Origin of the sequence: Nocardia donostiensis (assembly GCF_002081715.1) — a bacterium.
Lineage (GTDB): Bacteria > Actinomycetota > Actinomycetes > Mycobacteriales > Mycobacteriaceae > Nocardia > Nocardia donostiensis.
Map to the genome: position 1 here is coordinate 1 of NZ_MUKP01000019.1, position 100,842 is coordinate 100,842.

The window sequence follows — 100,842 nt, forward strand, 5'->3', positions numbered from 1 at the left end:
ACAGCTGGGTCGGCTTCGGTGTCTTCACCGTGGCGATGGTCGTGGTCGTGATCGGCTGGGTGGCTGCCACCCCGTTCACGTTCCGTCATCCGCGCGTGGTGCAGCGCGTCGGGTACGCGTTGATCGGGCCGGTGCAGCGCCTGTTCGAGTACGCGGACGCGAAGCCCGGCGCGTATACGGACTCGGACATCTCCCCGTACCTGTGGCACAACGGGACCTACCCCGACAACGACGAGTACCAGCAGATGTTCGAAAACGGGTTCAAAGATTACCGATTGCGCATTTTCGGGCAGGTGCGCAATCCCGTCGAGCTCTCCCTCGAACAGTTACGTGCGCTGCCCTACCACGAGCAAACCACCCAGCACTTCTGTATCCAGGGCTGGTCGGGCGTGGCCAAATGGGGTGGCGTCTCGATGCAAACCATACTCGACCTCGTCGAACCACTTCCGGAGGCCGAGTGGGTGGTCTTCTACTCCCTCGCCGAGGGTTCCGACGGAGGAACCTACTACGACGCACACGCGATCGAACAGATGAGCCACCATCTGACGATGCTCGCCTACGACATGAACGACGCACCGCTGACCTACGGCCACGGCGCGCCGCTGCGCCTGCGCAACGAATTGCAACACGGTTTCAAACACGTCAAATGGATCGCGGCGATCGAATTCGTCAACCATTTCTCGGAAGTCGGCGGCGGGCACGGCGGCTACAACGAGGACCACGAGTACTACGGGTACCGGCAGTCGCTCTGAAGGCGGAGGGGCGGGCAGATCACCTCGCTGTCCGGTCCTCGGTCTCCCCGGGCTGCGGGAGTGATTGCCGGATCGCCTCGGTCAGCGCCTGCTCGGCGTGGTTGGGGGCGCTGTGGCGGTGGATCAGCACGAATTCCACCGTCCCCGGATCGGGAAGACCGAGTTGGTCGCCGATCGGGACGAGCCCGTCGGGCAGGAGGGAACGCGGGTGCACGATGTAGCCGAGTCCTGCCAGTACCGCTGCGCGTAACCCGGCGCGGGAGTTGGCTGTGCATGCGGGGCGGAGGGTTATTCCCGCCTCGTGTAATGCGGTGTACGCGCAGGACCGGGTGATGCTCGGCGGTGGGTAGGCGACCAGCGGCACCGGCTCGGTGGCGTCGCGTTCGCTCACATCGGCAGGCCCCGCCCACACCAATTGATCGCGGTGGATGGGTTGCCCATGGGTCTCTCCTGGCCGGCGCATGACGAAGGCGAGGTCGACCTCACCTGCACGGAGCCGGTCGTGAATGGTGCGGCTCAGCCCGACGGTCAGCTGGAGGTCGACCCGCGGATGCCGGGCGCGGAATTCCCGCAGGATGCGCGGCAGGCCCCGGGCTACCAGGTCCTCGGCGGCACCGAACCGTAGCGGGCCCGACAGCACCGACTCGGCGAAGTAGCGGTGGGCCCGCTCGTGGGCCTCGAGGATCGCCTGCCCGAATCCCACCATCGCGGTGCCGTCAGGGGTCAATTCCATGCGGTGGGTATCGCGCAGCAACAGGACCGCACCGGCCTGCCGTTCCAGCCGGGCGATATGACCGCTGATGGTCGACTGGCGCACGCCGAGTTGCGTAGCGGCGGCGGAGAAGCTGCCGGACCGGACCACCGTCAAGAAGCTGCGCACCAGATTCGGTTCGAACACCCCGGCTGTATATCACAAATCGCGATCACACTTATCGGTGCCATCGTGTTTTCAGATAACATACGGGTGGCTACGGTGGGCCGCGTGAAGTTTGCGCAGGCGTTCGACGGTTTCGTGATGGCGATATTCGGGATGGTCGCGGTCGCGGTGGTCCTGCCCGCCCAGGGCGTGTTCATGGACGCCGCGCAGTGGCTGGTGAAACTGGCGATCGCGGTGTTGTTCCTGCTGTACGGTATGCGCCTGGCGCCGGCCGAAGCGCTCGCGGGTCTGCGGCAGTGGCGCTTGCACGGGACCATCCTGACCCTCACCTACGTGCTGTTCCCGCTGATCGGCCTGGCGGCGTGGGCACTGACCTCCGGGGTGATCGCTGATGATCTGCGGATCGGGCTGCTGTTTCTGAGCCTGGTGCCTTCCACGGTGCAATCGTCGATCGCCTTCACCTCGATCGCGGGGGGAAACCTCCCGGGCGCCATCGTCAGCGCCTCCTTTTCCAACCTCCTCGGAGTGTTCGTCACGCCGCTGCTCGTGGTCATGTTGATCGACACCGCGGAATCGGCGCGCATCGATCCGTCCTCAGCTCTGTACATCGTCGTGCAACTGCTGGTTCCGTTCCTGATCGGGCAGGCACTGCGGCCGAAGCTCGGCCCGTGGTTGCAGCGGCGGCGCCGCGCGGCAACGCTGGTCGATCGCGGATCGATCCTGCTCGTGGTCTATACCGCGTTCAGCGAGGGGATGAACGAACGCATCTGGAGCAAGACCTCGCCGGGTCAGATCCTCATCGTGAGCGCTATCTGCTGCGCCATCCTCGCCACCGTCCTGGTCACCTGCACACTGGTGGCCCGCTGGCTCCGTTTCGCATGGGCCGACCGGGTCGTGATCATCTTCTGCGGGTCCAAGAAGAGCCTGGCGACCGGCCTGCCGATGGCGACGGTCCTGTTCACCGGACAGCCGGTCGGACTGCTCGTCTTGCCGCTGATGATCTTCCACCAGATCCAGTTGATCGTCTGCGCCTGGCTCGCATCCTCGTTCGCTGCGAAGCGTCCCACCACGACCGACCGCCAGGGCATACCTCAGGAAGCACCTTCCGCCTGACCGGTGGCAGGCGCTGTTGGTGGCGCCTGTCCCTGCGACCGTGCTGTCCGCGTCCCGCAGGTCAGGTCACGATACGCAGCGGATGTTCCAGCAATTGCTGCAGCTGCTGCAGGAAACGCGCGGCCACCGCACCGTCGAGCGCCCGATGATCCGCGGACAGGGTGACACGCAGGATCTTCCGGCACACCACCCCGTCGCCGTCCGGCCGCAGCTCGTCGCGGACAGCACCCACGGCGAGGATCGCCGATTCGGGTGGGTTGATCACCGCGGTGAACTGCTCGATGCCGAACATCCCCAGGTTGGAGATCGTGAATGTGGCGCCGGTCATCTCGTCGGCGCGCAGCTTACGTTCCCGGGCGCGGTCGGCCTTGTCCCTGGTCTCGGCGGCGATCTCGGAAACACTTTTGCGGTCGGCGTCGCGGATCACCGGGACCAGCAGGCCGGCCGGTGTGGCGACGGCGACGCCCAGATGAACGCCCCGATGCCGGTGCAGTGTGTTCCCGGCGAAGGAGACATTCACGGCCGGTTCGAGGCGCAATGCCACCGCGACCGCCTTGATCAGCAGATCGTTGACGCTGGCCTTGCCCTTGTCGGCCGCTGCCAGCGTGGTGTTGACCTCCGCGCGGAAAGCCATGAGGTCGGTGACATCTATCGCGCTGGTCAGGTAGATGTGGGGCGCCTGCTGCATGCTTTCGCTCAGACGCTGGGCCGACACCTGCTGGATCGTGGTCAGCGGGACTTCGTCGTAATCGCCGGACGTGGTAACCGGTCCGGCAGACTTGGATTCCACCACCGCGTCGGAGCCGGGTGCGGACCCGCCAGTGCTGGACGGGCGGGCGGCGGCGCGGTGCGCGTCCTCGACGTCTCGCCGGGTGATACGCCCGCCGGGGCCGCTGCCGGTGACCCCGGCCAGATCGACACCCAGCTCCTGAGCGATCTTGCGCGCCAGCGGCGAGGACTTCTTGCGCACTGCGCCGTCTCCCGTCCGTCCAGCCGCAGGAGCACCGGCCACCGCGCTGTCCGCGTTCGGTGCGGGAGCACCGGGAGCGACAGTGGGCTGCGCGGCGACCGGTGGCACGGCAGGTTCGGGCGCCGCCGCAGCTCCTGGTTGCGTCCCTGCGGCGGTACGGGCCGGGGTTGCTGTCCCGTCGCCGAGGATGGCGATCGGCTCGCCGATCGGCACGCGCGCGCCCGCCTCGACGAGGATCTGTTCGAGCACCCCGTCCTCGTAGGCTTCCAGCTCCATGAGGGCCTTGTCGGTCTCGATCTCGGCGAGCACTTCGCCGCTGGTGACCTGGTCACCCTCCTGTTTGAGCCAGGCCGAGACGACCCCGTCCTCCATGGTGTCGGAGAGTCGAGGCATGGTGATTTCGGGCACGGTCGTTGTCCTTCGGGTTCCGTTTCAGCGCCGACGGCCCACGGCCGCCAGGGTTTCCACCGCAGCGGTGTAGAGGGAGTCGGCCGATGGCAGCGCAATGCGTTCGAGCGGTTTGGCATACGGCAGCGGCACCTCGGCCATCGCCACCCGGCGTACCGGCGCATCCAGATAGTCGAAGGCTCCGTCGGAGATCGACGCGGCCACTTCCGCGCCGATGCCGTAGGTGAGCCAGTCGTCCTCGCCGATGACGGCACAGCCGGTTTTGCGCACCGACGCGACGAGGGTCTCGCGATCGAGTGGGCGGAGGCTGCGCAGGTCGATGACCTCCACCGAGATGCCCTCCGCGGCGAGCCGGTCGGCGACCTGGCCGGCCACCACGGCCATCCGTGAGTAGCCGATGAGCGTGATGTCGGTGCCTTCGCGAGTCACTGCCGCCTTGCCGATACGGGCGGGCGGAAGGTTCTCGGGGACTTCACCTTTGGTGTTGTAGAGCGCAAGGTTCTCCAGGAACAACACCGGGTCTTCGTCCTCGATCGCGGCCTTCAGCAGGGCGCGGGCGTCCGCCGGGGTGCTCGGCGCCACCACCTTCAGGCCGGGGACGAATGCGTAGTAAAGCTCGATGTTCTGTGAATGGGTGGCGCCGAGTTGCTGGCCGCCGCCACCCGGGGTGCGGATCACGATCGGCACGCTGGTCTGCCCACCGAACATGCCGTAGATCTTGGCGGCGTGGTTGACGATCTGATCCAGCGCCAGCAGCGAGAAGTTGATCGTCATGATTTCCACGACGGGGCGCAGTCCGAGCATCGCGGCCCCGATGGCCGCGCCGACGAAACCCTCCTCGGCAATGGGGGTGTCGCGCACCCGCTTTTCGCCGAATTCGGCCAGCAGTCCGGCGGTGATCTTGTAGGAGCCTTCGAAAACGCCGATCTCTTCCCCGATCAGGAAAACATCGTCGTCGCGCCGCATTTCGTCGCGAAGGGTTTCGCGCAGCGCTTCCCGGTAAGTCATGACAGGCACGGTGGGAGTCCTCAGACGGTGAAGAGTGGGTCGGCGGGCAGGCGGCGGGAGTCACCCTCGACCGGGGTGGCATAGGTGTAGTCGAACAGGCTCGACGGTTCCGGGTGCGGGCTGGCGTCGGCGAACTCAACTGCCGCGGCGACTTCCGCGCGCACCCCCTCCTCGATCTCGGTCACGTCCTGCTCGGTCAGCACCTCGGCTGTGCGCAAGGCCGCCTGGAATCGCACGATCGGGTCGTGGTCGCGGGCTGCCGCGATATCGTCGGCGCTGCGATATTTCGCTGGATCGACCACCGAATGCCCCTTGAGCCGGTGACTTACCGCCTCGAGCAGGGCGGGCTTCCCTTCGTTGCGCGCACCTTCCAACAGATCGCAGGCGATATCACGGACGGCGAGTACGTCGGTACCGTCGACCCGTTCGCCACGCATCCGATAGGCAGCGGCCCGCTTGTACAGATCCGGTTCGGACGAGGATTGCTCGACCGTGGTGCCCATCCCGGTCTGGTTGTTGATAACCAGGAACACCACCGGGAGCCGCCACAGCGCCGCAATGTTCAACGCTTCGTGGAACGCGCCGATATTGGTGGTGCCGTCACCCATCTGGCACACCACCACGTCGTCATCGCCTCGATAGTCGACCGCCAGTGCCGCGCCGACCGCCAGCGGAAGCTGGCCGCCCACGATGCCGTAACCACCCAGTAACCGGGTGGCGGTGTCGTACATGTGCATCGAGCCACCCCAGCCCTTCGAGGTGCCGGTGGTGCGCCCGTACAGTTCAGCCATCACCCGGCCGGGTTCGATGCCCTTGGCGAGGGCGTAACCGTGCTCGCGGTAGTTGGTGAACAGGTAGTCGGTGGGCCGCATCGCGGCGGCCAAACCGACCACGGTCGCCTCCTCACCGAGGTTGAGGTGGCAGTAGCCGCCGATCTTGGCCTGCTGGTAGCTCTGCGCGGTGCGTTCCTCGAAACGCCGCACGAACAGCATGTCGCGGTACAGAGTGCGCAGGAATTGCGGGTCCTCGTCGGCGAGGCGGGTGTCGCCCGGTGTTTTCGCCGCTGGGCGCGGCTTGCTCGGCGAGGTCTTCCCGGAGGTCTTGCGCGATGCCGTGGTCGTGGTCACGGTGAGTCTCCTCAGCGCTGATGCGGCGCGATGTGTACGGGCAGGCCGAGCCCGGTCAGGGCGGCCTCCATACCTATCTCGCCGAAGGTCGGGTGGGCATGGATGGTGTCGGCGAGTTCGTCGAGAGTCGCCTCTAGCGTGATCGCCAGGGCTCCTTCGGCGATCAGGTCGCTGGCCGACGGGCCGATGATGTGCACGCCGAGCACTTCGCGATGCCGGCGTCCGGCGATGATCTTCACGAATCCCTCGGTGTCGCCGAAGGTCCTCGACCGGCCAAGGGCCGCGAAGGGGAACTTCGCGCTGATCACCTCGAGCCCCTCGGCGCGAGCCATGTCCTCGGTCCGGCCGACGCTCGCGATCTCAGGATGGGTGAAAGTCGCTGCGGGGATCACCGTGTAATCGATATGGGCCTGATGTCCGGCGATCACGTCGGCGGCGGTGAGGCCTTGATGCGAGGCGACGTGTGCGAGCAACGCCCGCCCCGTGACGTCGCCGATGGCATAGACGTGCTCGACGCCGGTGCGCAGCTGATCGTCTACCGGGATGAATCCCCGTTCGTCGGTGGCGACTCCGGCCGCATCCAGCCCGAGTTCGGCGGTGTTCGGCCGCCGCCCCACGCCCATGAGCACCACATCGGCGTCCAGTTCCCTGGCTCGGGGCCCGCCGACGGTCACCCGGAGCGCGTCCTGCCCGGTGATCGACTCGACCGTCGACCCGGTCAGCACGGTGATACCCCGCTTGGCGAACGACCGGCCAAGTGCCGCGCCGATCTCCTTGTCCTCCAACGGAACCAGGCGGTCCTGCAACTCGACGATCGTCACCTCGCTACCGAAGGTGGCGAACAGGCTGGCCCACTCCGCGCCGACGGCGCTGCCGCCGATCACGACCAGCCGCCGCGGCACCTCGGTCAACCCGAATGCTCCGTCGGAGGTGATCACACCGGGCAGATCCGCGCCTGGAATCGGCAGCCGTGCGGGCACCGAACCGGTCGCGATGATCACATCTTTGGCGTCGACCCGCCTGATCGGCTCGGTGGGGGCGGCGGCATAGCGCGGGCCACCCGAATAGATCGGCGACGATCCCACCGAGTGCACCTGGACCTCGGTGGCGCCGACGAATCGGGCGTGTCCCTCGATGAGAGTCACCCCGTTTGCCCGCAGCAGTCCCGCGACGCCGTCGGTGAGTCCCTTGACGATGCCGTCCTTGCGTTGGCACACAGTAGCGAAGTCCAAGCGGACATCGTCGGCGTGAATGCCGAACTCCGCTGCGGCACTCACCATCTGGAAGACCTCGGCCGAGCGCAACATGGCCTTGGTCGGGATACAACCCCAATTCAGGCAGACGCCGCCTGGGCGCTCCTTCTCCACCACGCCGACGGACAGACCACGTTGGGCTGCGCGAATAGCAGCCACATAACCACCCGGTCCGCCGCCGACTATCAGAAGATCGAATTCCGGCACTCGTGGTGCTCCTCGTCTCGAATCAGCACGATCCCGCCCGGATGCGGCGGGAATCACGAAACGAGTCTGGTCGCTACGGACTGCACAAACAATGACGCCGAAGCCCAGGAATTACACCGAAGAATTGGGCGCACAGCACAGTCAAGATGAGGCAGCCTCGAGTTTCACCGACGCCAACGCCAATGAAAGCTCCAGGTAGCAGCGCTGTCCTTCCAACGGCCGGCCCAGTAGTCCGGCGATGCGCTGCAACCGATTGATCACGGTGTTGCGGTGACAATGCAGCCGGGTCGCCGCATGGGCCGCCGAGCGGTTCTCCCCCAGCCAGACGGTCAACGTATCGAGCAGAACCGCACGCTCCTTGTCCGGCAGGGCGAGGACCGGGCCGAGGGCGTGCTGCCGCAGCAGCGCAGCGAGATCGGGCGACCGGACCAACAGAGCCTCGGGGTACCGCTCGTCCAGCGACACCAAGCCCGTCGCGTCATCGGGCAATGTTTGCAACGCGACAAGTGCAAGCGCATGCGCCACCGCGACCTGCGCCAGCCCCGGTACAGCGGGAGAGACACCGGCCCGGCCACGGATCTGCGGTCGCAGCCGTTGCAGCACGGTGTCGCTCGATCGCTGCTCCACCGACACCAGCCCGACCATGGTCTCGACTCGGTCGTGCCACACCGAGCGGATGCCCGACGCCGCCAAGACCGTTTCGATACCTGTGCGCAGAGGCCGGGCGTCACCGTGCGCGGCCACCACCAGGTAGTCGCCCTGGGCGGGCAGGTTCAGTTCACGCGCGGCGCGCGAGGCGAAGGTGGCATCGTGGGCGCGGCCTGCCAGCAGATCCTCGATCAGCGCGTGCCGCCTGCGCTCGTCGCGACGCACCTGCTCGAGCTCGGTGTTGCGGTAGGAGGTGACCAGCGCCGAGGACAAACCGTCGACCACCGTCCACATGGCGGTGCCTGCCTCCCGCAGCTCCTGCGGGTCCGCGCACTCGGCTCGATCGAGCAGCGCGGTCCAGATGATCCCACCGCCGAGCCGGAACGTCCGCAGCATTGTTTCCAGCGGCACCCCCTGCTCGGCACGGTGCCTGCCGATGGTCGCCGCCACTTCGTCGCCCTCGGGATCGCCGGTCTTCCCGACGAGCAGATCCAGGATGCGGCTGAGGTAACGGCGGCATCCGTCGACCAGATCTGCGCGGGGTACCGAGGTGTAGTCGGTCCATTCGGGGTTGTCGGTGAAGATCGCCGACATCAGGCGCTCGGTCAGCACCGGGACATCGGCACGGCACGCTTCGGCGAGCCTGCGCGTCCCGGAAGTCGACAGCGTCGGCGTACCTCCGCCTTCGCTTCGGCCATGCGCTCCCTGCGTCGTGCCCATGCCGGACACGGTACTGGCTGCCAGACCGCCGATGAGCCGGCGCTCAGCAGGTAGCCAGAGCGCCGCGCACCATCTCCAGGTGGTGTTCGATGGTCGGTGCGGCGGACTCTGCGAGCATGGTGACCTGCTCGGAGTTCCCGTTCTGCACCTGCTGGGCACCGGCCTGCAGGGACTGGATATGGAAGCGTTCCTGCATGCGCAGCCAGGCCAGGTCGAAGTCGCGCCCCCTCTGCATTGCGGTGTCCAACAGCTGCTGGGACTGCTCGGGGTTCGGAGTCAAGGGGAGCATCACCGCGTTGGGTAACGCGACTGCGGCCCCCATCGCATCCAGGCGCGTGTGATCGACGACCAGCATCGGGCCCAGCTGACGCACCTGCGGGCACGTGCCCATCACCGCAGCCTGCGCACCGGAGATCATCTCCGACATATGCGCCTGGTGGGATACCACCAGATAAGTGCTGTCCTGCCCGGACAGCGCGACCGGCTGGACCGGGCCGGGGGGTTGCGCGGCACCGGTACCCGTAGCGGCGAAGGTGAAGGCACCGGTCAGCACCGCGGCCAGTAGTAAACGGCGTAATGCTCGCATTGCTTCTCCCTCTGATCGGAACAGGCCGGAATATGCGATGCCTGGGTGTCCGTTCCTGCCCGATCTACACCACCTCGCGAGATTTGCCTCGCATTTCAGCTCTTCGACTACCCCGATGTTTGGGAACATCGACGGGGGTGCGCAGGCGAGCCGAGTGTGCGGGCAGTACTTGCGCATGAGGCCGTGACCCACCGAAAGGAAAAGACGTTGCCCGACTACGAGCATCATTCCGGTACGCGTCCCGCCGCTTGGTACGAGGGGTTGACAGAGGGTCCCGAATCGCTGTTCGCGGGACGGGAAGAAGCTGAAAAATCTTCCGAACCCGGCGGGTACCGGACATTGACCTATGAGGTCACCGGTCGCGTGGCTCGCATTACTTTCAACCGTCCGGAACGGGGAAATGCGATTACCGCCGACACCCCGGTCGAGTTGGCCGCGGCAGTGGAGCGAGCCGATCTGGACCCGAACGTTCACGTGATCCTGGTATCGGGGCGCGGTAAAGGATTTTGCGGCGGCTACGATCTATCGATTTTCGCCGAGAACCCGGCAGCAGCCGGCGGCGAGGCGAGCGAGATGCGCGGCACGGTGCTCGACCCGATGGTTCAGATGCGTAACCACAACCCGTTCGGTACCTGGGATCCGATGATCGATTACCAGATGATGAGCCGGTTCAACCGGGGTTTCTCCAGCCTGCTGTATGCGAACAAACCGACGGTGGCCAAGCTGCACGGCTTCGCGGTGGCCGGCGGTACCGATATAGCGTTGTACGCGGACCAGATCATTTGCGCGGCCGACACCAAGATCGGGTATCCACCCGCCCGGGTATGGGGTATCCCCGCCGCAGGCATGTGGGCGCACCGATTGGGCGACCAACGCGCCAAACGACTATTGCTGACCGGGGACTGCCTCACCGGCACGCAGGCGCAGGAGTGGGGCCTTGCCGTCGAGGCGCCACCTGCCGACCAGCTCGACGAGCGCACCGAAGCCCTGGTCGAGCGGATCGCGAGAGTGCCCGTCAATCAGCTCATCATGGCCAAACTCGCGCTCAACAGTGCTCTGCTGGCCCAAGGCGTTGCGAATTCCGGCATGATCAGCACCGTCTTCGACGGCATCTCCCGGCATACCCCAGAGGGTTATTCCTTTCAGCTCCGGTCGGCCACAGTTGGTTTCCGTGAAGCCGTCCGGGAACGTGACGAGCCGTTCGGCGACTGGAAACGGACCCGAACCGACGGCACTGCCGCGCCCGTTCCGGAGGACCCGCAGGGCTCTTGATGTCGACACGCGCAACGAAACGCGTCGCCACCCGTAAGCGATTTATTATTGCCGCTGCGGGTCACCATGACGGCAGGCTCCAACAAGTCGGTGTAGACCCTTCAGGCGAAACCGGGCGAGACGCATCTACGGTGCGTCGCGAGAGAAGGAGCACCACCGTGTCGAGTTTGGCTCCGTTCTACGAAAATGTTCAGTCGCACTACGATCTTTCCGACGATTTCTTCGCATTGTTCCTCGATCCCAGTCGCACCTACAGTTGCGCCTACTTCGAGCGCGATTCCCTGACCCTCGAGCAGGCACAGCAGGCCAAAATAGACCTCGCGTTGGGCAAGTGCGAACTACGACCGGAGATGACCCTGCTCGACGTGGGCTGTGGTTGGGGTTCGACCATGGTGCGCGCGCTTCAGCGATACGACGTGAATGTGATCGGGTTGACGTTGAGCCGCAACCAATACGAATACGTCGCCAGGTTGCTCGATAAGAGCTGCCCGCCAGAGCGTGAGGCGCAGGTTCTGCTCCACGGCTGGGAAGAATTCGATCAACCGGTGGATCGGATCGTGAGCATCGGGGCGTTCGAGCATTTTCGGCGGGAACGCTACCCCGCGTTCTTCGACAAGTGCCATACCGTCCTGCCAGCCGACGGCAGGATGCTGCTGCACACCATCGTCCGATACAACCGTCACGACCTCCGGGCCAAGGGCTTGCCGATCAATCGCGAGGTGCTGGCGTTCTCGAGGTTCATCCAGTACGAGATCTTCCCCGGCGGCCAACTGCCCGAACGGCAGGATGTCATCACCGGCGCCGAAACCGCAGGTTTCACCGTCGAACGTGTCCAGTCACTGCAACAGCATTACGCGCGCACGCTGGACTGCTGGTCGCAGGCGCTGCGGGAGCAGCGAGCCGAAGCAGTCGCCCTCACCTCCACGCAGACCTATGACACCTATATGAAGTATCTGACCGGATGCGCCGATTTCTTCCGCAACGGCTATGTCGACGTCATGCAGTTCACCCTCGCCAAACAACCCTGGCCCGCCTGAACCTGCCACCGGATAGCACAGGTCACGCGCCGCCGGGCGGATATCACGCCCTGCACTCCGTTGGCGTGCAGGGCGTCGATCTCCGAATGCCACCGCACCGAGGACCGGTAGCATCTTCTCTGGTCAACGCTGTGTACCGCGGTGGGAGATCGCGTCGCGCATCCGGTCGAACAGGCCGACAGCGGGTCCGAGCAGTTTGTCGCCGGGTGGTTCGTCGGGGGCGCCGGGGTGCGGGCGAGTCGGCGCGATCTTCTTCGTCGTCTCCACCTTCCGGCCCAGGTCGACAAGTTCCTCCTCGGTGAAAATGCTGCGCATATGGGGGAACATTTCTTGTTCCTCTTCGACAACATGGGTGCGGATCTCGCGCATCAGCGTCATCAGCTCGGCGTCGAACTTCGGGTCTCCCGGCCGTAGGCTTTCCAGCCGTTTCATCGTCTCTTCTGCTTCTGCGTGCTCGTGTTTGGCGCGCTCGGCCTCGGTATCGCTGACTTTCTTCTTCACCTCCGGATACACATCGGCCTCCTCGGCGACCGTATGGCGCACCAATTCGATGGTGACTTGCTCGGTCAGGTCCTTCGACCGCGACCGGGCCTCGTCGCTGTCCACCCCGATGAGGGTCTCCAGCTCGGTAAACATCCGTTCCACTTCGCGGTGATCGTGGGTCAGAATGTCGATCACATTGCGCTGCTCGACAGCCATATCAGCTCCTCGCGATGCTCGTTATCGGATTCCTGACCGGCACGTACCCGCTTTCGTCCACGCCACGCAGACCAGCCGGACTTCCTGCGGTGCCCCTGTTTGGCCCGGGCCGGAGCGGCAATGCGGTGAAGACGTTGCCCGACGGATGCGCTGGACATTGCGACTCGCTCCGGACGGGCACCTGGAACCGCTACCGCATGGGAGAAAATCATGCCGAAACCAGGCAGCCACCACTACGACGTGCGCCGAACCCGCCTACGTGCGGAATACGATGACCGCGGCGTACCGGACCAGCACGCCGACCGCGCGGCGAACGCGGAACTACAGCAGGAAAACCCGCCGGTCGCCATGGGCGACCCGGACCGAGCCGCCGGCCCACGCGGCACCCGGGGCACCAGCCGCGGCGACCCGGATATCGACGAATCACCGGCTGCGACGTCCGGAAGCCCGATCGAGCTGCGCAGCGCGGCGTTCCACGAACACACCCTGATCCCGGAACGCTATGCATACGACGGCGAGAACATCTCTCCACCGCTGGAATGGGGCGGAATCCCGGACGGTACCCGGGAGATCGCCCTGCTCTGCGAGGACCCGGACGCACCGACCGGGACGTTCACCCACTGGGCGGTCACCGGGATCGCGCCGGACGCCACCGGCGTGGATACCGGTGCGCTACCGGCAGGGTCGGTCGTGGGCCGCAATGATTTCGGCGAGCTCGGCTGGAGCGGACCACGCCCGCCGGTGGGCGACGAGGCGCACCGGTACTTCTTCCGGCTCTACGCTGTCGACCGCCCGCTCGGGATGCCGGAAGGATCCGAGCCGGGCGAGGTACGCGCAGCGTTGACCGGCCACATCACCGCGACCGGCACGCTCGTCGGCTTGTTCGGCCGCTGACCTGTCCGCCACGGCTCGGGGCAGGCGAACTCAGGCGACCCGATAGTCGCCTTCGGCGATCTGCTGAGCGGTGGCGTAGGCCAGATGGAGGAAATCGGCGCCGGCCAAGGCTGCCGCGGCCTCCGTCACCGTGCGGGTCGCGCGGGGAGCGAAGACGCGCCCGATGGTCACGCCGGTAACGAGCCACACATCGAAGCAGAACGGGCAACTGAGCAGTTCGCCGATACTGTGCTGGACATCGTTGCCTGTTTTCGGCTTCTCCATCACCTCGCCCGGGCCACCGGCACCGGACGGACGCGCGAACGGTGCCCGTACCGGTGCGGTGACGGTGCCTTTGGTCGCCAGCCGGGAGAGTTTGTGCGCTGCCAGCGCGGTGACCACCAGCTCACGAACGCTCATGCCGGGCGGGGGGCGCCGCCCGGTCACGCTGCCCAGCAGCGCGGCTGCGGCCACGACCACTCCATAGACGAGGACCGTCACCGTATAGCCGCCCAGCGGGCGGGGGTCGTCGCTCATGGCCGGAACACCGCCCGGATGCACCCTTCTTTCTTGTTCTTGAACAGGTCGTAGCCGCGTACGGCGTCCTCGAGCGGCATATCGTGCGTGATCAGATAGGAGGGATCGAGGTCGCCCTGCTGGATGTAGTCGAACATGCGCGGCATATACCGCTGGCCGTGTTGCTGAGCGCTGCGAATGGTCAGGCTCTTGTTGGTGACGATGCCCATGGGGAACTTGTCGGTGAGGCCGTAGATGCCGAGAACCGAAACCACGCCCCCTTTCCGGCAGGCGAGGATCGCCTCGCGTAACGCGGTGGCGCGGTCGGTTTCCAGCCGTAACAGCTGTTTGGCGCGATCGTAGAGTTGCTGCAGCCCGGTGCCGTGCCCTTCCATTCCGACCGCGTCGATACAGGCGTCCGGGCCACGCCCGCCGGTCATCTCACGTAGCGCTTCCTGAACGCTGTCCACGTCGGTGTAGTCGATTGTCACCGCGTCGAACCGGCTGCGCGCCAGCGCGAGCCGTTCGGGAAACCGATCGATGACGATGACTTGCTCGGCATCGAGCAGCCGGGCGCTGTGCGCGGCCATCAGGCCCACCCCGCCGCTCCCCCACACCGCTATCGTGTCGCCGGGCGAGACATCGCAGAACTCGGCTCCCATGAGGCCGGTCGGTACGGCATCGGAGCAGAACAGCGCCTGCTCGTCGGTGACACCGTCGGGCACGGTGAAGCAGTTGACGTCACCGAACGGGACCCGGATGTAGTTCGCATGGGAGCCCTGATAGCCGCCGAAGGGATGGGTGTAGCCATAGATGCCGCCGGTCGGGTAACCGAAGACCGGTTGCTGCATTGCAGCGTTGGGGTTGGTGGTGTCACACACCGAGTACAGGTCATGATCGCAGTACCAGCACGATACGCATCCGATGAACGAGGGAACAACGACCCGGTCGCCGAGCTTCGTCGCGGTGACATCCGGCCCGACTTCGACGACCTCACCCATGAATTCGTGCCCGAATACGTCACCTTCGCGCATCCCTGGCAGATATCCGTCGATGAAATGCAGGTCCGAGCCGCAGGTAGTAGTCAATCGCACCTGCACGATCACATCGTGCGGGTTGACCAGTACCGGGTCGGGGACGGTTTCGACCGCGAGCTCATCGACACCGTTCCAGCAGAGTGCACGCATCACGCCTCCTCGGTGGCCGGGCGCTTGCGCGCGCTCGGGTTGCTCTCCAAAGTGGGGATCTCCCCGGTCTGCATCAGCGCTCGCGCACGGTAGAGAACCGCGAACATGCCCGCGCCGGCGAGCAGGTCCGGAATCGGCGTCTTCGCCCGGATCGTCACCTCGGTGCCCTGTTCCCGAGGAGCGTCGGCGAAATTCAGCTGCACCTGCACAGCATCGGCCTCGGTTGCGTCGACGAACCGCAGGCTGTTCTCCTCCGCAACGACTGCGCTCTCCCAGATAATGGTGTCGTCGCTTCCCGGAGCGAGGGCCCATTCGAAACGATCCGGCGCGACGGCACGGATATCGGCGATTCCGTCGAGCACCGCAGACAGGTTTTCCGGTTCGCGCCAGAAGCGTTCCACTTCGGGCCGGGGAAGCCCGATGGTCATTGTCTGGCTGTTCGCGCCGCTGCTTGCGGAGCCGACAACAGAGCCGACGACAGAGCCGGCAACTTTGCCGATCAGTGCGGCCATCTGCCCTACGGTCTTATCGATGTAATGCACTCGGATCCCCTTCGCGTGGTCGGTCCACTGTGCTGGAGGCAGCGGGCGGCGATCAGGAGCGAGGGCCGTCGCTCCCGCGCCCGACACCGAGCCGAACTTCTCGACCGTCTACCCCCTCATCAGCCGGCGAAACCGGGGACTGTCCGCAGGTTCCCGTGACCGCCGCGTAGCCGGCTTCGTCGAAGCCGGCTACGCGACTGTCCGGGCTCGACGAGTGATCAGATCCCGACGAGTTCGCGTTCGGTGGCTTCGGTCTTGCCGGACTCGTCCGGGGCACTGGACCGATTCGGCAGCAGCACCGCCATCACGATCACGATCAGCGCCAGCGCGGCGGAGACGGCGAACGCCAGCCGCATGCCATCGAGTTGCGCGGTGATCGGATCGGCGCCGTCGGCTATCCGCGCGGTGCTGAGGGTGGACATCACCGTGATCACCAGGGCGGTGCCAAGGGCCGCGGCGACCTGTTGCAGCGTCCCCAGCATGGAGCTGCCGTGGGAGTACAGGTGTTGCGGGAGCGCGCCCAATCCGAGGGTGAACACCGGAGTGAAGGCCGCCGCCAGCGACACCATCAGCAGGATGTGCAGGGCGAGCAATTGCCAGTAGGGCATGGTCGTCGAGATCTGGGTGAATCCGAGCAGCGCGGCCGTGATACCGATCGAACCCGGAATCACCAGTACTCGCCCACCGAGCCGGTCGAACAGGCGGCCGATGGCCGGGCCGAGCAGACCCATGGCCAGTCCGCCGGGCATGACCAGCAGACCCGTCTGGAGCGGGGTCATCTCGCGCAGGTTCTGCAGATACAGCGGCAGCAGGATCATCGATCCGAGCATCGCCAGGAACGCGATCGCCATGAGGACCAGCGCCTTGGTGTATGTGCCGGACAGCAGGATGCGCAGATCCAGCAGCGGCGTGCCGGTACGCTGCAGCCGCAGCTGACGGGCCGCGAACGCGCCGATGAGGATCAGCCCGGCGACAACGATCAGCGCGGGAACGGTGATGTTGCCTGGCTCGAACAGGCTGAGCCCGTAGACCAGGCTGCCGAATCCGAATGCGGCGAGGACGACGCTGAGCCAGTCGATCGCACCCGTCTGCGGTTCGCCGATGTTCTCCAGCCGCTGCAGGCCGAACCAGGTGACCGTTCCGGCGATCGGAAGCATCAACACGAACAGCCAACGCCACGATCCGACCTGCAGCACCAGACCGGAGATAACCGGCCCCATGGCGGGAGCCACCGAGATGGCCAGGGTGACATTGCCCATCACCCGGCCGCGGTCGCGCTCGGGTACCACCGTCATCAGAGTGGTCATCAGCAGCGGCATCATCACGGCAGTGCCGCCCGCCTGGACGATCCGCCCGATCAGCAGCACCGCGAACGAAGGAGCGACAGCCGACAGCGCGGTGCCCGCGAGGAAGACGCCCATCGCGATCGTGTAGGCCTGGCGTGTGGTGACCCTGTGCAGGAACCATCCGGTGACCGGAATGACGGCCGCCATGGTGAGCATGAACGCAGTGGACACCCACTGCGCCGACCGTTCGGTGACATCGAGATCGGTCATCAGCCGCGGGATCGCGTTGATCATGATGGTTTCGTTCAGGATCACCACGAAGGTCGCGAACACCAGCAACCGGATCACGGTCGGGGTCCGCCCTCCCGTCGAACGATCGGGTAACGCGCTGGACATCGGGTACCTCCGCAATGCTCGGGAACGGATCGACATATGGGGCTGATGGTGGGTCGCCGATGACCGCACCCGGGCGCCACACAAGATCAGACGGGAATGCTTCGCTCAACTCATTGGCCGCACGGAAGTATTTCTGCTTGTCCCGCGCCACTGCATCCGTTTTTCGCGCTCCCCAGCAACGGCCTCGGCTCGATCTCCTGGTCAGATGACCTTTTCGACTACCAGAAACGGCGAATAGTGAGGCTGATCACTTCACTCTTCGGGCGCCCCCGCTCGTCCGCTGCACAATGATCATCACCCTGTATCCCGGCCCCTCGGCAACGCGACGCAGGGCAACGAGAACAAGACGAAAGCGGCGCAATGACTTCGATTTACCGGAGCGCGGAGGGACAACGCGTGATCCGTGCATGGTGTGAGCGACGGCTGGACGAATGGGACGTCCGGCATCGGCGGTGGAATATCTCGACGGCGGCCGGACCCACCAGCGTTGTCGCCGTAGGCACCGAGACGCCCGGACCGAGGCCGCCTGTCGTCGTGGTCCCGGGCACGAATATGAACACCGCTGTCTGTCTGGACTTCCTCGCGGCTCTGGCGGCTCGGTGGCCGGTCATCGCGCTGGATGTGCCCGGCCAACCGGGACTGAGCGCAGAGCAGCGTCCCCGCAAGGACCGGATGGACTGGTATGGGCGCTGGCTGAGCGAAGTAGTGGAACATGTGTCCCCCGGCCGGGTCGTTGTGGCCGGGCACTCACTCGGCGGCGCGATCGCCCTCGCGTGTCCGTCGGACCGCATAGCTGCCCGGGTACTGGTCGCCCCCGCTGGTCTGATGCGCTTGTCCGTTCCCCCGAAGCTACTGGCGGCGACAGGCCCCTGGCTGGTCACGCCAGGTCCCGTACCCACAAGGCGTCTACTGGAGCAGATGACGGCGCCGGGCGGCCACATCCCCGAGCATCTGTGCGACTGGATGACCCTGGTGGCCCGGCACTGCCGAACCAGCCTCGCTCCAGCACCGCTCGACTCCGCGACTCTCGCCGACCAGCGCACCGCACCGTGCGTGGTCGCAACCGGCGCACACGACGTATTTCTCCCACCGCGCCGGCTCGGGCCCGCGGTCCGCCGCCGCCTCGGAGCGGACCTGCACACTCTGGAGGGTTGTGGACACTTGGCGCTGGATGAGGACCCGGAGCGGATCGTCGACCTCGTCTCCGGCGTCACCATGTGATGGCGCCGCGGCGGCGGCGACGCCGCACCCCGTGTCGGCGAGCCCTCGGCGCCGCGGAAAAATTCCAGTGAACATCATTTACTAAAACCTGTTCACAAATGAGGTCCGCGTGGTTTACTCGAGTAGAACGTGTTCTACAAGGAGGTAGCGTGTCTTCGCCCACGATCTCGCACGACTTCGACTTCACCGATCCCGACCTGCTCGCCACTCGGCTGCCCATCGAGGAATGGGCGCAGCTGCGCCGGTCCGCCCCGGTGTGGTGGGTCGACCAACCCAACGGTGTGAGCGGGTTCGACGACGGTGGTTACTGGGTGGTCAGCAAGCTCGACCACATCAAGGAGATCTCCAAGAACTCCGAGGTCTTCTCCACCAATGCCAATACCGCGGTGATCCGCTTCAACAGCGAGATCACGCGCGACGAGATCGAGATCCAGCGCGCCATGCTGGTCAACACCGACCCGCCGGAACACGACAAACTGCGTCGCATCATCGCCCGCGGTTTCACCCCGCGCGCCGTGCAGAGCCTGCGCGACGCCCTGCACGAGCGCGCCGAGCGGATCGTGCACGAAGCCAAGAAAACCGGCGGCGGCGATTTCGTCGAGCAGGTGGCGTGCGAACTGCCGCTGCAGGCCATCGCCGAACTGCTCGGTGTGCCGCAGGACGACCGCGGCAAGCTCTTCGAGTGGTCGAACCAGATGATGGGCTACGACGACCCCCAGTACGCCGACAGCTACAAGATGGCCAACGCGCAGGTCATGGGTTACGCATGGAACCTCGCCGAAGAACGCCGCGGCTGCCCGGCCGACGACATCATCACCCAGCTGCTCAGTGCCGATATCGACGGCGAGGCACTGAGTTCGGAGGAGTTCGCCTGGTTCGTCATCCTGCTGGCCGTGGCCGGTAACGAGACCACCCGCAATGCCACCACCCACGGCATGAAGGCCTTCGTCGACAATCCGGAACAGTGGGAGCTGTACCGGGCCGAGCGCCCGCGCACCGCCCCCGACGAAATCGTCCGCTGGGCCACCCCCGTCATCGCCTTCCAGCGGACCGCCCTGCAAGACACCGAAATCGGCGGACAGGCCATCACCAAGGGCCAGCGCGTCGGCCTGTTCTACGCCTCCGCCAACTTCGATGAGGACCACTTCGAGAAGCCGTTCGAGTTCGACGTCACCCGCAACCCGAACCCGCATGTCGGCTTCGGCGGTACCGGCACCCACTACTGTGTGGGCGCGAACCTCGCGCGACTGCAACTCGATCTGATCTTCAATGCCATCGCGGATGTGATGCCGAACCTGCGCCAGGTCTCCGAACCGGTCCGCCTGCGCTCCGGCTGGTTGAACGGCATCAAGAGCTGGCAGGTCACATACGAATGACACCACCCGCCCGACGGGGCCGGATGCCCGCGGTGAGCGACGCGGACATCCGGCAAGCGACCAGGACACTGCTGGTCGAACACGGCCCGGAGGCGGTGACATTACGGGCCATCGCCCGTGATCTGGGTGTCACCGCCCCGGCGCTGTACCGGTATTACGCCTCCCGTGAGGAGCTGTTCGCCGCACTGCGCAGCGATATCTGCGCAGATCTGGCCGAAGAGCTCGCCGGTCAGCGCAACGAGCTGCCCGATGACGGTGTGGTGCAGCTGTTCGGTATCTGCAAAGGTTTTCGTCGCTGGGCACTGGCGCACCCCCACGAGTTCACCCTGGTGTTCGCCTCGCCCTCCGGCGAAAGCCACACCGAGATCCACCGGTTCGACGAGCCGTTCGGGCAAGTCTTCCTGGAAACAGCAGGGCGCCTGCTCGCCAACTACGATCTGGTGACCCCACCGACGGATCTGATCCCCGACGCGCTGCGCGAGGATCTGACGCGTTTTCAGACCGAACTGCTTGCGCTGCTCGCCGAATCGGGGCAGAAGTTCCCGGTCGAGAAACTCGACCTCGGGGTGACGTATCTGATGATGACCCTCTGGGCTCGACTCTACGGGCACGTCACCCTCGAGGTGTTCGGCAACTACCCGATGCCGGTCAGCGATCCCGACGCACTGTTCGATGCGACCCTCGGCGACCTTGCTCGCAGCATAGGGCTGGTCGGCCCCTGAACCCGCTCGCACCGGCCCGGTCCGAACGCCGGGAAAGGCACCGGCAACTCGTGGCCGCGTGCATTTCACCGACCTCCTGCTGGCCCGGAACCGAGTCGCGCGGCGCACTGTATGAGGATCTCCGCCGCACCGGACGGTGGAGTTCCGTGCCGCCAAATGGCACGAAAACGCCTGGTCAGAACCAGGGACTCGGCCAGAGGCACGCGCACGAGACCGCCCACGGCGAGCTCGGGACCCGCGATCAGGGCACTCAATACGGCCGGAGCCATACCACTGCGGGCGGCGGCGACGATCGCGACCGTGGAGCCGAGTTCGGCAGCAGGCTGCGCGGGCGGGCCGTGCGCGCCGAGGGTTTCCCACACGGTATCGCGGGTGCCCGACCCCGGTTCGCGCCACAGGAGCGGGGTGGTGGCGAGTTCCTGCAGGGTCACGGGGGTGGTGCGTTTCGCCCAGGGGTGCGTTGTGCCGACCACCACCAAGAGCTCATCTGCGCCGAGGACGCGGCCGCCGAGATCGGAAGGCGGGTGCGGGCCTTCCACGAACCCGATATCAGCGTCACCCGCGCGCACCATCACCTCCACCTGACGGGTGTTGTCGACCTGCAACGCCACAGTGACTTCGGGACGGACCTTGCGCAGAGCTGCAAGCCACTGCGGGATCCGATGATCGGCGATTGTTTTCGACGCAGCCACGGTCAATCGGGGTGTCCGGTCGGCGTGCAGTACCGCGACGGCGTCGTTGAAGGAACGGGCGGCGTCGAGCACCGTACGCGCATGGATGACAACCGTGCGGCCCGCATCGGTGAGTGACGAACCGGTCGGGCCACGGTCCAGAAGCCGCAACCGAAGCCGGCGTTCGAGGGCGCTGATCCGCATACTCGCCGCAGGCTGGCTGATGCTGTGGCGGCGGGCGGCTGCGCCGAGGCTGCCCGTTTCCGCTACGGAAACCAAGAGGTCGAGCACAGCCAGATCGGGGGTTCCCGGGGAAAGGGCCATAAGTTTTCTTTATCAGGTCGTCCGATTTTGCCCGCTACCGGCAGGGGCGCGCGATGACCATGGTCATAGGCATGACCCAGCTGTACCGCATATTTCCCGGTCTCGCGCTCGCGGCCGGGCTCGCCACCATGGCAACTCTGCTCGCTACCGTCCTGCCGATCGCAGGTGCTCCGGTGCTCGCGCTGTTCGGCGGCGCGGTGGCCGGTGTACTGGCGCGGCGATCCGTCGCCGAGGAGGGGCGTTTCGGTCCCGGTCTCACGGTGGCCCGGGAGCGGCTGCTCGGCGCGGCCATCGTATTGCTCGGGCTCGGGCTGCCGGTGGGAGCGGTGCTCGAGGTCGGACGGCAGACCATTGTGGTGCTGGTAGGGACACTGGCCGCCGGGGCGGTAGCCGCGGTACTGGTCGGCCGGATGCTCGCGCTGCACCGGGAATCGAACATTCTGATCGCGGCGGGCACCACGATCTGCGGGGCTTCCGCGATCGCCGCGACGACCGCGGTGCTCAAACCGGACCGGGGGCGGGTGGCGTATGCGCTGGGCACCATCTTCGTCTTCAATATCGCGGCCGTACTCGTGTATCCGCCGCTGGGCCGGCTGCTCGGTTTGTCGCAGGAGGCGTTCGGGCTGTGGGCGGGGACGGCGATCAACGACACCTCCTCGGTGCTGGCGGCCGGGGTGGCGTTCGGCCCGGTCGCGGCGAATTTCGCGATCATCGTCAAACTTGTGCGCAGCCTGATGATCGTCCCGCTGTGTGTCGGGCTGCATCTGACCGGACGGGGTAGCACCGGAGCGGCCGGGTCGCTGTGGCGCAGTATCCCGCTCTTCGTGGTGCTGTTCGCCGGGGCATCGGTGGTCGCCGCGCTCGGCGTCCTGCCGACAGCGCTGACCGCTCCCCTCGACGGTCTGAGCGCCTGGCTCATCTCGGCAGCACTCGCCGCGATCGGCGCCTCGCTCTCGCTGCGGCAGCTGCGGGAGACAGGACCGCGGCCGCTGCTGTTCGGCGGGATACTCGCCGTGGTCCTGGCAGTCTCCGGTCTTGCCCTGCAAACCGCCACCGGATGGCGGTGATCATGGTGCCGCCCAGGGCCGCGGTACATCCCCACCGTCTTGTCTCGCTCCGGATATCCGTATGTATATTTAGCACCAGCAACTAGTTGCCAGTGTTAACTAATTCCGATCGGTGAGAAGGTGTGCTTCATGTCCGCTGCCGCGACTGATCGACGCGTGACATCCCGCAGGCCCGCGGCCGCCGAGACAGAGGACCGCGCATGACCGGGTTGACCGCCCGCATTCGCACCACCGAAGGGTGGCCGGTGCCGAACGCGGTGCTGACCGTGACAGACTCCAGCGGGCGCCAGATCGCCCGTGCCGTCGCCGACGAGACCGGCGCGGTGGCCACCGAACCGCTGCCCCCTGGCGTCCACACAGCGGTACTCACCGCCGCCGGATTCCAGCCGGTGGCACGAACAGCCCAGATCTCCTCGGCCGGTACCGGTTTGCTCGGTGATATCACGCTGGTGGCCGCGGAGAGCGCCGTCGAACTGCCCCCGCGCGGCCCCTGGACGATCGACCCGGCGCACTCGACGGTGATCGCCACCGCACGCCACCTCGGCATCGCGAGCATCAAAGCTCGATTCGCCGAGGTCAGTGGGCGGATCGATATCACTCAGCCGTTCGAGCGGTCCACGGGATACGCCGAGATCAAAGCCGCCAGCATCGACACCGGTATCCTCATGCGCGACAATCATTTGCGCTCCCACGATTTCCTGGATGTCGAACACTATCCGTTGATCTCTTTCACCAGCAGCCGATTCCGCCGTACCGGCAGCGACACCTGGGTGATGTCGGGCGAGCTTTCCCTGCACGGACAATCCCGCTCGGTCGATCTCGAGGTGACCTACGGCGGGTTCGGAGCCGACCCGTGGGGTGGTGTGCGCGCCGCGTTCCACGCCGAAACCCTTCTGCACCGCCATGATTTCGCAATCGACTACAACGCGATGGTGCGCGCGGGCGTTGCGGCCGTCGGCACCACGGTCAAGCTCGACCTCGATATCGAAGTGGTGCAGGGCGAACAACTTCCGGAAATGTAGCTGAATATGAGTCACGCGTTCTATCTGCCCGACCCTGCCGACCCACGACGGTTCGACTCGACCGAACTCACCCGCGGCCCATGGTCGCCGGACGCCCAACATGCGGGCCCGCCGTCCGCGCTACTCGGGCACGTGATCGAGCGGTGCGAGCCGCGCCCGGATTTCCAAGTCGGCCGCGTCGCCGTCGAAATCCTCGGCCCGGTGCCCCTGGCTCCGCTCACGGCAGAAGCTCGCGTCGTACGACCCGGCCGGAGTGTGGAATTGCTCGAGGCCACCTTGTCGACCGATCGTGGTCCTGTGATGCGGGCGAATGCCTGGCGGTTCCGGCTGGCCGACCCGGAATTGAACATCGCCGACCAGCACCTCCCTACCGGTTCCCGTCCTGGCCCCGAGCAGACTCCCGCCCCCGAGCAGTTCCCGGCCGCCCAACCGGTCGGCTTCCACACCAGCATCGAATACCGTTTCGCCAGCGGCACCTTCGCCGAACCAGGCCCGGCGATATGCTGGATCCGTCTCAAATATCCGATCGTGGCCGGGACCACCCCGAGCCCGCTGGAGCGCGTTCTCGCCGCCGCCGACTCCGGCAACGGCGTCAGCGCCGTTCTGGATTGGACGCGTTACCTGTTCATCAACACCGACCTGACCGTCACCCTGCACCGCCAGCCCACCGGGGAATGGGTCTGCCTCGACGCCGTCACCTACCCGCAACCACACGGGATCGGCCTGGCCGAATCCCAGCTGTTCGACGAGCACGGACCCCTCGGGCGCAGTACGCAAACCCTTTTCCTCGGGGCTCGCTGACCGGGCTGTTGAGTCGATAGGGTCGGACTCGGTGGCAAACCGCCCGATTCGAGAAGGGCAAGCCGGTACGGTCTTCACCACATCGGTTCGCCCACTACAACATCGGGAGCCACCGTGTACCACGCCCCCAGATTCGCAACCGCAGCTGTGGCAGTGTTCGCCGCACTTGTCGTCTCGGCCGCGTCGATCACCAGCGCCGCGCCCGCGAACGCCCAACCCTCCCCGCCGTCGTCCACCACAATGACCTGCGGCAGCGCCAATCCCCTCCTATGGGCCCCGCCGTTCACCTGGAATATCAGGGCCAGCTCCGGCGCGAGCCGCCCGCCGGGTGGGGTGCTCGAGCCGGCGATCCTGCTCGGTGGCGGCACCGAGCTGCCCGGCCTGCCCGCCAGCCTTTTCCCGATATTCGGTATCAACTGGTACGGCACGCGCGTCCTTGTCGACTGGCACAACCAAACCACGGGCACAACCGGTCACAGCGTCAGCGACGAGGCGGTGCTCCGACCGAGTCCGGACATACCGATCAACAGGACCTGGACCGGAGTCGGGACCGTATCGTTCACGGTGACCGTGCAGACCGGCGCAGGCTGGTGGTTCATCAACACCCAGACCGCCGTATGCCGTGGCACGATCTCAGTCCACCCTGTCTGACTCCCGTAACGATCCGTAGCCGCGGTGCGGGCGACGACCGAGGTGCTCCGTCCCCCGGCACTGAGCCGGTCACCGGTCGGCTGGTGTTTCCTCACCGCCGTCGAGCGAGGCGATGAGCTGTTCCAGCTCAGTGCGCCCATCGGGGTTCTGCGAGAAGCCGACCATCAGACGCAGCGGGAAAGAGGCGACCATCCGGGCCATATCGATACCCAAAGCCGCGCCGCCGCTGTCCGGGCTCAACCCGGGAGGCGCGTTGCGGGCGAGGAATTCCAGCAGCGGACCCGCGTCGGGGTTGTTCATCACCTCGCCGAGGGTGGAGTCGAGGGTGATCGGTAAGCGCAGCGGATCTCCCGCGACCGTGAGCTGGGTCGTCAAACGGATATCCCGGCTGGAGGCGCCGACGCAGACCTGGTAATCGCCATCTTCGACGATCCATCGGTCGACGCGGGTTTCCCAGTAGGCGAGGTCGTCGCGGCGCAGCATGATCGACACCCGTTCGCTCATTCCGGGCTCCAGGTCGGTCACGGCGAAACCTTTGAGTTCGCGAGGTGGGCGGGTGACGGACGAATCCGGCTTGGCGGTGTAGCACTGCACCACTTCCCGCCCGGCCCGTGACCCGGTATTGGTCACGGTGACCTGCACGGTGATCATGTCATCGGCGCTGGTGACGGTGAGATCGGAGTAGGCGAACGTCGTGTAGGACAGCCCGTGGCCGAACGGGTAGGTGACCTCGAGCTCCCTCGCGTCGTACCACCGGTAACCGACGTACAGACCCTCGCCGTAGCGGACATGCGAGTTCTCGCCGGGGAAGGCGACGTAGGCGGGGGTGTCCTGGATTCGCACCGGAACCGTTTCGGTCAGCCTGCCCGACGGTGTGACCTTGCCGAAAAGAATATCGGCGATCGCGCCGCCACCGGCTTGGCCGAGGAGCGCCGCGTCCAGGATGGCGGGGGCGAGGCCGGCGACCGGAGCCAGCCGCAGCACACCGCCGTGTACGAGCACCACAACGGTGGCGGGCTGGACTCGAACGACTTCGGTGAGCAGTTCCAGCTGGCCGGCGGGCAACTCGATATCGTCGCGGTCGAAGCCCTCCGATTCCTGTCGTGCCGCCAGGCCCAGGAACACAACGGCAGTATCGGCGGCCGCGGCGATCTCGACAGCTTCCGCGCGCAACGTCTCATCGGTGGTGTCGTCGGTGGTGAACCCCCGCGCGAAGCGCACCGCGCCCTGTCCGGCGAGGGCGCGGATTTCCGCCAGCGGGATATCCACCTGTGTCGCGTTCACCCGCGAGCTACCGCCGCCCTGATAGCGAGGGTTCTCGGCGAACTCCCCGATCACGGCGATGGATTGTCCCGCCGACAGAGGCAGGATCGCGTTGTCGTTCTGCAACAGCACCACGCACCGAGCCGCCACTTCACGAGCAAGCGCATGATGCGCCGCCGGGTCGTGGCCGACCGGATGGCGGCGCGCCGCCTCGGCCTTCTTCGCCAATGCTGCGACACGCTCGGCGGCCCGGTCGACGACGGCCGGATCGAGATCTCCCGCACGCACCGCCGCGACGACCGCGGCGTCCGACGCACCGCCGCTACCGGGCATCTCCAGGTCGAGGCCCGCGGCCACCGCGGCGACCCGGTCGGTTACCGCACCCCAATCGCTGACCACCACACCGTCGAAGCCCCATTCATCCCGCAGCACGGCCGTGAGCAGCCAGTGGTTCTCGGCGGCATGCACCCCGTTGATGCGGTTGTAGGAGCACATCACGGTCCACGGCGCCGCGGTGCGGACAATATGTGCGAAGGCACGCAGATAGATTTCCCGCAGCGGACGCGGGTCCACATCAGAACTGGACCGCATCCGATCGTGTTCGGCGTTGTTGGCAGCGAAATGTTTCAGTGATGCGCCGACTCCCGTGCTCTGCAGCCCCGCCACCCATGCCGTCCCGAGCGCACCGGTGAGTATCGGGTCCTCGGAGTAGTACTCGAAGTTACGGCCGCACCGCGGGTCCCGCTTGATGTTGATACCCGGCCCCAGCAGCACATCCACGCCCAGTGTCCGGCTCTCCTGCCCGAGCGCTACGCCGACTCGCCGCACCAGCTCGACATCCCACGACTGGCCGAGCCCCACCGCAGGCGGGAAACAGGTCGCGGGCAGGCTCACCGCCAGACCGAGCGGATCGGAGGCCTCGGCCTGTTTGCGCACGCCGTGCGGGCCGTCGGTCAGCACCATCGGAGCGACCGGCCCTGCGGCTTTGGTCGTCCAGAAGTCGGCCCCGCTGCCGAGTGCGGCTTTCTGCTCCAGGCTGAGCCCGGTGAGGTCGGGTGTTGGCTCCATGCCCCGATCCTCTCGCGGAAGCAGGTGCTCGGCCAGTTGCCGCGCCCCGCTCCCCGAAGGACGAACAGATGGCCGATGGAGGCAGCAATTCTTCAGTAAACTCTTCGGTAGAGGCTTCCCGACAGAAGGCGGGGTGAGCGATGGAATGGTTGCTGGTCATCATTGTGGTCGCGATCGTGGCCTACTTCCTGGTGATACGTTCACGGGAAGGTAAACAGCACACCGCGGACGACTTCGCGGACGCGATAGCCGGGGCGCGGCAGGTGAACGAGCGACTGGCCGGGCAGATCTATCATCTCAGCGGTAGCAACGACGCGGCGAAACAGGCACTCGCGGACGCCGCGGAGCGGCATCAGGCGGCCGGTTCGCAGATCGGCCAGGCGCGGACTCCTGTGCAGGCACGGTTGGCCAAACAAACAGCCCTGGAGGGGCTCTATTACATTCGAGCCGCCCGGACCGCGATGAACATGGACCCCGGACCGCCGATTCCCGAACTCGAAGGGCAGGCCGAAGCCGGCCGGGTCAGCGAACAGCGGGAGGTCGATTTCGAGGGTCGTCAGGTTGCGGCATCGCCGCGGCCGTCGTCGCAGACACCGAACTACTTCCCGGGCGGCCGCGTGGCCGGGCGTCCGGTACCCGCGGGCTGGTATTCAGAACCCTGGTGGAAACCCGCTCTGATCGGCGGCGCATGGGGTATCGGGTCGGCACTGCTGTTCAGCAGCCTGTTCACCGGAATGTCCGGGGTCGGATACGACGCACACGCCTTCGAAAGCGGTTATGGGGAGGGTTATCAGGACGCTGCGGGCGGTATCGAGTACGACCAGGGCGGCGACACCGGAACCGACTGGGGCGGCGGCGACTGGGGCGGCGGTTTCGAGGGAGGCTTCTGATCTGTTCCGGCGCCTTCAGCCTGCCCTCGGTGATGTGCGCCTGCCCGGTCCGCGGGGCAGCGCACCGTTGCGCCGCCCCGGTCGGCTACCGGTTGAGTCGGTGGGAGGTCACGGATGTGGCTCGGGCAGTGCGCCGTTGGGGTTCAACGGAGCTGTGGGTGGGAAGGTGACCGGCAGCGCTGTCAGTGCCCGATGGAACGGACCCGGCCGCCAGGTCGGGGTGCCGTCCGGTAGCGCCGCCTGCATTTCCGGGAGGGCGTCGAGCAGCTGATCGATGGCGTCCTGGGCCACCAGATAGGCCAGGGATTGAGCGGGACAGGCGTGCTGGCCGATACCCCACGCCAGGTGTGAACGGTTGCCTGCCATATCGCCGCTTCGGGCGGCGGGATCGTTGTTGCAGGCGGCCATGCTGATAACGACCGGCTGGTGCGCGGGCAGCCAGACGCGGTCGACGAGGATGGGCTGGCGCGGATAGGTGATGAGGAGGTTCGCCAGCGGCGGGTCGTTGAACAGGACCTCGTCCAGGGCATCACGGGAAGACAGGTTCCCACCCAGCACACTGCTGCCGAAACGACGGTCGGTGAGGATCAGCAACAGGGTGTTGACGATCAGGTTCAGCTGGAATTCGATACCTGTGCCGTAGACCTGCGACACATGGTGGGACACCTCCACGTCGTCGAGTTCTGCGGGATGCTGGATCAGCATCGAGGTGATGTCGCGCTGGGGTTCGGTTCGTTTGAGCATCACGAGTTTCATCAGCGCTTCCCCGAGCATCTGATTGCCTTTTTCGGCGTCGACGCCTTCGAGCAGGGCGGCCGTGCCTGCGGCGACCTGCTGGCCGATCTCCGGCGTGCAACCGAGCAGCGAATTGACGACCTCGAATACCAGCGGGAACACATACTGGTGAATCAGATCGGCACTGCCGTCCTGGCAGAAGGAGTTGATCAACGGGACGGCGATGCCCTCCACGATCTCGTGCAACGCGTACAGATCAACGGCATCGATGCTCGCGGTGATGGCCTTGCGGTAGCGCACGAATTCCGCGCCTGCGCACCGGCTGGCCATGGGCCGCCACTCGAGCAGGGGAAGGATGGGGCAATCGGCGGGGATATCTTTCTGCCAGGTCCGCGGGTCGGCAGGGAAATGCTCGGGGTCGTTGAGTATCCGCAGGGCCGTGCTGTATCCGATGACCAGGGTGGCCGGTACGCCGGGCGCCAGCTCGACCGGGGCCAACGGCCCGTACTGTCTTCGCATTTCCTGGTAGAAGCGGTGTGGGTCGGCGGCGAACTCCGGCGCATACAGCGGCACTCGTGGTCCGTCGGAATCGATCGGTGAACCGTGCGGGACCGGGCACGACCGGGCCTGCGCGGGGGGTTGCGGCGTACTCAAAGGGAGACTCCAAACTCTTCGCGTAGTAATGGCTGTTCGTGGGTAACGCATGTACCGAGGGGAATACTGAGCAGCGCCCGTGCCGAGTCGCTCGGGCGGCCTGGAGCAGGCCCCGGCCGGAACTGGTCGATGGTACAGCGGCCGATCGCCGCGGTGGCGTCAAGACGAAAACCGACTGCGCGGAATACTTTTCGTGCTCCAGCCCGTGCGACACAGCTGGGCGAGAGCGGGGGGCTAATCGAGCCGTCCCCGAATGACGGGCTTGCTCGAAAAGAGGCGCCCCGAACGGCATGGTTCACGTGGGACGCCTCTCCCTATCTCAGACGCCGAGCGCGTCCAGTGACTCGTTGTCATCGATGGCGGTGGTGATCCGCCGCAGCAAGGTCAGGCAGGTTTCCTCCGTCTGCATCTTGGGTTGATATGCCGCCCGCCCGATGGTGAACGCCCATGCTGCGTAGGCGAACATGGACTGCTGCCGATACAGCAGCCACGCCTCGTCGAACGACGGCGCCCCGCCGCCGACGCTGCCGAGCTCGTCCAAATAGGCCGCCAGCAACTCCTGGGCCCACGCGCGCCGATCGTCGGGTTCACAGCCGGAGTTGACGGTGTAGGCGAAATCGTGTGCCCAGCCGCCGCGCATCACCACCTGCCAGTCGACATATCCCATCGCGCCTGTGTTGGTCACGTAGGTTTGGCCGATATGCGGGTCACCGTGCAGCAAGGTCGGGGGGATGTCATGGGTCGCGATGTCGATCGCGCGCTCCACACCGGCCCACAACCGATCGCTCTGGCCGTGCAGCGCCTCGGGAACAACCTCCTGCGCCCGGCGCAGGCCGATCTCGCAGCGCTTCTTCATATCGATCGCGGCCAGATAGGCCTCGAGCATATAGGCCGGAGGGTTGAGCGCAGAGATCGACGGATGCTCCCAGAACGTGCCGTGCAACCGCGCGAGATTACGCACGAGGTCTTCGATCTGGTCGCGGCCGATGGGGTCGGTCGGCTCGCTGAACACCGCACCACGAGTCGCGGCGATATCTTCCATCAGCGCGATCGAGCGCCACGAGGACGGGTCGGACGCCCCCCAGTACCCGAGCGGAGCCTCCATCTGAACCTGAGGCCGGAAATCTCTGAAGAAGCGGGTTTCCCCGTCGATCATCTTCCCGCCGCCGAGCAGGATCCGCTGGCTGAAGTCCGTGGTGGTCTTCGCGAACAGCTCGGTCGGCAGGCCCGCCCTGATGCCCGCATCGTTGTATTCCACCTGGATCGCGACCCGGGTGGAGGTGCCGCGGCTGCCGTTCGTGGTGTCGAACGAGGTCACTTCGGCGTCCGGTACCTCGCGGCACAGTACGGCCGTCAGCCACTCGGGGGTGACCGTCTCGCCGGACACCGGGACATCATCGATGGTCCGTGCCTTCGGCCGGGTGATCGCCTCGCCCAGCTTATAGGCGCCGACGGTAGCGGACCGCTTGAGCAGCCAGAGCTTGTGGTTCATTCGCTTGCCTCGATTCCGGAGTACGAAAACACTGCCCCGCGCAACCGATCCGTCAGGTTCCCCGGGCGCGCGCAGGACAGTACCTCATGTTCCTGTAAAACATTGCAAGACAGTGTTTTTGTGCTGCCCTCACGGTTGCTCCACTCCTGTTCGGGGCTGGTCTCCCACCGAACACGCACTGTGGGCGACCGGCACGCTCGGTCAGCGGGGCGAGCTACGTGTCCCGGACCAGCCGGCTCGGGCAGCGCATCGCCCAGCAGCCGAGCCATAACGTGCCGGAGGTCGACGGCCGTGACGCCCAGCAGGGACTCGCTCATCGCGTGCGGAAGGCATGCAGCACCCGCTATCAGGATCGCGTCGACGCTTACCCGAGCCGGTGCTCTTCGATCGAGGTGCTCGAGGTGGTCCCGTTGAGTTCCAGGTACAGCAGGCGTTCGGTGACGGAAAGAGTGACTGTGTTGCGGCGTTCGATCGCTGCGGCCGCTGTGTCGATGAATACGCGATCGAAGCTGTAGAGGGGGATCGCTTCAGCGCGATGGATTCGCTTACCAGTGAGCTGCGCGAGCACCTTGGCAGGATCACGATGGGTATAGACGGCGACGCGTTCGGCCATTTTGCTGCCTCGGTGCACCCGCTCCGCGTCGGGCGCGCCGATCTCGATCCACGCGGTGATCCGCCCGGTGAGATCGCGGACCAGCACCGCGGGCTCATCGGTGGAGGACACTCCGCCATCACTGAACGCGATCCCGTCCTCGTGCTCGAGGCAGTAGGCCAGCAGGCGGGTCATCATGAACTCGGCTGTCTCGGACGGATGCCGCGCCACCCGCAGCTCCAGCTGCTCATAAACACCGCGATCGACGTCGGCCAGTTGGACGGCGAAGGTGTGCAGTGTCGCGTTCACAGCCATAAGAGCGGGAGCTTAACGAACGAGCGCAGCACCGGACGCCCGCCCCCCACTAGATATCCGGGTCGTGGCTCACCACCTGCCTTACCTCACCTGAGCCAGTGCCATATCGCGAGCGTGGGATGGGTGACCCGCCACAGCTAGTTCACGACGGCGAAAGCGAAACCGTCCCACCCTTTCGCACCGACGGTCTGCAGCACGGTTGCATCCAATCGGGGCTCATCGGCGAGCAGTTGAATCAGGTCACGACTCGCTTGTACGGACGGGTCCTGCGACGTGGCGTCGGCCAGGGCGCCGTTACGTACCACGTTGTCGACGACGATCACCGAGCCGGACCGGGTCAGCCGCAGCGCCCAACGCACATAGTTCGAGTTGTTGACCTTGTCGGCATCGATGAACACCAGATCGAACGGCTCGGCACCCTCCAACTCCGGCAGGCTGTCCAGCGCCGCGCCGATACGGATATCGACCCGTGCCCCGACACCTGCCCGGTCCAGATTCTCCCTGGCCACCCGCGCATGCCGCGGATCGTATTCGAGCGTGACGACCCGCCCCTGCTCCCCGACCGCACGCGCAAGCCACAGGGTGCTGAAACCGCCCAGGGTCCCGATCTCGAGGACATTGCGCGCGCCAGAGGACCGGGCGAGCAGGTGGAGGAACTTGCCTTGGGCGACCGACACGTCGATCGGTGGCAAATCCGCGGCGGCGTTGGCGCCGAGGGTCGCCGCGGACGCCGCGTCGCGCACAAGATGATCCACCAGGTAACGATCCACATCGGCCCAGTCAGGTGTCGTCATGCCCTGCAGTCTGCCACCACGAATACGGGAAAATGCGCTGTCGACTGGACGGCCCGGAGTTCGCGTCGTGCCGCCGGCGCGCTGCCGCCGCTGTAGCGCGCCTGTGAAAGTCTTTTCCGGCTAGGCTTTTCCGGTGTTCTTCGGTAGGTCGATCGGGGGTGTCGGATGGATTCTTCGGCGATCGCGGCCGCTGCCGGGGTAGCGACCGCGTTGATCGCGCTGGTCGCCGCGTCGCTGGTGGTGTGGCAGGTGATCGAGATGCGGAAGGCCACGTATGCGACGGCGTTCAAATCGGTGTACGACATGCTGCAAAACGAGAAGCTGCGCCAGGACAGACGTTTCGTCATGCGGGAGCTGAAGGGCCGGGACTTCGACGCCTGGACCGAAAGCGAGATCCTTCGCGCCGAGCGAGTGTGCCACAGCTACGACTGCGTGGGCATCATGTGCCGCAACGGGTTCATACCGACGGAAGTGGTGGCCGATTCCTGGGGTGATTCGCTCCGGACGTCCTGGGATGTCTTACAGCCGCTGATCGAACGCTACCGCGCGGAGCGGGGCGCGCCGGAATTGTGGGACGACTATCAATGGCTGGCGGCCAGGGCCGCGATATTGCGTGCGCGAAGGCACAGCGGACACATTCGGTAACGTTCTCCTTCCCGTCCACGACGTCTGTGGTGGCACATGGCCCGTCGGGGGGCCTGTCCGTCCACTTGTCACCGAATGGAATGGGAACAGGACATGGCTCTTCGCGAGTTATTGACCCGGCATCGTATCGGACCGGCCGTCGCCGCGCCGGTAGTGCTGGGGCTGGCCGCCGCGGTCGCGGCCACGTGGGCGCTCACCTCACCGCCGCAGACAGCGGAGACGCAGCTCAAGGCTTCGGTCACCGAATGCCACGATATGGTGACCATTTCGGTGGCCGGCCGCAACGACACCCCTGTCGAGGGCACCACCAAGATGCTGGTCGACGCCAATGGCAATCCGCTGCCCGCGGCGTTGTCCGGTGACCACCGCAGCCATTGGGTCGACCCGGTTGTCAACGCGCCCGCCGACGATGTCGAGCCCGGTTCGTACGCCGCGGTCTACATCGCGTACCCGGCGAACATGGCCACCTATGAGGACGCCGTCAACAGCGGTGTCGCCAATACCGAGCAGGTGATGCGGGAGATCGCGCAGGCCTGCCCCGATACCAAATTCTCCATCGTCGGTTACAGCGAGGGCGCCGATGTGGTCCGCCGAGTTGCGATGAAGATCGGGCATCAGGAGCCCGGCCAGGACGGCGCATACGGGATCGTCGACCCCGACGATGTGGTCGGTGTCGTGATCCTCGCCGACGCAGGCCGTTCGGCGGGTGACGGGCCGTTCCCCGGCGCGGAGGACCCGTTCCGCAATCCCGACGGCTTCGACCAGGAGTATCAGAACGGCAAGACACCGGTGCCCGGCCAGGGCGCACTGCCCGGGACCAGCGGTGATTTCGGTGCACTGAACGGCAAGATCGCGTCGTTCTGCTCGGACGGTGACCTCACCTGCGCTGCCCCGGAGAACATTTCACTGCTGCAACTGGTGGTCAATGTGGGTAGGCAGTTGAACGTCGACGCTCTCGAACGAGAAGGCCTCACCCCGGCGACCGGGCAGGATGTCGCGGTCGTCCTCAGCCGCATCGCCCTCGCCGCGTTCGCCGATATCCAGTCCCAGCCGAACTGGATGCAGAGCGACGAAACCTTCCTCGAGGTGCTGCTGCGGGTGTCGGACCCCGCCTACAAGCCGGGCGAAACCCCCGCCGAGCCCACGGAGCCGGGCGAGGCGGATGCGATCTCGACCGACGAGATGGCCCCGCTGGCCTACCTGCCGCAGAAGGTGCTGAACGAGATCATCGGACTCATCCTGACCAACCAGAACACCATCCCGGTGATCATGAGCGACCCGTACAATCTCACGCTCGGACCGAACGGAACCGGCCATCACTTCGATTACTGGCGTGACGCCGACGCCGGTAACGGAAAGCCGCTGACCTCCGCCGAGTACGCGGCGGCCTGGCTCACCCACCTGGCGAAGCAGGCACAGGCAGGCAAACAGGTCGATACGGCCGCGAAGCCGGAACCCGCGGATCTCGCCGCCGCCTACGAGGCAGCCACCACCTCGGCGACGCCGACGAGCGAACCTGTCGCGGAGCCGACCTCGTCGCCGACGACCACCAGCAGCGAGCCGAACACCCCGGAACAGACAACCTCGCCGACCGTGGCGGCCACACCGAAAACCACCACTCCACCGGCTCCGACGACCACCGAGACCCCCTCTCGGACCACACAGCCGGCTCCGACGACCACCGAGACCCTCTCCCGGACCACACAGCCGGCTCCGACGACCACCGAGTCGACGACAACGGGAACTTCTTCCGAAACAACGATTCCCACGCCTGCTCCCACCAGCGGTGTGAGCGTGGCAGCGCCGAATTGACCGGTCCGTCGACTCGTCGGCCCGTCGGCTGCATTCAGCCGACGGGCCAGCAGAGTTCTCGCCGGTGCGATTATCCGCCGACCATGGGGTCCGGGACCTTCTCGGCCCGGGCAGTTGCGATCAACAGAAAACCGGCAGGCGGCCTCATTACGTCGGCCACTTCGTCGGCCGCGTCTTTCGGCCCGAGTGGCTATTCGCGAGCAACGATCGAGCCGACACGACTCGGGTCACCGCCGGATGAATACCGCTTGTCAGGAAGTGGTAAGGGCAGTGAGATCATCGAGCAGGATCATGACTTCACCTTCGCGCTTGCAGACCTCGGTGAGCCGCACCGTGAGGGCGAGGAGAGCGACGTCGTTCACCGGCTCGGACAGCCGGCATTCGAGCTGTTTCCATTCACTGTGGGCGGAAATGCTCCCCAGTGTCAGCTCGCGCTCGCCCCCAACGGTCTCGCGGACATGGGCCGACACCCGGATCGAGGCGTGCGGCGAGCGCACCCACAACCGCACCGCCGCCACACGACCGGAGATGGCGAACGTATTCCCCGCCTTCGCCACCAGTTCGATTTCCAGTTCGTCAGCCGCCGACCGGATCAGTAAGACCAGAGCCCGGTAGTCGGCTCCCGCAACACCGTCGGCATACACTCCAGGGCGTTTACTCGGCGCCCCCTCGGCGAACGTGGTCAGATGCGTACGACCCGCGCCGTTTCCGGCGACCTCCCACCTGTCCTTGTTCTCGAAATCGTCCAGGAGCACCTCGACCGATGCGTTGGCCATCCCCGCCGTCCCTTTCCTCCGCGCATCCGCCGGACATATTCCGACCTGTCGAGAACCCTACAAGCCGGTGGACACTGGCGTCGCTCCGGAACAGCGGCCCGATAACCACCGGGACAACGAAACCCTCGGCCTGGGACCACTTTCCAGGAACTGACGTGGGTACGCGTCACCCCGTGCGACACGCTCGATGCCGAACCCACTGCACCTCCGACACCGACTCGAGCTTCCGTCCGTACGCGCACCGCGCCGATGTTCAGGCGCTGGTCCGATAGCGGCGAAGCGACTCGACGCCGGGCGGAGCATGAGTAGGATCACCGAAAGGCCGTTGGCACCAATACAACTCATCGAGGAGTGCAATATGTCTGCTACCACGTCGGTTCGTTCCCTGGTGGAGAAGTACTACGGGCTGATCGACTCAGGGCGGCTGCACGAGTCATGCGAACTGATGACCGAGGACGTGAAGTTCACGTTCGCGAATGCGGAGCCGGTGTTCGGGCGCGACACCGCCGAGACGGCGATCCAGATGGTGCTCGACCGCTGCACCGCGGTTCGGCACAACGTCGTCACGGCGTTCGAAGCGGAAACCGACGGCACCGCCACCGGTCTGTTCGAGCTCCGTATCCGGTTCGATCTGAAGAACGGCAAGGTGATCGAACTTCCCGGATGTATCTTCGTAGCGGTCGACAGCGATGGACGGTTCGCCGAGCAGCGGCTGTACGCGGATATGAACCCGGTCTTCGCCGAGTGAGCCACACCCGGGCCCGGACACCGTTCTGCGCGGTCCGGGGTCACGGGTAGAACTCGCGCCGCGCCCGCTCGACCATCGCATCGATCCGGGCGTGGTGCGCTCCCTTCCAATACACCTGTCCGCAGTTGCTGCATTCGGCGAAAGTGTCGAAACTTTCCGCCGTGCCGGCAGGCAGCCGTTCCCGCACCTCGTCCCCGGCGACCGTGACCAGCAGCCCATTGCAGGCGGTGCAGCGCGTCCACGGCGCCAGTGGCGGGGCGAAACGGGACAGCACGTCGTCGAGTTGCTCACTGGGGCGATGACTGTAGACATAGGCGCCCGCGAAGATCTCGCGGCGGCGCAGCAGCCCCCGATCACGGGACAATACGATGCGCTGTTCAGCCGCCGAACGGGCCGCCAGCGCGGCATCGCCGATATCGGGTTTTTCGTAGGCGGCGTCGACCCCGAGCAGCCGCAGCCGCCGGGCCAGGGTCCCGAGGTGGATATCGAGCAGGAACCGGATCGGGCCCGGCACCCGCTGGGGGCGCGGTTTCGGCCCCACCGCGATCGTTTCCCCACCGCGCGGCAGGTACCCCGGCGGCACCTGCGCCGCATCGACTACCAGGGAGCCCACCTCGGTGAGCGGGACCCCCAACGATTCGACCAGATGCCCCAGTGTCGACACCCCATCGATCCTCGCCGCCGCCGGACCATGCCGTCGCCTCGCCGCGACAAAGGTATGGAGTTCGGGCGCTATCTCGATCGACACCTCACCGTTCACCGGGCCAGCATGCCCGTATCGGCGGAATAACGCCACGCACGCCCATCCGAGGAGGCGCGGAATCGAGATCGACGCCACCGATGCCATCACCGTGAGCCGGGCGCCCGATACCTGACGAATCCTGATTCGACACCGATCGCTGTTCTGCTCGGCCGTTCCGGTTCGGTGCAGTCGATCGAATCCGACACCGAGGGCGGATTCGACCGCTGCTCGCCGAGCGTCACTTCGCCGCGCCGACGGCGGCAGTCACCTCATGGATCGACTCGCGCAGTAGAGCGCAGTAATCGTCGAAGTCGGCGACGATATCGGGATCGCACGCCGCGGAGACGGTGAAGCTGTCCCCCGCGCCGACGAAGGAATGGGCCAGACCGATATCCGGATACACCGGCGGCAGCATGCCCGCGAAGCGGAACCGCCTGCCCAGCAACGACCATTCGGCGGTCGGCTCGCATTTGATGCTGGTCAGGATCGTGTGCGCGACCGCGGGCGCGGCAGGGTCGTCCGGCCACAGGGTGCCGAATCTGGCCCGGTACACCCGGCTGGGCAGCCGGTCCACCAATTCCAGACGGTTGAGTTCGCGGCGGCTGGACGCCGAGCGGCGGCGGACCCGCAGGGTGGCGTCCACCGCCTCGGCGCGCCCGGCCAGGTCCGGCAGCGCCGGGGACAGGTCGACCACGTCGGCGCCGACACGGTTGACGCCCATCACCGTCGCCTCGGGTACGGCGATGGTCACATACGCTGCCAGATCGTCCGGGCAGGTTTCGCCGCGTTCGTCCAGATACCGCTGCATAGCGCGCGATATCGCGGTGAGACCGACGGCCGTCACGGTGACGCCCGGTATCCGGACGTCCTGCAACCGGAGAGGAAACGTCCGCATGGCGCGCTCCGGTCCGACCCGCCGGTTGAACACGGTCCGGCTGCGCGGCGGTGTGCTGGGCCCGCCGTCGTCTCCGTCGCGGTCGATCCGCCGGTTCTCGGCCCGGACTGCGGCGTTGAACTGCAGCACCTGCCACGGCCAGCGCAGCGCTCCGGCAATGGCGGCGCGGGTGAGCGGTGGGCGTTTCGCTGCGGGGCCGAGCCCGTCGATCCGCACGGGCTCGGGTGTTGCCGCGAACAACGCTTCCGACAGCGAGGTCATGGCCGGTCCCGCCATGAGCGCGTGGCTGATGTGCATCATGACGACCGTTCCCGCGCCGGTCAGCGTGGGCACCCCCGACACCTCGGGGAACACGTGCAACTGCCAGGCACTGATTCGGGCGTCCAGTGGCTGCGACAGGACCGCGCCCATCCTGTCAAGGCAGCCGGGCCAGTCCAGCTCCCCGGGATGGGTGACGATATGGCTGTCGATCGGAGAGTCGTCGACACCCCAGAACGGGTGTGCGAATCCGCCGGGCACGTCGTGCACGCGTCTGCGCAACGGTTCCAGGACCTCGGCCCGTGCACTGAAGTGGCGGACGATCTCGTCGGCGGACGGTGCGCCGGTCTCGCTCTCGAACACCCACCACATCGGCCAGTCGGTGACCCGGCCCGAGTAGCGGAAGTAGTAGTAGGCGGCGTCGTTGGCCGCCAGCTGTGATTCGCGCATCCCGCTCTGCTTTCTCAGGTCCCGCCGCGCTCAGCCGCGAGACAGTTTCGGCAACCGGAACCGCTTACCGCGCGCCGGTGCGGGGGTGCTCACCTGGGACAGGGCCGCGAATTCCTCGTCGCTGAGAGTGATGGTCGCGGCGGCAGTGTTCTCCTCCAGATGCGCGACCTTGGAGGTGCCGGGGATGGGCAGTAGGACCGGGGAGCGGCGCAGCAGCCAGGCCAGCGCCAGCTGCGACGGCGTAGCGTCGTCACGGGCGAAGTCGTGCAGTGGCCCGCCGGGGCGGGCGAGATCGCCTGTGGCCATGGGGAACCACGGGATGAAGGCGATGTTGTTGGCTTCGGCGTAGTCGAGCAGATTCTCGGCATCGCGGTTGGCGAGGTTGTACAGGTTCTGCACCGAGACGATCTTCGCGATCTTACGGGCCTGCTCGACCTGGGCGACGGTCACCTCGGACAGGCCGATATGCCGAATCTTGCCCTCTTTCTGCAGCTCCACCAGTGCGCCGAGCTGGTCGGCGAGCGGCACCTTCGGGTCGATGCGGTGCAGCTGGTACAGGTCGATGCGTTCGACACCCAGATGCCGCAGGCTCAGTTCCAGCTGCTGGCGCAGATATTCGGGGCGAGCCAACGGCAGCCATTCGCCAGGGCCCGGCCGGGCGAGTCCGGCTTTGGTCGCGATCACCAGATCGTCAGGGTACGGGTGCAGCGCCTGATGAATCAGGCGTTCGGTGACGAACGGACCGTAGGAGTCGGCGGTATCGATGAAGGTGACACCGAGGTCGACCGCTCGGCGCAGCACCCGGATGGCCTCGTCCGGGTCCTTCGGCTCACCCCACACCCCCTCGCCGGTGAGCTGCATCGAGCCGAAACCGAGGCGGTGGACCGGCAGGTCGCCGCCGAGGGCGAAAGTGCCCGACGCGGCGGCGGGTGAGGTGGTTTGTTCGGTCATGTCGTCCTTCCAGAGTGGATGAGCGGGTCGTCCGGCTCGTTCTTACTTGCTTACTCGACGTCGCTCTCCGGCGCACGATCTCCGCTGGGGGCGGGGAAGAAACCAGTATCGATGAACGACCTGACGTAGGCGTCGAGCGCGGCGGTATCGATCGGCGGGCAATGGATACCGCCGCCGTGCCCGGCCAGCTCCGCGCGAGTGCGGGTGTCGTCGACCCTCGCCGCGACCCCGCCATAGTTACCGCTGACCAGGGCGGCACGTACCAGCGAGTCGTCGCCCGCGGCATCGCGCGCCGCGGCTTCCTCGGCCAGCCTGGTCGCGATCTCCTCCACCGATCCGGTCTCGACCGCAATCCCGTGCTTCGCCAGTGAGCGGAAGATATTGCGGATCGGCACCGGCCGCGTGTTCACCAGGTGGTAGGCCCTGCCCACCGCGGGCCGGGCGGCCAGGGATACGATCGCCGAAGCCACGTAGTTCACCGGCACCAGCGGCATCGCGGCATCGCCGATATCGGGGGCGAGCCCCAGGATGGCGGCGGCACGGATCATATTCCAGAACGAGTCGTCGGCGCTGTTCACGCCGGTGCGCGGATCACCGCAGACAATGCCCGGCCGGTAGATGCTCACCGGGACCCCGCGCTCCCCTGCTTGCCGCACCAGTTGCTCGGCCACCCATTTACTGGTGACGTACCCGTTCCCGGACACTTCATCGATGCGCAGTTCGCCGTCCTCGCGGCCGAGGAAATCCGGTGCGGGCACACCCGGGATCACGGTGTTGACGGTGGAGACGAAATGCACGGGTTTGATCCGCTGCGTGGTCGCCAGCCGCAGCACTTCGCGGGTGCCTTCCACGTTGGCGGCGCGCAGCCGTGCATAGGGTTCGATGTGGTTGACCCGGGCACCGTTGTGGTAGATCACCTCGATGCGCTCGGCGAGCCGATCATAGGCGGGCTGGTCCAGCCCCAACCGCGGCGCGGCCAGATCACTGGCGACGGCGACGATGCGACCGTTGTAGGACTCGTCCCAGATCTGGTACTTCTCCAGCGCATTGCGGATCCGCTTGTGTGCGTGATCGTCGTCGTCGCCGCGCACCAGGCACCACACACGCGCGGAGGTGGCGTGCAGCAGTTCCTGCAGCAGATGCGCGCCGACGAATCCTGTCGCGCCGGTGAGCAGCACCTCCTCCGGCTCCCCCTGGGCCGCTGCGGCGATTCCCGTTGCGTCGATCTCGGGTTCCAGAACGGCATCGGTAGCGACAGTCGCCGAATCGTCGGCCGGGGTCACAGCGGCGGCGCTGTCCGGATCATCGATGCGGGCGGCGAGTCCGCGCACCGTCGGCGTAGTGAACAGGGCAGCCATCGGCACATCGACGCCGAGCCGGGCCGTCAGCGCGCGCTGCAGCGTGAACGCAACCAGCGAGGTGCCGCCGAGTTCGAAGAAATCGTCCTCGGCACCGACCCTGGCGACGGTCAGGACGTCGGCGAACACTTCGGCCACTGCCTGTTCGGTCGCGGTGGCGGGCGCAACGAAATCCCTGGTCCGGAACTCCGGCCGCGGCAGTTCGGCGCGGTTGAGCTTTCCGCTGTCGTTCGTCGGGAAGCTGTCGAGCACCATGATCGCCGAGGGCACCATATACGACGGCAACGTCTGCGCCAGCGATTCGCGTAATACCTCGGCCGCCGTATCGCCGGGTGCGACCACATAGGCGACCAGCTGGTCACCGATCTCCGAGGGCGTCACCATGGCCACGGCCTGTGTCACGGACGACTCGCCCAGCAGCGCGGCCTCGATCTCCCCCAGCTCGATCCGGTGACCGCGGATCTTGGTCTGGAAGTCGATACGTCCCAGGTATTCCAGCACACCGTCGTCGTTGCGGCGCACCAGATCTCCGGTCCGGTACATGCGAGCGCCCGCGGGACCATACGGGTCGGCGACGAACCGGTCCGAGGTCAGATCGGGGCGGCGCAGGTAGCCACGCGCCAGTTGGTCTCCGGCCAGATACAGTTCGCCGACGACGCCGGGCGGGGTCAGATGCAGCCGGGTGTCCAGGACGTAGGTGCGGGTGTTCCACTGCGACGAACCGATCGGCACGGTCGTCCGGTCGCGCGTCGTCGCAGGCCAGTACGTCACCGATACCGCGGCTTCCGTCGGGCCGTACAGGTTGTGCAGTCCGGCGTTCGACAACGCCGCGAAATCGGCGACGGCGCTGGGCGGCAATGCTTCTCCGATGACGAACACGTCACGCAAAGTGGTCAGCTGCTCCGCCCGGGCGGCGGTCAGGAACACCTGCAGCACAGAGGGGACGAAATCGGTGAGTGTCACCCGGTGCGCGGCGATCAGCCCGGCGATATAGTCCGGATCGCGTTGCCCGCCGGGCGCGGCGAGCACCAACTGTCCACCGGTCCACAGGGGAACGAAGAAACCCCACAGTGACACATCGAACGTTGTCGCCGTCTTCTGCAGGTATACATCGGCGGGCCCGAACGCATACTGCGCCGCCATCCATTCCACCTGGTTGACGATCGCGCCGTGCGACACCATCACGCCCTTGGGCCTGCCGGTCGATCCGGAGGTGAACAGCACGTACGCCGGGTTGTCCGGGCGCACCGGAGCGCGCAACTCGCCCACGCCCACCGGAGCTCCGGAATATCCGGACAGATCCTCCGCGGCGAAGTCGATCACCCGAACCCCGGATACCGCCGAGGTGTCGCCGCCTGCGGTCAGCACACAAACAGGCTCGGCTGTCTCCAGCACGTAGGCGATACGCCCGGCCGGATGTTCGAGGTCGAGCGGCAGATACGCCGCGCCCGCGGTCAGCACCGCGTACATGGCGATCACCAATTCGGGCGAGCGTGGGATAGCCAGCGCCACCACGGATTCCGGGCCGACACCTTGCCCGATCAGATACCGGGCGAGCCGGTTGACCCGGTCGTCGAACTCGCGATAGGTCCAGGTGCTGTCCTCGGACACGAGGGCGACCGCGTCCGGGGTGGCGGCGACGCAGCGCCGGTAGCCCGACAGCAGGTGTTCACCCGGAACCGGGTGCGCTGTTTCCACGACATCCGACAGCAGGCTCGACCGCTCGGCCGCATCGACCAGATCGATATCGCCGAGCACCGCGCCCGGCTCGGCGGCGATCCCGCCGAGCAGCCGCACGAACCGGTCGACGAAACCCTGCACGGTGTCGTGGTCGAACATATCGGTGGCGTAGCTGACCACGCCGCCGATTCCGGCGGGTGCACCCGTCTCGTCATAGGTGTCGCCGATCATCCAGTGCAGGTCGAACTGCGAAACCTGCCCGTCGATATCGAGGCCCGCGACGGCCAGCTCCGGCAGCTCCAACGCGACCGGCTCCAGATTCTGGAACGACAGCGCGATCTGATACAGCGGATGCCGGGCCGTCGAACGCACCGGGTTCAGCGCATCGACGAGCCGCTCGAACGGCACGTCCGCGTGCGCGAACGCCTGGATATCGGTGTCCCGCTGGCGGGCGAGCAGCTGGGTGAACGACGCACTCGCGTCATAGCGGGTACGGAACACCAGCGTATTGATGAACATGCCGATCAGATCGTCGAGTTCGGCTTCGCCGCGTCCGGCGACCGGGGAGCCGATGGCGATATCGTCGGTACCCGACAGCCGCGCGAGCAGCACGGCCAGCGCGGTGTGCACGGCCATGAACAGGGTCGCGCCTTCGGCCCGCGCCGCTTCCGCCAGCCTGCGGTGGGTTTCGGCGTCGATCCGCACCGCGACCTGCCCGCCTGCGAAGGACCGGGCCGCCGGACGCGGCCGGTCCGACGGCAGATCGAGCTGATCCGGCAGTCCTGCCAACGCCTGCTTCCAGTAGGCGATCTGCTGCGCCACCAGCGACTCCGGGTCGTTCTCCGAGCCGAGCCGCTCACGCTGCCAGATGCTGTAGTCGGCGTACTGCACCGGCAGCGGCGCCCAGTCCGGGGCCGACCCGCCGCGCCGCGCCGCGTACGCCGTCATCAGGTCGCGGGCCAACGGGCCGATCGAGGAACCGTCGGCGGCGATATGGTGCACCACCATCGCCAGCACGTACTCGCGCCCGGATCGGCCGGTCGCGGGGCCGAGGTCGAACAGCGCGATACGGATCGGCACCTCGGTGGTCAGATCGAAGACCGTCATCGCCAAGGCGACGACGTCCCCGGCCACCTCGGCGGGGTCGACGGACCGGACCGGCATCGCCGGGATCGACTGCGCCGCAGGAAGGATCACCTGCATCGGCGCCGCCTCCGCGACGGCAGGCCCCGCATCCGCGTACGGGTACACCGTGCGCAGGATCTCGTGGCGCTCCACCAGATCCGTGACGGCCGCGCGCAGCGCCTCGGTGTCGAGGTCTCCGGTCAATCGCACCGCCATCGGCACGTTGTAGGCAACGGACGCGGGGTCGAAACGGTTGAGGAACCACACACCCTGCTGGGCCAGGGACAGCGGGATACGTTCGGGGCGAGGACCTGCGACCAGCGCGGGGCGGGCACCGTCGGGTGCGTACTCGTCCAGCCGGGCCGCGAGCTCGGCGACCGTGGTGGCCTCGAACAGCAGCCGCACCGGGATCCTGGTGTTGCGTGCCGCGCCCAGTCGCGCCATGAGCCGGGTGGCGATGAGCGAGTTACCGCCGAGAGCGAAGAAGTCGTCGTCGGCGCCGACCGGGGTCGACGGCTGCAGCAGGTCGGTGAACACGCCCGCCACCAGCTCTTCCTGCTCACCGGACGGCGCTCGGTATGCCCGGGTGTGCAGAACCGGCGCAGGTAATGCGGCGCGATCGAGTTTGCCGACCGGGGTCAGCGGAATCTCGTCGAGCACGATCACGGTGGACGGGACCATATGCGCGGGCAGTACGCGGGCGGCCGATGCGAGGAGCGCCGCGGGGTCGGCGGCCGCACCCGGGGCCGCATGCACATAGGACACGAGGACGGTCGCCCCGGTGGGCAGTTCGTGCCCGACAGTGACAGCGAAATCGACTGTTTCGTGCGCGGCCAGGACCGCGTCGATCTCGCCGAGCTCGATCCGGAAACCACGGATTTTGACCTGGAAGTCGTTGCGGCCCAGGTACTCCAGGTCGCCGTCGGTGGTTCGCCGCACCAGATCACCGGTCCGGTACAGGCGCGCGCCACTGGGGTCGAACGGGTTCGCGACGAACCGGGCTGCCGTCAGTGCGGGCCGCTCGTGATAGCCCCGCGCCACCTGCGCACCGGCGATATACAGTTCGCCGACCGCGCGGTCCGGGACCGGTGTCAGCCGCTCGTCCAGCACGTACTCGGTGATGTTGCGGATCGGCCCGCCGATGGTGACGACCTGCCCCGGCGTCAGCGGTGCGCTGATATTGGTCATGATCGTGGTTTCGGTGGGGCCGTAACCGTTGTAGAACTCGCGGGTCCGGCGGCCTGCAATCGGAATCGACCAGCGTTGCACGAGTTCCGGGGGGCAGGCTTCGCCACCGGCGACCACGACACGCAGTTTGTCCAGACCTGCCGGGTCGAGCGAGGCCAGCGCGGCCGGGGTGATGAACGCATGCGTCACCCGTTCACGGCGCAGCAGCGCGGCCAGCTCCTCGCCGCCGTAGACGGTGGGCGCGGCCACGACCATGGTCGCGGCGCCGCCGACGGCGAGCAGCAGTTCCAGCACCGACGCGTCGAACGACGGCGACGCGAAATGCAGGGTCCGGGAACTGCTGGTCACCCGGTAACGCTCGCGCTGCTCAGCGCAGAAGCTCGCCAGCCCGGCCTGGGTGACGACCACACCCTTGGGTGTTCCGGTCGACCCGGACGTGTAGATGACGTAGGCGGGGTGCTCGGCCCGCAACGGCCGCCTGCGATCGGCGTCGGACACCGGTTCGGTCGAGTAGTCGTCGAGGCGCCGGTCGATCTCGTCGGAGTCGACAGCAACCCAGTCCACCCCGTCGGGCAGGTCTGCCCGCACCGCTGTCACGGTGAGACCGAGCACAGCGCGGGAATCGGTCACCATATGCCGGACGCGATCGACAGGATAGTTGGGGTCGACGGGTACGAACCCGGCGCCGGTTTTCGCGACCGCCCAGACCGCGAGCACCGATTCCAGTGAACGCGGGATACCGACGGCGACCAGGTCCTCGGGGCCGATACCACGTGCAATCAACAGCCTGGCCAGCTGTGTGGAGCGGTCGTCGAGCTCCACGTACTCGATATCGGCCAGTTGTTCTGCGGCGTCGGCGTAGACGACAGCGATACCGTCCGGGTTGTTGTCTACAGCGTCGGCCAATAGTTGCGGCAGCACAGTGATCTCCTTCGGCGCCGGCTCCGGCTCGGCGGACGGAATGGGGGCGAGTAGCGCGTGCTCGCGCTCGCCCGTATCGAGGATGTCGATAGCACCGACGGGGGTGTGTGGGTCGGCGACGACAGCAGCGAGGATCCGTTCGAACCTCCGGCCGAGGCCCTCGATGGTCGTTTCCTCGAAAAGCTCTGTTTTGTAGATGAAAGCAACCGCGAGTTCGCCGTGCGTTCCGTCGTCGCGATACCGCGGCTCGACGGTCACCTGCAGATCGAATTTCGCCACCACATCGCCGGTGTCCAGCGCCGCGACCGTCAGACCTGGCAACTCCAGCGAGGGCTGCTCGGTGTTCTGGAACGACAGCATCACCTGGAACAGCGGATCACCCGAGCCCGTCGCCGCAGGCAGTACCACCTCGACGACCCGCTCGAACGGGATATCGGCATTGGCGAAAGCGGACAGATCGGTGTCGCGGGCCTGTTCGACCAGATCGGTGAAGGTGGCGTCGCCTGCGACGGCGAGGCGCAAGGTCAGCGTGTTGACGAACATGCCGACCAGATCATCGAGAGCGGCGGCGCCGCGACCGGCGATCGGGGTACCGACCGTGATATCCGAGCCGCCGGACAGCCGCGACAGCAGGACCGCCACAGCAGCGTGCACGACCATGAACAGCGACGCGTTGTGTTCGTGGGCGATACCGGCCAGCCCGGCATGCACCTGCGCGGGCACCACGAGACCGAGATGGGCGCCGCGCGTCGATGGCGTGGCCGGGCGCGGCCGGTCCAGCGGCAGCCGCGGCACCTCGGACACGCCGGCCAGCTGCTCCCGCCAGTACGCCAGCTGCTGGGCGGCGACGGACTGCTCATCGCCGTCGTCGCCGATGACCTGGCGCTGCCAGATCGCGTAATCGGCGTACTGCACAGGCAGCGGCGCCCAGCCGGGCGCGATGCCCGCGGTGCGCGCCAGGTAGGCGGTGGCCAGGTCCCGCGCCAGCGGCGCGAGCGAAACACCGTCCGCGGCGATATGGTGCACCACGACGACCAGCAGGTGCTCGTTCGTGCCGGGATCGGTGAACAGCCGGGCGCGCACGGGCGGCTGTTCGGTGACGTCGAACCCGGCGGACAGCAACTCGGCGACGCGGTCGGCGCTTGCGGCGGTCGCTGTGTCGACGGGCAGCCCTTCGGCCAAGGTTTCGGCCACGGACAGGATCTGCTGGTGCGGTTCGCCGTCGGGGCCGTAACCAGGGAACCGGGTGCGCAGCGCCTCGTGCCGTTCGACAACGTCCGCGACGGCCTGCCGCAGCGCGGGCACGTCCAGCTCACCGGTGAGCCGGAGGACGAAGGGCAGGTTGTAGGCCGGGGATTCGGTGTCGACCTGATTGAGCACCCACATACGCTGTTGGGCCAGCGACAGCGGTATCCGTTCCTGGCGTTCGGCCCGGGTCAGCGGGGGCCGGTCGGCCGCGGAGTCGCAGCCGGGAACCACGGCGGTCGCCAATTTCGCCACCACCGGCGCGTCGAACAGGGTGCGCACCGACACCCGTGTATCCAGCGCCGCACTCAAGCGGGCGGTGACCTGAGCGGCGACCAGCGAGTTGCCGCCCAGGGCGAAGAAGTCGTCGTCGACGCCGACCCGGTCGACGCCGAGGACCTCGGCGAACACTCCGGCCACGATCTCCTCGATCGGCGTGGACGGCGCCCGGAAAGCTCGGCCGCGCAACGCAGGCCGCGGCAACGCCTGGCGATCGAGTTTGCCGCTGGTGTTGAGCGGCAAAGCAGGCAGCTCCGTCACGGTGGCCGGCACCATATACGCGGGCAGCGTTGCGCCCAGCTCGGACAGCAGCGCCGTCGCATCGATCGCGGCGCCCGGCGCAGGCACCGCGTACGCCACCAGCTGGTCCCCCAGCTCCGAGGCCACCACCTGGACAACGGCCTGACTCACCGACGGCTGCGCCAGCAACGCCGATTCGATATCACCGAGTTCGATGCGCTGACCACGGAACTTCACCTGGAAGTCGCTGCGGCCCAAATAGTCCAGCACGCCGTGTTCCCGCGGCCGCCACTGCACCAGATCGCCGGTGCGGTACATCCGCTCGCCTGCCTCGAACGGGTTGGCGACGAACCGTTCTGCGGTCAGGTCGGCCCGCGCCACATAACCGCGCGCCAGCTGATCCCCGGCCAGATACAGTTCGCCGGTGACCCCGGCAGGAACCGGCCGCAACCGGGAATCCAGGACATAGACCCGGCTGTTGCCCTCCGGCGTTCCGATGGGCACGCTGTGTTCGGCGCCGGTCACCGGCCAGTGCGTCACCGACACCGCGGCCTCGGTCGGGCCGTACAGGTTGTGCACGGCCGCATCGGAGATCGCGTGCAGCGCGGCGACGGTTTCGGGGGGCAGCGCCTCGCCGGCCACGAAAACTTGCCGCAGGGTGGTGACTGCGTCCGGTGTGGTGTGGGCCGCGAACACGGCGAGCATCGACGGGACGAAGTCGGTGACCGTCACCCGTTGGGCGGCGATGGTTTCGGCGAGATACGCCGGGTCGCGGTGACCGTCGTGGGTGCCGATAACCAGTGTCGCGCCGGCACGCAACGTCATGAAGTAACCCCACAGCGACACGTCGAAGACGGTCGGGGTTTTCTGGAAGTACACGTCGTCCGCGCCCATCGGATACGTGTCGAGCATCCAGGAGATCTGGTTGTGGATCGCCGCATGCGATACCGCGACCCCTTTCGGTCGCCCGGTCGAACCCGAGGTGAACAGCACATAGGCAGGGTTGTCCGGATGCAGCGGGCGCAGCAGTTCCTGCGCGCGCACCGGGTCGCCGTCGAGGCCGTGCAGATCTTCGGAGTCGAGGTGCAGCACCACGGTTCCGTCCGGCACCGGCACCGCGTCGGTGTCTGTGGTGGTGAGCACGCACACCGGTTGCGCGGTGCGCAGCACGTGGCCGATGCGTTCCGCCGGATGATCCGGGTCCAGCGGCACATACGCCCCGCCAGCGGTGACGATCGCGTACATGCCGACGACCAGGTCGAGCGAACGCCGGACCGCCAGCCCGACCAGTGTTTCCGCACCGACTCCGTGCGCGATCAGCAGCCGGGCGAGCCGGTTGACGCGCTCGTCGAACTCCCGGTACGTCAGCTCGGCGCCCTCATAGACCACGGCGATACGGTCCGGGTGCTCACGGACCGCGCGGCGGTAGCCGTCCAGCAGCAGGCCGGGTTCGGTCGAGTAGCGGGTGTCGTTCCACTCCAGCAGAATCCGGTCCCGTTCGGTGGCCGACAGCATGATGTCGATATCGCCGACGCGGGTGTCGTGCGCGTCGAGCAGCGCGTCCAGCACGCGGAACATCCGCGCCGCGAACGATTCCACGTCCTCGGCGGTGAACCGGCTGCGCAGATATTTCCAGGTCAGTTCGATCGTCGATTGCGCTGTCACCAGCAATGTCAGCGGGTAATGCGTATCGTCGCGCAGACCGACACCGGTCACCGACACACCGTCGACGGAGCTCACCGCGGCGATGGCGTCCCGGTCGATCGGGTAGGACTCGAAGACCAGCAGCGTGTCGAACAGCGCCCCGGGCCCGGCGACGCGTTCGATATCGGTGAGGCCGAGGTAGTGGTGATCCAGCAGGTCGGCCTGTTCACGCTGCAGGGTGCGCAGGAAATCGTCGACTGTGGCGTGTTCGTCGACTCGCACCCGCACCGGCAGCGTGTTGATGAACAGGCCGACCATCGATTCCACACCGGTCAGCTGCGCCGGACGACCGGACACCGTCGCGCCGAATACTACGTCGTCGCGGCCGGTGAGCCTGCCGAGCAGAATGCCCCATGCCGCCTGGATCAGCGTGTTCACGGTGATCCCGAGTTCGGCGGCGCGTGCGGTGATCCGGCGCGTCCGGTCGGCGTCGACGCTGGTCACGTGTGCGCCGATAGCGTAGTTTTCGGCGGTTCGCGGCTGCCGCGCGAGCAGGGTCGGCTCGTCCGCGCCGGCCAGGGCCTGCGCCCACACCCGCAGCGATTCCTCGCGGTCGCGGCCGGCCAACCAGCTCAGGAAGTTGCGGTAGGAGGCGACCCGCGGCAGTGCGGACTGATCGCCGCGTGTCGCGTACAGCACGAGGACGTCACGCAGCAGCAGCGGCATCGACCAGCCGTCGAGCAGGATGTGATGGGTGGTGATCACCAGATGCCACTGTGGTCCGTCCGGGCCGTTCCCACTGCGGTACAGGGTGAATCGCATCAGCGGCGCCGTCGACGTCTCGATCTGCGTGCGGCGTTCGGCCGCGGCCAGCCGATGCAGTTCAGCATTCCGCTGGAGCTCGGGCAGCTGCGTCAGATCCACTTCTCGCCAGGGCGCCTCGACGCGGTCCATGATCAGTTGCGCGGGACGGCCTTCGGTGTCGGTGACGAACGCGGTCCGCAGGTTCGGGTACCGGTCGAGCACCGCCTGCGCGGCGGCCCGCAGCCGCTCGATATCCAGCTCTCCGCTCAGATCCACTTGCGCCTGAGTGGTGTACACGTCGACGCTCGACTGGGCCATCAGCGCATGGAACAGCAGCCCGGCCTGCAACGGCGACAGCGGCCACACATCCTGCAGCGCCGGATACTCCCGTTCCCAGCGTTCGATCTGTGCTTGGCCGACTGTCACCAACGGCAGATCCGATGGCGTGCGACCACCGGAGTCGGGGTGGTGAGCGTGCTGTGCCAGCGCATGCAGGGCAGCCACCCACAGGTCGGCGAATTCCTGCACGCGTTCCCGGGTCAACAAGCCGGTCGGGAAGGCGAACGACGCACCGAGCTGCGGGCCGTCGGGACCGTCGGTGACGATCGCGTTGATATCGAGGACACCGCCGGCGGGCATATCCGCATCCATCACGGCATCCAGCTGTCCCAGGTCCGCGACCGGCGCCCAACCGAACTCCGCGAGCTGCCCGGCGGCTTCCCCGGTCGAGACACGACCCAGATAGTTGAAGCTGATCTGTCCGGCATCGCCCAGCGCTGCGGCGGTTTCCGGGTTCGACCAACGCAGCAGCCCATAGCCCAGCCCCTTGCCGGGCACCGCGCGCAGCTGCTCCTTCACGGATTTGACGATGTCGCCAAGGGCTTTTCCGCCCGCGAACGCTTCGTCGAGGTCAGCGCCGTGCAGATCCAGCCGGACGGGGTGGACGCTGGTGAACCAGCCGACCGTCCGCGACAGGTCCGCGCCCGCGACGGCGTCTTCTTCCCGGCCGTGTCCTTCCAGCCGGATCAGCGTTGCACCCCCGGCGGTTTCACCGCGCCACCTGCTCACCGTCACAGCGAGCGCCGACAGCAAGCCGTCGGCGACGCCACCGTGGTACCGGCCCGGCAGTACGGTCAGCAGCGCCTCGGTGATATCGGCGGGCACGGTGGCTTCGACGCGGTCGACGGTGGCGAAAGTGTCCACAGCAGGGTCGAATGCCCGCGCACCCAGCGGTGGGTCGTCGGTTGCCGTCACCTGTTGCCAGAACGGCATTTCCGCCACGATATGCGGCTGTTGCGCGGCGGCGGTGAGGGCGTGCGCCCAGCTGCGCATCGACGTCCCGTTCTCCGGCAACGCCACCGGCCGACCGGCCGCCAGTTGCGACCAGGCAACGGCCAGATCCGGGATCAGGATCCGCCAGGCAACGCCGTCGATCACGAAATGGTGGGCGACGACCAGCAACACATCGCGGCGCCGTCCGGTTGCGGTGCCGGCGGCTTCAGCTGTGCCGGACGCCGCCGAGGATGAGCCGGTGAACGAGAACCAGACGAACTGCAGCATCACCGCATTCGCCGGGTCGAGGCGGCCGAGGGCGGCATCGTATTCGACGCCGGCCCGCCGGGACAATTCCGTGTCGTCGATATCGCCGGGCAGCTCCACCCGGTGCACCAGCGTGTCGGCCTGCACGGCGCCACGTTCCAGTGTCGTGAAGTTCCACGCCGCGTCTGTCCCGTCGCTGCGCCGCAGCCGGGCGCGCAGTACGTCGTGATGGTCGAGCACCGCGCCGAGGGTCGCGACGAGCGTGGTGTGGTCGATGCCCTCGGGTAGCCGCAGCGCCATCGACTGCGAGAACCGCTGATAGGACGAGCCTGCGGCCAGCGTCGCGGCCATGATCGGTGTCAGCGGGATCTCGCCTACGCCGCTGCCCGGCAGTTCGGCGAGCCGCTGCCGTGGTGCGCCGTCTGCCGTGGCGACCTCGGCCAGGGCGGCGACGGTGCGGTGATCGAATACGTCGCGCGGGGTGAACAGCACACCGCGCATCTTGGCGCGCGCTACCAGCTGGATCGACAGGATCGAGTCACCGCCCAACGCGAAGAACGAATCGTCCAGGCCGACCTCGTCCACTCCGAGCACGGCGGCGAACACCTCCGCGATCACGGTCTCGGCGTGAGTGACCGGCGCACGGAACTCGCGCGTCGCGAAAACCGGTGTGGGCAGCGCGGTACGGTCCAATTTCCCGGCCGGGGTGAGCGGGATCCGGTCGAGCACGGTGATCGCGGCGGGCACCATATGTTCCGGCAGCCGCTTCCCGGCGAAATCGGCGACATCACCGATGTCCAGCTCGGTCTGCGGGCGCGGCAGCACGTACGAGACCAGGCCCGTCGCTCCGGACGGGAGGGTCCGGTCGAGGGTTACGGCGAAGTCCACAGCGGGGTGCTCGGTCAGCGTCGTGTCGATCTCGCCCAGCTCGATGCGGTAGCCGCGGATCTTCACCTGGTAGTCGGTGCGGCCGAGGAATTCGAACGAGCCGTCATCGGTACGGCGCACCAGATCGCCGGTCCGGTACATCCGTCCGCCCGGGGCGCCGCCATCGGCGCCGAACGGATTGGCGACGAACCGTGCGGCTGTCAGTGCAGGCCGGTCGGAATAACCTTGCGCCAGCGCCGGTCCGGCCAGGTACAGTTCGCCGCCGACACCTGCTGGTACCGGTCGCAGGCCTGCATCCAGCACGAATGCGCCGACTCCCGCAATCGGCGTGCCGATGGTCACCGCAGCGTCCGGAGCCAGCTCGGTGCTGGTGACCACAATGGTTGCCTCGGTGGGGCCGTAGGAGTTGAACAAGGTCCGGTTCGGTCCCGCCCAGCGCCGCACCAGCTCGGGTCCGAGCCGGTCCGCGCCGAATACCACGACCCGCAGATCGTCGAGCCCGGACGGATCCACGGTTTCCAGTGCACTGGGCGTGATGAGCAGATGTGTGATCCGCTCCCGCAGCAGCATTTCCTTCAACTCCGCACCCGCGTACACGGTCGGCGGTGCCACCACGAGAGTCGCGCCCGCGGCGAACGTGAAAAGAAATTCCTCTAGCGAGAAATCGAAACTCGGGGAGATGACGTGCAGGACACGGGAATCGGCGGTTACCGAATACTGCTGCCCCAGCGCGGTGACGGCCGCGAGTCCCTGATGGGTGACCACCACGCCTTTCGGTTTGCCGGTCGATCCGGAGGTGTAGATCAGGTAGGCGGGGTGCCGGTGGTCGACCGGCCGCACCCGATCGGCGTAGGAGATCGGGTGCGCCGGATACTCGGCAACGCGCGCCACCTGCGCGGGATCGTCGAGCGTCAGCCATTCGACACCGCCGTCGAGCACGGCCCGATATGCGGCGGTGGTCAACCCAAGCCTCGCCTGCGAATCGGCGAGCAGATGCGCGACCCGTTCGGGCGGGTAGCTGGGATCCACCGGCATGTACGCCGCACCCGTTTTCGCGACAGCCCATACAGCGAGTACGGATTCGATGCTGCGCGCGATACCGACCGCCACGATATCGCCTGCACCGACCCCGCGGGTGATGAGCTCACGCGCCCAGCGCGAGGAGGTTTCGTCGAGTTCCCGATAGGTCAACTGTCGCTGATCGGACGGATCACCTGTCGGATTGAAGCGGACGGCAACCGCGCCGTCCGCGGATTCCACGGCGGCGGTCAGCAAATTACCGAAGAGTAGGCCAGCTCGACGACGACTACCTCGCGAGGAACGACGTTCCCTACTCATTCTTCTGTTGCACCCTCTCGCCTGTATGCCGACTCGCTCGCGTAAGTAGCACTTTCTGGCAGAAGCGCGGTGTCGAGCGAGCAATCATATTGCCGTGAGCCAAACGTCCTGAGTACGAGCGAAAACCCGCACCTGTCCCCCGTGACGAAAATACGAACGCCCGGCGCGCCGAGGGCGGGCCCGAGAACTTTCCCTCCCCCGAGTCGCTGGCCAAGAGCATAGTGTGGCGCAGCGCCGACTCGCACATCACGCAGGTGGGGACCCTTCGAACCGGGCAACGCACCGACGGCGAACCATACGACCGGATCGTAGCCGGTCACCTGACCACGACGCGGGACCTGCGCGCGGAGGAGCCGCCGTTCATCGCACGCTGCGCGTACTGCACCTCCGGCCCGAAGGCAGGTATAGACGTCGACTCGTGTCTGACCTCACCACACCTCCTGTTCGCGCTGTCTGTGCCGGTCGCCGACCATATCATCCGGGTGCGACGGTCCTGATGCGCTGCATCGGCTCCGGCCTTTGGTTACGGTCGGCCACTGTGAGCATCGTCGCCATATGCCGCGCCGCCGGGCGAGGCGGGCATCGCCGTACCCCTGGCCGGTCCTGCCGCAACACGGGGGGTCGATGATGTCGCAGCGTGAACTCGTCGTGCTCGGCACCGCCAGCCAAGTGCCGACCAAACATCGCAACCACAACGGTTACCTGCTGCGCTGGGGGCGGGAAGGCGTGCTGTTCGATCCTGGGGAAGGCACTCAGCGGCAGATGACGTTCGCGGGCGTGTCGGCCAGCGATATCACCCGGATCGCGCTCACCCATTTCCACGGCGATCATTGCCTCGGCCTGCCGGGCATCGTGCAACGCATCAACCTGGACCAGGTCGCCCACCCGGTGGAGGTGTATTACCCGGCTTCGGGGCAGATGTATTTCGACCGGTTGTGCGCAGCAACCCCGTTTCGCCAGACGGTGGAGCTGCACCCGCATCCGGTGACCGGTCCAGGGCCCCTGGCGGCGCCCGACGCGCCTTTCGTCATCGAAACCGCGCCGCTGTCGCATTCTGTCGATGCCATCGGCTACCGGCTGACCGAACCCGACACCCGGCGTATGCTGCCGGACCGCCTCGCCGCGCTCGGCGTGCACGGCCCCCTGATCGGGCAGCTACAACGTGACGGATCGATCCGGCACAACGGCCGCACCATCACCCTCGCCGAGGTCAGCGAGCACCGCGCCGGTCAGAGCTTCGCTTTCGTCATGGACACCCGGATGTGCCCCGGTGTGCTGCACCTGGCCACCGGCGTCGACATGCTGGTCATCGAGGCAACCTTCCTCGACGAGGACGCTCACCTCGCGGACGAATACGGCCACCTCACCGCGGGCGGAGCCGCCCGCGCCGCCGCGGAAGCCGGCGCACACACCCTCGTGTTGACCCACTTCTCCCAGCGCTACCGGACCCTCGACGCGCACCGCACCGAAGCCGCCCGGTATTTCCCCGGCCCCATCGTCGGCGCCGAAGACCTGAACCGCATACCGCTCCCACCACGTCGGTGACCCCGGCGCCGTTCGCACCACAGCGGTCGTCAACGCCATGGCGCCCGGCGACACCACCCCGGATCATGCGTTCTACGGGATGTGGTCACGCCGTAGGATCCTGACAGCGAGGCCGGCCTGGCGGACGAAGTAGTCTCCCGCCCCTGAACGTGGTCGTAGCCGCTGAGACACCGACCGGAACTGCTCGCGCCGGAACCTACGGTGCGGGCAGTTCTCGGGGGTTCCGATCACCGCTGCGGTTTCTCCGGGCCTTCCTTCCCGTTCCTCGCTCCCACCTCAGCGAACGCGGTCGCATAGCGGGTGCCGACGACGAGGAGCAGAATGCCGACGGCCAGGAACGCCGCGACGCGGATCAGGCCGTCGAGGGTGGCCAGATCGAACAGGAACAGTTTCGCCAGCGCAGCGGCCGTGACCAGCAGCCCGGAGCCGAGCGCGACCTTGGCAACGGCGGCTTCCGCGGCAAGGTTGCGCAGACCATGCAGCAGGGCTCCGGTCGCCCCGGCCATCCACATGATCGTGGCGATACTGTGGCCGATGACGAAACCGTTGTCGGCGCCGCTCGTCGTGCCGATCGCCACAGTGGCGGCGGTCACAAGGTAGAGCATCACCGCGCTGGCCGCGACCCACAGCAGCGATTCCCCGGTGACACCCGCGGACCAGGCGGGAATTCTGGGCAGCGCCCACCAGCCGACCGCGACCACGGCCAGCCCTGTTACGGCCGCGATCGCTGTCGTCGTCCCGAGTTCCTGCTCGGCGAGGCGTTGCAGCGCCAGCGTTTCCGGGCTCGCCGTGGCGAGGAACGCGAGACCGCCGAGGGTCGTGAACGCCGCACCGAGCGCGGCCCCGACCGTGGACCGCAGCTGACCTGCGGCGCCCAGGAAGCCGAGCGCGACCAGGAACAGGGCGATCGGCAAGGTTGCACCGTCGGTGACGGCCACGCAAGCCTCCAGTAGCGCGAACGCCCCTGTCACTGCCGCCGCAGTAGCCGTATGCCCGGGGATCCGCACTTTGTTACGGACTCCCGGCAGCGCCGCGCTCACCGCGACAGCCAGCAGCACCACCGCGTATACGGCCGCGATGAGCACAGCTGTGCGCCGTTCGAACAGCGCGACCACGGTGAGCAGTGGCGCTGCGGCGGCCGCGAAGGTCAGCGTGGCCATGATGTCCGTGGGGCGGTGGCGCACCACGACCACGGTGCCAACCACCCCGACCACCGCCACCGCGGCCGCCGCGGCAAGCAACAGGTAGAGCTGGTCCCGCGCCGGAGTAGCGACAGCCGCGGCAGCGATGCTCGACAAGGTGGCCAGCACCGCGGGCAGCGTGCGGGCAATATGCAGCAATGGCCAGTCGCGGCCGGTCTGCACCGGAACACACGCCAGTTGCAGCACGATCAGGAAAGCCAGCAGTACCAGATCGGTCGTGATGAACGCCGAGAACACTCCCGCTCCCGCCACCACCAGCACCGCGAACGGCTGAGACCGCCACTGCACCGCGAGCCCGACCCCGACCGCAGCCACCGCCGCGGCCGCGGCGAGCCCCGGCACCGGATGCAGCCAGTGATAGATCGAGGTCACGGCGACCACATCCAGGTACGCGCCCGCTACACCGGTAGCGGCCAAAGCGATACCGCCCACCCGTCCCCCTGGCCGCTTGTACACCCGGAACCCCGCTGCGACCAGCCCCGCCGAGAACACCGCCCCCGCGGCAACCCTGGGTACCGGCCCGAACAGTCCCGCCTGCGCCGCCAGCACGAGCAGCATCACCACCCCGATCAAAGTGACCGCGACACCGGCGACAGCCAGTACCCAGCTGATCACACCGTCACGCTGCCACCATGGAGTACGGGCCGGCGCCTGCTGACGGCTACCGGGCGGCGGGACCGTGCCGGGCCGGGCAGCATGGCCTCCCGCGGCACCCGTCGGGACTGGATGAGGCGGGAGATAGGGAGGCTGATATCGCGACCTCCAGGCAGGGGAGGCAGGCGGCGCGGAATACGGGCGCGACGGCCATGTCGGCATCGGCCCCCAGGGCGGCACCGCTGCGGGACCGCTACCGGCCGTGCCGGCCGGAGGGATGCTGGGTGCCCCGGGAACCGCGCTCGCATCTCTCGGTTCAGTGCCTCCTGTCGGAGGCCACGACGATGTTCTGCCTGGGAACCGTTCGGCGGAGCCCGTCGCATCACCGCATTCGGCAGAGCCCGTCGACCCGCTGACACCTGCGGCGCTGTCCTGGTTCGACGGCGTCGGCGCGGCCATTTCCGGGGCAGCAGGAGTGCACGGAGGGGCCGCCGCGTCTTCCGTCACCGCAGATGAGGCGGACCGGTCGCCGCGCGCGTCTCTCGCGATCCCGGACTGCTCGTCGGCTGCCGGGCACGCAGGGTCCGCGCCGAGGTTCGAATCCAGAGCTTCACCGGCTCCTGACACCGCGCCCGTCGGCACACCCGCATCGTCCCGGGCAGCAGGTTCGGTCGTGGTGGTCGGCGGGAAAGCCAGACGACGGCCGCTCGACGCCAGCACCTGCGTGTGCAGCAATTCCAGGTCGCGTCCGAGCACACCCATCTGTGTTCCCAGCTCGCTGAACTCGCCGGACAGGCGAGCGACCAGGGCCGGATCGATCGAGGTTGTCATGCTTTTCATGCTCGGCCGCACAGCGGCGTCCGGCATGAGTAGAAACACTCGGTGCTGATGCGAGAACTACGCGATTTCTGCCGGAACACGTGCAGCAGAGCCCTATTCGAGCCCCTGCTCGATGGCGTACCTGGTGAGCTCGACACGATTGGCCAACTGGAGTTTACGCAGGGTGGCCTGCACATGGTTTTCGACCGTGCGATGACTCACCCCGAGCCGTACCCCGATCTGCTTGGCGGACAGCCCCTTGGCGACCATCCGCAGTACCTCGGTTTCGCGTTCGGTCAGCGCGGGCCGCTGCGGTTCCCCCGGCTCGGCGGCGGCGGTGGCCATCCTGCGGTATTCGCCGAGCACCAGACCGGCCAAACCCGGAGTGAACACCGGTTGCCCGGCGGCCGTCGCGCGCACCGCGTCGATCAGTTCCGCCGCGGACGCACTCTTCACCAGGTAACCGGAGGCGCCCGCCTTGATCGCCTCGAGCACGTCGTCGCGTTCGGCCGAAGCCGACAGCACCAGCACCCGACTGTCCGGCGACACTCGCAGCACGTCGGCGGTGGCCTGCGCGCCGCCACCATCGGGCAGCGACATATCCATCAGCACTACCGTCGGCCGCACCGCGGCGGCCCGCCGGATCGCCGACCCGACACCGTCGGCGGTCGCGGAAATATCGAATCCTGCCTCGGCGAGGTCACGGGACACTCCGTCACGCCACATCGGGTGGTCGTCGACCACCATCACCGAAATCCGCTCGGCTGCGGCAGCATCGGTCGCCATGGCTGCTCCTCCCGCAGTCGACGCACCGGATCAGGCCACCCTCATCGTGCCAGATTCGCAGCGGGTGCGTCTTCAGGTACGCGGCACCCGGAATTCCCACTCGGTACCCTCGCCCGTGATCCCCTCGGTCAGCAGTTCGGCGGTTCCGCCCAGTGCGGCGATACGGCCGGTGATGGAGCGCGCCACACCCATCCTGCCTTCCGCTTCCGCCTCGGCCAGCCTGCCCGGCGGGATACCGGTGCCGTCGTCGCGCACGCTGACGATCAGCTCCGTACCGGTGTCTTCCAGCAGCACATACGCGGTGGCGTCCGGCCCGGCATGTACCTCGACGTTGGTGAGTGCAGCCGCCACCGCCGCGGCGATCTCGTTCGCCGTCCAGCGTCCCGCGCGCACCGGCTCGCCCGGTGTCGAAACGACCACTGTCGGGGTGGCGTGTGCGGTCAACAGCGGACGCAGATCTACCTCCCGGCCTCCCGCGTCGCCGCGCCCGCCTTGTTCGGAGAGCAATACCCGCAACGCCACCTCCTGCTCCCCCGCCCGCTGCGCCAATTCCATGGCAGGCCCGCCGATCGCGCTACCGCGACGTGTGATGTAGCTGAGGACCTGGAGTACGCCGTCGTGCACCTCACGCGCCAGCCGTTCCCGTTCTTCGGCGGCCGCGGTCATCCGCACGGCCCGCTGTAACTGCGTCTGCGCCCGGCGCGCGGTATCGGCGGCGAGCCCCAACGCCAACCCCACCGACACCAGCACCGGGGCCGTCGCATCACTCCACACGTCCTCGCCCCACTGTTCCCGCACGGTGATGATCACCGCCGTGATCAGCAGGCCGGAAGCAACCCCCAGCACCGGGCCGCGCAGGATCGCTGCGGAGATCACCGCGTTCGCCGCCCACATGGTGGTCGGCAGGGTCTGGTGTCCGTGATACCAGTCGTAGTCGGCGACCAGCCTGGTCGCGGCGATCAACCCGATCACCACCAGATGATCGCCGACCACCACCCACCTGCGTATTCGCGTGGCATCCTGGCCCTCCCACCGCGACAGCAGCAGCGCCGACACCCCCGACCAGATCACCATGAACGCGATGAAAACCCAGCTCAGCTGCTGGTTCTGGTAGTGCGGCACCGAGGCGATCTGCTGGCCGACCGCATACAGCAGCGTGACCAACCGGAACGCCTGCACCGCCCGCCACAGCGGGGCGACGGCCGCATCGGCCGGGTTGAGCTCGTTCGGCGGGCTCATAGGTTCTCTCCTATTTCACCGTGCCGGGAGCCCGTGCTCGCGGCCCACGGACCCGATACTCGTCGAGTATGCGGCCTCCCACCAGCCGTACGGTCGTACTTGGCCCTGCTCCCCTGGCCTCGGAATGCGGCTGAGCAGCGCGTCGCTGAGTGCGTGGTACACCGGAGCAGTGAAGCTGCTCATCATCTCCGACACCCACGTGCCGAATCGGGCGCGGGATCTGCCGGAGCGGCTCTGGCGTGAGGTCGACGCGGCCGATGTGGTCGTGCACGCCGGTGACTGGGTGGAGGTGGGGTTGCTGGATCGGCTCGAGGAACGCAGTGCGCGTCTGATCGGCGTGTACGGCAACAACGACGGACCGCTGCTGCGGGCCCGGCTTCCCGAGATCGCCAGGGCCGAACTCGACGGGCTGCGGCTGGCGGTGGTGCACGAGACCGGAGCCGCGAAGGACAGGGAGCAGCGGTGTGCGCGCGCCTTCCCCGATACCGATGTGCTGGTGTTCGGCCACAGCCATATTCCGTGGGACAGCGTCACCGATACCGGGCTCCGGCTGCTCAATCCGGGATCGCCCACCGATCGGCGAAGACAGCCGGAACACACCTACCTGACAGCGGAGATCGACGCGGGGCGGCTGAGCCGAGTCGAGTTGCACACGCTGAGGCAGAGCTGACCGTTTCCCGCGGTACCGCGGCTCACTTTGCTGCTCTACCGCAGGTCAACGACATCATCCTTGCCAGTATGTGAATCCGGTGCTATATCAGATCTATGTCAGGTAATGAAGATTATCTGGCCATTCATGCGAAGAAGCGGAGCTGAAAGCGACTGCTGCCCAGCAGCTTGTCGTCGATCTCGCGCTGCCTCTTCCCGTCCCCCCGTCCGGGCAACCGGATCGGGCCACTGCAACGACTTGCCCCGGAGGTCCTTTCGTCATGACATACCCCGCTGAGACCAATCATGTCGTCGACGCCACTTTCCCGGGCAATCCCGGCCCGTACCCTCAGAGCAATCCGCGCCCGTATACTCCGGCCCGGCCGACACCGAACCTGCCTGCCGTACCGCAGCGTCCGAGCGAATGGCATCCCGGGATGCTGTGGTGGGATGCGCGCACCGTGCTGGTGACCCGCCGGATCGCACCCGGCCAGTGGGCCACGGTCCCGCGCCTGGTGGTCCCGATCGACCACGGCAGGCTCGCGTTCCGGGTGTCGTCCCACTCGGACGAAGCGCAGCAGTTGGCGCAGGACAGGCGAATCATCGTGCAGGCCGGCGACTGGCGGGGCAGGCCAGCCCTGGGATCCCGGCAGCATCAAGGCACCGCCCACTTGGTGCGCGGCGGCCCCCTGCTCAACAAAGTACGGGAAGGCATTCGCATCAAATACGGGATGCGGGTCGCGCTGGCGCGGATGGCGCACCGTGCTGCGCTCGGGTCGGCCCCGTACGCCGATATCGCCGTAATCGTCACGATCCACGAGGGTCCGCCGTTCGTCGTGCCGTAGTACCCGTTCGCCCGTCGGGCACAACGGGAACGGAACCGGTCAGAGGCGGCGCCTACTACTTCCGTGCCGCCTCTGCCTGTGGTTCCTGGTCACCCGGGCCTCGTCAGGATGCCGCTGCCCCGAGATCATGGACATGTTCACCACATGGCGGCGTATGGGTGGCGGCAAGCTGACGGTCCTCGGTGAGAAACCACGTTGCGCCCTACTACGTCGACTCCATCCGTGCTGCCCGCTGGCTAATCGAAAGGGCGCCAGGCTGCATTGTTTCGTCGCAGGATGTCGCAAAGCTACCGGTAGGGCATCGGTGAGCGGAAACGTCCCGGCCACCGCCTGCTGCCACAACGCGTTGGCGTTCCCTTGCCCCACGTCCATATCGATGTGCCCACCCTTCCGCAAACTGCCCTCAATGTACTGGACGCATGCCTACGCCAATCGGTTCCACCGATCGCAATAGCCTGACACCTACCCCACCTGCAAGGGTGAGCCGGTCTTGTACCCGTCTTGTTCGAACTCTGTGTTTACTGGAGGTCGCACCACCTGTCGTGATGCAAATGGCATCGCAGGTACAGTCCCCTGCCGTGGTGTAGCTCAGTTGGTAGAGCCCCGTTCGGCATGTGGGCAGTCGCGGGTTCGATTCCTGCCTCCATGGCCCTTTCACCTCGCCGATCTGTACCGCGTGCTCTAAGGGATGGCGGCCACAGCGGCACGTGGACCTGAGCGCCAGCCGGTACGGATACGGCGGCAACGTCTGGCGGGAACACGCCATCGGTTCCGCCGGTTGACCCGACTACTTTCGGTAACGACGAACGAATAGAGCAACCGTGGCACTGATTCCTGAACCGCATCCTGCACCACCGGCTGACGCCGGTCAGGGTGTGTGGGGCTCACAGCCCATCTACAGCCGCGCCGACGATGTGGCTTTCGCTCGGATTGCCGCCGCGGCATCCATTGCCGCGGATGCTGCCGGCTGGACGAATGCCTCTGCTCACCTGGACCACTACCTCGGTAACAGTGGGAAACTGCTGACAATCAACGCGGACGCGGTGCTGCGGGATGTGCCCGCAGCCGACAGCGAAGCGAACGGCTTGGCTGCGACGGAGCTCCGGCGGATCACCGCTGAAGCGGCGGCAGGCCAGCTCTATGGCAGCCCGGTGCAATTCCAGTCGCATTGGCTCGGGTTCTACATCGACAAGAACTCGAGCGAGGACTGGTTCTTCGCAATGGGAGGTCCGTCACGGGCGTGGTGACGGTGCTCGCACCGGCCGAGGGCGCCGAGCCGAGTCTCACCGCCGAGTACAAGGTGCACGTGCACGATCGCTACAACTGGGACGGTGAGAGGAGTGATCCCAACCGATGAGGTATGCGATGTCCGGAATGCGGCGGGTGAAGATGGCTGGTGTCGTAGCCGGTCTCGTGGCCGCGCTGGTCGGTATGGCCGGTTGCGGCAGCGAAAGTCGGGACGACAGCCGGCGTTCGGAGACGACCCAGACTGCGAATGACGCCGACATAGTCAGGGAGGCTTCCGCATTTTCCGGAATCGTGATTCCGGAAAATGCCGCCGTGCTCGACGCCCGGTCGGAGAACGGTCTCGACACGCTATACCGGCTGACTATATCGACGGATCCGCAGGGCCTCGACCTTCTGCTGGCCGAGTCGAAATTCACCGAGCCGCTGACCCAGATGCCGGAAGTGACCGAAACCGCAATCGCTGGTCCGCCGCTGGAGACTTCACCGTCGATCCTGAAGGCCACCGACATCTACCGGAACACCGACGGAAAGTCGGTCAACCGAATCATCGTCGTGGACGAGCGAGATCCGTCGACCCGCTTCGTCCATATCAAACTGTTCGATACATGATCCGCGTGGTCACCCACACTCGAGGATGCCGTAATGACCGACGCCACCGTTGGCCTGGCCAGCCTCGCAGGTGAGAGGCGTACACCTGACAGGAAACCCGAGCCTCAGGCCGGCATTACACAGGGCGACCTGCGCGATAGCATGACGGCCTTTTTCAAGGACAAACTGCACGTCGTTGACTTGCTACCGGCGCCACTATTCACCCCCGATAAAGATATAGAGGCGGCCGGGTCTTGCGCTATGACAGACAGCAAGACCGGCTCCCAAACGGCTACTTCGTGAAACGTCATGCTCCAGACGATCTCAACCCTCTGGGCAATGCGAGGAAACCCTTCGAAGAAACAACCGAAACGAGTGAGACGGTCTGGGTGGCGACAAGCGCAGTGCTGCCCAGTTCCTCATCGAGTTGACGTGGAAAGTGATAGAGGCACAACGGTCTCCCAAGTGAGTCCCGGCCCAGCCTGCTGGTCAGGGCTCGCATGCCAAAACCTCGCACTAGACGGTGTGGGTGACCGTCTAGTTGTTGCGGGGCGGGATGTTGGTAACACCTGGGGGCGGGGTGGTCGTGGCTCGGTTGGTTTGTTGCTGGGTGAATGTTCTGCGGTAAGCGTCTGGGGTCGTGTCGAGGGCGTCGCGGAAGTGGCGGCGGAGGGCGGCAGTGGTACCGAAGCCGCAGCAGGCGGCGATGCGGTCGATGGGGATGTCTGTGGTTTCCAGGAGTTGCTGGGCGTGTCGGACGCGTTGGGCATTGAGCCATTCGAGCGGTCGGGCGCCGGTCCGTGCGACGAAGTGCCGGTGCAGTGTTCGCAGGCTGACGCACGCGTGCCGGGCCAACTGCTCGACGGTGAGTGGTGTGTCGAGGTGTGCCAGTGCCCAACTGATCGTGTCGTCGAGAGTGTCGGTGTGTGCCGGTGCCGGGGAAGGGTCGGTGTACTGCCGTTGGTGTCCTTCTCGGTGTGGAGGAGCGACGAGTCGGCGGGCGATCTGGTTGGCGACGTGCGCACCATAGTCCGTACGGACTATGTGGAGGCATAGGTCGGTGCCGGCCGACTTTCCGGCTGAGGTCAGTACGTCGCCGTGGTCGATGTAGAGCGGGTCTGGGTCGACGATGACGCGCGGGTAGCGGTCGGCGAGTGTCGGCGCGTGGAGCCAGTGCGTGGCTGCGCGGCGACCGTCGAGAAGCCCTGCTGCCGCGAGAACGAACGCGCCGGTGCAGATGGAGGCGATACGTGCACCGCGTCGCGCCGCCGACTGGATTGCCTCCATGAGGTCGGTCGGCGGCGTGAGCATGGCGTCGTGGCATGCCGGTACGACGACGGTGTCGGCCGTGACCAGGTCGTCGTAGGTATGGGGTGTCGCTGCGGTGAACCACTGATCTACCCGCGCGTGCGGCGGGCTGCAGACCTTGAATGTGTACCAGTCGGTGCCGGTCAGGTCGGATCGGTCCGTACCGAAGATCGCACATGGCGCTGCCAGTTCGAAGATCGGCACTCCGTCGCTGAGTGCGAGAGCCACCACAGGAGCCATGGCCGAAATTGTAACAATGCTGGCAGATCGGTCACTGGTTTCGGAAGCCGAGCTCAGCGGATGCTCTAGAAGTGATCGAGAAAGTTGTCGTTTCTGGCCAGGGGCGGCCCGTCCCTACGCAATCGTGGTTGCGGCCTGCGGTCGCGGTTGCGTCGTTGGGGTGGGGTGCGAATCAGTTCGCTCCGTTGATCGTGCTGTACCAGCGACACGGTGTGTCGGCTGCAGCGACCGAACTCCTGTTCGGCTTATACGCGGTGGGGCTGATACCGGCGCTTCTTGTCGGGGGGCGTTGGTCGGATCGCGTGGGACGCAAGGTCGTTGTCGAGACTGCGCTTGTGTTATCGATGCTGGCCTCCCTCGTTCTGTTGGTGGGGTCGACATGGCATGTGCTGCTCTTTCCCGGGCGATTCCTCACCGGTATCAGCAGCGGGTTGGCGTTCGGCACGGGCGCAGCCTGGATCCGCGAACTGTCCGCCGGGCAAACGCATCAGCATGCGGGGGCCCGCCGGGCGACGGTGGCGATGACCGTCGGGTTCGGCGGCGGTCCGCTCGTTGCAGGGCTGATTGCGCAGTGGGTGTCGGAATCGCAGGTGTGGCCCTATGTGCCGCACCTGGTCTTGTGCGTTGCGGCCATGGCTCTGTTCATTCGCTTCGAGCCGGCGACGGTGCGCACGCCGTCGTCGAGCATCGCGCACGATGCGGACAACCACGATCAGGGTGCTGTCGCCCGGCATCTGCTGGTGATCACGGCACCGTTCGCACCGTGGGTTTTCGGCACTGCGGCGATCGCGTTGGCCTACCTCCCGGCCGCTGTCACCGATCATGCGGGTGCACAACCGTTGGCGTTCGCTGCCGTGGCGACAAGCATCCCCGCCCTGGCTGGAGTCTTGGTGCAGCCGCTGGCAGCGAGAATGAACAGCCGTTCCGGGGCGGGTCTGCTCGTGCCGGCCATGATGACTGCGGTAATCGCGTTGATCGTCGCGACCTGGGCAGCCGCAGCATCGACTGTCTGGTCCGTACTCATCGCTGCGATCGCGCTCGGCGCGGCCTACGGCGTCACGCAGTTCGCCGGCCTGGCCGACATCCAACACACCGCTCCCCCGGCACAACTCGGTGCAGCGACATCGGCATATCAAGCCCTGAGCTACCTCGGGTTCGCCCTGCCCTACATGCTGACCAGCGTCCATAGCCACTGGGGATGGTCACCCACACAAGGGCTGTCCGCCGTCGTGGTCCTTGCCGTTCTCGCAACGGCGTGGCTGGCCGTGGCCAACCGGACCGAAGGCAGGTCAACGGATGCATGATCTCGCCAACCTGCCCCTTTCTAGGCTGCCCGGCCTGCTCCGAATGCAGATGCGTTCCCTCGGTGGGGACGGCGCCGCCGCCGACATCTAGCTCATGAGCAGCGGGACCAGGACCGCGAGCCGTAGATCACCATAAGCCCCGGCGGGCCTGTGGGTGGAAGCCCGCGACGCCCGCACCGTAGATGGTGCGGGGCGTCGTATAGGACAACCACACAGGCCCGCGAGTGGTGTCGATATCGAGTTCGGCTCTGCCGACCCGCCAGAAGGTGTACTGCGACCAGAGCTGCGCGCGGTAGCGCCCGGGCGGCAGGAACAGCTGGTTGTTGCCGGGGTGTAGTAGAAAACGCAGGCCGGGAGCGAATTCGACCATCATCGGCAGGGGCCGGGACCTGGGGGTGATCGGCGCGGAAGCCGCGACGACGACAGGTATCTGCGGCGGAGGAGGGTGGTGCATCCTGTCCGATCCTAGGCCACGTTCCCAGCCGTACGGCGAGGCGAGTATCAGCGCAGCGGACGGAAGAACGCGCGCAGGTCGCCGGTCAACAGGTCTGGTGCTTCCATACAGGCGAAGTGTCCGCCGCGGTCGAACTCCGTATACCGGCTGACTATATCGACGGATCCGTAGGTCCTCGACCGTCTGCTGGCCGAGTCGACATTCATCGACCCGCTGACCCAGGTGCCCAGAAGGCGCAGGATCTAAGTTGTTGCGGGGTAGGAGGTTGTTGGCACCGCCTCGGACCACCCGGGGTGAGACTCCTACCCATTGGTCAGTCTTGACTTACCGTTAGTGACGACTTACGGTCTGCCAGTGCTTACCAGTTGGGAGGTCCGATGAGTGCAGCGGACATGCTAGCCGCGATCGGGGACCCCATGCGACGGGAGATCTTTGAGCGTCTCACCGCGGGACCGATCGCAGTCGGCGAGCTGGCGAGGACACTCCCCATCAGCCGGCCAGCCGTGTCACAGCATCTGGCAGTGCTGAAGAAAACTGGCTTGGTCTTCGAACGTCAACAGGCCACGCGACGTCTCTACCAAGTCGACCCGGAAGGCTTCGCCGAGCTTCGGGCCTACCTTGACGTCTTCTGGGATCGGTCGCTCGCGTCGTTTCGTAACGCATTCCCCGACACCGAGACTCGCGGAGATGATACCGATGACGACGCCTGAACCCGTTCGACACAGCATCACAGTGCCCGCCGACATCGACCGAGCATTCGCAACGTTCGTCGATGGCATAGATCGCTGGTGGCCGGGGCAAAACAGTATCACCCGGGCACCGCAGGCCCGGGTGGCGATCGAGCCGCACGTCGGCGGACGCTGGTATGAAGAATCCGTCGACGGCGAACAGTGCGACTGGGGGAAGGTGCTCACCTGGGACCCTCCTCACCGCCTCGTTCTGGCATGGCAGCTGCAAACCGCCATACCAGGAATCACCGGCGGCGTACTGTGCCACGGATTCTGGCAGTTCGAACCGAGGCTGCGGACCGAAGTCGAACTCCGCTTCACTGTCCTTGGGCCTCATTGCACAAAGGTCGACCTCGAGCATCGCCATCTGGACCGATTCGTCTATCCGGAACCTGCCCGCTTCTACCTCGACAACGACGGCGGCTGGCCGGGTCTACTCGACCGCTACGCCGCTGCAGTCACTCTCTGACCGCCACATATCCGGCGGTTCACACCGTCGAAGACGCCGCGTCGACACGCGGAACCCTGTCCACCGCCAGCCAGCAAGCTTCACGCCCCTTCCCGGACGGAATTCACCCCCCATCGAAAGGGAACTCATGTCTGCAAATCTCGTCTGGCTCGAACTGCCACCCCTGATACGGAGCGAGCTCGCGCGTTCTACGGGAATCTTTTCGGCTGAGAGGTCACCGGCTTCGACGCTGCGAACTATCACATGGTCGCCGACGCTTAGTCCGGCGTTGGTCGTATGTGCATCCGCGCCGACCAAGGGACATCGTCCGGGGTCTACCAGCCAGGTAAAAGCTGAGCAGGTACGGGTCGCGAACCAAACAGAAGGGAAACAGCGACATGCCAACGCCTCGGCCTCATGAAGAACGCGTAGATGCTGCGCGCCAGCGGCTAAAGCAGGAATTCCAGATGTGGCTATCGACAGGTGGGGACACCGGCCCGCACCTCATTCCGGTAGCGTTCGTCGGCGACGGCGACGCCATCGTCACTGCCACCGGAGAGGGCAGTAAAACCGTTCGGAACCTTCAGGAGACCGGAAGGGCACGCATTGCCGTGGGCACCACGTCCGATGTGGTGATGGTCGATGCCACCCTCGACGGTCTCGTGTCCGTTGCAGAGGTTGCCACGGACCTGGCCGACCGCTTCGCCGCTGTCTCTCATGACCCACGACAGATGCCGGGTTACGTCTACATCCGACTACTCCCTCGCCGTATTCAAGTATGGAACGGATTCCACGAGTTCCCTGGTCGAACAGTGATGCTCGAGGGGGAGTGGCTCTCGCACCCGGTCGACTGAAACAGAACAGCGGTCTCCGAGGAGCTCCGGTGGGGCGCCACAATGCACCACTCAGCATCGACTTCGCCCGGATCGCCGGCAGTCAGAACCAAGCCGTACACGCCCCGCCACAACGGCAAGGTGGAGCGTTACCAGCGGAGCCTGGTCGCGGAACTGCTTTACGCCCGGGACTTCACAAGCGAGAACGCCTGCTCGGCTGCGATCGCAGTCTGGAACATCCACCACAACTACCACCGCCCACACAGCGGAGCGGAAGCCGCGACGACGACAGGTATCTGCGGCGGAGGAGGGTGGTGCATCCTGTCCGATCCTAGGCCACGTTCCCAGCCGTACGGCGAGGCGAGTATCAGCGCAGCGGACGGAAGAACGCGCGCAGGTCGCCGGTCAACAGGTCTGGTGCTTCCATACAGACGAAGTGTCCGCCGCGGTCGAACTCCGTCCAGCGCACCACCGTGTTCTGTTTTTCGGCGATACCGCGGATCGAGGTCGCGCCGGGGAAGGTCGCAATACCGGTCGGCACGCCGGAGTCGGGGAGATCGGCGCCCCACTGCTGCGATTCCTTGTACAGCCGTAACGAGGAGCCGATGGTGTTGGTGAACCACAGGATGCTGAGGTTGGTGAGCAGTGCGTCCTTATCGATCGCATCCTCGGGGAGTTCTTTGGCGGGATCGGTGTAGGTGTGCACCACGTCCATAACCCAGGCAAGCATCCCTGCCGGTGAGTCGCTCAATGCGGGCGCGAGGGTTTGCGGGCGGGTCGAGTGAATGGTTGCGTACGAAGATGTTTCGGCGTTCGACCAGTTCTGCAGCTCGGCCAGTTTCGCCTGGTCGGCTTCGCTGTATCCGGTTCCGTCGTCGTCCCAGGAGGGGATGGTGATCGGGTCGTTGAGATGGACGCCGACCACGTGTTCGGTGGCGATCCGGCCCACCTGCGGCGCGATGAAAGAGCCTGCGTCCCCGCCCTGCAGCCCGTAGCGGGTGTAACCCAATCGGGTCATCAGGGTCGCGATACGTCGGGCGCTCGTCTCGGTGGCGGCTGCGCCCGAGGTGCGGGTGGGGCCGGAGAAACCGAAGCCGGGCAGCGTCGGAATCACCAGGTGGAAGGCGTCTCCGGGGTTGCCGCCGTGCGGGCGGGGATCGGTGAGCGGGCCGATCATGTCGGTGAAATCGGCGAACGGCCAGCCCTGGACGAGCACCAGCGCCAGCGCATCCGGCTCGGGAGAGCGCACGTGGGTGAAATGCAGGCGCTCACCATCGATCTCGGTGACGAACTGGGAGTGGGTGTTCCGTTGTTTCTCGTGCGTGCGCCAGTCGTAGCCGGTCTGCCAGTATGCGGCCAGTTCCCGCACGTAACCGGTCGGGATGCCGTAGCTCCAGCCCACGCCGGGCAGCTCGTCCGGCCAGCGGGTGGCCGCGAGGCGGGCGTTGAGGTCGTCGATCTGTGACTGCGGGATATCGATGTGGAACGGTTCGATCCGGGGCATGTCTTTCTGGGTCATGTCAGCCACGGTAGGAAGCTATTAGGTCGATATCGGTCCTAAACTGTGCAAGTAGCTCGGCATGCGGCAAACTTCTGCGCGGCTGCTGCGCCTGCCATCGCTGCAGAGCGGCTGAGACTGCTCCGGGGAGGAGCCGGCGGATCGGCTCGGCGTCAGCACACGCACCATGCGCAGGGATATCGACCGTGCATCCCTTCATCGAGGAGCCCGAGGAAATACCCGCCTTCAGGCGAGGGGGGGTTAACTGCCCCCTACCAGCATCGATACCTCGCCGGTGAAGATGAAGAGATCTTCATAACCGACTCATGGTCCGATCATCGGGCTCCGGCATAGTGACCGGTATGTTCATCTCCGGCTCCCGCTCTGTTGTCGCCGCGCTCGTCGGGCTCGGTGCCCTCGGTGTGGTGCTCGCGAGCTTCGCGCTGACCCGTTCCTCCGATCCCGAACTCGGCCCCTCCCCGGTTTCGGTGAGCATCGCGCCGCCCGCGCCGAGCGAGCCGAACGCGTCGCCCTCCCGCGGCGACGGTGATGACAGTGACGACGGGGACACCGCACCGGGGCCGTCGGCGACCTTCCAGCCGCCAGAACCCGCACCCGCCCCGGCGGCGCCCGCACCCGCTCCCCCGGCGCCTATCGCTCCTGCTCAGCCCGCGCCTGCGCCTGCCGTGCCCTACGACGACGATGACGACGGCCTCGACGACGACGGCCCAGACGACGACAACGGCCCAGACGACGATGACTGATTCCGGCCGCAGCCGGTCGCTGCTCGCCGAACCGAACCGGAACGCGCCCCCGGCCGAGAACACAACCACGTCGCCGAACACCACACCTGCCACATCCGCAGCCCCGCAGACATCGCAGCTCGTGCGGCCGCTGCGTGGGTCCCGGCTGCCTGCCCGCTGGAAGATCACGGCGTGGATCATGTTGACGACGTTCGTCCTGCTCGTCGTGGTGTTGGTCACGGCGCGCAACCTGTTGTTGCGTGATGTGAGCACGCGGGCGAACGCTGATATCGCGCAGGAAGCCGACGAGTTCCGCACGTTCGCGGCCGAAGGGGTCGACCCGACGACCACGCAGCCGTTCACCTCGGTCGACCGGCTGCTGGAGACGTATCTGCTGCGTCAGTCGCCGGTCGACGGGGAAGTGATGGTCGGAGTGGTGGACGGTAGGCAGTTACCGACCGTGCGTGGCAATATGCCGCAGGCCGCGGCCGCCGATCCGGACCTGTTCACCGCGCTGGCGACCGCAGGGTCGAAATCCGGTGTCGTTGCGTCCCCTGCCGGGGAGATGCGATGGGGCCGGGTCGAGGTGCGGTCGGAGACCGGTAGCGGGTCGTTCGTGATCGCCGCGTTCACCGACGGTGGGCGCGCCGCGGTCGGCCGGACGATGGGGATCATCACCGCGGTATCGCTGGCCGGGCTCGTGCTCACCACCGGTGTTGCCTACCTGGTGGCGGGACGCATCCTGATGCCGGTGCGCACAGTGCGTGAGGTCGCCGCCGAAATCGGGGAAACCGATCTCACGGCCCGGGTCCCGGTGCAGGGACGTGACGATATCGCCGCCCTGGCCGAAACGTTCAACGCCATGCTCGACCGGCTAGAGCATGCCTACACCACGCAGCGGCAGTTCGTCGACGACGCCGGTCATGAACTGCGCACCCCGATCACGGTGGTGCGCGGGCATCTCGAGCTACTGCCCGACGACCCGCAGGAGCGCGATCGCACGCTGGCGCTGGTCGATTCCGAACTGTCGCGGATGGGGCGGATCGTGTCCGATCTGCTGATGCTGGCCAAAGCGGAGCAGCCGGACTTCGTGGTGCGGCGGCCGGTCGATATCGCGCAGACCATGCTCGATATCGAGTCGAAGGTGCAGCCGCTCGGTGAGCGGCGCTGGCATCTGATGGAGGTGGCCGAGGGCACCGCCTGGATCGACGCACAGCGTGTCACGCAGGCGATGCTGCAGCTGGCCGCGAACGCTGTCGAGCACACCGCGGACGGCACCACCGTGCAGTTGGGGTCCCGGTTCGCCGGCGAGGGCCGCGACCGGATGTTGTCGCTGTGGATCTGCGATCAGGGGCCGGGTGTCACCCCGGAGGACGCGCCGGTGATCTTCGAGCGATTCCAGCGCGGTACACCGTCGGGCAGGTCCGGTGCGACACGTCGCGGCGGTGCGGGGCTGGGCTTGGCGATCGTCCGCGCCATCGCCGACGCGCACCACGGTTCGGCCTGGGTGCGCAGTGTCCCCGGCGACGGCGCGACCTTCGGTCTCGACCTGCCCGCCGACCCCACCACGCTCGAGACCAGAGACCCGCACGAACGGAAGGACCAGCTATGAGCCGTATCCTCATCGCCGAAGACGATGTGCACATCGTGTCGTTCGTCGGGAAGGGCCTGCGCGCGGCCGGTTACACCACCGAGCATGTCGCCGACGGGGAGACCGCGCTGCTGATGGCGCGTTCCGGGGCGTTCGACATGGTGATTCTCGATATCGGGCTGCCGTCGATGGATGGTTTCACCGTGCTGCGTCAACTGCGCGGTGAGGGGGTGCGCACCCCGGTGGTGGTGCTCACGGCCCGCGACAGCGTCGACGACACGGTGGCCGGGTTGGAGGGCGGAGCCAACGATTACATGACCAAGCCGTTCCAGTTCGCCGAACTCCTCGCCCGGGTCCGGCTGCGCCTGCACGACGACAACGTCGCGGCAGCCGACTCGCTGTCCCACCGTGATCTGAGCCTGGACCTGCGCTCACGGCGGGCACATGTGCAGGGGCGTGCCGTCGACCTGACCGCTCGTGAATTCGCTTTGCTCGAAGTGTTTCTCCGGCATCCGGATCAGGTGCTCAGCCGCGAGCAGATCCTCGGGCACGTCTGGGGTTACGACTTCGATCCGGCCTCCAATGTGGTGGATGTGTATGTGCGGGCGTTGCGCGGCAAGATCGGCGCGCAACGGTTGCAGACCGTGCGCGGGATGGGCTACCGGTTGTCATGAGCGTCACCGAGTTCCGCACTGTTGCGCCGCGGCCCCGGCGTGTTCCCCCCTCGTCGCCCCGACCGGCGCTGCCGGGGCTGTCCCGCCCGGCGGCGGCCGCGGCGGCGGTGGGGACGCTGCTCTGTGCGGGCATCGTGGCCGCCGCCGCGTTCGGTGATCTCGAACGGGACGGTGCGGTCACGCTGGTGGTGTTCGTGGCGGCGATCTGGATGTGGGTCTTCGCGCCGCTGCCCGACACCTATATCGCGCTTGGCGCGGCGCTGGTGCTGGTCGTCGCGGGACCGATCGACACCGACACGTTCACCGGCACACTCGGCGACTCGGTGATCTGGTTGCTGGTGGGGGCGTTCATCATTGCGGCGGCGGTCACGGCCAGCGGCCTGTCCGCCAGGGTCGCCGCGCGACTGCTCACGCTGGCGCGCACCCCGCGCCAGCTCGTTCACCTGATCACCGTCGCCCTGCTGGTGACCGCCTTCGCGATCCCGGCGACCTCCGGCCGCGCCGCGCTTGCCCTGCCGGTGTTCCTCGCCCTGGCCGGTGTGCTGCGCGACCGGCCGCGGCTGGTGCTCGCCCTCGCTGTCGTGTTCCCGTCGGTGATCCTGTTCTCCGCGGTGGGTTCGCTACTCGGCGCGGGCGCCCACCTGATCGCCAGTGAAATCGTCGAGGCGGCGACCGGTGACGGTTTCGGTTTCCTGCAGTGGATGATGCTGGGACTGCCGCTGGCGGTGATCTGGTCGCATTTGGCGGCCGAAATGGCGTTGGCGATGTTCACCGATCGCGCGGAACGCGGCCGCCGCCTCAGCGTGCCGGCCTCCGCATTCGCCACGGCAGGCGAACAGCTGACCGGCCCGCTGTCGGCGCCGCAGAAACGCGTGCTCGTTGTGCTCGCCGCGGTGGTGACGCTGTGGTGCAGCGAACCATGGCACGGGATCGATCCGGCGGTCGTCGCCATGCTCGGCGCGCTCGTCGCGACCGCTCCGCGGTTCGGGGTGACCACGCTGCCCGCCGCCGCGAAAACCATTCCCTGGACGCTGCTGCTGTTCCTGGCCGCCACCCTCTGCCTGGGGATCGCGGTGACGACCAGCGGCGCCTCCGTATGGCTCGCCGAGCTGGTCTTCGGTCCGGTCGGCTCGCTCGGGTCCGCTTCCGGCGTGGTGTTTCTGGTTGTCGTGGTGGTGGTGTCACTGCTGCTGCATCTGATGATCCAGTCCCGCTCGGCGCGTTCGGCGGTGCTGGTCCCGATCATCGTGGCCACGGCGCCCGCTGTCGGTGTCGACCCGATGGCCGCCGCGTTCATATCCACCGCCGCCGCTGGCTACTGCCACACCCTCACCAGTTCCGCGAAACCAGTCGCTATGTTCGCCGCAGCCGACGGCGTTCCCGGTTACCGTCCCGAACACCTGTTGCGTTACTCCGCCGCGATCGCACCGGTCTCGGTGGCCCTGTTGCTCGCGTTCACGCTGTGGATCTGGCCGTTCCTGGGACTGCCGCTCTCCTCCTGATCTTCTTTCGCCCCACCGTGTCACCCTCTCGAAAGGCACAGCAATGCCGGTCCATGTTCCCCAGCGTGTCCTCGTCGCCCCCAGCGGTTTCAAGGAAAGCCTCGACGCCGCCTCCGTGGCCGAGGCGATCGCCGCCGGGGTGCGCCGGGTGCTTCCCGGTGTCCGTCTCGATCTCGCGCCCATCCCCGACGGCGGTGAAGGCACCGCGGTCATGCTCGCTGCGGCGACCGGTGGGACGCTGCGGTATCTGGATGTGGCTGGGCCGGTGAGCGCGCCCGTACGCGCGCATTGGGCTCGGCTCGGCGGAGGATTCGTTTCGGCTGGGCGCTGCCATCACGCTGGTTCGATGTCGACCGTTCGTGACGTCGTTTCGGCCCGACCCGACCACGGGACCGATACGGCCCGGCTCGAAGCAGGAGCAGCACAGCTCGACCGCGCCACCGCGTCGGCCCGGCTCGGCTGTGTCGGGCCGGTACGACTCGGCCCCGGATCGGGGGCGGGGCACGGCGAGGTGGCGCAGCTCGGACCTGAGGCGGATCCCCTGCAGATCGGCGACAGTCCTGGTTCGCGCTCATTCAACCGAGACAGTGGTTCGCTCGCCGCAGACAGACACGCGGTGGCGGTGGTCGAAATGGCCGCTGCGGCAGGTCTCGCCCATGTTCCGCGCGATGCCCGTGATCCCGGTGCGACAACAACTTTCGGTGTCGGCCAGCTCATCGCGGCTGCCCTCGACGACGGTGTCGACACCGTCATCGTCGGGTGCGGGGACTCCGGGACATGCGACGGCGGTGCGGGTGCGCTCCAGGCGCTGGGCGCCCGGATCCTCGACTGCGACGGGCACGAGATCGGCCGGGGCGGTTACGAACTCGCGCACGCCGAACACCTCGACCTGTCCGGCCTGCACCCGCGACTGCTGGACGCGACGCTCGTGGTGGCGGGCAATGTGCACAATGTGCTGTGCGGGCCGCGTGGGGTGGCGCGGGTGTTCGGTCCGCAGAAGGGCGCGGCGCCGGATCAGGTGGAGCGGCTGTCGGCGGCGCTGGAGAACTGGGTTCGGGTCCTCGAACGCGACGGGATCGGGTCGGGTGATCTGCGCACCGGGCCGGTTACGGGGGCATCGGGCGGGCTCGGCGCGGGTTTGGCCGCTGTCGGCGCGCAACTGCGTTCACGGTTCGACGCCCTGCTGGATTCGGGGCTGGCCGGTATCGATCTGGACAGCCGGATCATGAGGGCGGATCTGGTCATCACCGCCGAGGGCTCCATCGATTTTCAGACCCCGCACGGCAAGGTCCCCGCCGAGATCGCCCGCCGCGCAGCCCGGCACGGGGTCCCGGTGGTCGCGCTCGCCGGGTCGCTCGGCGAGGGAGCGCCCGCCGTTCACGAGGTGGGTATCGGCGCCATGGCGTCCATCCTCACCGTGCCCATGCCGTTGTCGCAGGCCGTCGCCGAGGCCGAACGGCTGCTCATCGATGCCGCCGAACGGATGATGCGGATGATGCTGCTCGGTGCCACGGTGTCGGATCGGGCGCGGCGCAGCGAAGACGCGCGCTACGCCGTCCGGTGAAGGGACCACCGCCGCGACTACAGGAAACGCCGGAACGGCAGCACGGCGGCCTCGCAAATCCGTTGCAGCAGCGGGCGGTTCTTCCAGTGTCGTGCGTGGATCAGTTCGCTCACCGCCCGATCGGCCTCGAAATGGGCGTCGAGGGTTGCGGTGAACTCCCGGTCCAGGACGGCGAGCATGACCTCCTCGTCGTGGTCGAGGGAGCGCCGGTTGAAGTTCGTCGATCCGACCAGGGCGGCCACCGCGTCCACGGTGATGATCTTGGCGTGCATCATGGTGGGCTGGTATTGGAAGATCCGCACCCCGCATGCCAGCAGTTCGTCGTAGAAGTGCTGGCCCGCCAGCTGGCAGGCTCGTTGGTCGGTATACGGGCCGGGCAGCAGGATCTCCACTTCCACCCCTCGTCGCGCCGCAGCGCACAACAGGTCGACGAAGAAAGCGTCCGGGGCGAAATAGGCGGTGGCCAGCCGGAAACGCTGTTCGGCCGATTCGATCACCACCCGCATCAGGGTTTGCATATCCTGCCAGCCGAAACTGGCCGAACCGCGCACCACCTGCACCACCGCGTCACCGTGACGCCGGTGACCGACGAACCGGTCGCGTTCGTCGAAGAGCTCGGTGTGGCATTCGGCCCAGTTCTGTGCGAACGCCGCCGCTAAACCGTCCACGGCGGGCCCGCGCAGCCGCACATGGGTATCGCGCCATTCGTGCTCGTCGCGCGCGTCGCCGCACCATTCCTCGGCGATGCCGACCCCGCCTGTGAACGCCACCTGTTCATCCACCACCAGTACCTTGCGGTGGCAGCGGTGATTCTGTTTGAGCGGCGACAGATACAGCGGTTTGCGGAACCAGGCGATATGAACACCCGCCTGGTCCATCATCTCCAGCAGATCCCGCTCGATGAGCCGGCAACCGAATCCGTCGAGCAGCAGGCGCACGCGGACACCGGCACGGGCTCGTTCGGCGAGCGCGTAGGCGAACTCGCGAGCGATATCGCCTTTCCAGTAGACGAACGTCATCATGTCTATCGTGTGACGTGCGGCACGGATACTGTCCAGCATCGCCGGGAAGATCTCGTTTCCGTTCCGGAGCGCGACCAGCTCGTTTCCTTCGGTCGCGGCCACACCGATCAATCGTTCCAGCCGCCGCCGCAGCCGCGTCGCTCGAACGCCTGCGGCGTCCTCGGCCTCTGCGGTAGGCAGCGCGGGCTCCGGCACATTGTCAGTCTTTGTCATGACTCTCCTTAAGCCGGCGCTCACGAGGAGGAAAACGATACTGCCCGATCCAACGCGGGCGGTCGTACCGGCCCGGGCACAGGGCAGGGCTTCGGCCACCGGAGCGTCACCAGTTCGTCAGCACGATATGAGCGATGAGCAGGGTTCCCCCCGCTTGCACTGCCAGCCAGAGCTTGGCCCTTGGCAAGAATGCGGTGGCCACCAACAGCCACATATCGAACGGTAGCCAGATCCGTTCGGTTTCGGCTTTGCTCAGTCCGCTCGCATCGGCGGCCAGGATCGCGAGCAGCGCCGCAGCGACCAGCACTGCGGCTGGGTCGAGCGTCCGCAGCCTGGCCGGCGCCAGTGACCGGTGCAGCGCCGCCGCCGTCGCCATACCGACCGCGCAGACGGTGGCCGCCAGATTGCCCCACCACCAGTAGCCGAACGGACGAGTGCGTCCCACGCCCTGGTAGTAGCGTTCGACTACCAGGTGATATCCGTCGAACCACCAGAACCCGGCGACAGTGAACAGCGCAACCACCGCCAGTCCCCCGACCACAGCGGGCAGCAGCGGCCGCAGCGTCCGGGCCGCGACGAGGACGGCTCCAGCGAGCAGACCCATCAACACCATGCCGTAGTTGAGATAGAGGCCGAGCGCGAACAGCGCGCCCGCGGACACCGCGCAGCCCAGGGCAGCGCTCGTAGACGATGCGGCAATCGCCGGGTCGGCAGCCGGTGGACGCGAGAAATCGGGGTGCGCGAGCCGGGCCGCGAGCGCCAGCAGCGCGACCGCCCAGGCTGTGACGCCGGTGAACACCGCGTCTGCCGACACCACCAGCCAGATCGCCGCCGGGGCCAGCACGAGGAACGGCAGCGCGGCGCGGGCCCGGTCCTCGGCGCCAAGCGCGCGCAAGGCGACAGCCACCGCGACGGCCGCACTGCAGCCGATCAGCAGGCAGGCCACCGCCGCCCACACCGGGCCGCCGAAACCGGCCCGGTCCAGCAACACGAAGAACAGCAGCGCGCCGGGCGGATGTCCGGACACGTGGGTGGTCCACGAATCGGGCTGGAAATCCAGGATCCGATCGGTGAAACCGCCGAGCATCGCGGGGATATCGGTGACGCCGGGAACTTCGTGCAGATATTCGTTCGGGTCGGTCTGCCGCTCGGCGAACCCGCGCTCCCAGCCGTCGACCATCGCCAGCGCGAACGCCCACGCCACCGCGGTGACGTAACCGGCGGCCAGCAGCTTCGGCCAGGACAGCCGCGCCGCCAGAGCCGGGCCGTGCCCGACCACCCCGACCGCGATCGCCACCGCAGGGATCGTGCCCCAGCCGATATGCGGCACCCAGGAGCCGAAAAGGGGCGCCGACGCCGCGTACAGCGAGGCGAACCACTGTTCGCTGACTATTTGCGGGATGACGATCGCGGCGCACACCAGTGCCGCGGCGAGCCCGGCTCCGGCGATATCGCCGCGCATCCCCTCGCGGCGTTCACCGGTTTCGATCACATCCTGCACAGTGGTCACCCTAGGTGGCTGCGATGACGATAACAGCTGATACGGGACTGTTTCGCGACACCGTCATCGTTTTGTGCAGCTTTACCGAGCCGGGCGGGCGCAGCGGCATAGCGTGCTACAGCATGACAGGAGACCACCTCGATTCGACCGAAGTAACCGTGGTGATCCCGTGCCGGAACGAAGCTGAAGCGTTGCCGACGGTACTGGCGTCCATCCCGGCGGGATACCGCACGGTCGTCGTCGACAACGGTTCGACGGACGCGACGGCCGACGTGGCGCGGGGGCGGGGTGCGACCGTTGTCGCCGAGGACCGGCCCGGTTACGGCGCGGCCGTGCAGGCCGGTATCGGCGCGGCCCGCACCGAACTGGTCGCGGTGCTCGACGGTGACGGTTCCATGGACCCGGCTGAGCTGCCTGCACTGGTGGAGTTGGTGCGCGGCGGCGCCGATCTGGCGGTCGGCAGGCGCCGCCCGAACCGGCCCGGGGTGTGGCCGTGGCATGCGCGGCTGGGCAACCGGCTGGTGGCGCGGCGGTTGCGCCGCCACTACGGGCTGCCGGTGCACGATATCGGTGCAATGCGGGTGGCGAGCCGGGGCCGCCTGCAGGCGTTGGGACCGCTGCACGACCGTTTCGGTTACCCACTGGAACTGCTGGTCGCGGCGGCGCGCGCGGGGTGGGTGGTGACCGAACGGGATATCACCTACCGGCCGCGGGCGGGCGGAACATCGAAGGTGTCCGGGTCGTGGCGGGGTTCGCTGCGCGCGACCCGCGATTTCCTGGCGGTGCTGCGGTGACCGGCGCCCCCGTTGCGCCGGTCACCGTCCTCGTCGTCGCCAAAGCGCCGATAGCCGGGTTCGCGAAAACGCGCCTGACTCCCCCGCTGGAACCGCGTGAGGCCGCCCGGCTGGCTGCCGCCGCGCTACTGGACACCCTCGACTCGGTACTGGACAGCGGAGTGGTGCACCGCGTGGTCGCGCTCACCGGCGACCTCACCCTCGCTGAAAACGGCCGCGAAATCACCGCGAAACTGCGCGATGTCGAGCTGATTCCGCAGCGCGGCACCGGTTTCGCCGTCCGGCTCGCCAACGCGCACGCCGATGCCGCGCGCCTCGGGCTGCCGGTATTGCAGATCGGTATGGACACCCCGCAGATCGGCCCCCGCGTGCTCACCCGCGCCGCCCGGACACTGGCCTGCGGCGACGACGCCGTGCTCGGTCCGGCCGACGACGGCGGCTGGTGGGGGTTGGGCCTGCCGGAGCCGCAGGCGGCGCGGGCGCTGCTGGAGGTGCCGATGTCCACTGCCGATACCGGTGTGCTGACGCGAGCGATGCTGCGCCGCTGCGGATACCGGGTGCAATTGCTGCCTCGGTTCATCGATGTCGACAGCTATGACGACGCCGTACGGGTCGCGGCCCAGAGCACAGGACGGTTCGCGGCCCTGCTCCGTGCTATCGGCGACCGCAGGCTGGTGCCGGGCGACGTTCAGCCGCAGCCGGGCACTGTTTCACAACCAGACCGGCGGGTACGGCGTAGCCGTCCGGTGCATCCGTCGCGTCGTGGGAGGTAATCGTGCAGATCGGGTACAAGCTGGCCACCGAAGCCTTCGGCCCCAACGAACTCATCCGGCAGGCCGTGCTGGCCGAGGCCGCCGGATTCGATTTCGTGGAGATGAGCGACCACTATCATCCGTGGCTGGAAACCCAGGGGCATTCCCCGTTCACCTGGACCGTTCTGGGTGCGATCGCGCAACAAACCGAGCGGGTCGGGCTCGTCACCGGCGTCACCTGCCCGACCGTGCGCTATCACCCGGCGATCATCGCGCAAGCTGCTGCCACCCTCGCCCTGGTCAGCGGGGGCCGGTTCACCCTCGGTGTCGGTGCGGGTGAACGCTTGAACGAACACATTGTCGGCGACGGTTTCCCCGACACCGCCGCCGGGCGCCACCGCTTGCTCCGGGAAGCGCTGGAGATCATTCGGCTGCTGTGGCGCGGCGGCTATCAGTCCTATGAGGGCCGGTTTCTGCGGCTGTGTGACGCGCGAGTGTTCGATCTGCCCGACGAGCTTCCCGTGATCGCGGTGGCCGCCAGTGGCGGGCAATCCGCCCGGATGGCCGCCGAACTGGGCGACGGGCTGTTCGCGACCGAGCCGAAACCCGGAGTTGTCGAACGCTACCGGGAGGCGGGCGGTGACGGCCCCCGCTACGCCGAGGTGACGGTCGCGTGGGCCAAGGACGAGGACACCGGCGCCCGTGCCGCATGGGAAACTGCTCGTTGGGGAGTGACCGGCTGGAAGGTGATGAGCGAACTGCCCAATCCCGTGAACTTCGAGGCCGCCACCGCGACCGTGCGTGTGGAAGATATTCGCAGCGCGTTCGCCTGCGGTACGGACCCGCAACGCTATATCGAGCTCGCACAACCCTTTGTCGACGCCGGTTTCGACCATCTGGTGCTGCAGAACAACGGCCCCGACCCCGACGGGTTCATCGACTTCTATCAGCGGGAACTGGATCAGCGGCTACGCAAGCTCACTCCCACCGGGTAACCGGTGCCGAGTGTTTCACTGCCGGCTACCCGGGTAGTCGGCAGGCCGGACCGGCTGAGGGAAAGGGGTGAGCGCTATGGCCGAGACCGATATCGACGACCAGCTGTGGGACGACTTCCACCGGGTGGTCAACATGTCGTCACGGGAGTTGGGCGACTGGCTGCGCACCGAGGCAGCGGGCACCGATGCCGAGACGTTGCCGGACCAGTCCGGCCCGGAACTGGGGCGGCATGTGCTCGCCATCCTGGGTAAGCGGCGCACCGATCTGGACGCCGCTGATGCGGAGGCGATGCGCACCGTCGTCGAGCAGATCACCCGGACGCGCGGCGACCTCGAACCGACTGCGGGCGACACCGCCTGGCGGCACCGGCTGATGTCGCTCGGGCACGATCCGTTGAAGACGTCGTGAGCTGATTGCCCTCGGTCGCGCCGGGTATCCGGCAGTCGTGAATGGCATGAGTATCCGAGAAATCGCGCAACGGCGAGGCCCGTTCGTCTCGCTGTATTTCGACGCCACCCACGACACCGAGGACGCCGCCAAACAACAGGAACTGCGCTGGCGCTCGATCCGGGAGCAGCTCATCGATCAGGGCGCGACGGAGCCGATGCTCGCCCTGCTCGACGACGCGGTGACCGGCAGCGCGCCCGAACCCGGGCGAGCGGGGCGCGCGCTGATCGCCGATGCCACCCAGATCCTCGTCGACCAGCGGCTTCCCCATCCGCCCGCCCGCGAAATCGTGCGGGTGTCTCCGCTGCCGTATCTGCTGCCGCTCATCGAGTACGAAACTCAGGAAGTGCCCCATGTGGTGGCGATGGTGGACCGAACGGGATCCGAACTGTACGGGGTCGACGACCACGGCGAGGTGGTCGGCGAAACCGTGGAAGGCGCCGAGCACCCGATCCACAAGGTCCGGCACGGCGGCGGCTGGTCGCATCGTTCGATGCAGCGGCGCGCCGAGGAAACCGCGCGCCGCAATATCGATGAGGTCGCCGAGGAGTTGACACGGCTGGCGCGCCGGATCGCAGCGCAGGTGATCGTCCTGGCCGGAGAGGTCGGCGCCCGCTCGGCCCTGCGCAAGGCGCTCGGCGCGGCGGAAGCGCGTATCGAGGAAGTCGAGGTCGGTGGACGCGCGGCAGGCACCGACAGCGGCGAACTGGACCACCGGGTGCACGACATCGTGGCCGAGGAGGCCAGGCGGCGCCGCGACGAGGTCGTGCAGCGGTTCGCCACCGAACGGGGCCGCGACGACGGGCTGGCCGTCACCGGGCTACCGGAGACGACATCGGCTCTGCTCGCGGCGAACGCCGACAGCCTGTTGATCAACTCCAGCGCGTTGGGTGACCGCACCGTACGTATCGCACCCGAACCGATCCAGGACCCGGCCGCCCCCTTCCCGGCGGCGGGAGCCGAGACCCGGGACTGCCGCGCCGACGAGGCGCTCCCGGTCGCCGCACTGGTCCGCGGCGGCACCATCCTGCCCGTCGACGACGAGTTGGCCACGGCGGACGGTGTGGGCGCCCTATTGCGCCACGGCTGACCGGCCGCGACGCGCGTAATACAGGAGGACGATATGGAGCGAGGAAGCAGCAAGCACGGACCCGCACGCGACGACGAACTGGCTCATGAACTGGAAGGCACGCTGCGGGGAAACCGGTCGAGCCGCGCCGAGGAGTGGCGCGACCCCGAACCACCCGCCGATGACGACGATCTGGTGAACGAACGGCAGGACAGGACCGAACTGTCAGGAGGAAAGGAGTAGTCCACCGGCGGTGTCGGCCTCCGATGGTTCTTGACTCTGGTGTGTCGGCGAACCCGGTCTGATCTTCGGCTGTTGCGGCGCCAGTGGTGCGCTGTGTCCCGGACTCGCCCGGCGCAGGCCCGAGGCGAGTTCGGCGCACACCGTTTCCGCGTCGTAAGACGGAGACCAGCCGAGCTCCCGGCGAGCCCGGGCGGTCTCCAGCAGGCAGGCGCGATCAGCGAGACCGAGCCAGCCGGGATGCAGGGGGTGCAGTCCGCTGCGCCACCCTGACCAGGCCGCGGGGCTCAGCCACCGCAGCGGAACAGGCAGCCAGAATCCGCCGAATTGCCGCGCAAGCGCTCGGGCGGGCAGCACTGGATCGGCAGCCAGGTTGAACGCGCCCGTCGCGCGCTCGCGCACGATGAGCCGGATGGCGGCCGCCACGTCGAAGCTGTGCACCAATTGCAGACGCAAGCCCGGCCACAGCGGGACGGGTGTCCAGCGTCGGCCGATGGCCGCGCGTGGCAGCACCGCTCCCAGGATCCAGTCGGCCACCTCTGCGCCCGCTGCCCCCTGCGCGATACCGCATGGGCGGATACGGCTGATCAGAGTCGTCGGGTGCTCGGCTTCGAACGCGTCGAGCCGTCGTTCCAGTTCCACCTTCTGGAGGCTGTAGGCGGATCCGGACACCCCGTTACGCGGATAGGTTTCGTCCACCATCTCCCAACGCCGGGCCGGGGTGTAGACCGCCGCCGAGGAAGCGCACACCAGGTGCGGTACCCGTGCCTGCGCGACCGCGCGCAGAACGTTCGAACTACCGCCCAGGTTGGTGCGCTGCATGGGTGGATCGTCGCGATGCGGGTGGACGGCCCACCCCAGATGGATCACGGCATCCGCGCCCGCGAACGCTTCGGGGAGCACGGTTTCGGCGGCGGCGGCGCCGATATCGCAGCTGATCCACTCGACACCCGCATACGGCAGAGCACGCGTATCCGGCTTGCGACGCGCGATCCCGGTGACCCGCCAGTCAGAGCCGACAGTGGCCAGCAACGCGGTTCCGAGGTTTCCGGTGGCCCCGGTGACGACGACCCGCATCAGGTGGCCAGGACCTGCGGGGACAGGATTTTCAGCATGGAGTTCGTCCAGTTCAGCTGGCGAACGGTCTGTGGGTGGCAGTGTTGCGCCAGTTCCAGCAGGTCCGGTTTTTTCACCGCCTGAGCACCCTGGCCGAGCAGTTCCCAATCCAGTGACACACCCGCGGTGACCCGGTGCAGATGCCGCAGGTCGAGCAGAAGCATCATGCTTGTTTCCGGCCGGGTGCGCAGCAGTTCGCTGAGCCGCTCCTGCAGCGGCGCGGTCCACGCCCGGGCGCGGTGCTCGCGGTGCAGCGCGATATCGAGCCGGTCGGCGACAGCCTCCAACTGCCGCAAATGATCGTGCGACCATCCCGCGAGGTCGTGGGCCACATGGTGGATTTCGTGGTCGGCGTGATGCCGCGCGGACACCGCCGACAGGTCACGGGCCAGCCGGTGTTCGGACCGGTGTAGTTCGCGGACGACCATATCCAGTTTCATCGTCTGCCTCCGGCGGTCGCAGCGGTGGTGGTGCTGGTGGCGGTACCGGCTTGCCCGCCGCTGGTCGCGACCACCGACCTGTCGCGTGGCGCGGACCCGGTGTTGGTCGGCGCGGCCGCGGGCCCATCCCCGGCCGCACACCGGCGCACCGAGGCGGCGGCGGTTTTGAAGATCGGTTGTTTGGACACCGGATCCCAGTCGGTGATGGTGATCTCGTTGGCGGCGCGATCGTGTCCGGGCCGGTCGGCATCCCAATATCCGTAGTGGAACGGCACGAACAACACCCCGGGCCGGATTCCGCTCACCCGGGCATGCGCGCGGATCGTGCCGCGCGGTGAGGCGATCTCGACCAGATCACCTTCGGCGATACCCAGCTCGTCGGCGTCGTCGCCGGAGATCTCCACCCACACCTTCGGAGCGGCATCACGCAGCTGCGGCACCCGGCCGGTTTTGGTGCGGGTGTGGAAGTGGTACAGGGTCCGGCCGGTGATGAGCGCGAACGGGAACTGCCCGCCGGGCTGTTCGTGCGGGGGCAGGTATTCGGCGGCTTTGATGATCGCTTTGGCCTCGGGGTTCAGTGCCCGGTATTGCTCCGGCGACAGCGGTGCGCCGGTGATCAGGTCTTTGCCGTAGGACTCGCAGTAGTCGGGCGCACTCCAGAACTTGCCGTCCGCGTATAGCCGCTCGGTGCCGCCGGGCGCGGTGTCATTGCACGGCCATTGGATGCCGGAGCCACCGCGCAGTGCGTCGTAAGTGATCCCGGTGTAATCGCATGGACGCCCGGCCGAACACTGTTTCCACGCCTCGAACGCCGATTCCGGGTCGTGCCAGGACGGTAGCGGGTCACCGTTTTTGTCGCGGAAATCCATCCGCCGCGCGTAATCGAGCAGGATGTCGAGGTCCGGCCTGGCCTTCCCCGGCGGCTCCACTGCTTTCTCCGACAGATGCACCGTTCGGTCGGCGTTGGTGAAGGTGCCGGTTTTCTCGCCCCACGCCGCCGCGGGCAGCACCACATCGGCTAGTTCCGTGGTTTCGGTGCGGAAGATGTCCTGCACCACCAGCAGCAGCCGATCCTGGGCGAGGACCTTGCGTATCCGGTCCAGGTCGGGCAGCGATACTGCCGGGTTGGTCGCGCTGACCCACAGCATCCGCAGCGAGCCCTGTTCGGCGTACCGGATCATCTGCATGGCGTGCGTGGGCGGGCCGTAATGCGGGATCTGGTGATGGTCGAGCCTCCACAGCCGAGCGAGGTCTTCGATGTGGTGATCGTTGAACCAGTTGCGGAAACCGGGCAGATCGCCGTCGGCGCCGCATTCGCGGGTGTTCTCCGCGGTGGGCTGCCCGTTCATCTGCAACACACCGCAGCCGGGGCGGCCGAGCATGCCACGCACCAGATGCACATTATTGACCTGCACGGAGGCCGCCGTTGCCTGATGGGACTGGTAGAAGCCCTGTAAGACGGTCGACAACAGCCGCTCCGCGGTACCGAGCAGCCGCGCCGCGGTGCGGATGTCCTCGGCGGGCACATCGCAGATCTGGGCGGCGACATTCGCCGGGTATTCGGCGACGCGGGCGCGTAGTTCGTCGAATCCCACGGTGTGCGCGGCGATGTAGTCGTGATCGACCCAGCCGTTGGCGATGATCTCGTGCAGCAGCCCGTTCATCAAAGCCACGTTCGTGCCCGGCAGTGGGCGCAGGTGCACGGTGGCGCGTTCGGCGACCGGGGTGCGCCGCGGGTCGACACAGATGATCGCGGGCGGTCGCGCGCCCGCCAGCCGATCGAGCATCCGCGACCACAGCACCGTCTGCGTTTCGGCCACATTGTGGCCGAACAGCGCGATCACATCGGCGTGGTCGACATCGGTGTAGGAGCCGGGCTGGCCGTCGCAACCGAACGACTCCTTCAACGCCGCAGCCGCCGTGGCGGTACACAACCTGGTATTGCCGTCGACATGGTTGGTGCCGATGGCACCGTGGGCGATGAGGCCGAGCGTGTAGTACTCCTCCAGGAACAATTGCCCGGAGGTGTAGAAACCGATCGCCGAGGGCCCCTGTTCGGCAAGCAGTTCCTTGCTGCGGCGCACCACCCGCTCCATTGCGGTGTCCCAGTCGGTTTCCACCAGCTCGCCGTTCTTGCGGATCAACGGCGTGGTCAACCGGTCCGGTGCGGCGTTCGCCTGCCAGCCGAACAGGTCTTTGGGGCCGAGCCGCCCCCGGTTGACCCGATCGATACCGCGTCCCCGCACGCCGACCATCCTCCCGTCGCGCACCGCGATATCGAAGGCGTCGCCGTCGGAATGCAGCACCGACGCCGATTGCACCCAGCGCACCGTCTCCGGCTCCACACCGTCGACCAGGTAGGTGTCCACCCGTTCCGGCCAGGGCATACCCGGCTCGTACGGCGTCCGCGCTCCCCATGGTTCGGCTATCCGATCTCGGCTCTCCATAGCGGGCGCGTACCCAGCCGGGTGTGGTTCAACAAGTCGCTGCACAGACGGCGAATAACGGGCTTCGGCCGTGTTTGCCGTATCGGTCGTCGGGTAGAGCCGTCGATGACGGTGTTCAGCAACCCTCGACAGGAGGTACAACACGATGGGCGGTCAAGGTCAACAGGAAACCGGTCACGTCACGGGGACCAAGGACAAGGATTACAACCTCATCTGGTTCGCTGAAGCGTCGATGAGCAACGCGCTGCGGATGGAGGTCTACTGCCAGGACGCCGAACGCGCGGGCGATACCGAGCTCGCAGAATTCTTCCGCCGGGCCCAGGGCGAGAGCCGCAAGGGTGCCGAGCAGGCGAAGGCTCTACTCGCCAAGCGTCTGGGCTGATCGACCATGGCTGTCTGTGATACCTGCGGCAACGATTACGACAAGTCGTTCACGATCACGCAGAACGGCCGGTCGTCGACGTTCGACAGCTTCGAATGCGCTGTCAACGCTATGGCGCCCACGTGCGCGCACTGCGCCTGCCGAGTGCTCGGTCACGGCGTCGAAGCGAACGGCAGCATGTTCTGCTGTGCGCACTGCGCACGTGCGGCGGGTTACGCGGCGGTCGTAGACCGGGTGTAACCCTCAACCGGTGCGGAAACCGGCGCGGGACGGTGGGAGTAGACCCCTGCCGTCCCGCAACCATGCCCGGCCCCCGGCCCGATGGCCCACCCCTGCCCAGGATGGTAGGGTCCCGTTGGCTCGGACCTGGGAGGGGTTGTCATCACCGCACTGTTGATCATCATCGTTACCGTTGCGGTCGTCATCGTCTGCGCCGCAGCGTTTCTGATGTACCGGCGCCTCGCGGCCTCCCGCACACGCACCGTATCGTCGTCCGCCCCGGCCGATCCGTTCGCCGACACCGACTCCGACGCCATCCGAGGTAACCCGCGTACCCTGACCGCGGGCGATCTGGTCGATATCTTCGGGGTCACCTACACCGTGCGCGGCCGCCTTCGCCTCAGCGAAGGCGGCTACGACTGGAGTGAACACCTCCTCGACACCGGCGACGACGAGCAGGCCTGGCTGTCGGTCGAAGAAGACCCCGACCTGGAGCTGGTGCTCTGGAAACCTGCCGCTGACGCGCCTGAGCCCGGCGGGCCCGAACTCCGCTACGACCAGCAGGTGTTCCGCAGACAAGAGTCCGGCACCGCGCGATATCGCAGCGAAGCAACCACCGGCCTGTCCGCCCACGGCACGGTGACCTATCACGACTACAGCACCGCCGACGACACCCGCCTGTCGTTCGAGGACTACGGCGGCACCGGCCGCTACGAAGCCGCCCTCGGCCAGGTGCTCAACCGCAGCGCGCTCATGATCTACCCGCGTCAGCAGCCCTGATGACCGAACTCGGTTCCCCCGCAAGCAACAGCACTACCGCGAACGGAGTTCGGATATGAGCCGCCGCTTCATCTGGGTGGCCGTGGCCGTCGGCACGGTCGTCGCCGCCGTCATCGCGGCGATCGTGATCTTCACGCGGTCGGGATACGACGAGCCCGACGATTTCATCGCCGACACCTACACCCGCGCACCCAGCCTCGATCAGCCGAACAACGGCCGAGCCTACACAGCGACCCGCGTTCCGAAGGCTGTCGCCGACGAGATCACCGCCGCGGTGGCCGCACTGGACCGGCGCACCACCGGCAACCTGATCTACCTGCAGTATCGCGAGCACATCATTGCGATCAGTCCGCACTCCGGCGGCACGAAGATCCTCGTCGACGACTACCGCACCGGGCATCGCCGCCACCGGCACCACACCAGTGCGTTCGGGTGGGCGGCAGGCAGCCCGGGCGACGATTTCCGCGGCGGCGGCAGCAGTGACGGCAAATAGGCGAACCCATCCACGCATCCCAACGGACTCGGCACAGGAGAAGAACACATGCTCGAAGACCTCCCCTCGGAAGCGGGCGCCGCACTCGCCTACTCCGGGGTCGGCATCGCGTTGATGGCGCTCGGTTTCGTCCTCGTCGACATCCTCACCCCGGGCAACCTGCGCAGGCAGATCTGGGTGGAACGCAACCGCAACGCTGCACTGCTGGTGGCGGCGAACCTGCTCGGCGTCGGCATCATCGTCGCCACCGCCATCTGGACCGCCGAAGGCGCGATCGGCAAGGCGCTGGTCACCAGCGCCGTGTACGGAGTGATCGGCCTGGCGGCGATGGCGGTGGCGTTCCTGCTGCTGGATCTGGCCACCCCCGGTGAGTTCCGCGGCGTCGTCTCGGACACCGAACTGCATCCGGGCGTCTGGGTGAACGCAGCACTGCATATCGCGGTCGCCGCCGTCGTGGCGGCCGGCTTGTCCTAGTGACCGCGACGGCGGAACCGGAAACCACCGGCCCCAGCCCGGGCGACACTCGTGCCGCACCCCCGGCCCGGGCGCGCTTCGCCCGGTTGGGCCTGCTGGTCACGGTTTTCGTCTGCGCGGCCTGCGGGCTGGTCTACGAGCTGTCCCTGGTCACCCTCGGCAGCTACCTGATCGGCGACACCGCAGCACAGGCGTCCATCACCTTGAGTGTGATGGTGTGCGCGATGGGGCTCGGGGCGCTGGCTGCAAAACCGTTGCGCCGCTATGCTGCCGCCGCGTTCGCCGCGGTCGAACTGGCGCTGGCCACCATCGGCGGACTGTCGGTGCTCGCGCTGTACGCCGCCTACGCCTGGCTGGATCTGTACACCGTGTCGCTTGTCGCCGCCTCCAGTGTGATCGGTGTCCTGGTCGGTGCGGAGATCCCGCTGTTGATGGAACTGCTGCAGCGGATCCGGCGACAGGAGGCAGGCAGTGCGGTCGCCGATCTGTTCGCCGCCGATTATGTCGGCGCGCTGCTCGGTGGCCTGGCGTTTCCGTTCCTGTTGCTTCCGGTGTTCGGGCAGATCCGGGGCAGCCTCATCGTGGGTGTGGTCAACGCGTTCGCCGGGCTGATCCTGGTGTTCGTCTGGTTCCGTGCCGATCTGAGCAGGCTGCTGCGCTGGCTGCTCGGTGCCGCGGCGCTGCTCGTGTCCGCCGTGCTGGTCGGCAGCTACCTGTACGCGGATCGGTTCGAAGCGACCGCGCAGCAGGCGTTGTTCGCGTACCCGATCGTGTGGCGTGAACAATCCGAATACCAGCAGATCGTGCTCACCGAATCGCTGTCGCCGTTCGGGCAGACCGATACCCGGCTCTTCCTCAACGGTGACCTGCAGTTCTCCTCGGTGGACGAATACCGCTACCACGAAGCGCTGGTGCATCCCGCGCTCGCCGGACCCCGCCGCGATGTCCTCGTCATCGGCGGCGGTGACGGCCTGGCGTTACGGGAGATCCTGCGCTACCCCGACGTCGCCGCGGTCACTCTGGTCGAACTCGACCCGCAGATGATCCGGCTCGCCCGCACCGATCCGCGGCTGACCACGTTGAACGAGCACGCTTTCGCCGATCCCCGGGTGCAGGTGATCACCACCGACGCGTTCGCCTGGCTGCGCACGGTCCGCGTCGATTTCGATGCGGTGATCGTCGATCTGCCCGACCCCGACCAGACCTCGATCGCCAAGCTGTACTCCACCGAGTTCTATTCGATGGCCGCCGGTGTGCTCGCTCCTGGCGGCACCATGGTCGTGCAGGCCGGGTCGCCGTTCTTCGCGCAACGCTCGTTCTGGTGCATCACCAGTACCGTCCGATCCGCCGGGTTGCACGTCCTGCCCTATCACGTGGACGTCCCCAGCTTCGGTGACTGGGGTTTCGTACTGGCCACCCACGAAGCAGAACCGCGACTCGCGGTGGATCCGCCTGCGCCGTTGCATTCACTGGACCACTCCAGTCTGGCCGCGGCCGCGGTATTTCCGCCGGACCGCCGCGACACCGGCGAACGCGCCTCCACGCTGATGCATCCGGTGATTCTGGATCTGCAGCGAAACGAGTGGCGTTAGCCTTCCTTCAGCGGGCCACCACCCGAATGGTGCGCAGCTGCGGATCGGCGGCGTCGGGAACGTTCATCCCGGCCGCCACCCCGGAAGTCAGATATTCGACGACCGCCTCGTTGATCTGCTCGCCGGGCAGCACCACCGGGATACCGGGCGGGTACGGGGTGAGCTGTTCGGCGGAGATCCGCCCGACCGACTCGGCCGCAGGCACCGCCTGAACTGGCCCGAAGAACGCGTCGCGGGGCAGCATTTTCGTCTCGAGCTGGATTTCACCGGGCGACGGCAGCCGGATCGGATGCGGGGCAGGCTCGGTGATCTGGTCACGCCAAGCGGCGACAGCGTCGACGAGCGCGTCCACGGTGTCATCGTCGTCGGCGACCGAGATCGTGGCCAGGATCCGACGGTGATCGCTGTGCCCGAGATCGATACGGCGGTGTTCGCGCAGCCAATCCGCGGCCTGGTATCCGCTGGCGCCCGTGCTCGAGACGTCCATGAGCACCTGCAGCCGGTCCAGATCGTAGGAGGCTTGGACACCGAGCAGTTCATCGGTCAGGATTTTCACGCCGTCGATCTCGGCCAGGCCGGCACGGGCGCGGTCGGCCAGCCGCAGCGCGGCCTCCAGCAGTTCGTGCCCGTGCTGAGCCATCTGTCTGCGCCAACCGTCCAGCGCCGCATAGACCAGCACGTTCGGGCTGGTGGTCATCAACAGGTCCGCGCAGGCGCTCAACCGCACCGGATCGACCAGATCACCCTGCAGATGAAACACCGACCCCTGTTCGAAACCGGTACCCATCTTGTGCACGCTCACCACACACACATCAGCGCCCACATCCATCGCCCACGTCGGCAGATCCGGGTGGAACGGTAGATGCGCACCCCACGCTTCGTCCACGATCAACGGTTTGCCCCGTTCGTGACAGACCTCCGCGATACCGGCCAGATCGGCGCAGGTGCCGTACGGGCTCGGGCTCACGATGAGCGCGCCCGCGGCATCCGGGTACTTCTCCCAGGTTTCGCGCACCTGCTCCGGCGACGGCGGATGCGAAATATGATGCTCCTCGTCCCACCGCGGCGTGATCCAGCGCGGCACCAGCCCGGAGAACACCAGACCCGCCACGATCGACTTGTGGCTGTCGCGTGCCACCAGCAGACCGCTGTCACAACCTCCAGCAACCGCCAGCATCGCTGCTTTGACCGACAGCGAACTGCCGCAGGTGGAGAAGAACGCGGTGTCGGCGCCGACAGTGTCGGCCATCAACGCTTCCGCCTCCCCCAGATAGCCGCCGCGCGACAGCCGATCGTCGAGTCCTGGCGCGGCCAGCACATCGGACCGGAAGGCATCGGCTCCGATGACTTCCATCACCCGCTTGTCCACACCGCGTCCCTGTCGGTGCCCGGGCGGGGTGAACCCGTACCTGCCCAGCCGGTGATAGTCGGCCAGCGCATCCACCAGTGGTGCTCGTGCATGGTCCATAGCCGGGTTCTACCCGTTTTCGGCCCGGGCATGTTCTGCTCGGTCACGCAGACCTTCATCGAGTCGGTGCTGGATCAGGTCGAGCAGCATGCGCGGGAGCTGGGCTCGGCCTTCGGAATCGGCGCACAGCCAGCGCAGGTGCATCGCGCAGAATCCACCAGCCCGAATGAGCTCATCTCGATATTCGGGCTCGGTGTGAGTTCGAAGCACATATCAGGTGTGCCAGTTGCGGTCGGCGATATCGGCGGCGCGGCAGACCGGGCAACCGGGTTCGGTGGGATCGTGCAGAAGCGCGGTGTGGTCTTTGCCGTGTTGTTCGCCGCGGACCTGCTGGTTTTCCAACAACATGGAGGCCTCCTTCGCGGGTCAGACGCGGGTGAGGCGGCGGTGGGTGAGGTGAGCCGCGCCTCCGGCCCCCACCTGCTCACTGCCGTCGGCGGGCTCGGAGGTGAGGGTCGAACTCGAGGATCGAAACGGTGCGCGGGCTCGGTTCACTGTGTTCTGGGCTCGGGGACCAGCAGCACGGGACGGTGGGCGTGATGGACCAGGGTCGTCGATACCGATTCCCCGAGCAGGCGCTGCAGGAGTGAAACGAGCCCGCCGCGGGAGGTACCGATAATGATCATCTCGGCATTGTGGGTGTCGGCGAGCCCGGCAAGAAGCTGCGCCGGTCGCCCGAGACGGCTGTAGTAGGCCCAGGGACCGGGTGCGTGTTCCAGGACGGTGCACGCATCGTGGCGTTCCTGTTCGACGGCGCCGGTGACGGCTTGTTCCCAGTCGGCGGCGTCGGGGTCGATCGGTAGGTCGTCGGTGTCGATGATGTGGGCGACATGCAGGAAGCCGCCGAGGCGGCCCGCGAGGTCGATGGCGTAGGTCAATGCGGAGCGGCTGGCGGGGTGGCGGTCGTAGCCGACGACCAGATGGCAGCGGGCCGCGGTCGGGTCGGTGGGTCCATCGATCCGGTGCAGTGCTCGCCAGTCCTCGGTGCGGGCCGGGCCGTGAGGGCCGGTGGTGTCGGTCATCGCTGTCTCCTCACAACGCGGTCAGCGCCAGACCTGCAGCGCCGGCGGCAATGGTGGTCAGCAGGCTGCCGAACGTGTTGGCGGCCGCGGTGTAGTAGTGCTGGTTCTGGATCAGGCGCACCGTTTCGAAACTGGCAGTGCTGAAGGTCGTGTATCCGCCGCAGAATCCGATACCGAGGATCACCTCTAGATCGTGGGTGACGTCGTGGAACAGCACTAGTCCGGTGACGATGCCGAGTATCAGGGATCCGGTCACATTGATCACAAAGGTCGCCCACGGAAACCGGGCAGCCCGGCGGTGTTTGATCGCTCCGTCAAGGGTGAACCGGGCCATCGCCCCGGCGCTGCCTGCGAGCGCCACCCACACCGCTGTCACGCCAACGGCTCCGACCGGCGCGATCGCACTCGGGCGGCCACCGCAATACCTGTGGCGGTGGCCACCAGACCGGCCACGACCGTGCCGGTCGCGTAGCCCGCGGCGACTGACCAATGGTGACCGCGGAGCAGTAGGTCGGTGTCCACGGCCAAGGTGCTGTAGGTGGTGAACGCCCCAAGCGCTCCGGTGCCCACCCCCAAGCGCACATATCGGCGCCAGTCGGTGTCGGGACCGAGCCGGGTCAAGCCCTCCAGCAGTATGCCCAGCAGGAAGGCGCCGGTGATGTTGATGGCGAATGTGGCAGCCGGGAACGCACCGCTGGTGTGCGGGAACCATACGCCCAACTGGTAGCGCAACGGAGCACCGAGCAATCCGCCGGCCCCGACCAACGCGATGGATTTCACCCGCTTGTGCGGCGGGATGCAAACCGCCGACGAAGTGTGGGGATCGGTAGCCACTCTCGAACCGGGTTCCGGGCGAATCGGCATCTGCACAGACTCCTTCCACTGACGAGAAAGGAACCATCAGCCCCGGCAGCGAGGCGGTTCAGACACCACCTGGGGTGCCTTGGCGGAGATCCATCGCCGACGACAAGCATAACCACCACCTGCGACTACCCTGCATCCGTGGCATGGTGACCGAGTCGGGCGGTGCGGGCCATGAGCTAGAGCTCGGCTCTCGTATTCATCCGTGCGATATCCGGGTGGTAGGAATGGGATTGTGAACGCCGACCATGCAGCCGATTCCTCCGATGGTCGTGATGGCGTCGATCCGGACCTGGTCGAACTAGCCACGACCCTGTTCGGCTTCGCCCGTCGCGGCGAAGCCGAAACGCTGGCCGCCTACCTGGACGCGGGCGCCCCGGTGAACCTCACCAACGACCGTGGCGACACCCTGCTGATGCTCGCTGCCTACCACGGCCACCGCGAGGCCGTCGGCACCCTGCTGGCCCATGGGGCCGACCCCGATCGCGCGAACGACAAAGGCCAGACCCCGCTCGCGGGGGTGGTCTTCAAGGGCGAAACCGCTATCGTCCGCGATCTTCTCGCAGCGGGCGCGGACCCGGATGCCGGGACCCCCTCCGCGCGGGATGCGGCACGAATGTTCGGCAAAGCCGAACTCCTCGAGCTGTTCGGCTGAGGTTTCCGCCCGGATCGGGCACAACCGTATCCGGAAGCGGTGACGCAGAACCGTTGCTCCCGGTGAACGGGCTTGCGCTGCAAAAGGTTACGATGCCTATCCAGTGGTAGATGGACAAACGCATCATCGTGTACCGCGGTCGTCGCCGCACCGGGTTCGCCAGGGCGATGTCAGGTCGGTTTCCACGCGAAACACTCTGTCGGGACAACTCAATATTCGCGTCCGCGGGTAGTACGGTATAGCCGCGTGCAGCGCGGGCAGTGTGTCGAGCATCGGTGGGAAGGCGGGGCAAGACATGAACGGGCCGGTTTCGCCCTGGGCTGTTGACATGCCGTCGGCCGCAAACTCGGGCCGGCCGCCATTGGCCACTCGCTACCGCAGCGCCGACCCGATCGACTGGCAGGGCAGCAAGGTGTACCCGATGTACACCGAGCAACTGTCGTCTTCTTCCTCCGCGCTCACCTTGTCTCTGCTGTCGGCTGCCCCGCCCTCCGGGGTGCGCGCCGTCGGTATGGGACTGTCCATGGTGGACGGTTTCATCGGTCTCGATAGCAAACGCCTGACCGGCGTGGATGTCTGGCGAGAAGCACTCGAAGCCGGTATCACCTTCGAGCTCTCGGCCACGGTGCGCGGCGCATTGTTCAGCCTCACCCCGGTCTGGCGGGATGACGACGGCGAGCCGCGTTCCTGGTCGGGTAACTACGGCATCATGGTGGAACAGGCCCGCGACGGCCGGACCGTGCTGCACTGCAGCATGGGTGAGGGCCCACCGAATTTCGCCGACCTCGTGGTCGAGGTCCGCGCCACACCCACCGATGCGCCGACCATGCCGCAGCCCGAACTGTCCGCGCATATCACCCCGACCATCTCCGTACCGTTGACCGCCCCCACATCAGGCACGTCACCCGACGCCGATACCACTGCCGAAACCTCGCCGCCGCCATGGTCTCTCGCCGCGATATCGAAAGCCACCTCCGCTGCTCCGCGCAGCCCGGCCTTCCCCGTCGGCGGCCACTCTCGCGCGTCCGCACGCCGAGCACGGCTTGCCGCCCCTTCGCAGGTGTCCGATACATCTCCCGCGTCCGGGGCGCAGGTCGACTGTACGACGGTACCGCCGCATCTGGTCGTCGCCGCCGACGTGAACGTATCCACCATCGGTGACACCGCACCGTTGGGCCCCGTCGACGCCGCACCACGCCGGGATCACGGCTACCGGGGAGCGCTCTACGACCTGGGTGTGGCGATGTACAGCCGGGGTGAGGAGCAGCAGGCATACGGGTTGTGGATGCAGGCCGCCGCGGCGGGTCATGCCGAAGCCGCCTACGAACTGGGCGTGGTGTATTTCCGGCGCGGTGACCTCGCCGAAGCGGAACGCTGGTGGCGTACCGCCGCCCACCGGCGGGTGATCCGGGCCATGGCGGGTCTGGCCGAACTACTGGACCGCCGCGGCGACCACACCCAGGCCCGGTTGTGGCGCACGCAGGCCGCTACCGAGCACGCGGTCGCGGCCATGGACCGGGAAGCCGCCGAGCACACCGCAGACCTCGACCCCACTCGATAGCGCCGAAATTCGTTCGACACGGCCGCTCCCGCGTCCTACCGTCAATCCCATGGGAAATTTGGGCTCCAACGGAGCGTGCGCGGTCGGCGCGTACTTCATCCGTCTGCGCACGGCAGCCTGGACTCTGCCGGTGCACGCTCCCCGATAATCCGATCCGGCCACGCCTCACACGCGGCCGGTCCGATCCAGCTCAGCTGAGCGATAACCACGCCGGCGGCCGCCGAACCTCGGCCGCCGTCTCGTTGTGCCCTGGCATGGGTCCGGGCGAATCACGACGTCCTGATTCGACCGCTCCGCTCGGAGGACCCCATGTCCCGCAACCGTTCGCAGTCACGCGCCCGCGTATCCGGCGCCCGCAGACGGCTGTCCCAGAATTTCCTGACCGATCCGGCCACTGCCCGGATGATCGTGCGCGCCTCCGGTGTCACCGCCGATGATCTGGTGCTCGAAATCGGCCCCGGCGACGGGATGCTGACCGGTCGGCTGATCGGTGCAGCAGGCCGCGTCCTCGCCTACGAGAAGGATCCCCGCTACGCACGGCGGCTCGCAGTGCGCTATGCCGGCGATACCCGGGTTCGGGTCGTGCACAGCGATTTCCGTGCCATTACCGCACCCGGTGAGCCGTTCGCGGTGGTGTCCAATGTCCCGTTCGCCAGCACCACCGATATTGTGCGCTGGTGCCTGGCGGCCCCGCGGCTCACCTCGGCGACATTGCTCACCCAGCTCGAATTCGCGCGCAAACACTCCGGTGCCTACGGCCGCTGGACCAAACTCACCGTCACCCATTGGCCTGCGGTGGCGATCACCATGGGCCCGCGTATCGACCGCGCCGAGTTCTTCCCGGTGCCCCGGGTCGACGGTGGGCTGCTGCATATCGTGCGCCGCGACCAGCCGCTGCTCGATGGCCGGGCACACGCCGACTATCGGCAGATGGTGGAACTCGGGTTCTCCGGTGTCGGCGGCTCGCTGGCCGCCTCGCTACGGCGAGCCCATTCCGCGAAGGCGGTGCGGGCGGCGTGTGCGACGGCAGGTGTCCGGGTCGACCAACCGGTGGGATCGGTTGCCCCGGACCGCTGGATCAGCCTGTACCGGCAGCTGCGGGGCAGCTGATAGGGGCCGGTAACGCGAAACGGCGGTGGGAGCGAGTCGTACTCGTCCCACCGCCGTTACGGCGCACACTGCCGGGTTACTGCACCGGCGTGAAATCGCGGCTAGCAACGTAGGTCGGGCGCCGCGCCGGGGCGGCGAACGGCTCCACCAGGGGGTTCTCCACGCTGTTGAACACCAGGAAGATGTTCGAACGCGGGAACGGGGTGATGTTGTTCGTCGACCCGTGCATGATATTCGAATCGAACAGCAGCGCCGACCCGGCGGGTCCGGTGAACTGCTCGATTCCGTACTTATCGGCCAGCTCGGTGATATCGGCCTGGGTGGGCACCCCGATTTCCTGCTTGCGCAGCGATTCCCGGTAGTGCTCCTCGGGCGTGGCACCCTGACACGGCACGAAGGTGCGGTGCGAGCCCGGCATCACCATCAGGCTGCCGTTGAAGGCGTAGTTGTCGGTCAGCGCGATCGACAGACTCACCGCACGCGGGCTCGGCATACCGTCTTCGGCGTGCCAGGTCTCGAAATCGGAATGCCAGTAGAAACCGGTACCACCGAAACCGGGCAGGTAGTTCACCCGGCTCTGATGGATGTAGACATCGGAGCCGAGGACCTGGCGGGCCAGGTCCACCACCCGGGATTCGCGCACCAGCTCGCCCACCGCGGGGCTGAGCTGATGCACCTCGAATACCGACCGCACCTGGTCGGAGGACTTCTCCACGATCAGCCGATCATCGCCGCGCAAATCCGGATCGGATGCGAGACGGTCGATCTCAGCGGAGAAGGCCGCTACCTCATCGGGTTGGAGCAGCCGGTCGATAATCGCGTACCCGTCGGTATCGAATGCGGCCAACTCCGCGTTGTCGATCCGACCCCAGACCGTCGCGTCTTGCCGCTCCTGATGCGGCATCTTGTCCGCGGTGCGGGTCGGATAGCGATCGATCCGATTGTCAGCCAACGTGCTTCAGTCCTTCCTCTTATCAGTTGGGCACGGCGACGAGCGGGTAGACCCCGTTCTCGTCGTGTACCTCCTGTCCAGTGACCGGAGGATTGAACACACACAGCATCCGCAACCGTGTGTGTGCCTCGACTTGGTGGCGCTCATGGCCGTTGAGGAGGTACATCGTGCCCGGCGCCAAGTCGTAGACCTGATCGTTGTCCAGGTCGGTCAGCTTGCCCTCGCCCTCGACCAGCCACACTGCCTCCACATGGTTGAGGTAGTGGAAGACGTGCGTGGTGCCCGCCTCGATGGTGGTCTCGTGGAAGGAAAAGCCGACTCGGTCACCGCCGAGCACGATGCGCTTGCTACGCCAGCCCGTACCCGCCACATCACGCTCGGTACCGGTGATTTCCTCAGTGGTTCGCACAATCATATTGATGCCCCTATCAGCCGCAGACCGTGTCGACAGCGCCGGTCAGGATCTGCAGTCCGTGGTCGAGTTCGTCATCGGTAATCGTCAGTGGCGGCAACAGTTTCACCACTTCGTCGGACGCGCCCGAAGTCTCGGTCAGCAGCCCGCGCTCGAACGCGACCTGACACACTTTACCCGCCTGAGAGGCGTCTTCGAAGACCAGACCGTGCACCATTCCGCGTCCGCGAGTCGACAGGCCAGGGTTGGCATCGGCCACCTGCTGCAGCGCGTCGACGATCTTCCCGCTCTTGGCCGCAGTCGAATTCTCCAGCGAGTCATCCGACCAGTAGTGTTCCAGCGCCACCCGCGCAGTCACGAACGCCGGGTTGTTACCGCGGAAGGTGCCGTTGTGCTCGCCGGGAGCCCACACGTCGTGCTCCCGCTTGAACAGCACCAGCGCCATCGGCAGGCCGTAGCCGCCGATCGACTTGGACAGGGTGACGATATCGGGGGTGATCCCGGCCAGCTCGAACGAGAAGAACGGGCCGGTGCGGCCGCAGCCCATCTGCACATCGTCGACGATGAGCAGGATGTCGCGTTCGGAGCACAGCTTGGACAGATGACGCAGCCACTCGGCCCGCGCGAGGTTCACTCCACCCTCGCCCTGCACGGTTTCGACGATGACCGCGGCGGGGCGGTCCACCCCGGAGGAGGTGTCGTCCAGGGTGCGCTCCATCCACTGGAAATCAGTGGTGGTGCCGTCGAAGTAGCCGTCGTAAG

The 100,842-nt window shown here is 66.9% G+C and carries 88 protein-coding genes, 1 tRNA gene, 1 pseudogene and 1 riboswitch; of the genes and pseudogenes, 48 read left to right on the forward strand and 42 right to left on the reverse strand.

What is annotated here, in order from left to right:
• A partial coding sequence (locus tag B0T44_RS14310; RefSeq protein ID WP_176219222.1) for a molybdopterin-dependent oxidoreductase occupies nt 1–752 on the forward strand: 752 nt, incomplete at its 5' end.
• Between the two features lie 19 nt (nt 753–771).
• On the opposite strand, the gene B0T44_RS14315 is transcribed toward B0T44_RS14310, so the two are convergent.
• A complete protein-coding gene (locus B0T44_RS14315) occupies nt 772–1,650 on the reverse strand; it encodes a LysR family transcriptional regulator (RefSeq protein WP_077114827.1) in 879 nt (292 codons plus the stop codon).
• A 117-nt stretch (nt 1,651–1,767) separates the two neighbouring features.
• Here B0T44_RS14315 and B0T44_RS14320 point away from each other — a divergent pair, with 117 nt between their 5' ends.
• Entirely contained in the window at nt 1,768–2,742 is a 975-nt protein-coding gene (locus tag B0T44_RS14320; protein ID WP_139347670.1) for a bile acid:sodium symporter family protein, read from the forward strand.
• Between the two features lie 61 nt (nt 2,743–2,803).
• On the opposite strand, the gene B0T44_RS14325 is transcribed toward B0T44_RS14320, so the two are convergent.
• The 6 genes from B0T44_RS14325 to B0T44_RS14350 form a co-directional block, all read right to left on the reverse strand.
• Complete coding sequence (locus tag B0T44_RS14325; protein ID WP_175647921.1) at nt 2,804–4,120, reverse strand: dihydrolipoamide acetyltransferase family protein; 1,317 nt, start codon at nt 4,118–4,120, stop codon at nt 2,804–2,806.
• A gap of 24 nt (nt 4,121–4,144) precedes the next feature.
• Complete coding sequence (locus B0T44_RS14330) at nt 4,145–5,128, reverse strand: alpha-ketoacid dehydrogenase subunit beta (protein WP_217697419.1); 984 nt, start codon at nt 5,126–5,128, stop codon at nt 4,145–4,147.
• 20 nt (nt 5,129–5,148) lie between these two features.
• Nucleotides 5,149–6,255: a pyruvate dehydrogenase (acetyl-transferring) E1 component subunit alpha gene (gene pdhA, locus B0T44_RS14335; RefSeq protein ID WP_081512131.1), complete on the reverse strand. Its 1,107-nt coding sequence runs from the start codon at nt 6,253–6,255 to the stop codon at nt 5,149–5,151.
• An 11-nt stretch (nt 6,256–6,266) separates the two neighbouring features.
• Complete coding sequence (gene lpdA / locus B0T44_RS14340) at nt 6,267–7,715, reverse strand: dihydrolipoyl dehydrogenase (protein WP_077114830.1); 1,449 nt, start codon at nt 7,713–7,715, stop codon at nt 6,267–6,269.
• Between the two features lie 141 nt (nt 7,716–7,856).
• Complete coding sequence (locus B0T44_RS14345; protein ID WP_081512133.1) at nt 7,857–9,083, reverse strand: PucR family transcriptional regulator; 1,227 nt, start codon at nt 9,081–9,083, stop codon at nt 7,857–7,859.
• 43 nt (nt 9,084–9,126) lie between these two features.
• The gene (locus B0T44_RS14350) at nt 9,127–9,669 is read right to left on the reverse strand and encodes a DUF4142 domain-containing protein (RefSeq protein WP_077114831.1); all 543 of its coding nucleotides are present in this window, start codon (nt 9,667–9,669) and stop codon (nt 9,127–9,129) included.
• A 183-nt stretch (nt 9,670–9,852) separates the two neighbouring features.
• Here B0T44_RS14350 and B0T44_RS14355 point away from each other — a divergent pair, with 183 nt between their 5' ends.
• Together B0T44_RS14355 and B0T44_RS14360 are read left to right on the forward strand one after the other, a co-directional pair.
• Complete coding sequence (locus B0T44_RS14355; protein WP_425436801.1) at nt 9,853–10,941, forward strand: crotonase/enoyl-CoA hydratase family protein; 1,089 nt, start codon at nt 9,853–9,855, stop codon at nt 10,939–10,941.
• 158 nt (nt 10,942–11,099) lie between these two features.
• Nucleotides 11,100–11,978, forward strand: coding sequence for a cyclopropane mycolic acid synthase family methyltransferase (locus B0T44_RS14360; RefSeq protein ID WP_077114833.1), 879 nt, complete (start codon nt 11,100–11,102; stop codon nt 11,976–11,978).
• Between the two features lie 123 nt (nt 11,979–12,101).
• On the opposite strand, the gene B0T44_RS14365 is transcribed toward B0T44_RS14360, so the two are convergent.
• Nucleotides 12,102–12,677: a hemerythrin domain-containing protein gene (locus tag B0T44_RS14365; RefSeq protein WP_077114834.1), complete on the reverse strand. Its 576-nt coding sequence runs from the start codon at nt 12,675–12,677 to the stop codon at nt 12,102–12,104.
• Nucleotides 12,678–12,887: 210 nt separating this feature from the next.
• Here B0T44_RS14365 and B0T44_RS14370 point away from each other — a divergent pair, with 210 nt between their 5' ends.
• A complete protein-coding gene (locus B0T44_RS14370) occupies nt 12,888–13,571 on the forward strand; it encodes a YbhB/YbcL family Raf kinase inhibitor-like protein (RefSeq protein ID WP_217697420.1) in 684 nt (227 codons plus the stop codon).
• A gap of 30 nt (nt 13,572–13,601) precedes the next feature.
• Here the strand turns inward: B0T44_RS14370 and B0T44_RS14375 are convergent, their stop codons facing one another.
• The 4 genes from B0T44_RS14375 to B0T44_RS14390 form a co-directional block, all read right to left on the reverse strand.
• On the reverse strand, nt 13,602–14,087 hold the full coding sequence (locus B0T44_RS14375) for a DUF1360 domain-containing protein (RefSeq protein ID WP_077115128.1): 486 nt from the start codon (nt 14,085–14,087) through the stop codon (nt 13,602–13,604).
• Complete coding sequence (locus B0T44_RS14380; protein ID WP_077114835.1) at nt 14,084–15,253, reverse strand: zinc-dependent alcohol dehydrogenase; 1,170 nt, start codon at nt 15,251–15,253, stop codon at nt 14,084–14,086. Before B0T44_RS14380 ends, B0T44_RS14375 begins: the two co-directional genes overlap by 4 nt.
• Nucleotides 15,253–15,765, reverse strand: a complete 513-nt coding sequence (locus B0T44_RS14385; protein ID WP_077114836.1) for an SRPBCC family protein — start codon at nt 15,763–15,765, stop codon at nt 15,253–15,255. Before B0T44_RS14385 ends, B0T44_RS14380 begins: the two co-directional genes overlap by 1 nt.
• 248 nt (nt 15,766–16,013) lie before the next feature.
• Entirely contained in the window at nt 16,014–17,561 is a 1,548-nt protein-coding gene (locus B0T44_RS14390) for an MDR family MFS transporter (protein ID WP_175647922.1), read from the reverse strand.
• 312 nt (nt 17,562–17,873) lie between these two features.
• Here B0T44_RS14390 and B0T44_RS14395 point away from each other — a divergent pair, with 312 nt between their 5' ends.
• From B0T44_RS14395 to B0T44_RS14405, 3 genes are all read left to right on the forward strand, one after another.
• Entirely contained in the window at nt 17,874–18,698 is an 825-nt protein-coding gene (locus tag B0T44_RS14395) for an alpha/beta fold hydrolase (RefSeq protein ID WP_217697421.1), read from the forward strand.
• Between the two features lie 149 nt (nt 18,699–18,847).
• Nucleotides 18,848–20,074, forward strand: a complete 1,227-nt coding sequence (locus B0T44_RS14400; RefSeq protein WP_077114839.1) for a cytochrome P450 — start codon at nt 18,848–18,850, stop codon at nt 20,072–20,074.
• Nucleotides 20,075–20,097: 23 nt separating this feature from the next.
• The gene (locus B0T44_RS14405; RefSeq protein ID WP_245839176.1) at nt 20,098–20,796 is read left to right on the forward strand and encodes a TetR/AcrR family transcriptional regulator; all 699 of its coding nucleotides are present in this window, start codon (nt 20,098–20,100) and stop codon (nt 20,794–20,796) included.
• A 65-nt stretch (nt 20,797–20,861) separates the two neighbouring features.
• On the opposite strand, the gene B0T44_RS14410 is transcribed toward B0T44_RS14405, so the two are convergent.
• Nucleotides 20,862–21,791, reverse strand: a complete 930-nt coding sequence (locus B0T44_RS14410; protein WP_077114841.1) for a LysR family transcriptional regulator — start codon at nt 21,789–21,791, stop codon at nt 20,862–20,864.
• A 53-nt stretch (nt 21,792–21,844) separates the two neighbouring features.
• On the opposite strand from B0T44_RS14410, the gene B0T44_RS14415 reads away from it, so the two are divergent.
• The 4 genes from B0T44_RS14415 (at nt 21,845) to B0T44_RS14430 (ending at nt 25,332) form a co-directional block, all read left to right on the forward strand.
• On the forward strand, nt 21,845–22,858 hold the full coding sequence (locus tag B0T44_RS14415) for a YeiH family protein (RefSeq protein WP_254854131.1): 1,014 nt from the start codon (nt 21,845–21,847) through the stop codon (nt 22,856–22,858).
• 200 nt (nt 22,859–23,058) lie between these two features.
• The gene (locus tag B0T44_RS14420) at nt 23,059–23,880 is read left to right on the forward strand and encodes a YceI family protein (protein WP_077114842.1); all 822 of its coding nucleotides are present in this window, start codon (nt 23,059–23,061) and stop codon (nt 23,878–23,880) included.
• A gap of 6 nt (nt 23,881–23,886) precedes the next feature.
• Nucleotides 23,887–24,681 carry a thioesterase family protein gene (locus B0T44_RS14425; RefSeq protein ID WP_077114843.1) on the forward strand — a complete coding sequence of 265 codons (795 nt, stop codon included), beginning with the start codon at nt 23,887–23,889 and terminating at the stop codon, nt 24,679–24,681.
• A 153-nt stretch (nt 24,682–24,834) separates the two neighbouring features.
• On the forward strand, nt 24,835–25,332 hold the full coding sequence (locus B0T44_RS14430; protein ID WP_254854132.1) for a hypothetical protein: 498 nt from the start codon (nt 24,835–24,837) through the stop codon (nt 25,330–25,332).
• Nucleotides 25,333–25,401: 69 nt separating this feature from the next.
• Here the strand turns inward: B0T44_RS14430 and B0T44_RS14435 are convergent, their stop codons facing one another.
• Nucleotides 25,402–27,663 carry a glycoside hydrolase family 3 C-terminal domain-containing protein gene (locus B0T44_RS14435; RefSeq protein WP_077114845.1) on the reverse strand — a complete coding sequence of 754 codons (2,262 nt, stop codon included), beginning with the start codon at nt 27,661–27,663 and terminating at the stop codon, nt 25,402–25,404.
• 140 nt (nt 27,664–27,803) lie between these two features.
• On the opposite strand from B0T44_RS14435, the gene B0T44_RS14440 reads away from it, so the two are divergent.
• Nucleotides 27,804–28,553 carry a hypothetical protein gene (locus B0T44_RS14440; protein WP_077114846.1) on the forward strand — a complete coding sequence of 250 codons (750 nt, stop codon included), beginning with the start codon at nt 27,804–27,806 and terminating at the stop codon, nt 28,551–28,553.
• A 108-nt stretch (nt 28,554–28,661) separates the two neighbouring features.
• Here the strand turns inward: B0T44_RS14440 and B0T44_RS14445 are convergent, their stop codons facing one another.
• The 4 genes from B0T44_RS14445 to B0T44_RS14460 form a co-directional block, all read right to left on the reverse strand.
• Complete coding sequence (locus B0T44_RS14445) at nt 28,662–29,942, reverse strand: cytochrome P450 family protein (RefSeq protein ID WP_077114847.1); 1,281 nt, start codon at nt 29,940–29,942, stop codon at nt 28,662–28,664.
• 319 nt (nt 29,943–30,261) lie between these two features.
• The gene (locus tag B0T44_RS14450) at nt 30,262–31,434 is read right to left on the reverse strand and encodes an aminoglycoside phosphotransferase family protein (protein WP_077114848.1); all 1,173 of its coding nucleotides are present in this window, start codon (nt 31,432–31,434) and stop codon (nt 30,262–30,264) included.
• Nucleotides 31,435–31,798: 364 nt separating this feature from the next.
• Nucleotides 31,799–32,341 carry a YaeQ family protein gene (locus B0T44_RS14455; protein WP_077114849.1) on the reverse strand — a complete coding sequence of 181 codons (543 nt, stop codon included), beginning with the start codon at nt 32,339–32,341 and terminating at the stop codon, nt 31,799–31,801.
• A gap of 137 nt (nt 32,342–32,478) precedes the next feature.
• Nucleotides 32,479–33,135, reverse strand: coding sequence for an O-methyltransferase (locus tag B0T44_RS14460; protein WP_077114850.1), 657 nt, complete (start codon nt 33,133–33,135; stop codon nt 32,479–32,481).
• A gap of 165 nt (nt 33,136–33,300) precedes the next feature.
• On the opposite strand from B0T44_RS14460, the gene B0T44_RS14465 reads away from it, so the two are divergent.
• Entirely contained in the window at nt 33,301–33,780 is a 480-nt protein-coding gene (locus B0T44_RS14465) for a DUF4760 domain-containing protein (RefSeq protein ID WP_077114851.1), read from the forward strand.
• A gap of 93 nt (nt 33,781–33,873) precedes the next feature.
• Entirely contained in the window at nt 33,874–35,592 is a 1,719-nt protein-coding gene (locus B0T44_RS14470) for a cutinase family protein (protein ID WP_077115130.1), read from the forward strand.
• A gap of 251 nt (nt 35,593–35,843) precedes the next feature.
• Here B0T44_RS14470 and B0T44_RS14475 read toward each other — a convergent pair whose 3' ends face one another.
• The gene (locus B0T44_RS14475) at nt 35,844–36,368 is read right to left on the reverse strand and encodes a hypothetical protein (protein ID WP_077114852.1); all 525 of its coding nucleotides are present in this window, start codon (nt 36,366–36,368) and stop codon (nt 35,844–35,846) included.
• Between the two features lie 358 nt (nt 36,369–36,726).
• Between B0T44_RS14475 and B0T44_RS14480 the strand changes: the two genes are divergently transcribed.
• The gene (locus tag B0T44_RS14480) at nt 36,727–37,116 is read left to right on the forward strand and encodes a nuclear transport factor 2 family protein (RefSeq protein WP_175647924.1); all 390 of its coding nucleotides are present in this window, start codon (nt 36,727–36,729) and stop codon (nt 37,114–37,116) included.
• A 40-nt stretch (nt 37,117–37,156) separates the two neighbouring features.
• On the opposite strand, the gene B0T44_RS14485 is transcribed toward B0T44_RS14480, so the two are convergent.
• The 4 genes from B0T44_RS14485 to B0T44_RS14500 all read right to left on the reverse strand — a co-directional run bounded on the left by B0T44_RS14485 (nt 37,157) and on the right by B0T44_RS14500 (nt 54,598).
• Nucleotides 37,157–37,963, reverse strand: coding sequence for a Mut7-C RNAse domain-containing protein (locus tag B0T44_RS14485; protein ID WP_254854133.1), 807 nt, complete (start codon nt 37,961–37,963; stop codon nt 37,157–37,159).
• A gap of 133 nt (nt 37,964–38,096) precedes the next feature.
• A complete protein-coding gene (locus B0T44_RS14490; RefSeq protein WP_077114854.1) occupies nt 38,097–39,461 on the reverse strand; it encodes a wax ester/triacylglycerol synthase domain-containing protein in 1,365 nt (454 codons plus the stop codon).
• A 30-nt stretch (nt 39,462–39,491) separates the two neighbouring features.
• The gene (locus B0T44_RS14495) at nt 39,492–40,412 is read right to left on the reverse strand and encodes an aldo/keto reductase (protein WP_077114855.1); all 921 of its coding nucleotides are present in this window, start codon (nt 40,410–40,412) and stop codon (nt 39,492–39,494) included.
• Nucleotides 40,413–40,462: 50 nt separating this feature from the next.
• Nucleotides 40,463–54,598, reverse strand: coding sequence for a non-ribosomal peptide synthetase (locus tag B0T44_RS14500; RefSeq protein ID WP_077114856.1), 14,136 nt, complete (start codon nt 54,596–54,598; stop codon nt 40,463–40,465).
• A gap of 690 nt (nt 54,599–55,288) precedes the next feature.
• On the opposite strand from B0T44_RS14500, the gene B0T44_RS14510 reads away from it, so the two are divergent.
• Nucleotides 55,289–56,206: a ribonuclease Z gene (locus B0T44_RS14510; protein WP_077114858.1), complete on the forward strand. Its 918-nt coding sequence runs from the start codon at nt 55,289–55,291 to the stop codon at nt 56,204–56,206.
• Between the two features lie 227 nt (nt 56,207–56,433).
• On the opposite strand, the gene B0T44_RS14515 is transcribed toward B0T44_RS14510, so the two are convergent.
• The 3 genes from B0T44_RS14515 to macS all read right to left on the reverse strand — a co-directional run bounded on the left by B0T44_RS14515 (nt 56,434) and on the right by macS (nt 60,846).
• Nucleotides 56,434–58,023, reverse strand: coding sequence for a DUF2339 domain-containing protein (locus tag B0T44_RS14515; protein ID WP_077115132.1), 1,590 nt, complete (start codon nt 58,021–58,023; stop codon nt 56,434–56,436).
• Nucleotides 58,024–58,935: 912 nt separating this feature from the next.
• The gene (locus B0T44_RS14520) at nt 58,936–59,607 is read right to left on the reverse strand and encodes a response regulator (RefSeq protein ID WP_077114859.1); all 672 of its coding nucleotides are present in this window, start codon (nt 59,605–59,607) and stop codon (nt 58,936–58,938) included.
• 72 nt (nt 59,608–59,679) lie between these two features.
• Nucleotides 59,680–60,846, reverse strand: coding sequence for a MacS family sensor histidine kinase (macS, locus tag B0T44_RS14525; protein ID WP_077114860.1), 1,167 nt, complete (start codon nt 60,844–60,846; stop codon nt 59,680–59,682).
• Nucleotides 60,847–61,015: 169 nt separating this feature from the next.
• Here macS and B0T44_RS14530 point away from each other — a divergent pair, with 169 nt between their 5' ends.
• The 6 genes from B0T44_RS14530 (at nt 61,016) to B0T44_RS14555 (ending at nt 64,478) form a co-directional block, all read left to right on the forward strand.
• Nucleotides 61,016–61,516 (forward strand): metallophosphoesterase family protein, encoded by a 501-nt coding sequence (locus tag B0T44_RS14530; RefSeq protein ID WP_077115133.1) that lies wholly within the window; start codon nt 61,016–61,018, stop codon nt 61,514–61,516.
• Nucleotides 61,517–61,775: 259 nt separating this feature from the next.
• Nucleotides 61,776–62,339, forward strand: a complete 564-nt coding sequence (locus B0T44_RS14535) for a hypothetical protein (protein ID WP_077114861.1) — start codon at nt 61,776–61,778, stop codon at nt 62,337–62,339.
• Nucleotides 62,340–62,916: 577 nt separating this feature from the next.
• A tRNA-Ala gene (locus tag B0T44_RS14540) sits at nt 62,917–62,988 on the forward strand.
• A gap of 172 nt (nt 62,989–63,160) precedes the next feature.
• Entirely contained in the window at nt 63,161–63,586 is a 426-nt protein-coding gene (locus B0T44_RS14545; protein ID WP_077114862.1) for a hypothetical protein, read from the forward strand.
• 118 nt (nt 63,587–63,704) lie between these two features.
• Nucleotides 63,705–64,196: a hypothetical protein gene (locus tag B0T44_RS14550; protein WP_139347648.1), complete on the forward strand. Its 492-nt coding sequence runs from the start codon at nt 63,705–63,707 to the stop codon at nt 64,194–64,196.
• Between the two features lie 33 nt (nt 64,197–64,229).
• Complete coding sequence (locus tag B0T44_RS14555) at nt 64,230–64,478, forward strand: hypothetical protein (protein WP_077114863.1); 249 nt, start codon at nt 64,230–64,232, stop codon at nt 64,476–64,478.
• A gap of 234 nt (nt 64,479–64,712) precedes the next feature.
• Here B0T44_RS14555 and B0T44_RS14560 read toward each other — a convergent pair whose 3' ends face one another.
• On the reverse strand, nt 64,713–65,723 hold the full coding sequence (locus B0T44_RS14560; RefSeq protein WP_077114864.1) for a GlxA family transcriptional regulator: 1,011 nt from the start codon (nt 65,721–65,723) through the stop codon (nt 64,713–64,715).
• Between the two features lie 71 nt (nt 65,724–65,794).
• On the opposite strand from B0T44_RS14560, the gene B0T44_RS14565 reads away from it, so the two are divergent.
• Nucleotides 65,795–67,027 carry an MFS transporter gene (locus tag B0T44_RS14565; RefSeq protein ID WP_175647925.1) on the forward strand — a complete coding sequence of 411 codons (1,233 nt, stop codon included), beginning with the start codon at nt 65,795–65,797 and terminating at the stop codon, nt 67,025–67,027.
• A gap of 127 nt (nt 67,028–67,154) precedes the next feature.
• Here the strand turns inward: B0T44_RS14565 and B0T44_RS14570 are convergent, their stop codons facing one another.
• On the reverse strand, nt 67,155–67,481 hold the full coding sequence (locus B0T44_RS14570; protein WP_139347649.1) for a hypothetical protein: 327 nt from the start codon (nt 67,479–67,481) through the stop codon (nt 67,155–67,157).
• A 377-nt stretch (nt 67,482–67,858) separates the two neighbouring features.
• Between B0T44_RS14570 and B0T44_RS14575 the strand changes: the two genes are divergently transcribed.
• From B0T44_RS14575 to B0T44_RS14590, 4 genes and pseudogenes are all read left to right on the forward strand, one after another.
• Nucleotides 67,859–68,191: an ArsR/SmtB family transcription factor gene (locus tag B0T44_RS14575; RefSeq protein ID WP_077114867.1), complete on the forward strand. Its 333-nt coding sequence runs from the start codon at nt 67,859–67,861 to the stop codon at nt 68,189–68,191.
• Nucleotides 68,178–68,678 carry an SRPBCC family protein gene (locus tag B0T44_RS14580; RefSeq protein ID WP_217697422.1) on the forward strand — a complete coding sequence of 167 codons (501 nt, stop codon included), beginning with the start codon at nt 68,178–68,180 and terminating at the stop codon, nt 68,676–68,678. Before B0T44_RS14575 ends, B0T44_RS14580 begins: the two co-directional genes overlap by 14 nt.
• Nucleotides 68,679–69,055: 377 nt before the next feature.
• Nucleotides 69,056–69,511, forward strand: a complete 456-nt coding sequence (locus tag B0T44_RS14585; protein WP_077114869.1) for a pyridoxamine 5'-phosphate oxidase family protein — start codon at nt 69,056–69,058, stop codon at nt 69,509–69,511.
• Nucleotides 69,512–69,595: 84 nt separating this feature from the next.
• Nucleotides 69,596–69,763, forward strand: a pseudogene (locus tag B0T44_RS14590) (integrase core domain-containing protein); the annotation flags it as partial.
• A gap of 94 nt (nt 69,764–69,857) precedes the next feature.
• Here the strand turns inward: B0T44_RS14590 and B0T44_RS14595 are convergent.
• The gene (locus B0T44_RS14595; RefSeq protein WP_077114870.1) at nt 69,858–71,009 is read right to left on the reverse strand and encodes an epoxide hydrolase family protein; all 1,152 of its coding nucleotides are present in this window, start codon (nt 71,007–71,009) and stop codon (nt 69,858–69,860) included.
• A 341-nt stretch (nt 71,010–71,350) separates the two neighbouring features.
• Between B0T44_RS14595 and B0T44_RS14600 the strand changes: the two genes are divergently transcribed.
• The 5 genes from B0T44_RS14600 (at nt 71,351) to B0T44_RS14625 (ending at nt 77,062) form a co-directional block, all read left to right on the forward strand.
• Nucleotides 71,351–71,752, forward strand: a complete 402-nt coding sequence (locus B0T44_RS14600; RefSeq protein WP_077115135.1) for a hypothetical protein — start codon at nt 71,351–71,353, stop codon at nt 71,750–71,752.
• Between the two features lie 178 nt (nt 71,753–71,930).
• Nucleotides 71,931–73,343, forward strand: a complete 1,413-nt coding sequence (locus tag B0T44_RS14605) for a sensor histidine kinase (RefSeq protein ID WP_077115136.1) — start codon at nt 71,931–71,933, stop codon at nt 73,341–73,343.
• On the forward strand, nt 73,340–73,996 hold the full coding sequence (locus tag B0T44_RS14610) for a response regulator transcription factor (RefSeq protein ID WP_077114871.1): 657 nt from the start codon (nt 73,340–73,342) through the stop codon (nt 73,994–73,996). The genes B0T44_RS14605 and B0T44_RS14610 overlap by 4 nt, the downstream gene beginning before the upstream one ends.
• Nucleotides 73,993–75,498 (forward strand): SLC13 family permease, encoded by a 1,506-nt coding sequence (locus B0T44_RS14615; RefSeq protein ID WP_077114872.1) that lies wholly within the window; start codon nt 73,993–73,995, stop codon nt 75,496–75,498. The genes B0T44_RS14610 and B0T44_RS14615 overlap by 4 nt, the downstream gene beginning before the upstream one ends.
• 43 nt (nt 75,499–75,541) lie before the next feature.
• A complete protein-coding gene (locus B0T44_RS14625) occupies nt 75,542–77,062 on the forward strand; it encodes a glycerate kinase family protein (protein ID WP_139347650.1) in 1,521 nt (506 codons plus the stop codon).
• A gap of 17 nt (nt 77,063–77,079) precedes the next feature.
• On the opposite strand, the gene B0T44_RS14630 is transcribed toward B0T44_RS14625, so the two are convergent.
• Both B0T44_RS14630 and B0T44_RS14635 read right to left on the reverse strand, forming a co-directional pair.
• Nucleotides 77,080–78,297, reverse strand: a complete 1,218-nt coding sequence (locus tag B0T44_RS14630) for a phospholipase D-like domain-containing protein (protein WP_077114873.1) — start codon at nt 78,295–78,297, stop codon at nt 77,080–77,082.
• A 106-nt stretch (nt 78,298–78,403) separates the two neighbouring features.
• Nucleotides 78,404–79,759: a hypothetical protein gene (locus B0T44_RS14635; RefSeq protein WP_438269026.1), complete on the reverse strand. Its 1,356-nt coding sequence runs from the start codon at nt 79,757–79,759 to the stop codon at nt 78,404–78,406.
• Nucleotides 79,760–79,920: 161 nt separating this feature from the next.
• Between B0T44_RS14635 and B0T44_RS14640 the strand changes: the two genes are divergently transcribed.
• From B0T44_RS14640 to B0T44_RS14665, 6 genes are all read left to right on the forward strand, one after another.
• On the forward strand, nt 79,921–80,592 hold the full coding sequence (locus B0T44_RS14640) for a glycosyltransferase family 2 protein (protein ID WP_077114875.1): 672 nt from the start codon (nt 79,921–79,923) through the stop codon (nt 80,590–80,592).
• Nucleotides 80,541–81,365, forward strand: coding sequence for a TIGR04282 family arsenosugar biosynthesis glycosyltransferase (locus B0T44_RS14645; RefSeq protein WP_077114876.1), 825 nt, complete (start codon nt 80,541–80,543; stop codon nt 81,363–81,365). The genes B0T44_RS14640 and B0T44_RS14645 overlap by 52 nt, the downstream gene beginning before the upstream one ends.
• A 2-nt stretch (nt 81,366–81,367) precedes the next feature.
• Nucleotides 81,368–82,339 carry a TIGR03557 family F420-dependent LLM class oxidoreductase gene (locus tag B0T44_RS14650; RefSeq protein WP_077114877.1) on the forward strand — a complete coding sequence of 324 codons (972 nt, stop codon included), beginning with the start codon at nt 81,368–81,370 and terminating at the stop codon, nt 82,337–82,339.
• Nucleotides 82,340–82,415: 76 nt separating this feature from the next.
• On the forward strand, nt 82,416–82,748 hold the full coding sequence (locus B0T44_RS14655; protein ID WP_077114878.1) for a DUF3140 domain-containing protein: 333 nt from the start codon (nt 82,416–82,418) through the stop codon (nt 82,746–82,748).
• A gap of 46 nt (nt 82,749–82,794) precedes the next feature.
• Nucleotides 82,795–83,877 carry an Rv2629 family ribosome hibernation factor gene (locus B0T44_RS14660; RefSeq protein WP_081512149.1) on the forward strand — a complete coding sequence of 361 codons (1,083 nt, stop codon included), beginning with the start codon at nt 82,795–82,797 and terminating at the stop codon, nt 83,875–83,877.
• 33 nt (nt 83,878–83,910) lie between these two features.
• On the forward strand, nt 83,911–84,099 hold the full coding sequence (locus B0T44_RS14665; protein WP_077114880.1) for a hypothetical protein: 189 nt from the start codon (nt 83,911–83,913) through the stop codon (nt 84,097–84,099).
• On the opposite strand, the gene B0T44_RS14670 is transcribed toward B0T44_RS14665, so the two are convergent.
• Genes B0T44_RS14670 through B0T44_RS14680 form a run of 3 tightly spaced genes read right to left on the reverse strand, consistent with a single transcriptional unit; the run spans nt 84,082 to nt 88,099 of the window.
• The gene (locus B0T44_RS14670; protein ID WP_077114881.1) at nt 84,082–85,173 is read right to left on the reverse strand and encodes an NAD-dependent epimerase/dehydratase family protein; all 1,092 of its coding nucleotides are present in this window, start codon (nt 85,171–85,173) and stop codon (nt 84,082–84,084) included. The two genes, B0T44_RS14665 and B0T44_RS14670, sit on opposite strands and share 18 nt — an antisense overlap.
• Nucleotides 85,173–85,652, reverse strand: a complete 480-nt coding sequence (locus B0T44_RS14675) for a hypothetical protein (RefSeq protein ID WP_077114882.1) — start codon at nt 85,650–85,652, stop codon at nt 85,173–85,175. Before B0T44_RS14675 ends, B0T44_RS14670 begins: the two co-directional genes overlap by 1 nt.
• Nucleotides 85,649–88,099: a molybdopterin oxidoreductase family protein gene (locus tag B0T44_RS14680; RefSeq protein ID WP_077114883.1), complete on the reverse strand. Its 2,451-nt coding sequence runs from the start codon at nt 88,097–88,099 to the stop codon at nt 85,649–85,651. The genes B0T44_RS14675 and B0T44_RS14680 overlap by 4 nt, the downstream gene beginning before the upstream one ends.
• Before the next feature lie 145 nt (nt 88,100–88,244).
• Between B0T44_RS14680 and B0T44_RS14685 the strand changes: the two genes are divergently transcribed.
• The 6 genes from B0T44_RS14685 (at nt 88,245) to B0T44_RS14710 (ending at nt 92,039) form a co-directional block, all read left to right on the forward strand.
• The gene (locus tag B0T44_RS14685) at nt 88,245–88,481 is read left to right on the forward strand and encodes a hypothetical protein (RefSeq protein ID WP_077114884.1); all 237 of its coding nucleotides are present in this window, start codon (nt 88,245–88,247) and stop codon (nt 88,479–88,481) included.
• A 6-nt stretch (nt 88,482–88,487) separates the two neighbouring features.
• Nucleotides 88,488–88,721 (forward strand): metallothionein, encoded by a 234-nt coding sequence (locus tag B0T44_RS14690; RefSeq protein ID WP_077114885.1) that lies wholly within the window; start codon nt 88,488–88,490, stop codon nt 88,719–88,721.
• Nucleotides 88,722–88,874: 153 nt separating this feature from the next.
• A complete protein-coding gene (locus B0T44_RS14695; protein WP_254854135.1) occupies nt 88,875–89,480 on the forward strand; it encodes a DUF4178 domain-containing protein in 606 nt (201 codons plus the stop codon).
• 55 nt (nt 89,481–89,535) lie between these two features.
• The gene (locus tag B0T44_RS14700; protein ID WP_077114887.1) at nt 89,536–89,973 is read left to right on the forward strand and encodes a DUF4247 domain-containing protein; all 438 of its coding nucleotides are present in this window, start codon (nt 89,536–89,538) and stop codon (nt 89,971–89,973) included.
• 48 nt (nt 89,974–90,021) lie between these two features.
• Nucleotides 90,022–90,447, forward strand: coding sequence for a DUF350 domain-containing protein (locus tag B0T44_RS14705; protein ID WP_077114888.1), 426 nt, complete (start codon nt 90,022–90,024; stop codon nt 90,445–90,447).
• Nucleotides 90,447–92,039, forward strand: a complete 1,593-nt coding sequence (locus B0T44_RS14710; protein WP_077114889.1) for a polyamine aminopropyltransferase — start codon at nt 90,447–90,449, stop codon at nt 92,037–92,039. Before B0T44_RS14705 ends, B0T44_RS14710 begins: the two co-directional genes overlap by 1 nt.
• Nucleotides 92,040–92,046: 7 nt before the next feature.
• On the opposite strand, the gene B0T44_RS14715 is transcribed toward B0T44_RS14710, so the two are convergent.
• The 5 genes from B0T44_RS14715 to B0T44_RS14730 form a co-directional block, all read right to left on the reverse strand.
• Complete coding sequence (locus B0T44_RS14715) at nt 92,047–93,507, reverse strand: aminotransferase class I/II-fold pyridoxal phosphate-dependent enzyme (RefSeq protein ID WP_077114890.1); 1,461 nt, start codon at nt 93,505–93,507, stop codon at nt 92,047–92,049.
• A 213-nt stretch (nt 93,508–93,720) separates the two neighbouring features.
• Nucleotides 93,721–93,855 carry a hypothetical protein gene (locus tag B0T44_RS28040; protein WP_254893681.1) on the reverse strand — a complete coding sequence of 45 codons (135 nt, stop codon included), beginning with the start codon at nt 93,853–93,855 and terminating at the stop codon, nt 93,721–93,723.
• Nucleotides 93,856–93,998: 143 nt separating this feature from the next.
• Nucleotides 93,999–94,529, reverse strand: coding sequence for a universal stress protein (locus B0T44_RS14720; protein ID WP_077114891.1), 531 nt, complete (start codon nt 94,527–94,529; stop codon nt 93,999–94,001).
• Between the two features lie 10 nt (nt 94,530–94,539).
• Nucleotides 94,540–94,905, reverse strand: a complete 366-nt coding sequence (gene crcB / locus B0T44_RS14725) for a fluoride efflux transporter CrcB (protein WP_077114892.1) — start codon at nt 94,903–94,905, stop codon at nt 94,540–94,542.
• The gene (locus B0T44_RS14730) at nt 94,902–95,393 is read right to left on the reverse strand and encodes a fluoride efflux transporter FluC (protein WP_077115138.1); all 492 of its coding nucleotides are present in this window, start codon (nt 95,391–95,393) and stop codon (nt 94,902–94,904) included. Before B0T44_RS14730 ends, crcB begins: the two co-directional genes overlap by 4 nt.
• 20 nt (nt 95,394–95,413) lie before the next feature.
• A riboswitch (Fluoride riboswitch) is annotated at nt 95,414–95,500 on the reverse strand.
• A gap of 182 nt (nt 95,501–95,682) precedes the next feature.
• On the opposite strand from B0T44_RS14730, the gene B0T44_RS14735 reads away from it, so the two are divergent.
• From B0T44_RS14735 to erm, 3 genes are all read left to right on the forward strand, one after another.
• Nucleotides 95,683–96,045, forward strand: coding sequence for an ankyrin repeat domain-containing protein (locus B0T44_RS14735; protein WP_245839180.1), 363 nt, complete (start codon nt 95,683–95,685; stop codon nt 96,043–96,045).
• Nucleotides 96,046–96,466: 421 nt separating this feature from the next.
• Complete coding sequence (locus B0T44_RS14740) at nt 96,467–97,606, forward strand: tetratricopeptide repeat protein (RefSeq protein WP_176219223.1); 1,140 nt, start codon at nt 96,467–96,469, stop codon at nt 97,604–97,606.
• 309 nt (nt 97,607–97,915) lie between these two features.
• Nucleotides 97,916–98,716 (forward strand): 23S ribosomal RNA methyltransferase Erm, encoded by an 801-nt coding sequence (gene erm / locus B0T44_RS14745; RefSeq protein ID WP_077114895.1) that lies wholly within the window; start codon nt 97,916–97,918, stop codon nt 98,714–98,716.
• 76 nt (nt 98,717–98,792) lie between these two features.
• On the opposite strand, the gene thpD is transcribed toward erm, so the two are convergent.
• The 3 genes from thpD to B0T44_RS14760 form a co-directional block, all read right to left on the reverse strand.
• Nucleotides 98,793–99,620: an ectoine hydroxylase gene (gene thpD, locus B0T44_RS14750; protein ID WP_077115139.1), complete on the reverse strand. Its 828-nt coding sequence runs from the start codon at nt 99,618–99,620 to the stop codon at nt 98,793–98,795.
• 70 nt (nt 99,621–99,690) lie between these two features.
• Nucleotides 99,691–100,083, reverse strand: a complete 393-nt coding sequence (locus tag B0T44_RS14755) for an ectoine synthase (protein WP_077114896.1) — start codon at nt 100,081–100,083, stop codon at nt 99,691–99,693.
• Between the two features lie 13 nt (nt 100,084–100,096).
• On the reverse strand, nt 100,097–100,842 hold a 746-nt coding region (locus tag B0T44_RS14760; RefSeq protein ID WP_139795326.1), incomplete at its 5' end, for an aminotransferase class III-fold pyridoxal phosphate-dependent enzyme.

Excerpts from the sequence above, each read along its gene's own strand:
- B0T44_RS14320 (WP_139347670.1), top strand. The coding sequence starts at position 1,768 with ATGGCGATATTCGGGATGGTCGCGGTCGCGGTGGTCCTGCCCGCCCAG.
- B0T44_RS14330 (WP_217697419.1), bottom strand. The coding sequence starts at position 5,128 with ATGACTTACCGGGAAGCGCTGCGCGAAACCCTTCGCGACGAAATGCGG.
- B0T44_RS14345 (WP_081512133.1), bottom strand. The coding sequence starts at position 9,083 with ATGGGCACGACGCAGGGAGCGCATGGCCGAAGCGAAGGCGGAGGTACG.
- B0T44_RS14350 (WP_077114831.1), bottom strand. The coding sequence starts at position 9,669 with ATGCGAGCATTACGCCGTTTACTACTGGCCGCGGTGCTGACCGGTGCC.
- B0T44_RS14365 (WP_077114834.1), bottom strand. The coding sequence starts at position 12,677 with ATGGCTGTCGAGCAGCGCAATGTGATCGACATTCTGACCCACGATCAC.
- B0T44_RS14370 (WP_217697420.1), top strand. The coding sequence starts at position 12,888 with ATGCCGAAACCAGGCAGCCACCACTACGACGTGCGCCGAACCCGCCTA.
- B0T44_RS14375 (WP_077115128.1), bottom strand. The coding sequence starts at position 14,087 with ATGAGCGACGACCCCCGCCCGCTGGGCGGCTATACGGTGACGGTCCTC.
- B0T44_RS14380 (WP_077114835.1), bottom strand. The coding sequence starts at position 15,253 with ATGCGTGCACTCTGCTGGAACGGTGTCGATGAGCTCGCGGTCGAAACC.
- B0T44_RS14385 (WP_077114836.1), bottom strand. The coding sequence starts at position 15,765 with ATGGCCGCACTGATCGGCAAAGTTGCCGGCTCTGTCGTCGGCTCTGTT.
- B0T44_RS14405 (WP_245839176.1), top strand. The coding sequence starts at position 20,098 with ATGCCCGCGGTGAGCGACGCGGACATCCGGCAAGCGACCAGGACACTG.
- B0T44_RS14410 (WP_077114841.1), bottom strand. The coding sequence starts at position 21,791 with ATGGCCCTTTCCCCGGGAACCCCCGATCTGGCTGTGCTCGACCTCTTG.
- B0T44_RS14415 (WP_254854131.1), top strand. The coding sequence starts at position 21,845 with ATGACCATGGTCATAGGCATGACCCAGCTGTACCGCATATTTCCCGGT.
- B0T44_RS14420 (WP_077114842.1), top strand. The coding sequence starts at position 23,059 with ATGACCGGGTTGACCGCCCGCATTCGCACCACCGAAGGGTGGCCGGTG.
- B0T44_RS14425 (WP_077114843.1), top strand. The coding sequence starts at position 23,887 with ATGAGTCACGCGTTCTATCTGCCCGACCCTGCCGACCCACGACGGTTC.
- B0T44_RS14435 (WP_077114845.1), bottom strand. The coding sequence starts at position 27,663 with ATGGAGCCAACACCCGACCTCACCGGGCTCAGCCTGGAGCAGAAAGCC.
- B0T44_RS14440 (WP_077114846.1), top strand. The coding sequence starts at position 27,804 with ATGGAATGGTTGCTGGTCATCATTGTGGTCGCGATCGTGGCCTACTTC.
- B0T44_RS14450 (WP_077114848.1), bottom strand. The coding sequence starts at position 31,434 with ATGAACCACAAGCTCTGGCTGCTCAAGCGGTCCGCTACCGTCGGCGCC.
- B0T44_RS14455 (WP_077114849.1), bottom strand. The coding sequence starts at position 32,341 with ATGGCTGTGAACGCGACACTGCACACCTTCGCCGTCCAACTGGCCGAC.
- B0T44_RS14460 (WP_077114850.1), bottom strand. The coding sequence starts at position 33,135 with ATGACGACACCTGACTGGGCCGATGTGGATCGTTACCTGGTGGATCAT.
- B0T44_RS14465 (WP_077114851.1), top strand. The coding sequence starts at position 33,301 with ATGGATTCTTCGGCGATCGCGGCCGCTGCCGGGGTAGCGACCGCGTTG.
- B0T44_RS14470 (WP_077115130.1), top strand. The coding sequence starts at position 33,874 with ATGGCTCTTCGCGAGTTATTGACCCGGCATCGTATCGGACCGGCCGTC.
- B0T44_RS14475 (WP_077114852.1), bottom strand. The coding sequence starts at position 36,368 with ATGGCCAACGCATCGGTCGAGGTGCTCCTGGACGATTTCGAGAACAAG.
- B0T44_RS14480 (WP_175647924.1), top strand. The coding sequence starts at position 36,727 with ATGTCTGCTACCACGTCGGTTCGTTCCCTGGTGGAGAAGTACTACGGG.
- B0T44_RS14485 (WP_254854133.1), bottom strand. The coding sequence starts at position 37,963 with ATGGCATCGGTGGCGTCGATCTCGATTCCGCGCCTCCTCGGATGGGCG.
- B0T44_RS14490 (WP_077114854.1), bottom strand. The coding sequence starts at position 39,461 with ATGCGCGAATCACAGCTGGCGGCCAACGACGCCGCCTACTACTACTTC.
- B0T44_RS14495 (WP_077114855.1), bottom strand. The coding sequence starts at position 40,412 with ATGACCGAACAAACCACCTCACCCGCCGCCGCGTCGGGCACTTTCGCC.
- B0T44_RS14510 (WP_077114858.1), top strand. The coding sequence starts at position 55,289 with ATGTCGCAGCGTGAACTCGTCGTGCTCGGCACCGCCAGCCAAGTGCCG.
- B0T44_RS14520 (WP_077114859.1), bottom strand. The coding sequence starts at position 59,607 with ATGGCGACCGATGCTGCCGCAGCCGAGCGGATTTCGGTGATGGTGGTC.
- macS (WP_077114860.1), bottom strand. The coding sequence starts at position 60,846 with ATGAGCCCGCCGAACGAGCTCAACCCGGCCGATGCGGCCGTCGCCCCG.
- B0T44_RS14535 (WP_077114861.1), top strand. The coding sequence starts at position 61,776 with ATGACATACCCCGCTGAGACCAATCATGTCGTCGACGCCACTTTCCCG.
- B0T44_RS14550 (WP_139347648.1), top strand. The coding sequence starts at position 63,705 with ATGTCCGGAATGCGGCGGGTGAAGATGGCTGGTGTCGTAGCCGGTCTC.
- B0T44_RS14555 (WP_077114863.1), top strand. The coding sequence starts at position 64,230 with ATGACCGACGCCACCGTTGGCCTGGCCAGCCTCGCAGGTGAGAGGCGT.
- B0T44_RS14560 (WP_077114864.1), bottom strand. The coding sequence starts at position 65,723 with ATGGCTCCTGTGGTGGCTCTCGCACTCAGCGACGGAGTGCCGATCTTC.
- B0T44_RS14570 (WP_139347649.1), bottom strand. The coding sequence starts at position 67,481 with ATGCACCACCCTCCTCCGCCGCAGATACCTGTCGTCGTCGCGGCTTCC.
- B0T44_RS14575 (WP_077114867.1), top strand. The coding sequence starts at position 67,859 with ATGAGTGCAGCGGACATGCTAGCCGCGATCGGGGACCCCATGCGACGG.
- B0T44_RS14580 (WP_217697422.1), top strand. The coding sequence starts at position 68,178 with ATGACGACGCCTGAACCCGTTCGACACAGCATCACAGTGCCCGCCGAC.
- B0T44_RS14585 (WP_077114869.1), top strand. The coding sequence starts at position 69,056 with ATGCCAACGCCTCGGCCTCATGAAGAACGCGTAGATGCTGCGCGCCAG.
- B0T44_RS14595 (WP_077114870.1), bottom strand. The coding sequence starts at position 71,009 with ATGACCCAGAAAGACATGCCCCGGATCGAACCGTTCCACATCGATATC.
- B0T44_RS14600 (WP_077115135.1), top strand. The coding sequence starts at position 71,351 with ATGTTCATCTCCGGCTCCCGCTCTGTTGTCGCCGCGCTCGTCGGGCTC.
- B0T44_RS14605 (WP_077115136.1), top strand. The coding sequence starts at position 71,931 with ATGTTGACGACGTTCGTCCTGCTCGTCGTGGTGTTGGTCACGGCGCGC.
- B0T44_RS14610 (WP_077114871.1), top strand. The coding sequence starts at position 73,340 with ATGAGCCGTATCCTCATCGCCGAAGACGATGTGCACATCGTGTCGTTC.
- B0T44_RS14615 (WP_077114872.1), top strand. The coding sequence starts at position 73,993 with ATGAGCGTCACCGAGTTCCGCACTGTTGCGCCGCGGCCCCGGCGTGTT.
- B0T44_RS14625 (WP_139347650.1), top strand. The coding sequence starts at position 75,542 with ATGCCGGTCCATGTTCCCCAGCGTGTCCTCGTCGCCCCCAGCGGTTTC.
- B0T44_RS14630 (WP_077114873.1), bottom strand. The coding sequence starts at position 78,297 with ATGACAAAGACTGACAATGTGCCGGAGCCCGCGCTGCCTACCGCAGAG.
- B0T44_RS14635 (WP_438269026.1), bottom strand. The coding sequence starts at position 79,759 with ATGCGCGGCGATATCGCCGGAGCCGGGCTCGCCGCGGCACTGGTGTGC.
- B0T44_RS14640 (WP_077114875.1), top strand. The coding sequence starts at position 79,921 with ATGACAGGAGACCACCTCGATTCGACCGAAGTAACCGTGGTGATCCCG.
- B0T44_RS14655 (WP_077114878.1), top strand. The coding sequence starts at position 82,416 with ATGGCCGAGACCGATATCGACGACCAGCTGTGGGACGACTTCCACCGG.
- B0T44_RS14660 (WP_081512149.1), top strand. The coding sequence starts at position 82,795 with ATGAGTATCCGAGAAATCGCGCAACGGCGAGGCCCGTTCGTCTCGCTG.
- B0T44_RS14665 (WP_077114880.1), top strand. The coding sequence starts at position 83,911 with ATGGAGCGAGGAAGCAGCAAGCACGGACCCGCACGCGACGACGAACTG.
- B0T44_RS14670 (WP_077114881.1), bottom strand. The coding sequence starts at position 85,173 with ATGCGGGTCGTCGTCACCGGGGCCACCGGAAACCTCGGAACCGCGTTG.
- B0T44_RS14675 (WP_077114882.1), bottom strand. The coding sequence starts at position 85,652 with ATGAAACTGGATATGGTCGTCCGCGAACTACACCGGTCCGAACACCGG.
- B0T44_RS14680 (WP_077114883.1), bottom strand. The coding sequence starts at position 88,099 with ATGGAGAGCCGAGATCGGATAGCCGAACCATGGGGAGCGCGGACGCCG.
- B0T44_RS14685 (WP_077114884.1), top strand. The coding sequence starts at position 88,245 with ATGGGCGGTCAAGGTCAACAGGAAACCGGTCACGTCACGGGGACCAAG.
- B0T44_RS14690 (WP_077114885.1), top strand. The coding sequence starts at position 88,488 with ATGGCTGTCTGTGATACCTGCGGCAACGATTACGACAAGTCGTTCACG.
- B0T44_RS14700 (WP_077114887.1), top strand. The coding sequence starts at position 89,536 with ATGAGCCGCCGCTTCATCTGGGTGGCCGTGGCCGTCGGCACGGTCGTC.
- B0T44_RS14705 (WP_077114888.1), top strand. The coding sequence starts at position 90,022 with ATGCTCGAAGACCTCCCCTCGGAAGCGGGCGCCGCACTCGCCTACTCC.
- B0T44_RS14715 (WP_077114890.1), bottom strand. The coding sequence starts at position 93,507 with ATGGACCATGCACGAGCACCACTGGTGGATGCGCTGGCCGACTATCAC.
- B0T44_RS28040 (WP_254893681.1), bottom strand. The coding sequence starts at position 93,855 with ATGTTGTTGGAAAACCAGCAGGTCCGCGGCGAACAACACGGCAAAGAC.
- B0T44_RS14720 (WP_077114891.1), bottom strand. The coding sequence starts at position 94,529 with ATGACCGACACCACCGGCCCTCACGGCCCGGCCCGCACCGAGGACTGG.
- B0T44_RS14730 (WP_077115138.1), bottom strand. The coding sequence starts at position 95,393 with ATGCCGATTCGCCCGGAACCCGGTTCGAGAGTGGCTACCGATCCCCAC.
- B0T44_RS14740 (WP_176219223.1), top strand. The coding sequence starts at position 96,467 with ATGTACACCGAGCAACTGTCGTCTTCTTCCTCCGCGCTCACCTTGTCT.
- erm (WP_077114895.1), top strand. The coding sequence starts at position 97,916 with ATGTCCCGCAACCGTTCGCAGTCACGCGCCCGCGTATCCGGCGCCCGC.
- thpD (WP_077115139.1), bottom strand. The coding sequence starts at position 99,620 with ATGCCGCATCAGGAGCGGCAAGACGCGACGGTCTGGGGTCGGATCGAC.
- B0T44_RS14755 (WP_077114896.1), bottom strand. The coding sequence starts at position 100,083 with ATGATTGTGCGAACCACTGAGGAAATCACCGGTACCGAGCGTGATGTG.